The sequence below is a fragment of the Arthrobacter sp. 05L44 genome (genome assembly GCF_056397605.1).
Map to the genome: position 1 here is coordinate 115344 of NZ_JBFTNS010000004.1, position 111132 is coordinate 226475.

Annotated in this window: 108 protein-coding genes, 1 tRNA gene and 4 riboswitches (2 of these 113 running past the window's edge); of the genes, 25 read left to right on the forward strand and 84 right to left on the reverse strand. The window is 68.4% G+C overall.

Features of this window, described 5'->3' with window-relative positions; all coding sequences use genetic code 11:
- From AC1DHY_RS10800 to AC1DHY_RS10885, 18 genes are all read right to left on the reverse strand, one after another.
- Nucleotides 1–297, reverse strand: the 5' end (the start) of a protein-coding gene (locus AC1DHY_RS10800; protein ID WP_476903597.1) for an SDR family NAD(P)-dependent oxidoreductase. Its footprint begins 471 nt before the window's first position; only the first 297 of its 768 coding nucleotides appear in the window; the start codon lies at nt 295–297; the stop codon falls past the left edge of the window.
- Between the two features lie 30 nt (nt 298–327).
- A complete protein-coding gene (locus tag AC1DHY_RS10805) occupies nt 328–1281 on the reverse strand; it encodes a 3-hydroxyacyl-CoA dehydrogenase family protein (protein WP_476878828.1) in 954 nt (317 codons plus the stop codon).
- Nucleotides 1278–1796, reverse strand: a complete 519-nt coding sequence (locus tag AC1DHY_RS10810) for a ribose-5-phosphate isomerase (RefSeq protein WP_476903598.1) — start codon at nt 1794–1796, stop codon at nt 1278–1280. The genes AC1DHY_RS10805 and AC1DHY_RS10810 overlap by 4 nt, the downstream gene beginning before the upstream one ends.
- A 12-nt stretch (nt 1797–1808) precedes the next feature.
- The gene (gene dhaL, locus AC1DHY_RS10815; RefSeq protein ID WP_476903599.1) at nt 1809–3530 is read right to left on the reverse strand and encodes a dihydroxyacetone kinase subunit DhaL; all 1722 of its coding nucleotides are present in this window, start codon (nt 3528–3530) and stop codon (nt 1809–1811) included.
- A gap of 64 nt (nt 3531–3594) precedes the next feature.
- Nucleotides 3595–4593 (reverse strand): sugar phosphate isomerase/epimerase family protein, encoded by a 999-nt coding sequence (locus AC1DHY_RS10820; protein ID WP_476903600.1) that lies wholly within the window; start codon nt 4591–4593, stop codon nt 3595–3597.
- A gap of 92 nt (nt 4594–4685) precedes the next feature.
- Nucleotides 4686–5375, reverse strand: coding sequence for a GntR family transcriptional regulator (locus AC1DHY_RS10825; RefSeq protein WP_476879671.1), 690 nt, complete (start codon nt 5373–5375; stop codon nt 4686–4688).
- A 9-nt stretch (nt 5376–5384) separates the two neighbouring features.
- Nucleotides 5385–6419 (reverse strand): 2-hydroxyacid dehydrogenase, encoded by a 1035-nt coding sequence (locus AC1DHY_RS10830; protein WP_476903601.1) that lies wholly within the window; start codon nt 6417–6419, stop codon nt 5385–5387.
- Nucleotides 6416–7744 carry an MFS transporter gene (locus AC1DHY_RS10835; RefSeq protein ID WP_476879669.1) on the reverse strand — a complete coding sequence of 443 codons (1329 nt, stop codon included), beginning with the start codon at nt 7742–7744 and terminating at the stop codon, nt 6416–6418. Before AC1DHY_RS10835 ends, AC1DHY_RS10830 begins: the two co-directional genes overlap by 4 nt.
- A 198-nt stretch (nt 7745–7942) precedes the next feature.
- Nucleotides 7943–8815, reverse strand: coding sequence for an NAD(P)-dependent oxidoreductase (locus AC1DHY_RS10840; RefSeq protein WP_476903602.1), 873 nt, complete (start codon nt 8813–8815; stop codon nt 7943–7945).
- Entirely contained in the window at nt 8812–10287 is a 1476-nt protein-coding gene (locus AC1DHY_RS10845) for a four-carbon acid sugar kinase family protein (RefSeq protein ID WP_476879667.1), read from the reverse strand. The genes AC1DHY_RS10840 and AC1DHY_RS10845 overlap by 4 nt, the downstream gene beginning before the upstream one ends.
- Nucleotides 10288–10349: 62 nt before the next feature.
- A complete protein-coding gene (locus tag AC1DHY_RS10850) occupies nt 10350–11126 on the reverse strand; it encodes an SDR family NAD(P)-dependent oxidoreductase (protein WP_476879666.1) in 777 nt (258 codons plus the stop codon).
- A 9-nt stretch (nt 11127–11135) separates the two neighbouring features.
- Nucleotides 11136–12485 carry an MFS transporter gene (locus AC1DHY_RS10855; RefSeq protein ID WP_476903603.1) on the reverse strand — a complete coding sequence of 450 codons (1350 nt, stop codon included), beginning with the start codon at nt 12483–12485 and terminating at the stop codon, nt 11136–11138.
- Between the two features lie 230 nt (nt 12486–12715).
- Nucleotides 12716–13444, reverse strand: coding sequence for a FadR/GntR family transcriptional regulator (locus tag AC1DHY_RS10860; protein ID WP_476879664.1), 729 nt, complete (start codon nt 13442–13444; stop codon nt 12716–12718).
- Nucleotides 13445–13660: 216 nt separating this feature from the next.
- Nucleotides 13661–14563 (reverse strand): succinate--CoA ligase subunit alpha, encoded by a 903-nt coding sequence (gene sucD, locus AC1DHY_RS10865; protein ID WP_146335623.1) that lies wholly within the window; start codon nt 14561–14563, stop codon nt 13661–13663.
- 12 nt (nt 14564–14575) lie between these two features.
- Complete coding sequence (sucC, locus tag AC1DHY_RS10870) at nt 14576–15745, reverse strand: ADP-forming succinate--CoA ligase subunit beta (RefSeq protein ID WP_476879593.1); 1170 nt, start codon at nt 15743–15745, stop codon at nt 14576–14578.
- A 225-nt stretch (nt 15746–15970) separates the two neighbouring features.
- The gene (locus AC1DHY_RS10875) at nt 15971–16678 is read right to left on the reverse strand and encodes a hypothetical protein (RefSeq protein ID WP_476879592.1); all 708 of its coding nucleotides are present in this window, start codon (nt 16676–16678) and stop codon (nt 15971–15973) included.
- A gap of 77 nt (nt 16679–16755) precedes the next feature.
- Nucleotides 16756–19374, reverse strand: coding sequence for a DNA helicase PcrA (gene pcrA / locus AC1DHY_RS10880; RefSeq protein WP_476903604.1), 2619 nt, complete (start codon nt 19372–19374; stop codon nt 16756–16758).
- A gap of 348 nt (nt 19375–19722) precedes the next feature.
- Nucleotides 19723–20595: an inositol monophosphatase family protein gene (locus AC1DHY_RS10885; RefSeq protein WP_476879590.1), complete on the reverse strand. Its 873-nt coding sequence runs from the start codon at nt 20593–20595 to the stop codon at nt 19723–19725.
- Nucleotides 20596–20703: 108 nt separating this feature from the next.
- Between AC1DHY_RS10885 and AC1DHY_RS10890 the strand changes: the two genes are divergently transcribed.
- Nucleotides 20704–21357: a hypothetical protein gene (locus AC1DHY_RS10890; protein WP_476903605.1), complete on the forward strand. Its 654-nt coding sequence runs from the start codon at nt 20704–20706 to the stop codon at nt 21355–21357.
- Between the two features lie 423 nt (nt 21358–21780).
- Here AC1DHY_RS10890 and AC1DHY_RS10895 read toward each other — a convergent pair whose 3' ends face one another.
- Nucleotides 21781–22854, reverse strand: coding sequence for a hypothetical protein (locus AC1DHY_RS10895; protein ID WP_476903606.1), 1074 nt, complete (start codon nt 22852–22854; stop codon nt 21781–21783).
- A 199-nt stretch (nt 22855–23053) separates the two neighbouring features.
- On the opposite strand from AC1DHY_RS10895, the gene AC1DHY_RS10900 reads away from it, so the two are divergent.
- On the forward strand, nt 23054–23203 hold the full coding sequence (locus AC1DHY_RS10900) for a hypothetical protein (protein WP_476879587.1): 150 nt from the start codon (nt 23054–23056) through the stop codon (nt 23201–23203).
- A 127-nt stretch (nt 23204–23330) separates the two neighbouring features.
- On the opposite strand, the gene AC1DHY_RS10905 is transcribed toward AC1DHY_RS10900, so the two are convergent.
- From AC1DHY_RS10905 to AC1DHY_RS10930, 6 genes are all read right to left on the reverse strand, one after another.
- The gene (locus tag AC1DHY_RS10905) at nt 23331–24866 is read right to left on the reverse strand and encodes a putative bifunctional diguanylate cyclase/phosphodiesterase (RefSeq protein ID WP_476903607.1); all 1536 of its coding nucleotides are present in this window, start codon (nt 24864–24866) and stop codon (nt 23331–23333) included.
- A complete protein-coding gene (locus AC1DHY_RS10910) occupies nt 24856–25299 on the reverse strand; it encodes a DUF7793 family protein (protein ID WP_476903608.1) in 444 nt (147 codons plus the stop codon). The genes AC1DHY_RS10905 and AC1DHY_RS10910 overlap by 11 nt, the downstream gene beginning before the upstream one ends.
- 249 nt (nt 25300–25548) lie before the next feature.
- Nucleotides 25549–25962 carry a hypothetical protein gene (locus AC1DHY_RS10915; RefSeq protein WP_476880196.1) on the reverse strand — a complete coding sequence of 138 codons (414 nt, stop codon included), beginning with the start codon at nt 25960–25962 and terminating at the stop codon, nt 25549–25551.
- Between the two features lie 39 nt (nt 25963–26001).
- Nucleotides 26002–27504: a PGAP1-like alpha/beta domain-containing protein gene (locus AC1DHY_RS10920; RefSeq protein ID WP_476880195.1), complete on the reverse strand. Its 1503-nt coding sequence runs from the start codon at nt 27502–27504 to the stop codon at nt 26002–26004.
- A gap of 2 nt (nt 27505–27506) precedes the next feature.
- Complete coding sequence (locus AC1DHY_RS10925) at nt 27507–28373, reverse strand: hypothetical protein (protein ID WP_476880194.1); 867 nt, start codon at nt 28371–28373, stop codon at nt 27507–27509.
- A gap of 30 nt (nt 28374–28403) precedes the next feature.
- A complete protein-coding gene (locus AC1DHY_RS10930; protein WP_476880193.1) occupies nt 28404–29225 on the reverse strand; it encodes a DUF998 domain-containing protein in 822 nt (273 codons plus the stop codon).
- Nucleotides 29226–29311: 86 nt separating this feature from the next.
- On the opposite strand from AC1DHY_RS10930, the gene AC1DHY_RS10935 reads away from it, so the two are divergent.
- The 3 genes from AC1DHY_RS10935 to AC1DHY_RS10945 all read left to right on the forward strand — a co-directional run bounded on the left by AC1DHY_RS10935 (nt 29312) and on the right by AC1DHY_RS10945 (nt 30365).
- Nucleotides 29312–29384: transfer RNA gene (locus AC1DHY_RS10935), tRNA-Arg, on the forward strand.
- 1 nt (nt 29385) lies between these two features.
- Nucleotides 29386–29901 carry a DUF6314 family protein gene (locus AC1DHY_RS10940; protein WP_476880192.1) on the forward strand — a complete coding sequence of 172 codons (516 nt, stop codon included), beginning with the start codon at nt 29386–29388 and terminating at the stop codon, nt 29899–29901.
- Nucleotides 29898–30365 carry an NUDIX hydrolase gene (locus tag AC1DHY_RS10945; protein ID WP_476880191.1) on the forward strand — a complete coding sequence of 156 codons (468 nt, stop codon included), beginning with the start codon at nt 29898–29900 and terminating at the stop codon, nt 30363–30365. The genes AC1DHY_RS10940 and AC1DHY_RS10945 overlap by 4 nt, the downstream gene beginning before the upstream one ends.
- On the opposite strand, the gene AC1DHY_RS10950 is transcribed toward AC1DHY_RS10945, so the two are convergent.
- Together AC1DHY_RS10950 and AC1DHY_RS10955 are read right to left on the reverse strand one after the other, a co-directional pair.
- Nucleotides 30362–32275: an ABC transporter ATP-binding protein gene (locus tag AC1DHY_RS10950; RefSeq protein WP_476903609.1), complete on the reverse strand. Its 1914-nt coding sequence runs from the start codon at nt 32273–32275 to the stop codon at nt 30362–30364. The genes AC1DHY_RS10945 and AC1DHY_RS10950 overlap by 4 nt on opposite strands.
- Nucleotides 32272–33942: an ABC-F family ATP-binding cassette domain-containing protein gene (locus AC1DHY_RS10955; RefSeq protein WP_476880386.1), complete on the reverse strand. Its 1671-nt coding sequence runs from the start codon at nt 33940–33942 to the stop codon at nt 32272–32274. Before AC1DHY_RS10955 ends, AC1DHY_RS10950 begins: the two co-directional genes overlap by 4 nt.
- Nucleotides 33943–34202: 260 nt before the next feature.
- On the opposite strand from AC1DHY_RS10955, the gene AC1DHY_RS10960 reads away from it, so the two are divergent.
- The 4 genes from AC1DHY_RS10960 (at nt 34203) to AC1DHY_RS10975 (ending at nt 37366) form a co-directional block, all read left to right on the forward strand.
- Complete coding sequence (locus tag AC1DHY_RS10960; protein WP_476880385.1) at nt 34203–34973, forward strand: hypothetical protein; 771 nt, start codon at nt 34203–34205, stop codon at nt 34971–34973.
- 98 nt (nt 34974–35071) lie between these two features.
- Nucleotides 35072–35806, forward strand: coding sequence for a hypothetical protein (locus AC1DHY_RS10965; RefSeq protein ID WP_476903610.1), 735 nt, complete (start codon nt 35072–35074; stop codon nt 35804–35806).
- A complete protein-coding gene (locus AC1DHY_RS10970) occupies nt 35803–36573 on the forward strand; it encodes a hypothetical protein (RefSeq protein ID WP_476880652.1) in 771 nt (256 codons plus the stop codon). The genes AC1DHY_RS10965 and AC1DHY_RS10970 overlap by 4 nt, the downstream gene beginning before the upstream one ends.
- Nucleotides 36574–36640: 67 nt before the next feature.
- Nucleotides 36641–37366 carry a hypothetical protein gene (locus AC1DHY_RS10975; protein ID WP_476880653.1) on the forward strand — a complete coding sequence of 242 codons (726 nt, stop codon included), beginning with the start codon at nt 36641–36643 and terminating at the stop codon, nt 37364–37366.
- Nucleotides 37367–37621: 255 nt separating this feature from the next.
- Here AC1DHY_RS10975 and AC1DHY_RS10980 read toward each other — a convergent pair whose 3' ends face one another.
- From AC1DHY_RS10980 to AC1DHY_RS11020, 9 genes are all read right to left on the reverse strand, one after another.
- On the reverse strand, nt 37622–40648 hold the full coding sequence (locus AC1DHY_RS10980) for an alpha-mannosidase (protein ID WP_476879799.1): 3027 nt from the start codon (nt 40646–40648) through the stop codon (nt 37622–37624).
- Nucleotides 40649–40804: 156 nt separating this feature from the next.
- Complete coding sequence (fdhD, locus tag AC1DHY_RS10985; protein WP_476879800.1) at nt 40805–41674, reverse strand: formate dehydrogenase accessory sulfurtransferase FdhD; 870 nt, start codon at nt 41672–41674, stop codon at nt 40805–40807.
- Between the two features lie 87 nt (nt 41675–41761).
- Nucleotides 41762–43252 (reverse strand): molybdopterin molybdotransferase MoeA, encoded by a 1491-nt coding sequence (locus AC1DHY_RS10990; protein WP_476879801.1) that lies wholly within the window; start codon nt 43250–43252, stop codon nt 41762–41764.
- The gene (locus tag AC1DHY_RS10995) at nt 43249–43536 is read right to left on the reverse strand and encodes a DUF6457 domain-containing protein (protein ID WP_476879802.1); all 288 of its coding nucleotides are present in this window, start codon (nt 43534–43536) and stop codon (nt 43249–43251) included. Before AC1DHY_RS10995 ends, AC1DHY_RS10990 begins: the two co-directional genes overlap by 4 nt.
- Nucleotides 43520–44203, reverse strand: a complete 684-nt coding sequence (gene mobA / locus AC1DHY_RS11000; protein ID WP_476879803.1) for a molybdenum cofactor guanylyltransferase — start codon at nt 44201–44203, stop codon at nt 43520–43522. The genes AC1DHY_RS10995 and mobA overlap by 17 nt, the downstream gene beginning before the upstream one ends.
- Nucleotides 44204–44251: 48 nt before the next feature.
- Nucleotides 44252–44752 (reverse strand): HNH endonuclease, encoded by a 501-nt coding sequence (locus AC1DHY_RS11005; protein ID WP_476879804.1) that lies wholly within the window; start codon nt 44750–44752, stop codon nt 44252–44254.
- Between the two features lie 256 nt (nt 44753–45008).
- The gene (locus tag AC1DHY_RS11010) at nt 45009–45764 is read right to left on the reverse strand and encodes an NlpC/P60 family protein (RefSeq protein ID WP_476903611.1); all 756 of its coding nucleotides are present in this window, start codon (nt 45762–45764) and stop codon (nt 45009–45011) included.
- Nucleotides 45765–46027: 263 nt separating this feature from the next.
- Nucleotides 46028–46205: riboswitch (cyclic di-AMP (ydaO/yuaA leader) on the reverse strand.
- A 127-nt stretch (nt 46206–46332) separates the two neighbouring features.
- The gene (locus AC1DHY_RS11015) at nt 46333–47151 is read right to left on the reverse strand and encodes a M23 family metallopeptidase (RefSeq protein ID WP_476880471.1); all 819 of its coding nucleotides are present in this window, start codon (nt 47149–47151) and stop codon (nt 46333–46335) included.
- A 3-nt stretch (nt 47152–47154) separates the two neighbouring features.
- Nucleotides 47155–47371, reverse strand: a riboswitch (cyclic di-AMP (ydaO/yuaA leader).
- 145 nt (nt 47372–47516) lie between these two features.
- Nucleotides 47517–48212 (reverse strand): iron-dependent transcriptional repressor DtxR, encoded by a 696-nt coding sequence (locus AC1DHY_RS11020; RefSeq protein WP_476903612.1) that lies wholly within the window; start codon nt 48210–48212, stop codon nt 47517–47519.
- Nucleotides 48213–48513: 301 nt separating this feature from the next.
- Between AC1DHY_RS11020 and serC the strand changes: the two genes are divergently transcribed.
- A complete protein-coding gene (gene serC / locus AC1DHY_RS11025) occupies nt 48514–49644 on the forward strand; it encodes a phosphoserine transaminase (RefSeq protein WP_476903613.1) in 1131 nt (376 codons plus the stop codon).
- A gap of 25 nt (nt 49645–49669) precedes the next feature.
- On the opposite strand, the gene AC1DHY_RS11030 is transcribed toward serC, so the two are convergent.
- The 3 genes from AC1DHY_RS11030 to AC1DHY_RS11040 are packed head-to-tail and all read right to left on the reverse strand — an operon-like array spanning nt 49670 to nt 52021.
- A complete protein-coding gene (locus AC1DHY_RS11030) occupies nt 49670–50989 on the reverse strand; it encodes an MFS transporter (protein ID WP_476903614.1) in 1320 nt (439 codons plus the stop codon).
- 42 nt (nt 50990–51031) lie between these two features.
- Nucleotides 51032–51628 carry a DUF3027 domain-containing protein gene (locus AC1DHY_RS11035; protein ID WP_476880475.1) on the reverse strand — a complete coding sequence of 199 codons (597 nt, stop codon included), beginning with the start codon at nt 51626–51628 and terminating at the stop codon, nt 51032–51034.
- A 9-nt stretch (nt 51629–51637) separates the two neighbouring features.
- The gene (locus AC1DHY_RS11040) at nt 51638–52021 is read right to left on the reverse strand and encodes a cold-shock protein (RefSeq protein ID WP_138770163.1); all 384 of its coding nucleotides are present in this window, start codon (nt 52019–52021) and stop codon (nt 51638–51640) included.
- A 177-nt stretch (nt 52022–52198) separates the two neighbouring features.
- On the opposite strand from AC1DHY_RS11040, the gene AC1DHY_RS11045 reads away from it, so the two are divergent.
- The 6 genes from AC1DHY_RS11045 to AC1DHY_RS11070 all read left to right on the forward strand — a co-directional run bounded on the left by AC1DHY_RS11045 (nt 52199) and on the right by AC1DHY_RS11070 (nt 59312).
- Nucleotides 52199–52432, forward strand: a complete 234-nt coding sequence (locus AC1DHY_RS11045; RefSeq protein ID WP_476903615.1) for a hypothetical protein — start codon at nt 52199–52201, stop codon at nt 52430–52432.
- Between the two features lie 10 nt (nt 52433–52442).
- Nucleotides 52443–54938 carry a helicase-associated domain-containing protein gene (locus AC1DHY_RS11050; RefSeq protein ID WP_476903616.1) on the forward strand — a complete coding sequence of 832 codons (2496 nt, stop codon included), beginning with the start codon at nt 52443–52445 and terminating at the stop codon, nt 54936–54938.
- Nucleotides 54935–56581 (forward strand): DNA repair helicase XPB, encoded by a 1647-nt coding sequence (locus AC1DHY_RS11055; RefSeq protein ID WP_476903617.1) that lies wholly within the window; start codon nt 54935–54937, stop codon nt 56579–56581. Before AC1DHY_RS11050 ends, AC1DHY_RS11055 begins: the two co-directional genes overlap by 4 nt.
- A gap of 67 nt (nt 56582–56648) precedes the next feature.
- Nucleotides 56649–57359, forward strand: a complete 711-nt coding sequence (locus tag AC1DHY_RS11060) for a response regulator transcription factor (protein ID WP_476879095.1) — start codon at nt 56649–56651, stop codon at nt 57357–57359.
- A 2-nt stretch (nt 57360–57361) separates the two neighbouring features.
- Nucleotides 57362–58891, forward strand: coding sequence for a sensor histidine kinase (locus tag AC1DHY_RS11065; protein ID WP_476903618.1), 1530 nt, complete (start codon nt 57362–57364; stop codon nt 58889–58891).
- A 133-nt stretch (nt 58892–59024) separates the two neighbouring features.
- The gene (locus AC1DHY_RS11070) at nt 59025–59312 is read left to right on the forward strand and encodes a WXG100 family type VII secretion target (RefSeq protein ID WP_476879093.1); all 288 of its coding nucleotides are present in this window, start codon (nt 59025–59027) and stop codon (nt 59310–59312) included.
- A gap of 94 nt (nt 59313–59406) precedes the next feature.
- Here AC1DHY_RS11070 and AC1DHY_RS11075 read toward each other — a convergent pair whose 3' ends face one another.
- The 6 genes from AC1DHY_RS11075 to AC1DHY_RS11100 all read right to left on the reverse strand — a co-directional run bounded on the left by AC1DHY_RS11075 (nt 59407) and on the right by AC1DHY_RS11100 (nt 65252).
- Nucleotides 59407–60426, reverse strand: a complete 1020-nt coding sequence (locus tag AC1DHY_RS11075) for an RNase H family protein (RefSeq protein ID WP_476879092.1) — start codon at nt 60424–60426, stop codon at nt 59407–59409.
- 166 nt (nt 60427–60592) lie between these two features.
- The gene (gene groL, locus AC1DHY_RS11080) at nt 60593–62230 is read right to left on the reverse strand and encodes a chaperonin GroEL (RefSeq protein ID WP_476903619.1); all 1638 of its coding nucleotides are present in this window, start codon (nt 62228–62230) and stop codon (nt 60593–60595) included.
- Between the two features lie 297 nt (nt 62231–62527).
- Nucleotides 62528–63775 (reverse strand): ABC transporter substrate-binding protein, encoded by a 1248-nt coding sequence (locus tag AC1DHY_RS11085; RefSeq protein WP_476879097.1) that lies wholly within the window; start codon nt 63773–63775, stop codon nt 62528–62530.
- 71 nt (nt 63776–63846) lie between these two features.
- Complete coding sequence (locus tag AC1DHY_RS11090) at nt 63847–64050, reverse strand: cold-shock protein (RefSeq protein ID WP_476879090.1); 204 nt, start codon at nt 64048–64050, stop codon at nt 63847–63849.
- A gap of 171 nt (nt 64051–64221) precedes the next feature.
- Nucleotides 64222–64836, reverse strand: a complete 615-nt coding sequence (locus tag AC1DHY_RS11095; RefSeq protein WP_476879089.1) for a LytR C-terminal domain-containing protein — start codon at nt 64834–64836, stop codon at nt 64222–64224.
- Nucleotides 64837–64928: 92 nt separating this feature from the next.
- Nucleotides 64929–65252, reverse strand: coding sequence for a DUF3263 domain-containing protein (locus tag AC1DHY_RS11100; protein WP_476879088.1), 324 nt, complete (start codon nt 65250–65252; stop codon nt 64929–64931).
- A gap of 152 nt (nt 65253–65404) precedes the next feature.
- Between AC1DHY_RS11100 and AC1DHY_RS11105 the strand changes: the two genes are divergently transcribed.
- Both AC1DHY_RS11105 and AC1DHY_RS11110 read left to right on the forward strand, forming a co-directional pair.
- Nucleotides 65405–66184, forward strand: coding sequence for a uracil-DNA glycosylase (locus tag AC1DHY_RS11105; protein ID WP_476879087.1), 780 nt, complete (start codon nt 65405–65407; stop codon nt 66182–66184).
- 25 nt (nt 66185–66209) lie between these two features.
- Nucleotides 66210–67049, forward strand: a complete 840-nt coding sequence (locus tag AC1DHY_RS11110) for a siderophore-interacting protein (RefSeq protein ID WP_476879086.1) — start codon at nt 66210–66212, stop codon at nt 67047–67049.
- 13 nt (nt 67050–67062) lie between these two features.
- On the opposite strand, the gene AC1DHY_RS11115 is transcribed toward AC1DHY_RS11110, so the two are convergent.
- Both AC1DHY_RS11115 and AC1DHY_RS11120 read right to left on the reverse strand, forming a co-directional pair.
- Nucleotides 67063–68559 (reverse strand): threonine/serine exporter family protein, encoded by a 1497-nt coding sequence (locus AC1DHY_RS11115; protein WP_476879085.1) that lies wholly within the window; start codon nt 68557–68559, stop codon nt 67063–67065.
- A 30-nt stretch (nt 68560–68589) separates the two neighbouring features.
- Nucleotides 68590–69714 (reverse strand): lipid II:glycine glycyltransferase FemX, encoded by a 1125-nt coding sequence (locus tag AC1DHY_RS11120; RefSeq protein ID WP_476903620.1) that lies wholly within the window; start codon nt 69712–69714, stop codon nt 68590–68592.
- Between the two features lie 95 nt (nt 69715–69809).
- On the opposite strand from AC1DHY_RS11120, the gene AC1DHY_RS11125 reads away from it, so the two are divergent.
- Nucleotides 69810–70364 carry a TspO/MBR family protein gene (locus AC1DHY_RS11125; RefSeq protein WP_476903621.1) on the forward strand — a complete coding sequence of 185 codons (555 nt, stop codon included), beginning with the start codon at nt 69810–69812 and terminating at the stop codon, nt 70362–70364.
- 23 nt (nt 70365–70387) lie between these two features.
- On the opposite strand, the gene AC1DHY_RS11130 is transcribed toward AC1DHY_RS11125, so the two are convergent.
- From AC1DHY_RS11130 to AC1DHY_RS11155, 6 genes are all read right to left on the reverse strand, one after another.
- Nucleotides 70388–71800 (reverse strand): L-serine ammonia-lyase, encoded by a 1413-nt coding sequence (locus tag AC1DHY_RS11130; protein ID WP_476880455.1) that lies wholly within the window; start codon nt 71798–71800, stop codon nt 70388–70390.
- Between the two features lie 139 nt (nt 71801–71939).
- The gene (gene glyA / locus AC1DHY_RS11135; RefSeq protein WP_476903638.1) at nt 71940–73253 is read right to left on the reverse strand and encodes a serine hydroxymethyltransferase; all 1314 of its coding nucleotides are present in this window, start codon (nt 73251–73253) and stop codon (nt 71940–71942) included.
- 14 nt (nt 73254–73267) lie between these two features.
- Nucleotides 73268–73654 (reverse strand): glycine cleavage system protein GcvH, encoded by a 387-nt coding sequence (gcvH, locus tag AC1DHY_RS11140; protein WP_476903622.1) that lies wholly within the window; start codon nt 73652–73654, stop codon nt 73268–73270.
- A gap of 403 nt (nt 73655–74057) precedes the next feature.
- Nucleotides 74058–75191: a glycine cleavage system aminomethyltransferase GcvT gene (gene gcvT, locus AC1DHY_RS11145; RefSeq protein WP_476903623.1), complete on the reverse strand. Its 1134-nt coding sequence runs from the start codon at nt 75189–75191 to the stop codon at nt 74058–74060.
- A gap of 12 nt (nt 75192–75203) precedes the next feature.
- Nucleotides 75204–78110 (reverse strand): aminomethyl-transferring glycine dehydrogenase, encoded by a 2907-nt coding sequence (gcvP, locus tag AC1DHY_RS11150; RefSeq protein WP_476879920.1) that lies wholly within the window; start codon nt 78108–78110, stop codon nt 75204–75206.
- A gap of 39 nt (nt 78111–78149) precedes the next feature.
- Nucleotides 78150–78264, reverse strand: a riboswitch (glycine riboswitch).
- A gap of 1 nt (nt 78265) precedes the next feature.
- Nucleotides 78266–78364, reverse strand: a riboswitch (glycine riboswitch).
- Between the two features lie 109 nt (nt 78365–78473).
- Nucleotides 78474–79013, reverse strand: a complete 540-nt coding sequence (locus AC1DHY_RS11155) for a TetR/AcrR family transcriptional regulator (RefSeq protein ID WP_476879919.1) — start codon at nt 79011–79013, stop codon at nt 78474–78476.
- Nucleotides 79014–79079: 66 nt separating this feature from the next.
- On the opposite strand from AC1DHY_RS11155, the gene AC1DHY_RS11160 reads away from it, so the two are divergent.
- Nucleotides 79080–80660, forward strand: coding sequence for an MFS transporter (locus AC1DHY_RS11160; protein WP_476879918.1), 1581 nt, complete (start codon nt 79080–79082; stop codon nt 80658–80660).
- Between the two features lie 87 nt (nt 80661–80747).
- Here AC1DHY_RS11160 and AC1DHY_RS11165 read toward each other — a convergent pair whose 3' ends face one another.
- Nucleotides 80748–81230 carry a Dps family protein gene (locus tag AC1DHY_RS11165; protein ID WP_476879917.1) on the reverse strand — a complete coding sequence of 161 codons (483 nt, stop codon included), beginning with the start codon at nt 81228–81230 and terminating at the stop codon, nt 80748–80750.
- A 135-nt stretch (nt 81231–81365) separates the two neighbouring features.
- Nucleotides 81366–82184: a sigma-70 family RNA polymerase sigma factor gene (locus AC1DHY_RS11170; RefSeq protein ID WP_476879916.1), complete on the reverse strand. Its 819-nt coding sequence runs from the start codon at nt 82182–82184 to the stop codon at nt 81366–81368.
- 224 nt (nt 82185–82408) lie between these two features.
- On the opposite strand from AC1DHY_RS11170, the gene flgN reads away from it, so the two are divergent.
- Nucleotides 82409–82924, forward strand: a complete 516-nt coding sequence (flgN, locus tag AC1DHY_RS11175; RefSeq protein WP_476879565.1) for a flagellar export chaperone FlgN — start codon at nt 82409–82411, stop codon at nt 82922–82924.
- 61 nt (nt 82925–82985) lie between these two features.
- On the opposite strand, the gene AC1DHY_RS11180 is transcribed toward flgN, so the two are convergent.
- The 13 genes from AC1DHY_RS11180 to AC1DHY_RS11240 form a co-directional block, all read right to left on the reverse strand.
- Complete coding sequence (locus tag AC1DHY_RS11180) at nt 82986–83246, reverse strand: carbon storage regulator (RefSeq protein ID WP_476879564.1); 261 nt, start codon at nt 83244–83246, stop codon at nt 82986–82988.
- A gap of 9 nt (nt 83247–83255) precedes the next feature.
- On the reverse strand, nt 83256–84449 hold the full coding sequence (locus AC1DHY_RS11185; RefSeq protein WP_476879563.1) for a hypothetical protein: 1194 nt from the start codon (nt 84447–84449) through the stop codon (nt 83256–83258).
- Nucleotides 84427–86475, reverse strand: coding sequence for a flagellar biosynthesis protein FlhA (locus tag AC1DHY_RS11190; RefSeq protein WP_476879562.1), 2049 nt, complete (start codon nt 86473–86475; stop codon nt 84427–84429). The genes AC1DHY_RS11185 and AC1DHY_RS11190 overlap by 23 nt, the downstream gene beginning before the upstream one ends.
- Nucleotides 86476–86524: 49 nt before the next feature.
- Nucleotides 86525–87607, reverse strand: coding sequence for an EscU/YscU/HrcU family type III secretion system export apparatus switch protein (locus tag AC1DHY_RS11195; RefSeq protein ID WP_476879561.1), 1083 nt, complete (start codon nt 87605–87607; stop codon nt 86525–86527).
- Nucleotides 87607–88365, reverse strand: a complete 759-nt coding sequence (locus AC1DHY_RS11200) for a flagellar biosynthetic protein FliR (protein WP_476879560.1) — start codon at nt 88363–88365, stop codon at nt 87607–87609. The genes AC1DHY_RS11195 and AC1DHY_RS11200 overlap by 1 nt, the downstream gene beginning before the upstream one ends.
- Nucleotide 88366: 1 nt before the next feature.
- Nucleotides 88367–88642 carry a flagellar biosynthesis protein FliQ gene (gene fliQ, locus AC1DHY_RS11205; protein ID WP_476879559.1) on the reverse strand — a complete coding sequence of 92 codons (276 nt, stop codon included), beginning with the start codon at nt 88640–88642 and terminating at the stop codon, nt 88367–88369.
- The gene (gene fliP, locus AC1DHY_RS11210) at nt 88639–89508 is read right to left on the reverse strand and encodes a flagellar type III secretion system pore protein FliP (protein WP_476879558.1); all 870 of its coding nucleotides are present in this window, start codon (nt 89506–89508) and stop codon (nt 88639–88641) included. The genes fliQ and fliP overlap by 4 nt, the downstream gene beginning before the upstream one ends.
- Nucleotides 89505–90116, reverse strand: coding sequence for a flagellar biosynthetic protein FliO (gene fliO / locus AC1DHY_RS11215; RefSeq protein WP_476879557.1), 612 nt, complete (start codon nt 90114–90116; stop codon nt 89505–89507). The genes fliP and fliO overlap by 4 nt, the downstream gene beginning before the upstream one ends.
- Nucleotides 90117–90845: a flagellar motor switch protein FliN gene (gene fliN, locus AC1DHY_RS11220; RefSeq protein WP_476879556.1), complete on the reverse strand. Its 729-nt coding sequence runs from the start codon at nt 90843–90845 to the stop codon at nt 90117–90119.
- Nucleotides 90842–91738, reverse strand: coding sequence for a flagellar motor switch protein FliM (locus AC1DHY_RS11225; protein WP_476879555.1), 897 nt, complete (start codon nt 91736–91738; stop codon nt 90842–90844). Before AC1DHY_RS11225 ends, fliN begins: the two co-directional genes overlap by 4 nt.
- An 88-nt stretch (nt 91739–91826) precedes the next feature.
- Nucleotides 91827–92654, reverse strand: a complete 828-nt coding sequence (locus tag AC1DHY_RS11230; RefSeq protein WP_476903624.1) for an OmpA/MotB family protein — start codon at nt 92652–92654, stop codon at nt 91827–91829.
- On the reverse strand, nt 92651–93472 hold the full coding sequence (locus AC1DHY_RS11235) for a motility protein A (RefSeq protein ID WP_476880647.1): 822 nt from the start codon (nt 93470–93472) through the stop codon (nt 92651–92653). Before AC1DHY_RS11235 ends, AC1DHY_RS11230 begins: the two co-directional genes overlap by 4 nt.
- Before the next feature lie 3 nt (nt 93473–93475).
- The gene (locus tag AC1DHY_RS11240; RefSeq protein WP_476880648.1) at nt 93476–93754 is read right to left on the reverse strand and encodes a flagellar FlbD family protein; all 279 of its coding nucleotides are present in this window, start codon (nt 93752–93754) and stop codon (nt 93476–93478) included.
- Between the two features lie 276 nt (nt 93755–94030).
- On the opposite strand from AC1DHY_RS11240, the gene AC1DHY_RS11245 reads away from it, so the two are divergent.
- Nucleotides 94031–94948 carry a DUF559 domain-containing protein gene (locus AC1DHY_RS11245; RefSeq protein ID WP_476903625.1) on the forward strand — a complete coding sequence of 306 codons (918 nt, stop codon included), beginning with the start codon at nt 94031–94033 and terminating at the stop codon, nt 94946–94948.
- A gap of 105 nt (nt 94949–95053) precedes the next feature.
- On the opposite strand, the gene AC1DHY_RS11250 is transcribed toward AC1DHY_RS11245, so the two are convergent.
- The 16 genes from AC1DHY_RS11250 to AC1DHY_RS11325 all read right to left on the reverse strand — a co-directional run bounded on the left by AC1DHY_RS11250 (nt 95054) and on the right by AC1DHY_RS11325 (nt 108484).
- Nucleotides 95054–96217, reverse strand: a complete 1164-nt coding sequence (locus AC1DHY_RS11250; protein WP_476880484.1) for a flagellar hook protein FlgE — start codon at nt 96215–96217, stop codon at nt 95054–95056.
- A 30-nt stretch (nt 96218–96247) separates the two neighbouring features.
- Complete coding sequence (locus AC1DHY_RS11255; protein WP_476880485.1) at nt 96248–96682, reverse strand: flagellar hook assembly protein FlgD; 435 nt, start codon at nt 96680–96682, stop codon at nt 96248–96250.
- 17 nt (nt 96683–96699) lie between these two features.
- Entirely contained in the window at nt 96700–98265 is a 1566-nt protein-coding gene (locus AC1DHY_RS11260; RefSeq protein WP_476903626.1) for a flagellar hook-length control protein FliK, read from the reverse strand.
- A gap of 5 nt (nt 98266–98270) precedes the next feature.
- Entirely contained in the window at nt 98271–98972 is a 702-nt protein-coding gene (locus AC1DHY_RS11265; RefSeq protein WP_476903627.1) for a C40 family peptidase, read from the reverse strand.
- Nucleotides 98969–99403: a flagellar FliJ family protein gene (locus AC1DHY_RS11270; RefSeq protein WP_476879351.1), complete on the reverse strand. Its 435-nt coding sequence runs from the start codon at nt 99401–99403 to the stop codon at nt 98969–98971. Before AC1DHY_RS11270 ends, AC1DHY_RS11265 begins: the two co-directional genes overlap by 4 nt.
- A complete protein-coding gene (locus tag AC1DHY_RS11275; protein ID WP_476879352.1) occupies nt 99400–100728 on the reverse strand; it encodes a FliI/YscN family ATPase in 1329 nt (442 codons plus the stop codon). The genes AC1DHY_RS11270 and AC1DHY_RS11275 overlap by 4 nt, the downstream gene beginning before the upstream one ends.
- A complete protein-coding gene (locus AC1DHY_RS11280; protein ID WP_476879353.1) occupies nt 100725–101378 on the reverse strand; it encodes a FliH/SctL family protein in 654 nt (217 codons plus the stop codon). Before AC1DHY_RS11280 ends, AC1DHY_RS11275 begins: the two co-directional genes overlap by 4 nt.
- Complete coding sequence (gene fliG / locus AC1DHY_RS11285; protein WP_476879354.1) at nt 101368–102384, reverse strand: flagellar motor switch protein FliG; 1017 nt, start codon at nt 102382–102384, stop codon at nt 101368–101370. The genes AC1DHY_RS11280 and fliG overlap by 11 nt, the downstream gene beginning before the upstream one ends.
- Nucleotides 102381–103991, reverse strand: coding sequence for a flagellar basal-body MS-ring/collar protein FliF (fliF, locus tag AC1DHY_RS11290; RefSeq protein ID WP_476879355.1), 1611 nt, complete (start codon nt 103989–103991; stop codon nt 102381–102383). The genes fliG and fliF overlap by 4 nt, the downstream gene beginning before the upstream one ends.
- The gene (fliE, locus tag AC1DHY_RS11295) at nt 103991–104296 is read right to left on the reverse strand and encodes a flagellar hook-basal body complex protein FliE (RefSeq protein WP_476879356.1); all 306 of its coding nucleotides are present in this window, start codon (nt 104294–104296) and stop codon (nt 103991–103993) included. Before fliE ends, fliF begins: the two co-directional genes overlap by 1 nt.
- Nucleotides 104296–104688, reverse strand: coding sequence for a flagellar basal body rod protein FlgC (locus AC1DHY_RS11300; protein ID WP_476879357.1), 393 nt, complete (start codon nt 104686–104688; stop codon nt 104296–104298). Before AC1DHY_RS11300 ends, fliE begins: the two co-directional genes overlap by 1 nt.
- A complete protein-coding gene (gene flgB, locus AC1DHY_RS11305; protein ID WP_476879358.1) occupies nt 104688–105029 on the reverse strand; it encodes a flagellar basal body rod protein FlgB in 342 nt (113 codons plus the stop codon). The genes AC1DHY_RS11300 and flgB overlap by 1 nt, the downstream gene beginning before the upstream one ends.
- Before the next feature lie 190 nt (nt 105030–105219).
- Nucleotides 105220–105609 carry a hypothetical protein gene (locus AC1DHY_RS11310; protein WP_476879359.1) on the reverse strand — a complete coding sequence of 130 codons (390 nt, stop codon included), beginning with the start codon at nt 105607–105609 and terminating at the stop codon, nt 105220–105222.
- Nucleotides 105602–106111, reverse strand: coding sequence for a flagellar export chaperone FliS (gene fliS / locus AC1DHY_RS11315; RefSeq protein ID WP_476879360.1), 510 nt, complete (start codon nt 106109–106111; stop codon nt 105602–105604). The genes AC1DHY_RS11310 and fliS overlap by 8 nt, the downstream gene beginning before the upstream one ends.
- The gene (fliD, locus tag AC1DHY_RS11320) at nt 106111–107439 is read right to left on the reverse strand and encodes a flagellar filament capping protein FliD (RefSeq protein ID WP_476903628.1); all 1329 of its coding nucleotides are present in this window, start codon (nt 107437–107439) and stop codon (nt 106111–106113) included. Before fliD ends, fliS begins: the two co-directional genes overlap by 1 nt.
- Before the next feature lie 190 nt (nt 107440–107629).
- Entirely contained in the window at nt 107630–108484 is an 855-nt protein-coding gene (locus tag AC1DHY_RS11325; protein WP_476903629.1) for a flagellin N-terminal helical domain-containing protein, read from the reverse strand.
- A 293-nt stretch (nt 108485–108777) separates the two neighbouring features.
- On the opposite strand from AC1DHY_RS11325, the gene AC1DHY_RS11330 reads away from it, so the two are divergent.
- The 3 genes in view from AC1DHY_RS11330 to flgL are tightly spaced (at most 10 nt apart) and all read left to right on the forward strand, a layout consistent with a single transcriptional unit that may run on beyond the window.
- Nucleotides 108778–109263: a flagellar protein FlgN gene (locus AC1DHY_RS11330; protein WP_476903630.1), complete on the forward strand. Its 486-nt coding sequence runs from the start codon at nt 108778–108780 to the stop codon at nt 109261–109263.
- Nucleotides 109264–109273: 10 nt separating this feature from the next.
- Nucleotides 109274–110680 carry a flagellar hook-associated protein FlgK gene (gene flgK, locus AC1DHY_RS11335; RefSeq protein ID WP_476903631.1) on the forward strand — a complete coding sequence of 469 codons (1407 nt, stop codon included), beginning with the start codon at nt 109274–109276 and terminating at the stop codon, nt 110678–110680.
- A 2-nt stretch (nt 110681–110682) separates the two neighbouring features.
- Nucleotides 110683–111132 carry the 5' portion of a flagellar hook-associated protein FlgL gene (gene flgL / locus AC1DHY_RS11340; protein ID WP_476880526.1) on the forward strand. It continues 438 nt past the right edge of the window, so only the first 450 of its 888 coding nucleotides appear in the window; the start codon lies at nt 110683–110685; its stop codon lies beyond the right edge, outside the window.

Sequence of the window (111132 nt, forward strand, 5' to 3'; positions counted from 1 at the left end):
GGAGCTGACGCCGGCGATGTTGGCCAGGGCCACGAGCTGCGGCAGTTCAGCCTCGATCTCGTCGACGGCAGCGCGGACCGAGGCCTCGTCGCCGATGTTGGCGCCGGCGCCGTGGGCTTTGACGCCGTGCTTGGCGGCGAGCTCCTTGGCCAGGGCCTTGCTGGCGGCGTCGTCGAGGTCGATGACGCCGATGTTCCAGCCGCGCTCGGCGAGGTAGTCTGCGGTGGCCCGGCCGATGCCGCGCTCGGAGACGGCGCCGGTCACGATCGCGGTGCGCTCTGCGGGGAAGGTGGTCATGGGGTTCTCCTAGGGCTGGATGGGGTGGGGCTAGCCCAGGGGTGCGGGGCCGAGGTCCTCGATGAGTTTCTGCATGGCGACGTAGGCCTTGTTCCGGTACGCGACCAGGGCGGCGGTCCGTTCGGCCGGGACGTTGAGGAAGCCGGAGCCGGTCTTGGTGCCCAGCTGGCCGGCGTCGACCTTTTCCTGCAGGATCTGCGGGGTGGCGAACCGTTCCGGGAAGCCGGTCTGCAGGGATTTGTAGCAGAAGGCGTAGACGTCGAGCCCGGCCATGTCCGCGATGGCGAACGGCCCGAAGAACGGCAGCCGGAAGCCGAAGGTGGTGCGGACCATCGTGTCCACATCTTCGGCCGTCGCGATGCCCTCCTCGACCACCTGCGCGGCCTCGTGGAACAGAGCGTACTGCAGGCGGTTGAGGACGAAGCCGGTGACGTCCTTGACGGTGGCCGTTTCCTTGCCGGTTTCGCCCACAATCGTGCGGGCCGTCTCGATGGTGGCCGCCGAGGTGCCGGCGTGCGGGATGACCTCGACGCCGGGAATGAAGGGCGCGGGGTTGGAGAAGTGGACCCCGAGGAAACGCTCCGGGTTCGCCACTACCTCGGCGAGTTTGGCGATGGAGATGGTGGAAGTGTTGGACCCGATGACGGCGTCCGGGCGGGCGGCTGCGCTGATGCGGCTGAGGGTGCCGTGCTTGATTTCGAGAACTTCGGGCACGGCCTCTTCAATGTACTCGGCGTCCGCGACGGCCTCTTCGATGTCCTTGGCCGCCCAGAGGTTTTCCTTGAGCCGCTCGGTGGAGCCGGCCGGGAACAGCCCGGCGTCAACGAATTCGTCGGATTCCTTGAGGAGCCGCTCGTAGTTGCTTTGGGCGACTTCGGCGGAGACGTCGGCGAGGGCGACGCGGGCTCCGGCGAGGGCCAGGACCTGGGCGATCCCGCCGCCCATGTAGCCCGAACCGACGACGGCGATGTTACGTGCGCTCATGCGTTTTCAATTCCTTCCGAAGCTCCCTCGTAGGAGTGGATAGCGTCCACCTTTGCCGCGGACGCGGAGGTGTCATCAAAGCGGTGGCCCAGCCATTCGCCGACCAGTTTCTTGGCCAGTTCCAGTCCGATCACGCGCTGGCCGAGGGTCAGCACCTGGGCGTTGTTGGACAGGACGGAGCGCTCCACGGAGTAGCTGTCGTGGGCGGTGACGGCGCGGATGCCGGGGACCTTGTTGGCCGAGATGGCCACCCCCAGGCCCGTGCCGCAGATCAGCAGGGCCCGGTCGGCCTCGCCGGCGGCCACCTTGCGGGCGGCGGCGACGGCCAGGTGCGGGTAGGCGGTGCTGTCGTTGGCGCCGACCCCGACGTCCTCGACGGACGCGACCCGGGGGTCGGCCTCGAGGAGGTCGCGCAGGGCGTTTTTGTATTCGACGCCGGCTTCGTCGTTGCCGACGACGATCCGCCAGCCGGCGGGGGCCGTCTCGGTGGCGGTGGGATCTGTGGTGTTGGTCAAGGGAGTACTCCTTCAGCTGCGTTCAATGGAGGCGGCGTAGTCGGCGACCCGGCCGGCGATCAGGCCGAACGACACGGCGCCGGGGTCGGGGTGGCCCAGGCTCTTCTCCGCCAGCGGACGGGCCCGGCCCTTCTTGGGGCTGAGGGACGCGGTGGCCTCGGCGGCCTCGGCGGCCGCGTCGGCCGCGGTCCGCAGGCTGCTGGCCAGCCCGGCGCCGTCGTCGATCGCCTGGTGGAAGACGTCGGCGAACGGCAGCAGCGCGTCCACCATGGTTTTGTCCCCGGCTTCGGCCTTGCCGAGGGTGCGGATGGCGTCGCGGAGGGCGGCGACGGCGGCTGCCGCGTCCGCCGGCGTGTAGGCGTCCTTGCTGCCCAGGGCCCGGCCGGCGGCGGCTACGGCGGCGCCCCACAGGGCCCCGGAGGTGCCTCCGGCGCGCTCGGCCCACTGCTCCCCGGCGGCGGTGAGGACTTCCTCCAGCCCGGCGCCGGCGGCGTGCGATTGTTCGGCGGCGGCGACGGCCGCGTCCACGCCCCGGCGCATGCCGATGCCGTGGTCCCCGTCGCCAGCGATGGCGTCAAGTTTCCCGAGGGCTTCCTCGTGTTCGATGACCACCGACTGGGCGACTTTCAGCACTCCCACGGCCGTGGCGGCGAGGGTGGCCGACGCCGGGGTGGCGGCCAACGCCGTGACCGCGTCGGCGCCGGCCGCGGCGGCCACGGTCCGGTGGGCCCGCGGGGCCAGGTTGCCTTTGCGGAACGCGGGGGTGTCGGCCGGGGCGGACCAGAAGGCCTCCAGCTCGGGATCCAGCCAGAACAGGGTCAGGGACAGGCCCGACATGTCCAGGCTGGTGACCAGTTCACCGCACTCCGGTTCCACGGTCTCCAGGCCGGCGGCGCTCAGGAGGGCCTCGATCTTGCCGAAGAGCACAAACAGTTCGTCGTATTTGACGGTGCCGAGGCCGTTGAGGATCGGCACCACGCGCCGGCCGGCCGTGTCGGGTTTGTCTTTCAGCAGCCCGTCCACCAGCAGGGCGGCCAGTTCGCTGGCCGTGGGCAGCGGCTGTTCGGAGATTCCGGGTTCGCCGTGGATGCCCAGGCCCACGGACATCATGCCCTCGGGCACCGTGAACAGGGGCTCCGCGGCGCCGGGCAGGGTGCAGCCGGCAAAGGCGACGCCGAGTGACCGGGTGTGGTGGTTGGCTTTGACCGCCAGCCGCTCCACCTCGTCCAGGTCCAGCCCGGCTTCGGCGGCGGCACCCGCGACTTTGAAGACGGTGAGGTCCCCGGCGATGCCGCGGCGCTTCTCGATCTCGGCGAGCGGGGCGCTGGCAATGTCGTCGGTGACCAGCACGGTGCGGGTCGGGATGCCTTCGGCGTTCAGCTTTTCCTGGGCCTGGCCGAAGTGCAGCACGTCCCCGGCGTAGTTGCCGTAGCTGAGCAGGACGCCGCCGCCGGTTTGGGCGGCTTTGGCCACGCGGTAGACCTGGCCCGCGGAGGGCGAGGCGAACATGTTGCCGCAGGCGCTGCCGGCGGCCAGGCCGGCGCCGACCAGGCCGGCGAAGGCCGGGTAGTGCCCCGAACCGCCGCCGATCACCAGGGCGACATGGTTGGCGGGGGTTTCGGTGGAGCGCACCACACCCCCGTCCACCCGGGCCACGTACTGGCGGTGCACGGCGGCGAAGCCGTCGAGGGCGTCTTCTGCGAAGCGTGCGGGATCGTCAAATATCTTGGTCATGATTCCTCGTCGAACCGGTGGGTGGGACAGGTGGAACGGGCGGTGGCCCGGAGGCGCCGTCGGCCTAGTGCGCGGCGACGGCGGCGGGCTGCTGCCGGCCCTGGGCGACCAGGCTGGTGCCGAGGCTGTACCCGTCGCGCTTGGGCAGGACCTGGCGGCGCAGGTAGTCCTGGTTGGCGGCGGTGACGCTCAGGCCGTCGCCGCCGTAGTGCTCCGTGCAGATGATGCCCTGGAAGCCGACGGAGATGGCGAACTGGAAGGCCTCGCGGTAGCTGATGAGGCCGGATTCCATCGGGGCGGGCATGGCCACGTACTGGTCCTTGGCCCGGTTTTCGTCCCGGATGTAGTTCTTGACGTGCCAGTAGTTCGAGTACGGCAGCGTCTTGTGGACCATCTCCCGCCAGTCCTCAATGGGCCGGTGCAGCCGGATCAGGTTGCCGATGTCCGGGTTGAGTCCGACGTTGGGCAGGTCGATGTCCTGGACCAGCTGCACGGAGGAATCAGCGGTGCCGAGGTAGGTGTCTTCGTACATTTCGAGGGAGACGAGCAGGCCGAGCTCGGCAGCGTGCCGTCCGACGTCGCGGATCCGGGTGACAGCCTTGTTCCAGGTCTCCTTGTCCCCCGCCGGATCCTTGTGGCCCTCGACGGTCCAGAACCAGAGCTGTTCGCGCTGGGCCGGGGTGAGCGCCTGGTGCAGGCCGATGGAGACGACTTCGCAGCCCAACTGCGCGGCGGCCTCGAGGGTCCGGTGGGTGTACGCAAGGTTGCCTTCCCAGTTCGCCTCGTCGATGACGCTGCGGCGGATGGCCGAGATGGCGGGCAGGCCGATTCCGGCTTGCCGTGCTGCGGCCGCGAGTTCGTCGAGGCGGGCCGGCGAGAGGTCTCCCGGGCGGACCCAGCTGTCGGTGAGGTCGGCGTTGGCGAAGCCTGCGTCGGCCACCTCTTCGAAGACGCGCTGCCAGTCGCTGGCGGGAGCGTCCTGGACCGGGGTCCCGTCGGCGCGGATGCCCGGGAACTGCAGCAGGGCCGCGGTGATGGGCCAGTTTTCGGCGGTGTACGGCATTGTCACTCCAACTCTTGAATCACATTTCCTATAGGATTTATCAGCGAGGAAAGCTTTGTCAAGGGTTAGTTGTGGGGTGGAACGCCGTTCGGCTAGCTGCGGACTTCGCTGTCGTGCTGTGAGCGCTGCTTGACGCCCTCGATGTGCTCGATCATTTTGAGGCGCGCGAGCTCGGCGTCCCCGGCCTCGAAGGCGCGCAGGACTTCGGTGTGTTCGGCGATCGCGAAGTCGGCATCGGTGACACCGAGGCCGCCGAAGAAGCGGAACCGCTGGACCTGCCCGCCCAGGGCATTGTAGGCCGAAAGCAGGAACTGGTTCTCGGCGTGCTCGGCGATGAGGCGGTGGAAGCGCTCGTCGGCTTCCCAGTAGGAGCGGAACTCGGAGAAGGACGGTCCCCGCGGCGCGGCTTTGAGGTCTTCGATGGCCTGCGCCAGTTGCACGGTCAGCCCGGCGTCGGCGTGGCTACAGGCCATAAAGGCGTTCGCGGGTTCGATCACGAGGCGGGCGTCCATGAGGTCCGCCAGCTCGTCCGCCGTGAACAGCGGCGCCACCCGGTACCCGCGTAGGGCGGTCCGGCGCACCATGCCGGTGGATTCGAGCCGGGCGAGGGCTTCCCGGACGGGGGTGGGAGAGACGTCCAGCTCCCGTGCCATCCCGTCGATGCTGACCGGAGTGCCGGCTTCGAGCCTGCCGTCCATCAGCGCGGCAAGAAGCGCCTCGTAGACGTGGTCGGCGAGGACCTGCCTGCTGATGCCGCGGGAGGCCGGTTCCTTGAGTGCCATAGTGAAATCCTATAGCCGCCGCGCCCCGCCCTGCGCCGGAGCCAGGCTCAACACCTCCGGGTTGAGCAGGTTGCGGGGCCGGCGGCCCGCCGCGGCGTCAAGGAGAGCCTCGATGGAGCTGGCTGAGACATCGCGGGTGAAATCCGCCGTCCAGCACAGCGAATGGGGTGAGAGCACCACGTTATCCATCCGAAGGAGCTCATCATCGGGCAGGAGCGGTTCCGGCTCGAAGACGTCCAGGCCCGCGCCGGCTATGCCGTTCTCCTGCAGGGACGCACGGAGGGCATCCGTATCCACCAACCGGCCCCGACCAATGTTTATGAGGAAGGCGCCCGGCTTCATGAGGTCCAGCTCGCGCCGGCCGATGAGTTTCTCGGTCTCAGGCGTTAGAGCCGCGCACAGGACCACATAGTCGGCCGCGGCCAACAGCTCGTCCAGGCTGGTGAGGGTCACATCCAGCCCGGCGGCCTCGGGGTGGCGGCCACTTCGATTGTTGCCCAAGAGCTTGAAGCCGAGGGGCGCCGCCATCCGGGCCAGCTCGGCCCCGACACTTCCGAAACCGACGATGCCCAGCGTTGCGCCGTCGATGGACGCGCCGCGGTGGTGTTCCCGGTCCTGCCACCGCGACGTTCGGGTCAGCCGATCCTTCGCGAGCAACTGATGCGCCAGGGCGAGGACCAGGGTCAAACCGGCGGCAGCGAGCGGCCTACGCACAGCCTCCGGCGTATTCGTGACCATAACGCCGGCGCGGGTGCACGCCTCAAGATCGACCGTGTCGTAACCGGCCCCGAACCTCGCCACCAGTTTCAGGTCCGGGGCTGCGGCCAGTGTCTCTTCGCCGAAGTGAATGTGACCCAGGGACAGCACCGCATCCACCCCTTCCAGGTCCCGGGGAGGAATCGGGTCAACGTAGCTGGGGAGTACATGCCACTGAATACCGGCCTCGGTCAGCCGGTGCAGGCCGAGATCGCCATGGATCGAGGTGCCGTCCGGCCGCACCGCGTCAGCGGTGACGGCGACCCGGAACGGTGCCAGCCGGCTCATACCTCTGCCACGCTGGTTGCGCCGCCAACTTCAATCGGCTTCCTCACCAGGACGATATAGGCAACTGCCGCCAGCGCCGCGATGACGCCGCCCAGGACGAAGGAAGGCGTGTACGAGCCGGTGGCATCGGCGATCATGCCGGCAATCAGCGGTGAGAAGGCCCCGCCAAAGTAGCCCCCGAAATTCATGATGGCACCCAGGGATGCCACCTGCCGGGTGTCCACAATGTCTCCGGGCATGGCCCATGCCGCCGACGTCATGGTGGCAATGCATCCCATGGCCACGCTCAAAACCACCATCGCGAGTGTGAGGTCGCTGATGAAGGGCACCAGGCACACCAGGGCCCCGGAGGCGATGGAAGCTACCACCATCACGTGGCGCTTGGCGGCCAACGGGCTGGTTCCCGGGCGGCGGGAGTAGCGCGTGATGATGTAGCCGCCGATCAGGCCCATGACCGCCGCCACCAAGTACGGAACGGCGGCGAGGAAGCCCGTGTTGGCAATGCTGACGCCGCGCGCCTGCTGCAGGTACAGCGGCAGGAAGACGATAAACAGGTTCCAAATCCAGATCACACAGAAGAATCCGGCCATCAGGCCCCAGGTCTGGCGATGCTTGAAGAGGGCGAACCACGAGACACGGGCCGAGGGCGCGGCGGGGGCGAGCCGATCGCGCTGAATCAGTTCGAATTCTTCCGCCGAGAGCCGGCGGTGCTCCTCCGGTGAGCGGTAGAAGAGGAAGAAGCCCACTGCCAGCACCAGTCCGATGACACCGAGGAACACAAAAATGGCCTGCCAACCAAAGCCGAGGAGAATGGCGGTCAGGATGGGCGGCGCAATGGCCGGGCCCCACTTGGAACCGCTGTCCCACACTGCAGTTGCCTGCGCCCGCTCGGTCCGCGGGAACCACTCAGCCGTAACCTTGGCCGACGCCGGGCTATTAGGCGCCTCGGTGATACCCAGGAGGGCACGGAACGTGATGAAGTGCCACATCTTGCTGCCGATAGCCATCAGCGCGGTCGAGACGCTCCACAACGCTATGGCAAGGAAGTACATGCGGCGGGCACCGAGTTTGTCGATGAGCCAGCCGGCGGGCAGCTGGCTGAAGGCATAGACCCAAGAGAACACCGTTCCGAGCAACCCGATGTCGGTCTTCGTCAGGGCGAGCTGCTTGATCATTTCCGGAGCCGCAATGGCAATGGCGCTCCGGTCCATGTAGTTGACGATCCCGGCCAGCAATGCCCAGCCCAGGATCCACCAACGCAGGTTCTTGATGGTTTTGCGGACGGCCGATTCGCCCGGCCGTGTCTGTACTGTCTCTGTTGCCACAACACACCCCTTTGTGTCTTCAACACGCGCTGCCTCCGTTGGCGGCGACCACTAATCGTAGACCCTATAGGATCTACGGATTAAGGCAAGGGGTGGTTGATCTTTTTTGTTGGGCCTCTGTAAGGGACAACTGCGCCCCGCTCCCCCGCCGCTGCTGGCGGAGGGGAAGCGGGGCGGGGGCGGGGCGAGGGATGGGCGTCAGTGGCCCCGCAGGACCTCGATCACCGTGGAGTCGTCGCGTCGGCCAAGACCTGCACGGCGGCCGCTGAGGTACAGCTGCTCGGCGGCAGAGGCCAGGGGCGCCGGGTAGGTGCTTTCGCGCGCCGCGTCGACCACCAGCCCCATGTCCTTGACGAAGATGTCCAGGGCGCTGCGGACTTCAGTGTTGTCCGGGTCCACCATCCTGGAGCCGCGGTCATCGAACATAAAGGATGCCGCCGCGCCGGAGCGCAGCACCTCCCAGGTCTGCTTGGGGTCCAGGCCGAGGGCTTCGGCGAAGGCCAGGGCCTCCCCCGCGGCAGCGATGTGCACGCCGCAGAGCAGCTGGTTGACGAGCTTGACCTTCTGCCCGTCCCCCACCGCCGCGCCGACCACGGGGGCCGAGCTTGCCATTGCATCCAGTAGCGGCCGGACAGCGGCGAGCGCACGGTCGGATCCGCTGACCATCATCAGCAGCTCGCCGGTGGCGGCGCGTTTGGTGCCGCCGGAGACCGGGGCATCAACCAGGTCAACATCGAACGGCGCCAGCCGCTCGGCCAGGGACACAACGGCGGCCGGGCCGACGGTGGCCATCAGCAGGACCACTGTGCCGGGGCGCAGCGCCTCGGCCAGGCGGTCGGGGCCGAACAGCACGGCGTCGGCCTGGGCGGGGGTGGCCACCATCAGGGCGACGACGTCGGCCTGCGCCACGGCGTCCCCGGCCGTCCCGGCCGGGGTGAGGCCGGGGACGGCGAGGCTCTGCGCGCGCCCGTCGGCGACGTCGAAGGCCGCGACTTCGTGCCCGGCGTTGGCGAGGACCACGGCCATCGGGCCGCCCATGGCGCCCAGTCCGATCCATCCGACCTTGCTCATGGGGTTACGTCCTTTCCTGGGGCCGCGGACGGGGTGCCGCGGAAGAGTTCAATGGTGTTGGCGAGTGCGTTTTCGTCGCCGACGTTGCCCGCAAAGACGACGTACGGCATGCCCTGCACGCCCGGGGCGGCGTCGTCGGGCCGGAGGACGGAGACCATCCCGGGGAACAGCTGGCCCAGCACGGTGGCGCGCCGGATGCCGAGGCCGCGGACAGCCACGTCGTGCGAGGTGATGCCGCCCTTGGCAATAACCCAGGCGGGGCGTGCGGTGAGTGCGGCCTGGACCACGTCAATCACTGCGGCCGACACGCTGCGGGCGATTTCCAGGCTCGCGGCGGCGTCCGCGCCCTTCAGCAGCGAACGCGAGGTGTAGAGCAGGACGTCGGAGTCGGCGAGTGCACTGACCATCTTGGCGGCGGTGGCCGCGATGTGGTCCGCGCGTGCGGCCGGGTCGACGAGGTCCGCGACGGACAGTTCGATCTCGGTCACCCCGCCGCGGGCCTGCGCCACGGCGACCTGCCGGGCGGTCTGGCCCACGTGGGAGCCGACGACGGCGAGGCCGTGCCCGGCGGGACGGCCGGCCGGCCAGATGTCCTCAGCCTGCAGGGTGGGTTTGGGGTCCAGCCCGGCCAGCGCGCGGACGAAGGATGGCCCGGTGCGGTGCAGGAACGTCTTACCTTCGCGCTGGACCTGCTGCAGGCCCAGGACCACGATTTCCAGGTCCGCGAAGTCGGTGGCGTTGACGACAATAACCTGCAGGTCGGCGGCGGTGCGCAGGATCTCCGCGACCCGGTCCTCTCCGCCGTTGCGGATGTCCTCAAGGCTGATGCTGAGCACCTGCCCGGCCGCTACGGTGCCGCCGCTCTTCTCCGCGACGAAGTCCTTCAGGTCGGAGGAGCGGTAGCCGAAGGTGGCGTCCTTGGCGAACTCGGTGTCCCCGGCGGGGACGGGCTCGCCGCCCACCACGGCCCAGTGCACGTCGCCGGCTGTGAACCGTCCGGCTTCGAAGTAGGACGGGGCCAGCAGGACGCCGTCGAAGCCGTGGCCGGTGACCTCGCGCCGGACGGCGTCGAGGGTGCGGATTTCTGCCATCACGTGGCCGCGGAGTGTCGAGTCGCTGCGGCTGACCACGTCCAGCGGCGCGCCGAGCTGCTGCTCGAGTTCGAACAGGGCTCGGCCGGCGTCCTGGTTGAGCGCGACGGCGTCCGCCTCGTCGAGGCTGCGGGTGTTGGTGAGGATAAAGCAGGTGGATTCCGGCGCGGCGAGGGCCGCCGCGTACTCGGATGCTTCGAGCACGGTGACCACGGAGACGCCGTGGACGGACTGCGAGCCGGTCGGGTCGTCGTCGAGCACGGCGGTCCGGCGGCCGGTGGCGGCGCGGTCCGCGCGGATCCGCTGCCGGGCGTCCGCGAGGCGGACGGGGGCGGGAGCGTCCGGCGGGCCGGGATGGCCGGGGTGGGTTTCGTTTGTCATGCTGTGGTCCTTTCGGGTGCCGTGCGGCCTGGGCCGCACGGCACGTCGAGAGGCGCCTGGGGTCAGGAGACCTGCAGGCCGCCGTTGATGTCGTAGGTGGCGGCCGTGATGTAGCCGGCGTCTTCGCTGAGCAGGAAGGACATGAGCGCTGCGACCTCGTCGCGGGTGCCGACGCGGCCCATCATGATGCCCTCGGACATGGCGGCCTTGCGTTCATCCGTCAGGGTGCCGCCCATGATGTCGGTGTCGATCGGGCCGGGAGCCACCGCGTTCACGGTGATCCCGAATTCGCCGACTTCGCGGGCCAGTGCACGGGTGAAGCCGAGGATCCCGGCCTTGGACGCGCTGTAGGCGACCTTGGAGAAGGTGCCGCCGCCGCGCTGCGCGGAGATCGAGGAGACGCTGACGATCCGGCCGACCCGGCGTTCAATCATGCCCTTGAGGACCCGCTGCGAGACGATGAACGTACCGCGCATGTTGATGGCGAACACCTTGTCCCATTCGGCCACGGACGTCTCCATAAACGGCGTCGGCGAGCTGATGCCGGCCAGGTTGGCCAGTCCGACGATCGGCGGAAGCGCCTCCTCGATCTCGGTGATGGCACGGTCCACGGAGGCCTCGTCCGAGACGTCGGCGCCGACGCCGATCGCCTTGACGGCACGGTTGGACCCGATCTCCGCCGCGGCCGCCTTGGCGTCCTCGGCGTTGATGTCCAGGATCGCGATCGACCAGCCGTCGCGGGCCAGCCGGTCGGCCGTGGCGCGGCCGATGCCGCGGGCCGACGCGGCGCCGGTCAGGACGACGGTTCGTTCGGCGGGGAATGTGTTGTTTGCTGTCATGGGTGGTTCCTAGTGGCTGTCGGTGGCGGAGACGGTGGCCGCGGGAGCGGAGACACCTTCGGGCCGGTTACGGGCGTAGAGGTAGGTGGCGACGGCGGTGATGGCGAGGCAGGCGGCCAGGAAGGTCAGGCCGCTCTGGCTGTTGCCGGTGGAGTCCTTGAGGATGCCGACGATGTACGGGGCGACGAAGCCGCCGAGGTTGCCGAGTGAGTTCACCATGGCGAGGCCGGCTGCGGCTGCGGCACCGGTGAGGGCGGCCGACGGCATGGCCAGGAACGGGGCGATTGCCGAGTAGATGCCCATTGCCGCGAGGGTCAGGAAGACCATGGCGAGGACGGCGTTGACCGGGAGCAGGTAGCCGGCGCCGAGGAGGCCGACGGCGGCGAGGACCATGCTGACACTGGCGTGCCAGACCCGGTTTCCGGTCCGGTCGGAGCGCTTGCTCCAGAAGTAGACGAACACGGCCGCGATGGCGTAGGGGATGAAGACGATGAAGCCGACCTGGACGGTATCGAACTTGCCGAGCGCCTTGACGATGGTCGGCAGCCAGAGGCCCAGGCCGTAGATGCCGCAGACCAGGCCGAAGTACAGGGCCGAGTAGGCGAGCGTGCGGGGGTCCTTCAGGCCGGCCAGGAAGTTGTGCTTGCCGGCCTTCTGCTTGTCGGCCAGTTCTTTGTTCATGGTGGTGGTGAGCCAGTCACGCTCTTCGGGCTTGAGCCACTTGGCGTGCTCCGGGCGGTCCGTCATCACGAACGGCGTGATGATGCCGAGCGCGATCGCCGGGATGCCTTCGATGATGTACAGCCACTGCCACCCGTGCAGGCCGCCGACACCTTCGAGGCCCAGGAGCATTCCGGACACCGGCGCGCCGAGGGCGTTGGAGATCGGCTGGGCCAGGATGAAGATACCCAGGACGGTCACGCGCTGCGCGGCCGGGAACCAGAGGGTGAGGTAGAAGAGGATGGCCGGGAAGAAGCCGGCCTCCGCAGCGCCGAGGAGGAAGCGGATGATGTAAAAGGTGGTCTCGCCGTTGACCAGGAACATGGCTGTGGCGAAGATGCCCCAGCTGATGAGGATGCGGGCGATCCACTTGCGGGCGCCGTAGCGGTACATACCACCGTTGCTGGGGATTTCCAGGAGGGCGTAGCCGATGAAGAAGATGCCGGCGCCCAGGCCGTAGGCGGCCTCGGTCAGCCCGATGTCGCCCTGCATGCCGAGCTTGGCGAAGCCGACGTTGTTGCGGTCCAGGTAGGCGACGAAGTACAGCAGGACGATCAGCGGCATCAGCCGCCGGCGGACCTTGCGGAGGGTGGTCTGGCCCAGTTCACTGAGGGCCGGGGTTGCGGTCAGGGAGGTCATCGCGGGCCTCCACCGGTGATCAGGGTGCCCAGGGCAGGGACGTGCGCGCTCATAAAGACTCCTTTGGCTTGCGGCATTCCGAGGTGATTGGGATGTCAGATGTCTGATATCTGTTTGAGATTCTAGTCACACGGCCGCACGGCGTCAACAGGCGCGAGGTAATTCGGCTTGGCGGGTGCAGCTTCGACGGGACGGCGGCACGCGGGGCCCGCCGGGGCCGCGGGCGCGGGTCAGCTGGCGGCGGCGCCGCGGCTGGAGACCGCGAGGTACTGCTTGTAGTCCTCGAAGGTCTGGGTGATGTGGGCGTCCATTGCGGAGCGCGCGGCCGACGGCTCGCCGGAGGCGATGGCCGCCAGGACCACCTTGTGGTGGTGGATGGCGTGCCGCTGGACGTCGGGGAAGGCCGAGGTTTCCCGCCGCATGGCGTACAGCAGGGTGGACAGCTGGGCCAGGAGGGCCGGCACGAAGGGGTTGCCGGACGCCCGCAGGACGGTGTCGTGGAAGGCGATGTCTGCCAGGGTCAGGGCGTCGACGTCGCCGGAGTGGTGGGCGGCTTCCATCTGCTCGACGCTCTCCGTCATGGCGGCGAGGTCGGCCTGGCTGTGCCGGGCCGCCGCGAGTTCCGCGGCGCCGGTTTCCACCATGCGCCGGACTTCCAGGAGGCGCAGCGCCACCTGGTCGGAGGCCACTCCGCGGGAGGCCGCCCGCATGATCGCGTCCAGCCCGGTCCAGCGTTCGGGCGGGTTGACGAACGTGCCGAGGCCGCGCTTGACGTACACCACGTCCTGGGCCTTGAGGACTTTCATCGCTTCCCGGGCCGTCAGGCGGCTGACGCCGGATTCCTTGGCGATGTCCGCTTCCGGCGGCAGGGCGTCGTCGGGCTTGATCTGGCCGCTGAGGATGTACTCGAGGACCCTGTCCACCACGACATCCACCAGCGTCCGCCGTGTTTCCGCCATCGTGATCCCCTGCCTGCGCACCCGGGGCGCGCCTTTTGCCTTTCCTAAACCCTACTCGACCGGCGGCGGCGTTCAGTGCCGCCGCCGCCGGTTAGCGACGCAGCCGGTTAACGACGCAGCCGGTTAACGACGCAGCGCGGGGTCACGGCTCGCCCGTCCCGGGAGGGAACGGGCGGCCAGTGACCCCGCGCTGGTGCGGAGCGGTGGTGCTGGTGCCTAGAGGGCTGCGAAGACTTCGCGCAGCAGCTTGGCGGTCTCGGACGGCGTCTTGCCGACCTTGACGCCGGCAGCCTCGAGGGCTTCCTTCTTGGCCTGGGCGGTGCCTGCGGAGCCGGAGACGATGGCGCCGGCGTGGCCCATGGTCTTGCCTTCCGGGGCGGTGAAGCCAGCCACGTAGCCGACGACCGGCTTGGTGACGTGGGCCTTGATGTAATCAGCGGCACGTTCCTCGGCGTCGCCGCCGATTTCGCCGATCATCACGATCGCCTTGGTCTCGGGGTCCGCTTCGAAGGCCTCGAGGGCATCGATGTGGGTGGTGCCGATGACCGGGTCGCCGCCGATGCCGATGGCGGTGGAGAAGCCGAGGTCGCGGAGCTCGTACATCATCTGGTAGGTCAGGGTGCCCGACTTGGAGACCAGGCCGATGGGGCCCTTGCCCGTGATGTTAGCCGGGGTGATGCCGACGAGGGCCTCACCCGGGGTGATGATGCCGGGGCAGTTCGGTCCGATGATGCGGGTGACCTGCTTGCCGTTGGCGTCCACCTTGGACTGGGCCAGGGCCCAGAACTCGGCGGAATCCTGCACCGGCACACCCTCGGTGATGACGACGACCAGGCCGATGCCGGCCTCGATGGCCTCGACGACGGCGTCCTTGGTGAAGGCCGGCGGCACGAAGACGATGGAGACGTCGGCGCCGGTCTCTGCCATGGCTTCCTTGACGGTGCCGAAGACGGTGATTTCGTTATCGCCGTGCAGGACCGTGGTGCCGGCCTTGCGGGCGTTGACGCCGCCGACGATGTTGGTGCCGGCCTTAAGCATCAGGGCGGTGTGCTTGGTGCCTTCGCCGCCGGTGATGCCCTGGACGATGACCTTGGAGTCCTTGTTCAGATAAATAGACATTGTCGCGTCCCTTTACTTAGCTGCGTTGGCGAGCTCGGCGGCCTTGTCGGCGCCCTCGTCCATGGTGGCGGCCAGGGTAACCAGCGGGTGGTTGGCCTCGGCCAGGATGCGGCGGCCTTCCTCGACGTTGTTGCCGTCGAGGCGAACCACCAGCGGCTTGTTCGCGGAGTGGCCCAGCTCGGCCAGCGCGCCGACGATGCCCTTGGCGACAGCGTCACAGGCGGTGATGCCGCCGAAGACGTTGACGAAGACGGACTTGACCTGCGGGTCGCCCAGGATCACGTCGAGGCCTGCTGCCATAACCTCGGCGGACGCTCCACCGCCGATGTCCAGGAAGTTGGCGGGCTTGACGTTGCCGTGGTTCTCGCCGGCGTAGGCGACGACGTCCAGGGTGGACATGACCAGGCCTGCACCGTTGCCGATGATGCCAACTTCGCCGTCGAGCTTGACGTAGTTGAGGTCCTGCGCCTTGGCCTTGGCCTCGAGCGGGTCAGCGGCGTCCTTGTCCTCAAGGGCGGCGTGCTTGGCGTGGCGGAAGTCAGCGTTCTCGTCGAGGGAGACCTTGCCGTCGAGGGCAACGATGTCACCGGCGCCGGTCTTGACCAGCGGGTTGACCTCCACGAGGGTGGCGTCTTCCTTCTTGAAGACGTCCCACAGCTTGAGGATGACGGCGGCGACCTTGCCGCGCAGTTCCTCGGCGAACCCGGCGGCGGCGACGATTTCGTCGGCCTTGGCCTGGTCGATGCCGACGGCGGGGTCAATGGAGACCTTGGCCAGGGCTTCGGGACGCTCGACGGCGAGCTGCTCGATTTCCATGCCGCCCTCGACCGAGCACATGGCCAGGTAGTTGCGGTTGGCCCGGTCCAGAAGGACGGAGAAGTAGTATTCCTCGGCGATGTCGGCACCCTGGGCGATCATCACCTTGTTGACGGTGTGGCCCTTGATGTCCATGCCGAGGATGTTGGTGGCGTATTCATGCGCCTCGTCGGCGGTCTTGGCGACCTTAACGCCGCCAGCCTTGCCTCGGCCACCGACCTTAACCTGTGCCTTGACGACAGTTACGCCGCCGATCTTCTCGGCAGCTGCCTTTGCTTCTTCAGGGGTGTGCGCCACGATGCCGGCAAGCACGGGTACACCGTGCGCCTCGAACATATCGCGCGCCTGATATTCAAACAGGTCCACGGTTTAGTGTCCTTCTACGTCGAAGTAGTTTCTGTACAGCCGGACCCCGCGTACTCGCGGTTACCGGGCTGCGGAATAAACGCACCCTGCGACAAGCTTGGAAACGAGCCACACGGCGCAATGCTCCTCTGTCGAACTCTAGTCCTTTGAACGGACCAGCCCGACCCAGAGTACCCGTTATGTGAGTAACGACACTATTCTATTGAGCGTAGAAAAACCGCTAGATTACGGGGTTTTTGGGGCGTCCGGCGGGGCCGGGGAGGCCGTTTTCGGGGTGCTCGAGATGAGCTCGTAACGGTCGCGTGAAACGAAGAATGCGACCCCGGCGGAGACGTTTCCGCAGGCGACGCCGCCGTTGTACGCGGAGCAGCGCAGGCCGTTGCGTTCGACGTTCTTCCCGTCCGCGAGCACCGGCAGCTGGGAGATCGGCCCGTTGGGCGTGCCCTTGGGACCGTACTCGGACTCCTGTTGGGTGACGCCGGACCGGCATTCGCCGTAGACGGCTTTGTCCGGTGTCAACAGGGCGGTGCCGCCCAGGTAGCCGAGGTTGGTCCCGCCGCAGTTGTCGCGGATGTCCTTGGGGTTCGGCTTCGGGTAGACCGCCAGTTCGCAGTGCGCGGCCGGCACGGTGGCGAACTTGGTGGTCCCGTTTCCGCTGAACCCGTTTTGTTCGTACGGCAGGTTGATGTGCTCGCCCCGGGCGGAGGTGAGTGAGCAGACCACGTTGTGGTCGGCGGTGACGAAGCTCAGCGAGTCCTGGCCGGCACCCAAAGTTGCGGGGTCCGTCAGCGGGGCCTGCTTGAGCTGCTCCAGCGCGGGCAGCGGCGCGGGCGGCACGTAGTTGGGGTCCCGTTGTGTGACGGTGCACGCGGTGGCCGCCAGCAGCAGCAAGGCGGCCAGAAGCCCCAGGAATGTCCGTCGCATGGGCTCCATTATGCCCGGCACCGGTCGCCGGGCGGTGCAGGGACGACGGCGGGTGGCGGGCCGGCGTCGTCGGTGCCCGCCGCCGGTCAGGCGTCGAGCTTGGTGAGCGGCGCGTAGCGCAGCAGGAGCCGTTTCTCGCCGACGTCGAACTTCACCTTCGCGACGGTCTTGTCCCCCGCGCCTTCAACGGCCAGTACCGTGCCGTTGCCGAAGCTGGTGTGATTGACCTTGTCGCCTACACTGACGGCGACGATCTCCTTCTGCGGCTGTACCCGGTTCTTCGCGATCGCGGCGGGGACGTCGGCGTTGAACCCTGCCGAGGCGTCCGCCCCGGTGCCGCGCGCAGTGCCGGCGCCCCAGAAGGACCCGCCGTAGCGGCTGGAGCCGATCGAGCCTCCCCCGCTCCCCCAGCTGCTGGCCTGGCGGGTGGATCCCTCGCGTTTCCATTCGACCAGTTCGGCCGGGATTTCCTCGATGAACTGGCTGGCGGGGTTGTACTGGCTTTGCCCCCACATGCTGCGGACCTCGGACCGGGTCAGGTACAGGCGTTTGCGCGCACGGGTCAGGCCGACATACGCCAGGCGGCGCTCCTCCGCCAGTTCCTTGGGGTCCGTGGCCGAGCGCTGGTGCGGGAACAGCCCATGCTCCATGCCGGTCAGGAACACCACCGGGAATTCGAGCCCCTTGGCGGTGTGCAGGGTCATCAGCGTAACGACGCCAAGGCGCTTGGCTTCGGCCACCGCGGCGTCGATGTCGGCGCCGGGGGCGTCCGGGATCTGGTCCGCGTCGGCCACCAGGGAGACCTGCTCCAGGAAGGCCCCAAGGGAGCCTTCGGGGTTGTCACGCTCGTATTCGCGGACGACGGCGACCAGTTCGGCCAGGTTTTCCACCCGGGATTCGTCCTGCGGGTCGGTGCTCGAACGCAGCGTGGCGAGGTAGCCGGTTTGTTCGAGGACAGCCTCCAAAGCGGCGGCGGCACCGGAGCCGGCGGCCACTTCGGCGAGGTCGTCGAGGAGCTTGACGAAGCCCAGGACGGCGTTTACGGAGCGGGTGGCCATACCGGGCGCCTCGTCGGCGCGGCGGGCGGCGGCCATAAAGGAGGTCCGGTCGCGCTGCGCGAGCGAGGCGATGGCTCCCTCGGCGCGGTCGCCGATGCCGCGCTTGGGTTCGTTGAGGATACGGCGCAGATTTACGTCGTCGTCCGGGTTGACCAGCACGCGCAGGTACGCCAGGGCGTCCTTGATTTCCTTGCGCTCGTAGAAGCGGGTGCCGCCGACCACCTTGTAGGGCAGGCCGACGCGCACCAGGACGTCCTCGATGGACCGGGACTGGGCGTTGGTGCGGTAGAAGATCGCGACGTCGCCCGGGCGGAGGTTGCCTTCGTCCTGGAGCCGGTCGATTTCCTTCGCGATGAACTGCGCCTCGTCGTGCTCGTTCTCCCCGACGTAGCCGACGATCTTCTCGCCGTCGCCCTCCGCCGTCCAAAGCCGCTTTTCCGGCCGGTTGGGGTTCCGGGAAATCACCGAGTTGGCGGCGCTGAGGATGGTCTGGGTGGAACGGTAGTTCTGTTCGAGCTTGATGGTCCGGGCGTCCGGGTAGTCCTTCTCGAACTCGACGATGTTGCGGATGTCCGCGCCGCGGAAGGCGTAGATGGACTGGTCCGAATCGCCCACGACGGTGAGTTCCGCGGCACCGGGGCCCTCGCCGACGATCTCGCGCACCAGGGCGTACTGGGCGTGGTTGGTGTCCTGGTATTCGTCCACCAGCACATGCCGGAAGCGCCGCCGGTAGGAATCGGCCAGCGCGGGGAAGGCCCGGAACATGTAGACGGTCTCGGCGATCAGGTCATCGAAGTCCATGGCGTTGGCCTGGCGCAGGCGCTGGGTGTAACCCTTGAAGACCTCGGCGACGGCCTGTTCGAACGGGTCGTTGTAGTTGGCGCTGGAGGCGTAGCTGTCCGCGTCGATGAGCTCGTTTTTGAGGGCCGAGATCTTGTGCTGAATGGCCTTGGGCGCGAAGCGCTTCGGGTCCAGGTCCAGGTTCTTGGCCACCAGCGTGATCAGGCGGAGCGAATCGGCGGAGTCGTAGATGGAAAAGTTGGAGTTGAGGCCGACGTTGGCCGCCTCGCGCCGCAGGATCCGGACGCAGGAGGAGTGGAATGTGGAGATCCACATGGTCTTGGCCCGGGCCCCGACCAGCAGCTCGATCCGCTCGCGCATCTCGGCAGCGGCCTTGTTGGTGAACGTGATGGCCAGGATCTCGCCGTGGTGCGCGCGCCGGGTGGCGATCAGGTAGGCGATGCGGTTGCTGAGCACCCGGGTCTTGCCGGAGCCTGCACCCGCAACGATCAGCAGGGCGCCGCCGGAGTGCTTGACGGCTTCTTCCTGCTGCGGGTTGAGTCCCTGCAGCAGTTCGTCAGCGTTGGGGAGCTTAGGGCGGTCCCAGTCCTCGCCGTGGGCGGGGTGGTGGGCGGGGTGGTGGCCGGGGCTGGGCTGGGTGGCTTGGTGTCCCTGGCCGCCGGGGGTGCCCGGGGCGCCGGGGGTGAACTGGGTACCGGGGTTACCCTGGCTGCCGTAGCCGGGTGCCGGCCGCAGGTCCGGCAGGCCCGTGCCTGCACCAGGATTCGCGGACGCCTTGGCAGGTGACGCCGCGTTCGAGGCAGCTCGGAGGGGTCCGTCGGCGTAGGGGTCAAACAACATATCCATGGTGTTAACAAGTCTAGGCGGTGGCACTGACGCCGCGATCCGCCCGCACCCCGCCCCGCCGGACATGCCCATCCCTGGTGCGGACCGTTGGACATATTGTGAATATGTCCACGCTTAGGGCTGAACAATGGGCATGCCCATCCGCCAGGGACTGCTGGGACGGGCATGTCCATCCGCCGGTGATGAGGACGAGCATGCCCATCCCTCAGCGGCAGGTACGAGCATGTCCATCGGTCCCGGGCTGCAGGAAGAGCATGCCCATCCGTCCCGGGCGGCTGGAACGAGCATGCCCATCCGTACTGGCCAAGGATGAGCATGCCCCGCCGGCGGCCACGCCGTCGGGGGAGGTTACGTGACCGAGCCCGACTCGAGGGCCGCCCGGAGCTGCCGGACCGCCGTCGTGCCGCCGGCCACGAACCATTCGAGGCCGTTGACGCGGACGACGTCGGTGGTCCCGCCAGCGGCGACCACAATGGCCTTGCCCGGCAGCCAGTCCCACTCCGGGGAGCTGTGCTGGAACCAGCAGTCCAGCTCGCCGTCGGCTACCCGGCCGAGGTCGCACGAGCCCGAACCGAACATACGAAGTGACGCCGCCGAGGTCGCCGCCGCGTGCCAGGGCATGGCGCACATCGGATCGGCCAGCCAGGTCGGGTGGATATACGTGGCGGCGCCCAGTTCGGCCAGCGGGGACTCGGCACGTCCCCGTCCACCGGCGTCGAGGGGCCGGAAGCTCGTCAGCGGTTCGCCGTTGAGGGTGGCGGCGTGGGTGGTGCCGCCGAGCCACAGTTTGTCCGCTTCCGGCTGGAAAATGGCACCGAGCAGGGGGCCGGACGGGTCCTTGAGGGCGATGGCGGAGCACCAGTAGCTGGAGCCGTGCAGGAAATTGTAGGTGCCGTCGACGGGGTCGATCACCCAGGTCCGGCCGCTGCTGCCCTGCACGGAGGCGCCTTCTTCGCCGAGGATCCCGTCGTCTGGCCGGCAGCGCTGCAGCTGCTCGAGGACATAGGCCTCGGCGGCGTGGTCGGCGGCCGTTACGACGTCGGAAACGGAAGTCTTCCGCTGGCCCTCCAGCCCCGCCTGCCGCATCAGGAGCGCCAGGTTGCCGGCCTCCCGTACCAGGGCTTCGGCGAGCTGGTAGTCGTCCAGCTCGGGGTTGAGTTCCGCGGTGCTGTGCCGGCCGAGCCGGTGCCTGACATGGTCGCTGCTGCCTGATTCGCTCACGCGTTCAGCCTATCGGGCGCCCGGAGATCCTGAACAGGCGGACCCGCTGGGCCCGGGGATGCCGGGCCGACGGGCCGCCCGGTTCCGGGGATGGTCGATAATGGAGCCATGGCCAAGACACCCGCGCAGCGGATCAAGAAGCACGGCGCCAACGCGGCCGTTCCCCAGCACCACCTCCCGGCGGTGATCAATCCCAGCACCACCCGGAGCCCGCAAAAGGCCCAGAGCAACGGCAACCTGATCCTGATCGCCGGCGTCGTCGCGAGCCTGTTCCTGTTCTGGTACCTCCACCTGCTGACCCTGAACCAGCTCACCCAGCTCAGCGGCGGGCTGCCGATGCCCGATTCCCAGTTCGGCGGCTTCGACCAGCGCTTCGCGGAGCAGCTGCGGTCCGCGATGGACGCCGACGCGCGCGGGCAACTCAACTACGTGCACAAAACCGCCGGAACACTGTTCCCGCTGATCTTCGGGTTCACGTGGCTGCTGCTCATCGGCACCAACGTGGCCCGCAAACCGCTGCGCTGGGCGCTGTGGGCGCTTCCCCTGCTGTTCGCCGTGGTCCGGCTGCTGGGCAATACCGCCATCGACGCCATGATGTCCGGCGGAACGGTCGACGGCGGCCAGGTGGCCCTCGCGTCGGGCCTCACGGTGGCCGGCTGGATCCTGCTTGTCCTGAGCCTGGCCGCGGGCGGCGTGGCCGTGTACCTGGGACGCCGGAAGCGCCCGGCGCCTGCCGGGGCTCCGGGGTCGGCGCCGGTCTAACGGGACGCGGAGTCGAGCGGGTCGGGTCCGCAGCGTCTGGGTCCCGTCCCGATGAACATGCCCATCCTTAACTAGGACCGATGGACATGGCCACCCCTAGCTAGTACCGGAGTGCATATCCCATGTATGTCCATTGCTCAGCACCCGCATTGGACATACCCAGACGTGGGCGAGGTCGGTTCCGCGGCGTCTCGGCCGTCCCGATGGACATGCCCATCCTTGGCTAAGACCAGAGGACATATCCAGAGGGACCCCGGTCGGCCCGGCAGCGTCTCGGCCGTCCCGATGGACATGCCCATCCTTAGCTAAGACCAGAGGGCATATTCCATATATGTCCATTACTCAGCACCAGCAATGGACATGTCCAGAAGGCGGTGGCGGCAACGGACATGCCCATCCGTGGGTGGAATCAAGCGAGTGGGGTCAGCCGCGCCCGAAGCCCGTGACCCGCAGCAGCCATTTCCAGAACGAGTCACGGCCCAATTCGTCCCTCAGGAAGTCCCGGGCCTGCTTGGCGCGGTGTGGGGCTCCGGCGCTTTCAAAATGCGCGGCAGCCTCGACCAAAGAGTCCCGGGCGGCCATTTCGTCACCTAATGCGAGATACGAGCGTCCTAGGAGAAAGCACGCGTCAGCGAAAAGTTGGGGCGTAAGGCTCCTTGAAGTAGCACGGATTTCTTCCAGGAGCGCCACAGCAGACTCTGCATCCCCGGCAAGAAAACTCCAGTGGGCGCGATTGCGCTTGAGCAGCAGCAGATCATTTTCACTTCCACCAATAATATCGGTGGCCAACTCTGCGCGCTCAATACAGCGCAATGTGTCAGAGTCGGCAACGTTCGCCGCAAGGCGCATGGCGGCAGAGGCCTTGTTGAATTTGGCCCAAACGTCGAGGTTTTTTGTAGGCGAGAAAGTCGTTGCCGCTAGCTCGTGATAGTGCAAACCCTCCTGGATCCTGTCGCACAGGAAGGCAACGTTCCCGATAACCCAGAAGGCTTTACCAGCAAGCTGATCATCAACATCTTCGGAAATCACATTCGCGAGAACCTTGCTCTCGCTCCAAGCGTCTGACAACTTCCCGCCGTCTGCCAGTGCAGCGATGAGTGCCTGCCTCGCCTTGATGTTGATTTCGACATCCGACTCCCCCGTCGTGAGGTCGGCGGCAGCACGTGCGGAGTCCGCGGCCTGCTCAAGCGAGCCCGCGCCCTGACGGGCCTTGGCCAGCAAAATGTGGGCACGAGCTTGATCGTGGGGGTTCGGTGGGTCTCCTGCATCCTCAATGAGGGACGTTGCCAGGGTCGCGCACTCATCAAAGCTTTGTGCGTCCAAGAGGTTTTCGGCGCGGAGAAAGGTCATGTTCCACCACGACCCAAAGTTTCCGTCCCGCAGTGCTATTTCGGCAGCCCGCTCAGCGCTGCCGGCCGCTTCGGCGAAGGCATGGTGGCTACGGAACTCGTGTGCTTGAAGCTCCGCAGCTGCGTAAAGCGGTGAAACTGAGTGCATGAACCAATTATCGGGGCCTTTGCCGCCGATTAGGTACTCGCCGCGCAAGGTTCTACGACCGGAATGTCGTTGCGAAGCCGGAAAATAACACCGACCCCGGCAGATGTGATGAATCGTTATCTGACGGCGTGTCGATTGACCCTATACTAATCCTGCATCACACGAGTCACATCAGCCTCTCACGCAACAGGAGCATTACATGAAGAAGACCCTCGCAACACTCCTCGTCGCCGGCGCCCTCGCAGCAGCAGGCCTCTCGGCCTCGGCTGCTGTCTCGGCTACGGGCGGCAATTCCGGTCAGACTGTCGTGGCAGTGGACTACTGGCCGAACTCCACCCCCAAGAACTAACGGAGTCACCAACCGCAAAGGGCGGGAAGCGGAATTACTTCCGGCTCCCGCCCTTTGTCGTGTCGACGGCGGTGTGTCATTGGCAGGCGGGCAAGCCGCCGTCGTTAGCCACGCCGCAGATGAGCGGCTACTGCGAAACTGTCCGGCCTTCGAGGACGAGCGCTTCGATGGCCTCGGCGGGCGCCGGGCGGCCGAAGTAGTAGCCCTGGCCGCTGCCGCAACCCAGCCGCACCAGTTCCTCGGCCTGTTCGGCGGTCTCGATCCCCTCCGCCACTGCCTTGAGGCCACAGGCGTGGATCAAATGCAGGACAGCCTCAACGAAGCCGCCCTGCTCCTCGTCAGATCCCAGCCCGTCAATCAGGCTCTTGTCGATCTTGACCACGTTCACGGGCAGCCGGCGCAGGTAGCTGATGGAGGAGTATCCGGTGCCAAAGTCGTCGATTTCGAGCTGGACACCCAGCTGGCGGAGCCCGCTCAGGGAGTACTTGTCGACGTCGCCGCCGGTCACCGCCATGGATTCGGTCAGCTCGATGATGAGGTTTGCGGCGTCGACGCCGGTTTCGCTGAGGATGTCCTGGACGTGTTCGATGAGTTCCAGGTTCTGCAGTTCCGTGGTGGAGATGTTCACCCGCACGGAGAATTCGCTGTCCAGCGGCAGCCGGTCCTGCCAGTCGCGGAGCTGCCGTACCGCGTTGCGCAGCACCCAGTGGCCCAGCTCCACGATCATCCCGGTCTCCTCGGCAAGGGGGATGAACTGGTCCGGCATCAGCAGCCCGCGCTCGGGGTGGTTCCAGCGGACCAGGGCCTCGACGCCCTCAATCCGGCCCGTGGGGAGCTCGACGACCGGCTGGAAGTGCAGGGTGAGCTGGTCATGCAGGATCGCCTCCCGCATTTCCGTCACCATAAGGCTCTGCAGCCGGCGGGCGTACAGGAGGGCCGGTTCGAAGACCTTGATAGCGCTGTGCGGCTGGGCCTTGGCCGCGTACATGGCCGTGTCGGCTTCCATCACGAGCTCGTCGGCCGACTGCCCGGGTTCGGCCACCCGCACACCAATACTGGTGCCACAGGTGATACGGAGGTCGCCGATGTCCAGGCTTTCGCTGAGCGCCTTCAGGATCCGGTTCGCGACCCGCCGGGCCCGGACGAGGTTCGATTTGGGCAGCATCACGGCGAATTCGTCGCCGCCGAGCCGGGCCACGGTGTCCGTGACCCGGACGGCCTCCTGCAGCCGGCGGGCGATGACGCGCAGAACGTCGTCCCCCGCACTGTGGCCGAGGGTGTCGTTAATTCCCTTGAACGAGTCGAGGTCGAGGATCAGCAGCGCCGGCGGCATCTCGCCGCGCAGCGTTTCGGCGAGCGCGTGGCTGAGCACGGAGTTCAGTGCGGTCCGGTTCGCCAGCTGGGTGAGCGGATCGGTCAGCGCCATCCGTTCGAGCTCCACCTGGGCCTCGCGCAGCATGGCGGTGCGGCTTTCGACCCGTTCCTCCAGCTCCTGGTAAATGGTCTGCAGGTCATCGGCCATCAGGTTGATGCCCGCAATGACGGCGGCGACGTCGTCGCGCGCGCCCGAATGCGGGATCCTGGTGCTTAGGTCGCCGCTCGCGATCCGGACAATGCCTTCCACCAACGTGTGGAGCCGGGGGTCTGGTACATCACTTTTCACTCGTATACGGCCTTAACCACTCGAGGGCTTCTGACCGCGAAAGGAAGAACTCGGCCGGGATTGTTTCGGTTCGTGACCGCAGCAGGTAGTGGGCGATCACGCGGTCCACGGGGCTCTCCCCCACGAGAGCGAAGGCGGACGGGGCGATGGACCCCGCGTACACTTCGCGGGCTTCCGCACTGACGCTGCCGACGCCGGAGATCACCAGCAGGACGGGAACGCGCTGGCCGGCGGCGAGCGCACGCACGGTGGCTCCGGCCACTTCAGCTTCGGGGCCCTCGATCCGCCGGTTCGGCGGCAGCGCGATTTCAACGACGCCGCCGGGGAGTTCACGCACGGAGATGATCCGTTCGGCGGGCGAGGAGTCCACGGACGCCGCAGGCATATTCACGTGGACTTGGCGGCCCGGTGCCGCCGGGGCTTCGACCGTCATGAGAGGTGGTCCCGTCGGACTGCGGCGCGGAAGGGGGTGCACTGGGGGTCGCCGAAGGCAGTCGCTGCCAGAGACGGCGCAACTAGCTGACTAGACATCTGCCCCCATAGATCACAAAGCCGGCAATCCAGCGTGCAGGCAACGCGTACCCTGCGCGAAGCGCCGGAGCGTTCCGGCGAATGCCCCCATGATAATGCAAGCCGCAGACAATATGAGACATAAGACACCCGGGCGACACGGAGCCGCCGCTTACCGGGCGAAGTATTCGCGAACGCTCGATAACGAGCTTGAGCCGCTGTACCCCAGGTCGCCGGGGCCGGCGTGGACGGCGTCGTCGGGCGAGAAGATACTTACTCCGAACGTGCCGCCCTCCACATCTTTGATGCTGTCCAGCAGGGCCGGCATTGCCTGGTCCAGCGTCCGGGTGAGCGTCGCCTTGTCAGCGCTGGCGCCCACGAGCTTCACGGTGATGAACTTGCCCGACGTGTTGACGTTGGCGTCCGCCTGGACGGCGGTCACACCCGGGACGGACATCCCGGCTTTCTGGAGGGCGGACTCCAGCTGGTCGGTTTTCGAGGGCCCACCGAGTCCGCATGCTGACAGAAATGCTGCGAGTAGGCCCACGGTTAGCGCTCCTGCGAGAATCCGGATTTGGTTTTTCATGGTCGACTTCCACTATGGGCCGGCACCGGCCGGTCCGCGTTACTGCTTGCGCGAAATACTCGAGACGGTAGAACTGGCCTGACCGGGGTCCGAGGTCAGGAACTTCTGGGTTGACTCCTTTTGAGCGTAGTCGGCAATCGGGCCGTGGTCCTCGAGGTTGCCCGTGGACTTCACGTACTCGCCGCCGTCGTGATAACCGATTCCGGCAGCCCCGGGATCAACAGCAGGGTTGGGCAGCGTCACCTTGACCACGCTGTTGTCCTGACTTGCGGAGACTGACCCGTCCGGTCCCAGCGTGAAGTCTCCAAGGTCGAGCTTGGGGACCGGGTCGCCCTGGTGCTGCAGCGCAAGGACATCAATCCGGGACGGGATCGGGGTCGAATCGATGGGCGACCCGAACGTGACGAGGTTGGTCACGTTGAACCGGTTGGTAAAGGAAGGGTCCGAGGCCAGGGTCGCGGCAATCATGCCGCCCTGCGAGTGCCCGGACAGCATAACGGGCGAGCCGGCCGGGATACCCGCCTTCTCCATGGCCAGGCGGACCGCCTCGGCCGCCGTGGACATGTTGCCGCCGGCGAGCTGCAGGTTTCCGGTGAGGTCCGTGGCGTTGGCGGCACCGTCCGGATACCAGCGTGTGGTTCCCGGGATGCTGATGACGTACGCATCCGGCTCTCCGGGTTTGTGGACCGACGTGATGCGCACCGCGGCGTCCGGGGTCCCTGGCTTGCCCTCGTCGGCATAGGCGGCGTTGGTGGTGGCCAGGATGGCGCTTATGGTTGCGGGCACCGGGGTATTGGGCCTCCCGTCCTTGTCCACTTCGGCGGGGTCACCCACCGGTACCGGGACAGGGTCACCGGCAACCGGGCGTCCGTCATCAAGCAGGTGCGGGTTGTACGTGCCCAGGCTCAGGGCGGTTGCAGCCAGCGACAGGGCACCGGCCCGGAGCAGCACCCCGTTGGACACCACCTCGGTGAGCGACGGCGGTTCCCCGGTGGTGAGCCACCGCCAACCCATATCGCCGGTGTGGCCGACCTGCTCCACCAGGTTGGCCTGTGCATCCATGAAGTTCCGGACCGGGATGGGCGCCCCGTCCTGGAGCCAGTTCCAGGTGAATTCCGTCGCTGTACCCACCGTGCTGATGAATTTGCCGGTCTGGCTCCAGAGGTCCCCCGCTTCCCCGGCAAGGTCACTGCCCAACCGGTCCAGCCCCAGCCGCTGCCACAGGGACTCTCCCCCGGGCCTGCGCGCAATCCCGGCTTCCACCCCCGCGGCCCCGCCGCCGTGTTCGCTGGCGTAGACCTGCTCTTCGACGTCGCGCTTGACCGTGTTCGACGCGGCCTTCAGGGCGTTGCCGGCACCGATCAGCCGTTGCCTGTGCCCTTTCCAGTCTTCCCGGAACCGGGCACCGTCGCGGCCCTCCCACACCGCGCCAGTGATGGCCGGGGTCAGCTCGGCGCTCATCGCCAGCAGGCGCTCGCCGGCCCGTGACAGTTCTTCGCTGAGCCGGCGCCCGGACTCAACATCCATCCCATACATGCTCATGGTCAGGCCACCTTGCCCGCAGCACCGGCAAGGAACTCCCGGGCCCCAAGCAGCCGCCAGGACAGTTCCCGGGCGATATCCCCGGGGGCCGCGTCCACCAGCACCAGGGACCCGCCGCCGTCGCCGCTGGTACGGACTGAGTAGAGGTTGTCCGCCAGGGACCAGACATCCGAGGCAAGGTAGGCGGCCGCCTGCCCGGGCGGCGCTGCCACCACGTCCAGGTACACGGTGCAGCGCGGTGCCAGGACGGCGGCGGTGATGTCCGGGTCCACCCCGGCGTCGCCGGGGTCCTGCAGCTCGCGGGCGCCGACGACGTCGCGGCCGCCCTCCCGACTTGGGGTGCTGCCCGCGCTTGGGGTGCCGGCCAGGAGTTCGGCATGGTCGGGAAGGATCCGTCGCACGGCGGCCCAGGCGTGCTGTTCCTCGAATAGGGCAACCTCCACGACGTCGTGTACCCCGGGGACATCCGTCCCGGCGGCTGTGGTGCGGACCCGCCGCCGGTAGGAGACGGCTATGCCGCGGCCGCCCGCCAGTGCAAGGTCTGTGTGCGCCGACTCGTCGGCGGTCCGGGCCACGGCGCTGACGCGGATGGGGGCGGTGGCGGAGATCGCGACGGCCAGCAGCCACTGAGCGCGGATGGCGCCGTCCGGGCCGACGAAGCCCGCCCCGCGGAGTTCAGCGTCGAGGCGGCTCGTGTCCGCAGGATCCAGGAGGCGCATTGCGACGGCGCCCGGCGACTGCTGGTAGGCGTCGAAATCCACCTCCGGTTCTGCAGCCAGCACCTGCATGGCCCGGTCGACGGCGGCCGCCCACGCCAGGCCGCTGATCTCGAAGATGTTCAGCGCCGGGTCTCCGGTACGTTGCACCACAATTCCCCCCAATAGCTCAGATTCCTTGGTTCAGCCTACGGGCGGGGCGGGATCCGCGGTATGGGGAGCTCTCCCCTGTGCCCGCTGCCGCCTCCTTGTCACGACGTCCTGCCGGACACGCTGCGCAACAACCAGCCCCAGTGCCGCCATGCCGATCGTGATGGGGTAACCCATCAGCCGTTCCAGGGTCCCGGGCTCCGGCACGTGCATGCCCGTCACCCCGCCGGCCACCAGCGCGGCCAGCGAAACGGCTCCGCAGGCAAGGATGAACCAGCCCAGCGGCGTCTGCCTCCGCCACATCCAGCCGACCAGGAGCAGCGCCAGGCCGCCGGCGGCGAAATACATCAGCGCACCCGCCTGGTGCCAGCCGGAACCGGCGTCTTCCGGCACCAGCCCCACGATGACCGTGCCGGCCCCCGCGGTGAGGCTCAGCGCCCGGGCAGCAAAGGCCGCATACGACGTCGGCCGCCCACCGGCCACCGCCTGCCGGCCCTGCACCCGGGCGACACCCCGGAGCACCGCGGCGCTCCCAATCACGGCGGAGCTGAGCAGCAGCGCCCCGACCATCATGCCGATCCCCTGCACCACGAACGAGGCATTCATCAGCAGGTGCGCCGGCGAACAAACGTCGCGGCCGTCGAATCCGCCACAGCCCAGCGCGCCGAGGTCGCTGATGTAACCCGTGCGGCGGCTGTACGGCGACCGCCCGGCCCACGCCCCGATCACCGCCGCCTCGGCGACGAAGTACTGCAGCACGCTGAGCTTGGCGAGCGCACCAACATAGAACCGCGTGACGGCCACGTCCGGTAGGTAAAGAAGCTCGGGAGACCCGTTGCGGGCGGAGACTGACATGCCAAGAGCGTAGTACGGGCCCTCACCTTGTATGCTGGTAACCGTGTCCGGACGGGCCGGCGAACAGCCACCCACCCCGCACGCCCGCCCTCGTAGCTCAGTGGATAGAGCACGGCTCTCCTAAAGCCGGTGTCGTTGGTTCGATTCCAATCGAGGGCACTTGAACTCCCAGTTGCCGTTCGACCTGCGCGCCTACCTGCTCGGCGGCTGGACTGCGGAACGCACCATGGTGGACCGGGCCACAGACAGCCACGGAACCTTTACCGGCGTCGTCCGCTTCACAGCAACCGACGACGGCGGCCTGCGCTTCCGCGAAGAAGGCACCGTGCAGTGGAACCCGGCAGGCGCCCACCCCTTTACCGGACCCGCCAGCCGAGAGTACCTGCTCCGGCCCTCGGCCACCCCGGAGACGATGGACATGTTCTTCCCCGACGGCCGGCCCTTCCACCGCATGGGTTTCGGCGGAGCGGATAACCAGGACCGGCATTGGTGCGATCCGGACACCTACCGGGTCCGGTACACCAGGACCGGGACCGACGGGTTCAGCTACCGGTGGGAAGTCACTGGGCCGGCCAAAGACCTTGTGCTGGAGACCGTGCTGCGCCGGGTGCCGGCCGCCGGCAAGCCCGCGGCCGGCGCACCCTCGGCAACAACCAGGCTTGGGAGCCAACAATGAACCCCCGCATTGTCGTATCGGCCGTCTGCGTCTTTGACGACGCCGGGCGCCTCCTCACCGTCCGCAAACGCGGCACCGACAAGTTCATGCACCCGGGCGGCAAACCCGAAGCCGGCGAATCCGCGGCACAGGCGGCCGCCCGGGAACTCGAGGAGGAAGTGGGCATCGTCGTTGCCGCGGAGGACCTCGAACCCTTCGGGAGCTGGCTGGCCGAGGCCGCCAACGAGGCCGCCACGCAGATCGAGGCCACGGTGTTCACCGCGCCGACGTTGATGAACCCCGCAGGCGGCTGGACGGCCCGGCCCTCAGCCGAGATTGCGGAGATCCGCTGGCTGGAGCTCGACGGCGTCCTGCCCGATGACCTCGCACCGCTGCTGACCGACCACGTCCTCCCGGCCCTGGCGGCTCAAGCGGGCCGCCGGACGGTAAGGGCAGCCGGCCGGACTGCAACGGGCCGGGGCTAGAGCTCCGGCAGCGCCTCCGCGGCCACCGCGGTAGCCTCGGCGAACTGGGTCCGGTACAGCTCCGCGTAGCGGCCCTCGGCGGCGAGCAGCTCGGTGTGCGTCCCGCGTTCCACGATCGAACCGCCCTCGACCACCAGGATGGCGTCGGCGGCGCGGATCGTGGAGAGCCGGTGCGCGATAACGACGGCGGTGCGTCCTTCCAGTGCCGCGCCGAGCGCGGCCTGGACCGCTGCCTCGTTGGTGGAGTCCAGCGCCGCCGTGGCCTCGTCCAGGATGACCACCCGCGGCTGGGCGATCAGCAGCCGGGCGATGGTCAGCCGCTGGCGTTCACCGCCGGAGAGCCGGTAGCCGCGCTCCCCCACGACGGTGTCCAGCCCGTCCGGCAGCGACCGGATCATGTCCTCGAGCCGGGCCTGGCGCAGTACGTCCCACATCAGGTCCTCGCTGGCGCCCGGACGGGCCAGCCGCAGGTTGGAGGCGATGCTTTCGTGGAACAGGTGGCCGTCCTGGGTCACCATGCCCAAGGTCTCGCGCATCGAATCGAAGGTCAGGTCGCGGACGTCCACCCCGGCCCCGTCGCCCATTCCGCCGAAGCGCACGGCACCGGAATCGACGTCGTACAGCCGCGAGAGCAGCTGGGCGATGGTCGACTTCCCGGCCCCGGATGACCCCACAAGTGCCACGGTCTGGCCGGGTTCCACCCGGAAGCTGATGCCGTGCAGCACCTCTTCGCCGCCACGGGTGTCCAGCGTGGAGACGTCCTCGAGGGAGGCCAGCGAGACCTTGTCGGCCGAGGGGTAGGCGAACCGGACGTTGTCGAACTCCACGGACAGGGGTCCGCGTGGGGATTCCACGGCGTCCGGCTTCTGCTGGATCAGGGGCTTAAGGTCCAGGATCTCGAAGACCCGCTCGAAGCTGACCAGCGCGCTCATAATCTCCACGCGGGCGCTGGAGAGCGCCGTAAGTGGGGCGTAGAGGCGGGTCAGCAGCAGTGCCAGCACGACGACGTCGCCAGCGGCCAGCTGCCCGCCCAAGGCAAGCCAGCCACCCAAGCCGTACACCAGGGCCAGGGCCAGGGCCGAGACCAGGGTCAGGGCTGTGACGAAGGTGAACTGCAGCATGGCGGTGCGGACACCGATGTCCCGCACGCGTCCGGCACGCAGTGCGAACTCACGGGACTCCTCGTCCGGGCGGCCGAACAGCTTCACCAGGGTGGCGCCCGGGGCGGAGAACCGCTCGGTCATCTGGGTGCCCATGGTGGCGTTGTGCTCGGCGGCCTCGCGGCGCAGCTCGGCCAGCCGGGAGCCCATCCGGCGGGCCGGAATAAGGAAGATCGGCAGCAGAATCATGGCCAGGACGGTCACCAGCCAGGACTTGTTAAGCATGACCACCAGGGTCAAGGCCAAGGCCACCACGTTGCTGACCACGCCGGAAAGGGTCCCGGCGAACGCGGACTGCGCCCCGATCACGTCGTTGTTCAGCCGGCTGACCAGGGCACCGGTACGGGTGCGGGTGAAGAAAGCGATGGGCATCTTCTGCACGTGGTCGAAGACCCTGGTGCGCAGGTCCAGGATGACGCCCTCGCCGATCGTGGAGGAAAGCCAGCGGGTCACGAGTCCGAGGCCCGCCTCGGCCACAGCCACGATCGCAATCAGGACGGCGAGCCAGATCACCGTTCCGGCGTCCGTGCGGGCAATGATCGCATCCACCACCTGGCCGGCGAGCACCGGCGTCGCCACCGCGAGGACAGCCATCACGATCGAGAGCAGCACAAAGGCGATCAGCCGCCTGCGGTGCGGCTTCGCGAAGCCGAAGACGCGTTTGACGAGCGCCTTGGAAAACCGCTTGGAGCCGTCGGAGGCGCGGGTGATGTTGTAGAGGGAGCTCCAGGCAACCCGGTCCATACTCATGTGTTGGTGCCTTTCGGGGCGCTCGCGCCCTGCAGTTCGGTAACGACGCCGTCCACCACGTTCCAGCGGACGTCCAGGCGCACGTTTTCCAGCAGCCTGCGGTCGTGGGTGACGAGGAGCAGGGCCCCGTCGTAGCTATCCAGGGCCTCCTCAAGCTGTTCGATCGCCGGCAGGTCCAGGTGGTTGGTCGGTTCGTCGAGGACCAGCAGGTTCACCCCGCGGGCCTGGAGCAGCGCCAGCGCGGCCCGCGTGCGCTCACCGGGTGAGAGTGAGTCGACGGTCCGGGAGGTGTGGTCCGCCTTGAGCCCGAATTTGGCCAGCAGGGTGCGTACCTCCGCCGGGGACTGCTCGGTCAGTACGGCTTCGACGGCGTCTGCGAGTTTCAGGTGTCCCGCCAGCAGGCCGCGGGCCTGGTCGATTTCCCCGACCGCCACGGAAGCTCCCATCGCAGCGTTCCCGGCATCGGGCTGCTGCACACCGAGGAGCAGCCGCAGCAGGGTGGACTTGCCCGCACCGTTTGGTCCGGTGATCCCGATCCGTTCACCGGCGTTGAGCTGCAGGTTCACCGGTCCGAGGGTGAAGTCGCCCTGGTGCACCACGGCCTCGCGCAGGGTGGCCACCACGGCGCTGGAGCGCGGTGCGGTACCGATGCTGAACTGCAGCTGCCATTCCTTGCGCGGTTCCTCGACTTCCTCGAGCCGGGCAATACGGGATTCCATCTGCCGGACCTTCTGGCCCTGCTTCTCCGAGGACTCGGTATTGGCGGCGCGGCGGATCTTGTCGTTGTCCGGGCTCTTCTTCATGGCGTTGCGGACGCCCTGGGAGCTCCATTCGCGCTGGGTCCGGGCCCGGGAGACGAGGTCGGCCTTGGTGGCGGCGAACTCGTCGTAGCGTTCCCGGGCGTGCCGGCGGGCGACGGCGCGCTCCTCCAGGTACGCCTCGTAGCCGCCGTCGTACACGGCGACGGCGTTCTGGGCGAGATCCAGTTCCACGATGGAGGTCACGCAGCGGGCCAGGAACTCCCGGTCGTGCGAGACCAGCACCACACCCCCGCGCAGTCCCTGGACGAAGGCTTCCAGCTTGGCCAGCCCGTTGAGGTCAAGGTCGTTGGTGGGTTCGTCGAGCAGCACGATGTCGAAGCGGCTCAGCAGCAGGGCCGCGAGCGCTACCCTGGCAGCCTGGCCGCCGGAGAGCCCGGTCATAGCGGCGTCGGGCCCCACCTCGAGGCCCAGGTCCGCCAGCACCGGGGGAATCCGCTCTTCAAGGTCCGCGGCACCGGACGCCATCCAGCGGTCGAACGCCACCGAGTAGGCGTCCTCGGAACCGGGCGCACCGGTGCCCAGGGCCTCGGCCGTGGATTCCATCTCCGCGGTGGCCTGGCCGCACCCGGTCCGCCGTGCGATGTAGCCGCCAACGGTTTCACCGTCGATCCGTTCGTGTTCCTGCGGGAGCCAGCCAACAAAGGCGTCCGCCGGGGCGAGGCTCACCGCACCGTCCTGGGGCTGATCGACGCCGGCCAGCAGGCGCAGCAGCGTGGACTTGCCGGCACCGTTGGCACCCACGACGCCGACGACGTCGCCGGGCGCAACTGTAAGGGAGAGTTTCGAGAAGAGGGTGCGGTGGTCGTGACCACCGGAAAGGTCCTTGGCAACAAGGGTTGCAGTCATTGATCCATTCTCTCACCGGGGGCCGCCGCGGGCGGCCAGAGGGCACCTGCCCAGAGCGAAATCCGGGGGTAAAACCCGCACCCGTGCCGCCGGGCATAGAAGAACCCGCTGGTCCGGACTTGGGGGGTGTACGGACCAGCGGGTTCGAGCATCTAGCATAGTTGAATCGGCGGCGCCGGTAAAATCGAGCCGGGCCACAGACTCCCCGCTGGTCAAAAAACCGGCGGGCTTGGCCCATGACCAGCCAAGGAAGCCCACGAATGATTGCTGCTATCCAGTGGACCACCTTGCTGGCGTGCGTCCTCGCGGCACTGCTCCGGGCCCCGGCGGCCCTCCGCAGTGAGAACCGCTCACTGTTCGGCATCTTCGTGCTTTGCGGCTTCGCCATGCTGCTGAGCATCGGCGCCACCTACACGGTCATTGATGAGTGGCTCGGTTCGACCAACTACGCCAATCTGCTGCTGCGCTTCGTGATCTACGGGACGGTCCTGCTGGCCGGTTACAAGATCGCGCGGGGCTTCGGCCATCAGGGCAGTGTCCGGCTGCTCCTCGGCCCGGTGGGCCTAACGGTGTTGGCGGCCGTTGCCCTCGCCACCGTGGTTCCGTTCTTCCTTGCCAACACGTCCGGGACATCGCCGGGGCTGGCCACCCTTGCCGACCAAAGCCCGCGCAACCAGGAGCTGATCGGGCTCTACACCGCGGCCGGGCGGCTCTACCCTGCTTTTGTGGCCGGGTGCATTGTGCCGGCCACGGTGGTGATCCTGCGATCCCGGCTCCCCCGGCTGGTCCGCGGCGGCGCGGCCGTGCTGACGGCCGGAGCCGCAGCCACGATCCTGCTGGTTCCCGGTGATCTGCTGCCCCGGCCGCTGGCCTTCATCCAGTACTACCTCAGTTCCGCGGCGGTCCTGGGGCTGGTCCTCGGGCTCGCCCTGATCTGGCTGGGCAAGGTGAGGGCGCGTCGCGTTGCCCGGAACGCGGCGGACCGCGCCCGGGTGCGGCATCAGGAAAACATCGGGGCAGAAGAATTATGATGTTGGGAAGGTGGGAGCACCGCCCTCCCCCGGCGGCGGCCCGTCCGGCACTACGTCCTTCAACGCCCACATCTCAGCGACCCCGCAGGAAGGCCTAGATGCCAGTCCCCGCCAAGGCGTTTCAACTCTGGCTCCATCGTGCTGCCCCGACAACCAGCACGGCCGAGATCTCCAGGATCTCCGGGGTCAAGCGCACCACCCTGGCGCAACAACTGGTGCGCGGGAAAGTGGCCGAAACCACCGTTGTGAGCATCAGCCGCGCCCTGGGGATGAATCCGGCGGAGGTGCTGGCCACCTTCGAGAACTATGCGGAGCTGAAACAGCTGGGCCAGCGGCCCACCGGACCGGAACTGGTCAGCCAGGTCGCCACGATGGACCTGCTGCGGGCTGTTATCTCCCGTACCGCCACGGAGTCAGGGCAGCAGCCCGGGGACCGGCACCCTCTGAGCCCCGTCCCGCACGCCACGTCGGTGCGGAACTGGGTGGACGCGATCGACGACGGCGAACTCCGCCACCGGGTCTCGGCCGCCACCGGCATCGCACCCCAGAACTATTCGGCCCAGCTCACGGCCAACCGGCTGTCCCCGGAGCTGGCGGTCGCGACCTCTCGCGCCGCAGGCGTGGGATTCGCCGGCGGCCTTGTCGCGACCGGGCTGATCACCGAGGCCGAGGCCGGCTGGCCGGCCGACGCCCGGCAATCCGCCCTGGATGCCCTCACCGACGGCGAACTGGTCGCCCTCGCCGGTGAGCGCCTCCAGACGCTCGGCAAGGCCCTGCGCCGCCAGGAACTGGAGCAGGCCCAGACCGAAAAGATCTGGGAGAACCTCGGATGATCCAGATACTGCAGTGGTCGGCCTTGGCCCTCAGCGGAGCCGTGGCAATGGCCCGCATCCCCGACGCCCTCCGAGGGCACAACCGCTCCATCTTCGGGGTCTTCTTCCTTTCTGCGCTGGCCATCCTCCTGAGCATCGACGCCCCGTACCTTGCCATCGATTCCTGGCTGGGCGGCGCTAACTACGCCAACCTCCTCCTGCGGTTCCTGGTTTACGGCGCGGTGGCGCTGGCGGGCTACCGCACCGCCAAGGCCTTCGACGATGCGGACGCGGCCCGCCGGGTCGCGGGACCTGCGGGACTGGCAATCCTCGCCTCCATCGCCGTGGCCACCGCCGTGTCGTTCCTGCTCGCGGACACCCAGGGATCGGCCACGGGCCTGACGGGCCTGCCCCTGCGGAGCCCCGCCAACGCCATCCTGATCAACTTGTATGCCACAGCCGGAAGGGTCTACCCGGCGTTTGTGGCAGCCTGCCTGCTGCCGGCGACAATTCGAGCCGTCCGCGGCCGGTTCCCCGCGGCCGTCCGGGCCGGGGCCGTGCTGCTCTCGGTGGGATTTGCGGGCCTGATCGTTGCCGCGGTGTACGCGTTCGTCCCGTCCGACCCGGCCAGGCTCCAGGCGGTCTTCAACTTTACGGCGGTGCTGTGCCTCAGCCTTGGGCTGGCAGTCATTTGGATCGCCGGCCTGGTGGCCCGACGACGGCGGCGCGGGAGCGCGGCGGTCCCAGTCCCCGGCCCGCAGAAGTGGTCCGCGACGGCACGGCGGTAAGTTCGATATGGAGGGGTGAAGGAGTTCGGCGGGCCGCGGCGGCAGCCGAGGCTGGAAGGAGGTGGACATGCTTGAGTGGGGCACGCTGATGATATGCGGCGTCGTGACGTTGTTGCGGCTGCCCGATGCCCTGCACAAGCGGAACCGGACCGTGTTCGGCATCATGTTCCTCGCCACCCTGTGCAGCTTCCTGAGCGTCCCCGGCCCCTACACCGCCATCGACGGGGCGCTGGGCGGCCGGAACCTGACCAACCTGATCCTGCGGTTCATCGTCTTCGGCATGGTGTTCCTGGTGGGGCTGAGGCTCGCCAAGGGACTGGGCGCCGCCCGTGCGCGGCGGCTTATTACCGGGCCTGTGGGCCGCTGGACGCTGGCAGTGGCCTGCCTGGCGGTGGCGGTGACGTTCCTGCTGATGGACACGCGCGGCTCCTCGGTGGGACTGCAGAACCTGACGGACAACGGCCGGAACGCCGTCCTGGCCCCGATCTATGCCGCAGCCGGCCGCAGCTACCCGGCGCTCGTTTCCCTGGTCCTGCTGCCCCCGCTGCTCGCAACCGTGAGGTCGGCCCTGCCCCGGCTGGTGCGGGCAGGGGCTGCCCTCACCTTCGTTGGAGCCGCCGCCGCCATTGCCAGCATCCCGGCGTCCTTTGCCCCGGGCTCCTGGGATGCGGCCCGGCTCACGGTCAACTATGCGGCAGTGCTGGGGTACGTTTTGGGCCTGCTGGTCTTCTGGTTTTCCGGGCAAGTGTCGCGTCCGCCACATAACGCTCCCGCAACGTTCCGTAAAAAGTAGCCCAAGGCGTTCACAAAATCATTAGAGCGTGAGAGAATCATAAATGTGTGAAAGCGCCAGCCGGCTCCGTGAATGGGGATTCAGTCTTACTGAGCCTGGCAAAACGTCCAAGCGCCATTGGGGGGATGAGTGGTAGCGGTCCGGAAGGACCGCTCCCACTCAGCCTGGTTAACGGGCCTTTCGTCCCTTTCCAGCCCCGGAGCTTCCAGTCCCGCAGCTTCTTGTCCTGCAGCGGGCAGTGCCCGCCCACCGGCCTTAGCGGCGGAATCGCAAGGTCACCAGCTGGAAGGGCCGCAGCACCAGCTCCGCGACGCCGTCCCGGACGGTTACGCCCGGCGCGTTGTCCGGCCGTTCCAGCAGATCCACCGCCTGCACTCCCCGGGCCTCGAAGTTGGCGCTCACCGTACCGGCGGACCGTTCCCCGAGCGACTCGTAGAGCCGGACCACCACGTCACCGGAGGCGTCCTCTGCCAGCTTGACCGCCTCGATTACCAGAGCCGGGTTGGACACACTGACCAGCGGTTCCACGGCCCGGGCTCCCCTGACCACGCGCGGGGCCAGGTTGGTGCGGTATCCCTCCTCGACGGCGGCGGCAATTCCGGCGCCGGGACGAACGGTAACGGTCAGTTCGTGCGGTCCGCGGTCGGCATTCGGATCCGGGAACTTCGGCGCCCGCAGCAGGGAGACCCGCACCGTGGTGGTGGTGCCGCCGTCGTCCGCCCGGACGGCGCGGGTGACGTCGTGTCCGTAGCTGGCCGCGTTGGAAACTGCCACCCCGTAGCCGGGTTCGCCCACGTGGATCCACCGGTGGGCGCAGATTTCGAACTTGGCCGCTTCCCACGACGTATTGACGTGGGTGGGCCGGTAGACATGGCCGAACTGTGTTTCCGACGCCGACCGGTCGGCCCGGACGTCGAACGCAAAGCCGAGTTTGAGCAGCTTCTCCCGCTCCTGCCAGTCCACGGCAGTGGAGATCTCGAGCGAGGCCGCGCCGGGCGCCAACCGCAGCCGCTGGGTTATCGGCGACGTGCCGGCCAGCCGCTCCACAACGACGACGGCGGACCCGCCGTCGTGCTCCCCCCGCACGGCGAGCGCCGCGGTCAGGGGGGTGACGTTGCGCCGGTAGAACGCATCAATGTCCCAGGCGTCCCATTCGTTGGGGGTGTCCCGGTGCAGTTCGAGGAGGTTGCCGAACTGGCCGGGGGCGATCGCCTCGCGGCCGCTGGCGTGGTCCCGGAGTGAGACCAGGAGGCCGTCGGCATTCACCTCGGCGCGGATGATCCCGTTGTCCAGCACGTGGCCGCCACCGGCGGCGGGCGTCGACTGCACGGCGGCCTCCGTGAGGACGGGTGCTGCGGCGGCGAGCGCCGGCACCCCGTCGCGGGCGTGCGGGGCGGCGTTCAGCAGGAACTCCTGGTCGCCCTCCCCCACCAGCGCGCCGGCGGCGTCGGCGATGATCTCCTCCAGCTGGCGGGCGACGGCGGCGTAGTTCCGCTCGGCGTCCTGGTGCACCCAGGCAATCGAACTGCCCGGCAGGATGTCGTGGAACTGCTGCAGCAGCACCAGCCGCCAGAGCCGCTTGAGTTCGGCCGCCGGATACGGCGCGCCGCACCTGACCGCGGCGGTGGCGCTCCACAGTTCGGCCTCGCGGAGCAGATGCTCACTGCGCCGGTTCCCGCGCTTGGTGTTCGCCTGGCTGGTGTACGTGCCGCGGTGCAGTTCGAGGTACATTTCGCCCACCCAGACCGGCAGCGCCTCGTATTCCGCCTCGGCGCCGGCGAAGAACTCCGCGGCCGAGCCGAGCCGGACCCGGGGGGAGCCTTCCAGGTCCGAGGCACGCCGGGCCGCGGCCAGCATCTCCCGTGTGGGGCCGCCACCGCCGTCGCCGTAGCCGAACGGAAGCAGTGACATGGTGCCGCGGCCGTGGTCCCGGAAGTTCCGTTCGGCGTGGGCGAGGTCGCGGGCGCTGACGTCGGAGTTGTAGGAGTCCACCGGCGGGAAGTGGGTGAAGATCCTGGTGCCGTCGATGCCCTCCCAGTGGAACGTGTGGTGCGGCATGCGGTTGACCTGGTTCCAGGAGATCTTCTGGGTCAGGAACCAGCGGCTGCCGGCGGCCTTGACGATTTGCGGCAGTGCGCCGGAGTAGCCAAAGCTGTCCGGGAGCCAGGCTTCCTGGCAGTCGACCCCGAACTCCGCCTGGAAGAAGCTCTTGCCTTCCAGGAACTGCCGCGCCATGGCTTCACCGCCGGGCATGTTCGTGTCCGATTCGACCCACATACCGCCGACGGGCACGAACTGCCCCGCTTTCACCTTTTCCCGGATCCGCCCGAAGAGCTCGGGGTGGTACTCCTTGATCCAGGACAGCTGCTGGGCCGAGGAGCAGGAGAACACGAAGGACGGATCCTCATCCATCAGCGCCACAACGTTGGAGAACGTGCGGGCGCATTTCCGGATGGTTTCCCGGACCGGCCAGAGCCAGGCGGAGTCGATGTGGGCGTGCCCGGTGGCGACCAGCTGGTGCGACGAGGCGTAGGCCGGCCGGTCCAGGACCTCCGCCAGCGCGGCCCGGCCGGCGGCGGCCGTGCCCGGCACGTCGTCGGGGTCCATGATGTCCAGCATCCGCTCGAACGCCCGCAGGATCTCGGGCCGGCGCGGCAGGTCCATCGGCAGTTCGTGCATCAGCCCGCTGAGCGCAACGATGTCCTGCTGCAGGTCCCAGACAGTCTGGTTGATTTCGGCGATCACGATCGGGCCGAGCCGGTAGTGGGGTTCGGAGCCGGCGGTCGCTTTGTCCCCGTAGGGGGTGGCGGCGAACGTCCAGCCCTGTGAGAGGTCCGGGTTGGCTGCCGCCTCGACATAGAAATCCACCGCCAGGCCGGTGCCGAGGAGCTTCAGGGGAATGTACTGGTTGCGCGGCGAGACGGCCTTGATCACTGTTCCGTCCGGCCGCCAGGCGGTGCCTTCGCACTGGAATCCGGGCGCGTCGGTGCTGAAGCCGAGGTTCACCAGGATTTCCACGGCCGTGTCCGCGCCGCCGCCCCAGCCCTCGGGTACCTCACCCTGGAGGCGCAGCCATTTGGTACTCCAGGGACGCCCCCACGGCGCCCCCTGCGGCTGCGGCACGAAGTCCTGCTGCAGCGCCTCCTGGACCGGGACCGGTTCGTCGGGCACGTCCCAACTGCTCAGGGTGAGCGGGAGGCTGCGCGGATAAACCGCGGGGATGATGCGTTCGCGCAGAAAGCGGTCCAGCCGGACTTCCGTGAGACGGCGGTCGTCGTGCAATGTGATCCTCTTAGCGCTGGTGCGGGCAGTTCGACGTCGTGCTCGACCTTGCGTCCAGTCGATGGATAAAATCTACGGCGCCGGGCGCGGTTAAGCCAACGACGCCCGGGTGCCACCGGTTCGCCGACGGGGTTCTGCGGCGGGCCAGGTGATGGCTCAGGCGATGGCAGCCGGGACGCCCACGCGCTCGTGCCCGGCGTAGACATTGAGGGTGGTGCCCCGGCTGAACCCGGCCAGTGTCATCCCGCCCGCCTCGGCGAGTTCCACGGCCAGGCTCGAGGGCGCACTGACGGCGGCGAGGATCGGGATCCCGGCCAGCGATGCTTTCTGGACCAGCTCAAACGACGCCCGGCCGGAGACCTGGAGGACGGTCCCCCGCAGCGGCAGCAGGCCTTCGCGCAGCGCCCAGCCCACCACCTTGTCCACGGCATTGTGCCGCCCCACGTCCTCGCGCAGGCACAGCAGCTCGGCGGACCCGTCGTCGGAGATCCGGAACAGTCCGGCGGCGTGGACTCCGCCCGTAACGTCGAAAACGGCCTGGGCTTCGCGGAGCCGGCCCGGCAGCGACGCGAGGGTCTCCACGGGAATGGTCAGCGGATCCCCGGCCGGGCTGAAGTGGGATGACTTGCGGACGGCGTCGATCGAGTCGGTGCCGCAGATCCCGCAGGAGCTGGAGGTGAAGAAATTCCGGCCCGTGTCCGGCCGGACGACGTCGGCGCGCAGCTGGGCTTCGACGACGTTGAAGGTCTGGACGCCGTCCTCGTCCTCGCCGGCGCAGAAGCGCAGCGAGACGAGTTGCTCCGGTTCCCAAATGACACCCTCGGAGACCAGGAAGCCGGCCACCAAGTCGAAGTCACTGCCGGGGGTCCGCATGGTCACGGAGTAGGACAGGTGGCCCAGCCGGATCTCCAGTGGTTCTTCGACCGCCAGCACGTCCTCGCGGTGCCGGACCGGGAATTCCAGGGCCTGCGGGGAGCCGTCCAGCACGAATTTGTGCACCTTGCGGCGTTGTGTCAGGCGGCCCATCGGATACTCCTCATCAGCAGTGCGTGCGGTACCGGCCGCCCGCGGAGGCGGTCCGGTCCTACATCCATCATGAACGTGGTTGGCGCGTCAGCCAAGCAGGGCGCTCCAGTCCACCGGCCCCTCGGCGGCCTTGCGGGTGGTGCGTTTTGCGGCCGGTTTGGCGGGGGCTTTCGCGGCAGCGGGCTCGGGCAGGGGCGCACCCCAGGGCAGGGCAAACGCCGGCACCGTCTCGCCGAGCTGCACGCCGTGCGGCGGGACCACCAGGATGCCGTCGGCCGCGGCCAGCCCGCGCATCATCCCCGGCCCGGTGTGCTGGGCCGGGGAGGCCATGCCGTACAGCATCCGGAAGGGCATCAGCCGCGTCCGGCCGGGATCGGCGTCGATCATGGTGCCGCAGGGGACCTCGCTGACCGCGGGTGCCGTCCCGTGGCCCAGGGCCGCCAGCAGGGGCGCGCCGATGGTGGAGAGCGCCATCATGGCCGCGAGCGGATTGCCGGGCAACCCGATCACGAAGCGGCCGTCGGGCAGCTCGGCCAGAACGGCGGGGTGCCCCGGGCGCATCGCGATGCCATCGATCAGCAGCCGGCCGCCCAGTTCCGCGACGGTGCGCCGGAGGTGGTCGGTGCCGGACCGGCCGGTTCCCCCGGTGGTGATAACGACGTCGGCCGGTACCTGCTCGGCGTCGGGGTCTGCCGGGGCGGTGCCGTGGGCCGGCTGCACGGCACCCGGGGCGGCGTTACTTGCCGCGGGATCGTTGGTGTCCTCGAGGGCGGCGAGCCACTCCTCGTCGCGGTCCCCGATCTTGACTTCGCCCGCGCAGACACCGCCGAGCATTTCGACGACGGCGGCCAGCTGCGGGCCGAAGGTATCCCGGACTTCCCCGGCCGCCGGGACTCCCGTACTGACGACTTCGGCGCCCGTGAGCACCAGCCGGACCACGGGCTTGCCGAGCACCGGCAGCTCGTCCTGGCCGGCGAGGGCGGCCAGGGCCAGATGCGCCGGGTTGAGTACGGTGCCGGCCCTGATCAGAAGTTCACCGGCCGCAGCCTCTTCGGCGGCCTTCCGGATATGTTCACCGTTGCGGGGTTCCCCGGGTTTGGCTCCCCCGCCCAGCTTCAGTTCCGGCAGCCCGTCCTCATCGGGGGCGATGACGCCGCTTTCGCTGCGGAGGACAGCTTTCGCCCCGGGCGGGATGAGCCCTCCGGTGACAATCGGACTCGCCTGGTGCGGGGCCAGCCGCTGTCCGGGGTCGGCCAGGATCCACGGCCCGCTGCCGTTGACCGCCCAGCCGTCCATCGCGGAGGACGGGTAGTGGGGCATGTCGTGCAGGGCAAGGACGTCCTCGGCAAGGGTCCGGCCCAGTGCACTCCGGAGCGGGACCGGCGCGGGCGGGATCGGAGTGGCGCAGTCGAACGCCAGCTGGCGGGCCTCCTGCCAGCTGTGGGCGAGGTGCCGGTGCGGGGTCTCCGGTTCTTCCGGGCCGTCGGAGCCGGGGGCAGATCCGGGGGTAGGGGCGACGGCGTCGGGCCGGGGCCGGTCCTCGTGGGAGCCGCCGCCGCGGGGAGGCTCCGCCGTCATGCCCCGGGAGCCTCGGCGGCCGCGTACTCCTTGGCGAGTTTGCGGGCGACGCCCATGGCGGCCTGCATGGACACGCTGTCCGGCGCCTGGCCGGATCCGGACGCCAGTCCGGCGGCAAAGCCTGCGATGAAGGTGGTCAGCGGCGCGGCGGGGCGCACCACCGAGTGGGCGGCGACGCCGGCCAGTCCCAGCACTTCGTTGATGTCAATGTCGACGTCTTCGAGCTCGAGGGCCTGCAGCAGTGCACGGCACCAGTCTTCTAGCGTTTCATCCTGGCTCTTCACCGTTTGCCTCCAAGGTCGAGTTGGGCCGCCGCATTTCCGGGGGTGCCGAGCTGGAGTCGGCCGCACCCAGAGCGGCGGCGTCCTCCCAGGTATCCACGTCGTCCGTGGAGCCCGGCGGGACCGGAACCTGCCGCAGCTCCAGACTAGCAAGGAGGGAGAAGACCGATCCGCCTGCCAGGGCGTTTCGCCTGGCAGCTTCAGCAATGGCCCGTTCTAGCGCGGCCGTGCCATAAAGCCCTACAAGGGGCTGCGTCCGCCCGTCCGGGGACACCGCGAGCACGCCGTCGCCGGCCGTTTCGTCGAGGCTGGCTCCCGCTTCCAGGAGGGCGCGCACCGCCCCGGCGACGTGGGGCATATCGCAGGCGAGCACGAGGGTCAGCGGGGCGGCGCCGGGTTCCGGAGAGCCCTGCCCGCCGCCGGCCAGGCGCCGGAGTCCCGCGGCAATGGCCGCGGCCGGGCCGGAGAACGGCGGGTCTTCCCGGCAGTCGAGCACCCCGCGCGGGAGGCTTCCGGGGTCCGGGCCGACCACCACCGTACGGCGGGCGCCCCGGGCGGCGCGCAGGGTCCGCTCCAGCAACGTGGCGCCGTCCACCGTGAACCGGGCCTTAGGTGCGCCTCCGAGCCGGGAGGACCGTCCCCCGGCGAGAATTACGGCGTCGAATTCCACCCGCCCAGCCTAGCCGCCCGTGCGCCGGAGCGCTGCCGGGCGCGGGACTTAGTGCGCCTTTTCGGGGAGCAGGAACGGATCCCAGGCCGGGGCTGGCTTCTCCAGCTCTTTGATCTGCCAGATCGTGCCCCTGGGCGGACCCGGCACAAATCCGAGCTTCCAGCCCATTTCGGCGGGGGTGTGGTCGCCCTTGGCATTGTTGCAGCGCAGGCACGCGGCCACAAGGTTCTCCCACGAGTCGGCCCCGCCGCGGGACTTGGGCTGCACGTGGTCAATGGTGTGGGCGGCCTTGGAGCAGTAGGCGCAGCGGTGGCCGTCACGGCGGAGGACGCCCCGCCGGCTGACGGCGGTGAGGGTGTTGTAGCGGGGGCGGATGTAGCGGTTGAGCAGGATGACCGACGGGCGCCCGAGGATCTCTTGCGGGCCCACTACGGGATCATCCCCCTCGGCCACCACACTGGCCTTCCCTGTTAGCACAAGGACCAGCGCCCGGCGGAAGGTGACTACCGCCAGCGGTTCATATCCAGCATTCAGAACGAGAGTGCGCATCCGCATACCTCTTCACGGCCGCACCCGCCAGGGGCACGAGGGCCGGCTGCCCTGTGCATGGTCGGGCTATGGATCGACACCACAAGAGTAAACACGGATCGCCCGGATCACCGAATTTATTCGTCGCGGATCTATCGCGCCGCGTCCGGAGCGGGTCTCCCCCGACGGCGGTGGGGCCGGCGCCGTACATGGCAAAGGACCCCTGCCGCCGGGCAGGGGTCCTTTGAAATGCTGTGGCCGTAGGCCGGGGTAAGTCCTAGCCGCCGACGCGGATGAAGACCGGGCCGGAGCCGACGTTGACGCTGTACAGCGCGGTGGTTCCGCCGTTCCAGCCGCCGTGAACGGCCATGCCGTTGCCGACGTAAACAGCGATGTGGGCCATGCCCATGCCGCCGTTCTGGTAGTAGGCGAGGTCGCCCGGCTGAGCCTCAGCGGCGCTCACGGTGCGGCCCAGGGAGAGGTAGCCAGCCGGCCAGCCGTGGTAGTGGACGCCCACTGCGGCCAGTGCGTTGGTCACCAGCATGGTGCAGTCCTGGGACACACCGATCTGTGCGTAGGCAGCGGCGGCGATCGAGGCGCCCATGCCGCTGACGGCGGCCGGTGCCTTCGCGTCCAGCGATGCGGTGACCGCGGTGCCAGTGCCGGTACCGGTGGTGGTTCCGGCTTCCTGCACGTTGACAACCGGCTTGGCTTCCTCAACAACGGGAGCCGGTGCGGTGGTGACTGCCGGCTTCTCGTAGGAGATGGCGATGCTGGAGGCCGCAGAGATGGTGGCCGGTGCGTTGGACTGTACTTCCGTGGCGGAAGCGGAGGTCGATTCGCGCTGAACGTTGGTCTCGGCAGCGTTGGCTGCGATACCGCTGGTCAGTACCAGGCCGGAGGCAGCAGCGATAACCGCGGCCTGGCGACCCATACCACCGGCGTTGTCGCCGACGGCCTTAGCAATGACAGCCAGCGAGTTGGTCTTGGTGACCTCCGCGCGGTGGCGTGCAATGTTTGCACGAGTAGTCATTTAGTTCTCTCTTTCGTGATCCTTGTGTCCGCGCGCTTGACAGGCGGGACTGAGGACGCTCCGGCATCTTGGGGGTACGCCGGATCGCCCCGAAACGGGTTTCTTAGCGAAGGGTGTACTGCGAAGACGCGCCAAAAGCGGGAACTGCGTTTACTGATCCAGTCCGGGCGCCGGCAAGGGCAGCGCGGAGCATGGAGTTCAGCGGGCTCATCTGAGCCTCGCTGGCGCGAGAACGCGCAGCATTGTGGCGTGAAGACACGAAAGTAGCCTCTCCCAATGCCTACGAGGTGAGCTGTCGGATTCGGATGGGAGTCACCCGGCCGCGCTGCTTCCTGGGAAGCTTTGCGACTTAACCCCTAGGTCTTCTTGCGAAGACCAAAATTGGTTCCCCCGCCCCTGCCAGACGATGTGATGCGAACGGACCTTGAGCGGTGGCAGAGTTAGGCAATCCACTCAAGAGCGCCAACTTCGGAGAAGTTGGCGTGCTTCATACGGTACAGCAGTTGGGACTCAATGTCACATTCAGATCACGGCGTGTCACAGAAATGCGAGTGGTCCCTCGGGTTGGCTAAAGCCAGCCCAGCGGGTCAACGACTTCCCCATTAACCATCACCTCGAAGTGGAGGTGGCAGCCGGTGGAGGCGCCGGTGGTCCCGCTCATCGCCACGACATCTCCGCGTGAGACCTGCTGGCCTACGTGGACGTTGGATGACGACAAGTGGTTGTACGTGGTCTCCAGGCCATTGCCATGGTCGATCACGATGCGGTTGCCGCCCCCGTAGGGGTGCCAACCGGAAAAGGTAACGGTGCCGCTCGCAGCGGCGTGCACGGCCGTGCCGCACTGGGCGACATAGTCCTGGCCGCGGTGGAACTCGCCGACGGCCCCGGTGATGGGGCTGATGCGGTAGCCGAAGGGTGAAGCGGTGACCATCACGTCCAGCGGCGCGCCCAGGCTGCCTGCCGACGCTGCCCGGGTGATGGAGCCGGCCGACTGTGCGCTGAGCAGCTGCTTGAGCTTGCTGTCCGGATCGCCCTTGGTGGTCACGGCGGTGCGGTTGAAGTTGATCGCGGCCGCTGCGGCCTTGACTTCCGGCTGTGCCGCGGCGGAAACGGAGCCGGACCGGGCCGTGTCGGTGGCCATCGCGGGGCCGGTGGCCGGCACGGCAACGGTGAGCACCAGACCGGTGGCAGCCAGGGCAATGCCCGCCTTCTGCCCGACGCCGCTGACGGCGGCAAAGTCGGTCACCTGCCGGAACGGGCTGCGCCTGCCGCGGCGTTCGTCGCGGCGCGCATCGCGCGGGCGCTCGTCGTGTACGACGGCGGCCGGGCGCGGCTCCGGAGCGGGACCGGTCGCACGACGGCGGCCCCTGACGGTCTGGATGGTCAAGAAGGTTCCTCTCTGGAAAGCCTGCGAAGTTAGCTGTCGGATTCGGGTCAGAGAGTTCAAAGACCCGGTCCGCCGGTGCAAGCATTCAGGCGCAGGGGTGTCCAGGGACATTCCTGCGAAAGCGCTTGCCGCTAGCGGACTTCACCCCAAGGCTGCTGGTTCAGCAGCCGTTAGTGGTTCCCCCGCCTCTGCCAGAAAGGTGAATCGCCTACTGATCCGCTGGCAGAGCTCGGCTCCGGATCAGATAACGCTTGTGTATCGGTGCTAGTCATCAACTATAGGCGATTAAGGGACACGGTAATAATTCCGTTATCCGGCCTGTGCATAACTATCCGGCGTCCCCGCGGGCGTCCGAGGGGACGAAGTTACCCCAGCGTAACGAAGACGTGGGCCGCGACCTCGGGGGGCAGTTCGAGGGCCCCTTCGATGTCCGGAACACGCACCGAGATGTACTCCCCTACCCGTTCCAGCGATACCCGGGCGCCGGGACGGATTCCGCCTTCATCGAGCTGGACCAGCAGCTCCGGCTCCACCTGGATGGGCTCGGCCAGGCGGCTGACGGTGATCCGCGAGTCGGCACCGTAGCCTGCCATGGCGTCAAGGAGGTTGACCACTCCACTTCCGCGCTCGGGCGCCGGGAGGCCGCCGAGGTCGGCAAGTCCGGGGATCGGGTTTCCGTAGGGGGACACGGTGGGGTGGTCCAGCATTTCGAAGATCCGGCGCTCGACGCGCTCACTCATCACGTGCTCCCACCGGCACGCTTCCTCGTGGACGTAGGCCCAGTCCAGGCCGATGACATCGGCGAGCAGGCGTTCGGCGAGGCGGTGCTTGCGCATAACCTCGATGGCGCGTTTCCGTCCCGTTTCCGTCAGTTCAAGGTGCCGGTCGCCGGAAACAACCACCAGGCCGTCGCGCTCCATGCGGCCAACGGTCTGGGATACGGTGGGGCCGGAGTGGCGGAGACGTTCGGCGATGCGGGCGCGGAGGGCGACGATGTTCTCTTCTTCAAGTTCCAGGATGGTCCGGAGATACATCTCGGTGGTATCGATCAGATCCGTCATTCAGCTCAGCTCCTCGAGCGCCGTCCTTGCGTCTTTCCCACCGTACAGCCTGCAGGATGCGCCCTGGCTGGATCCGGCGTACGTCACGCTCAGCCTAGCCTATTTTGAATTACTCCGGATAATTCAGCGTCCGGCGGGCGGCAGTTGCGGCCCTCCCCACCGCCGCGTCTCAGTGACCGGACTATGACGGGACATTTTCCCGCCCGCGCAGGGCCGTCGGGCAGAATAAATAGCGTCATGGCCGCCCCGGCGCCGGACCCGCCCAGCCACGCCACGCACCCAGCCGACAATTGGAGCCACTGTGAGCGACACCAGCATCACTATCCCCGCGAACCTGCTGCCCCAGGACGGCCGGTTTGGCGCCGGTCCCTCGAAGGTCCGGCCGGAACAGATCGAGGCCCTCACCGCGGCGTCGGCTAAGTTGCTGGGCACCTCGCACCGCCAGGCGCCCGTGAAGGACCTCGTTGGCTCGGTCCGGAGCGGCCTCAGCGAGTTCTTCCGCGCCCCCGACGGCTACGAGGTGATCCTTGGCGTCGGCGGTTCCACCGCGTTCTGGGACATCGCCAGCTTCGGCCTGGTAGAGAACAAGGCGCAGCACCTCTCGTTCGGCGAGTTCGGTTCGAAGTTCGCCGCTGCCACGAACAAGGCCCCTTTCCTGGCCGAATCGTCGATCATCACCTCGGCGCCCGGCACCCGCCCCGAACCGCAGGCCGAGGCCGGCGTCGACGTCTACGCCTGGCCGCAGAACGAGACCTCCACCGGGGTCGCGGCGCCGGTCAAGCGCGTGTCCGGAGTGGACGGGGACGCGCTGGTCCTGGTGGACGCCACGTCCGCGGCCGGCGGCCTGGACGTTGACGTCGCCGAGGCCGATGTCTACTACTTTGCCCCGCAGAAGAACTTCGCCTCCGACGGCGGTCTTTGGCTTGGGCTGTTCTCCCCCGCCGCGCTGGAGCGCGCCGCCCGGATCAAGGCCGGCGGTCGCTGGATCCCGGACTTCCTGGACCTCCAGACGGCGATCGATAACTCCCGGCTCAACCAGACCTACAACACACCCGCGCTTGCCACGCTGGTGACCCTGGACGCCCAGGTGCGGTGGCTGAACAGCAACGGCGGGCTCGACTTCGCCGCCGGACGGACCGCCGAATCGGCCGGGCGCATCTACCGCTGGGCCGAGGAGTCGCCATACGCCACACCGTTTGTGGCCCGCGCCGAAGACCGCTCCAACGTCATCGCCACCATCGACTTCGACGACTCGATCGACGCCTCCGCCGTTGCCAAGGTGCTGCGCGCCAACGGCATCGTGGACACGGAGCCGTACCGCAAGCTGGGCCGCAACCAGTTGCGCATTGCCACGTTCGTGGCGATCGAGCCCGACGACGTTTCCGCTCTGCTCGCCTGCATCGACTACGTCGTGGGAGAGCTCAAGAAGTAGCTCCGGCGTCCTCCTGCGGGAAGCGTCAGCGCTCGACGGCGTCGTCCGGGTCTTCCACCCCGGCGGTGCCGTCCGTCGTTGACCGACCAGGGACAACCTGGAAGTAGCGCAGCCCGCGGGCGCGCCGGTTGAACGCGATGCGCAGGTGCTTGGCCCGGACAATCCACACCATGCCGATCAGGGCCGCCAGGATGCCGGAGGCCGCGGCGACGCCCATGGACCAGCGGGCGCCGGCGACGTTCGCCACCCAGCCGACCAGCGGGGCGCCGATCGGCGTGCCGCCCATAAAGATGGCCATGTAGAGGGCCATGACCCGGCCGCGCATCACCGGGTCCGTGGTGGTCTGTACGTAGCCGTTGGCGCTGGTCATCATGGTGATGGCAAACAGCCCCACCGGAACCAGAGCCACACCGAACCAGAAGTAGTCCGGCGCCAGGGCGGCCAGGCCCGACGTCACCCCGAAGGCGCCGGCCGCACCGAAGATCACCCGCATCCTGGGCCGGCCGCGCCCGGCAGAGAGCAGCGCGCCGGCCACGGATCCGATGGCCATGATCGAGTTCATCAGGCCGAAGGCACCGGCATCGAGGCCGAATTCGGTGCCGACCATCGCGGCGATAAAGAGGACAAAGTTCAGTCCGAGCGTCCCCACAATGAACACGGCCACCAGCACCACCACAATGTCGGGCCGGAAGCGGACGTACCGCAGGCCCTCGCGGATCCGGCCCTTCCCGGCCGGCGCCCGCGGCAACTGCCGCAGCGAGTCCGCGGGAATCTTGGCCAGGCTCAGGAGCAGCGCCAGGAAGGTCACGGTGTTGACCAGGAAGACCCAGCCCGGGCCGATGGCTACGGTGAGCAGCCCGGCGACGGCCGGCCCGATCATCCGGGCTACGTTGAACGAGGCGCTGTTGAGGGCGACGGCGTTGGGCAGGTAGTCGTCGCGGACCAGTTCGGAGACGAACGTCTGGCGGACCGGGGCATCGAAGGCGGAGACGACGCCCAGCAGCAGGGCGAAAATATAGACGTGCCACAGCTGGGCGGCCCCGGACAGCACGAGGGCCCCAAGAGCGGCGCTCAGGAGAGCCATGGCGGACTGTGTCAGGACCAGGAGCTGCCGGCGGTTGAAGCGGTCGGCGGCGAGCCCGGCCACGGGCGCGAGGAACAGCTGGGGCCCCAGCTGCAGCGCCATGGTGATGCCCATGGCCCCGGCGTCCTGGTGGCTGAGATGGTCAAAGACCAGCCAGTCCTGCGCGGTGCGTTGCATCCAGGTCCCGATGTTCGAGACCAGGGCGCCGATGAACCAAATACGGTAGTTCAGGATGTGCAGCGATTTGAAGGTGGACCTCATGTCCTGGCCTTCCGCTGCGCTACCCCGAACGGTTCCAAGCTGTTAGTCGGCCTCTACAGTGGAATCGTCGGAAGGTCCGTCCACGGCAGGTTCGTCGCCGGAGGTTACGGCCTCGTCCGGATCCCCGTCGGGGGTCCCGGCGTCGGAGGTTGCGGCATCGTCGTCAGCGGTATCCCGCGGCGCGTCCGCGGCGGGGGCATCCCCGGCGGGGGCATCGGCGTCGTCGTCCTGCTGGGCGTCCTCCGGCCGCACGCGTTCAGCCCACGGCACCCATTCCGGGGCGAGGATGGAGTCCTCGGAGGGCAGCAGGCCCAACTCGTCCACGGTCACCACTTTGGAGCGCGAATTGCGGGTCAGGACCGCGTACCACTGCCAGCCGCCGTACCCGGGAAGTTTCGACTCGAAGAGGTGGGTCACCAGCCGGTCGCCTTCGCTCTTGGCGCCGAGGTGTTCCCCGATTTGCTCCGCCGGGGCGATGCCTTCCACTGCGGCGCGGGCGACGTCGATCGAGGCGGCCAGGAATGCATCCGGCTTGCCGGTGCGCCATGCGGGCACACCGTAGCGCGGCTTGGACCCTGCCTTGGCGCCGGCGGCGGCACCGGCCGTCACGGCGGCGTTCTGCTCAGGTTCCGGAGTCATCGCAGGGCCTTAAGCGTCGAGCTCGTCGGCGACTTTGCGCAATGCGGCGGCAATGGCCTTGGCCTTGTTGCCTTCCGGGTACTTGCCCGCGGACAGCGTGCCGGACAGGTTGTCCAGCACACTGACGAGGTCCTGCACCAGCGGGGCCAGATCCTTCGCGCTGGGCCGTTTGGCCTTCGCGATCGAGGGGGTCTTGTCCAGCACCCGCAGGCCCAGGGCCTGGGCTCCCTTGCGGCCGTCGGCTACGCCAAACTCCACCCGGGTTCCGGCCTTAAGCTCAGTAACGCCCTCGGGCAGCGCTGACTTGGGCAGGAAGACCTCCTGGCCGTCCTCGCCTGCGAGGAAACCGAAACCTTTTTCCTTGTCATACCACTTGACCTTGCCGGTGGGCACGTAATCAACCTTCTTCGTTCTACGGGGACGCGGCCGGCAGTCAGCGCGTCCGCATGGTTATGCGGGTTCAGGGTGTGACTGCCCGGACCGTGTTGGTCTGTTCCCCCAAGGTTATCCTGCCTTGGCCATTTTGACGGTTTGAGGCACGGGCGAAGCCGGGCTGTTAGCGTTGGCTCCATGACTGAACAGCGCTTCCGGCGGCCCCTCTTTCTTCTTGCAGCCGCCGTTGCCGCGCTCTCTCTGGCCGCCGTCGGGACCGTTATGGTCATGGCCTTGAATAACACCGTGGCCCCAGCCTGGATCACCTCCGCCGCACTTTACGGGCTGCCGGTGGCCTTCCTGCTGATGCTCATCCTGGTGGTCGACGCCGTCGCGGCCCGGCGCCGCGCGCCCGGGCACGGCGAAAGGTAGCGTTGGACTGATGTCCCTCATCCGCGCGCTCAGCAAGGAACTGCAGGCACGCAGCGACGACTCGTTGCGTGTGTTGTTCTCCGCGCGGCCTGACCTGATGTCCCCTGCTGTTCCCGATTTCTCCGCCCTTGCGGCCCGTGCCAGCGGCCGGGTCAGCGTGCAGCGGGCGCTGGAGCGCCTGAACCGTCCGCAGATGCAGGTCCTCGAGACCCTCCACCTGTGCACCAACACTGACACCGGGCAGAGCGCGTCCGCCGCGGCGCTCAAGAGGCTCATCAACGGTTCCACCGTCACCGCCCTGGACCGGCTGCTCCACTCCCTGCAGGACCTGGCCCTGGTGCAGCGCGCCGAGCCCCCGCACGGCTCAAGCGCGGCCACCGCCCGGCAGCGCCATTACCTTCCCGTCGGCAGCCTCAAGGACGTCGTCGGCATCTACCCGGCCGGGCTGGGCAGGAGCTACACCGAGCTCGTCCGCCTCCAGCCTGCCTTCGCCCAGCGCGTGGTGCAGCTGGTGGGCGAACTGCACCATACGGGAGCCGCCATCAGCCCGGCGTCCACTCCGATGGAGGCAGCGCTGTCGCTCCAGCACTGGACAGCCTCGCCGGAAGCACTGCACACCCTCCTCGCCACCGCTCCGGAACGCACAGCGGCGTTGCTGGCCCGCTTCGGGAACTGGGCCATGGGGGCCGTACCGCAGGCGCAGCGCCGCGCGTCCGTACTCAACGAGGGCGCCGACGTCGGGCCCGTCGACTGGCTGCTCGCCCGCGGGCTGCTTGTGCCGCTGGATGCCGCCCACGTCGAGCTCCCGCACAGCGTCGGCGTCGCGCTCCGCGGCGGCTTTGTGATCGAACACTTTGCGCTCACTCCCCCGGTCCCGCGGCTGGGGCAGACCAGCGCGTCCCTCCGCCGCAATGCTGCGCTCGGGGCGATCGCCGAAACCCTGCGGCTGGTCGGTGAGCTGCTGTACGCCGTACGCGAGCAGCCGCTGGTCACCCTTCGGAGCGGCGGCGTGGGCGTCCGGGAAATGAAGCGGCTCGCGGATGCCCTCCGGATCGGCCTGCATGAGGCCGGAGTCCTGGCCGAACTGTGCGCCCTCGCCGGGCTGCTGCGGCTCGACGTGGACAGCTCCGCCTGGGTCCAGCCGCCACAGCTGGAGTGGCTGAGCCTGCCACGGCAGGAACAGTGGCTGTGGCTGGTCAACGCCTGGCTCACCAGCGAACGGGTCCCCTCCCTGGTGGGGCAGCCCGTCAGCGGTGCAGCCACGGCACAGGTGCACCGCGGCCCAGCGGGCACCACCATCAACGCCCTCTCCGCCGAGGCGCAGCGGCCCGACGCCCCGGTGGTCCGGAAACGGATCCTGGAAATCCTGCACGAGCTCACGGTGGAAGCGGCCGCCCCGGACGGCGAGGCACCGGTCCTGGACGCGGCCGCGGTGCTGGAACGGGCCGACTGGTCGCAGCCGCGGATGGCACGCCGCTTCAGTTCGCTTATCCAGGGCGTCCTGGCCGAGGCCGAGATGCTGGGCCTGGTCGGCTCCGGCGCCCTCAGCCAGATCGGTGCCGCCATCGCCGTCGAGCAGCCCGAGGAGGCGCTGGCCATCCTCGGCGAGCATCTGCCCGCGGCGCTGAACCACGTGCTGCTCCAGGCCGACCTCACCGCCGTGGCGCCGGGCTACCTTGACCCCGAGCTCAGCGAAAAGCTGCTGACCATGGCTGACGCGGAGGGCCAGGGTCCCGCGACTATCTACCGTTTCTCTGTGGCGTCCGTCCGGCGTGCCCTCGACGCCGGCAAGGACGCCGCCGGCCTGCTGGACTTCCTGCGCGAACACTCCGCCACGGCCGTGCCGCAGCCGCTGCAGTACCTCATCGAAGACACCTCCGCACGCCACGCCCGCCTCCGGGTGGGCCCGGCGTCCAGTTTCATCCAGAGCGAGGACGAAACGGCCCTGCTGGAGCTGCTGAACACTCCGGCAGCGTCCGGGCTGGGACTGGTCCGGATCGCACCCACCGTCCTGATTTCGCACACCGCGCCGCGGGAGGCCGCGCAGCTGCTGCGCGGCCTGGGCCTGTCCCCCGCGGTGGATGACAACGGTTCGGGCGCCGTCAGGCTGGGGCGCAGCACCGCGCTTCCGGGCGGCACCCGGCCGGTCTACACTGCCCCGCGCACCGCACCCGCCGACGCCGACATCGACGCCCAGCTCGCCGTCCTGCGCAACGGGGTCTCCCTCCCCGCTGCCGCCGCGCCCGGCGGCTCCGGGGCCGGGTCGACGGGCGGCGAAACCGCCACCCAGCTGGGCCTGGAGACGCTGCAGAAGGCTATCCGGCTCAAGCAGCGGGTGGTGATGAACGTGGTGGACAGCCTGGGGAATGCCACCCGCGAAACGGTTGTTCCGGTAGCTGTGAATGGCGGGCGGGTGCGTGTGTTCGATCCGGCGAAGGAAACCGAACGCGTCCTGTCCCTGCACCGGATCATCGATGTTGAAGCCACAGAGGAACTGCTGCAGTGAATGACGGACCGCTGATTGTCCAGAGTGATAAAACCATCCTGCTGGAAGTGGACCACCAGCAGGCCACCGAGGCGCGCCACGCCATCGCGGCGTTCGCCGAGCTGGAGCGCGCCCCGGAACACGTCCACAGCTACCGCCTGACCCCGCTGGGGCTCTGGAACGCCCGTGCCGCCGGGCTCGACGCCGAACAGGTCCTCGACACGCTGCTCAAGTACTCCCGGTTCCCGGTACCGCACTCCCTGCTGATCGACGTTGAAGAGACCATGTCCCGGTACGGCCGGCTGCGGCTGGAGAGGGACCCGCAGCACGGCCTGGTGATGCGTACCTCGGACTACCCGGTCCTCGAGGAGGTCAGCCGCGCCAAGAAGATCGCTCCGCTGCTGGGGCCCCGGATCGACGGGGAAACCGTGGTGGTGCACTCCTCCCAGCGCGGGCAGCTCAAACAGTTGCTGCTGAAGATCGGCTGGCCCGCGGAAGACTTCGCCGGCTACGTCGACGGCACACCGCACCCCATCATGCTCAACGAGACCGGCTGGAAGCTCCGCCCCTACCAGCAGCTGGCCACCGAAAACTTCTGGGCCGGCGGCAGCGGCGTGGTGGTGCTGCCCTGCGGCGCCGGCAAAACCCTGGTGGGCGCCGCGGCGATGGCCACCAGTTCCACCACCACCCTGATCCTGGTCACCAACACGGTTTCGGCCCGGCAGTGGAAAGACGAGCTGCTCAAGCGGACCTCCCTCACCGAAGAGGAAATCGGCGAATACTCCGGCTCCGTCAAGGAAGTCCGGCCGGTCACGATCGCCACCTACCAGGTCCTCACCACCAAGCGCGGCGGCCTGTACCCGCACCTGGAACTGGTGGACGGCAATGACTGGGGCCTGATCATCTACGACGAGGTGCACCTGTTGCCGGCCCCGATCTTCCGGATGACCGCGGACCTGCAGGCCCGCCGCCGGCTGGGCCTGACCGCCACCCTGGTCCGCGAGGACGGCCGCGAGGGCGAGGTCTTCAGCCTCATCGGCCCCAAACGCTACGACGCCCCGTGGAAGGACATCGAGGCGCAGGGATACATCGCACCCGCGGACTGCGTCGAAGTCCGGGTTGACCTTCCCCGGGACGAACGGGTGGCCTATGCCATGGCCGAGGACGCGGACAAGTACCGGCTGTGCGCCACATCCGAGACTAAAACCGGCATCGTGGAGCGGCTCGTGGCCGAACATGCGGGCGAGCAACTGCTGGTCATCGGGCAATATATCGACCAGCTGGATGAGATCGGCGAGCGCCTGAAGGCGCCCGTGATCAAGGGCGACACCTCGGTCAAGGAACGCCAGCGGCTCTTCGACGCCTTCCGCGCCGGCGAGGTCAAGACCCTCGTGGTCTCGAAGGTGGCCAACTTTTCCATCGACCTGCCGGAGGCGTCCGTCGCGATCCAGGTCTCCGGTTCGTTCGGCTCGCGGCAGGAGGAAGCGCAGCGGCTCGGGCGGCTGCTGCGGCCCAAACAGGACGGCCGGGCCGCCCGTTTCTACTCCCTCGTGGCCCGGGACACCCTGGACCAGGACTTCGCCGCGAAGCGCCAGCGGTTCCTGGCCGAGCAGGGCTACGCCTACCGGATCATGGACGCCAAGGACGTCGGCGCCGGCGGCTAGCAGACGCCCATTCAACACACATCCGGCTTTCAGAAAACTCACAGAGTCTGGGAGCATCATGGGAATCATGAAAAAGAACGGTCCCGAAGCCAAGCTGCTCGTCGTCGACGATGAACCCAACATCCGGGAGCTGCTGTCTACCTCGCTGCGCTTCGCCGGGTTCGAAGTGGTCTCCGCCGGCACCGGCCGCGACGCCCTTGCCGCGGCGGAGCTGCACGCCCCGGACCTCGCCGTCCTCGACGTGATGCTGCCCGACATGGACGGATTCACCGTGACCCGCAGACTGCGCGCCGCGGGCAAGCATTTCCCCGTGCTGTTCCTGACTGCGAAGGACGACACCGAGGACAAGGTCACCGGCCTCACCGTCGGCGGCGACGACTACGTCACGAAGCCGTTCAGCCTCGATGAGGTGGTGGCGCGCATCCGCGCGGTCCTGCGCCGCACGCAGCCGTTGCAGGACGACGACGCCGTCATCCGCGTCGATGACCTGGAGCTCGACGACGACGCTCACGAGGTGCGCCGCGGCGGGACGGTCATCGAACTCTCCCCCACCGAGTTCAAGCTGCTCCGGTACCTGATGCTCAACCCGAACCGCGTCCTCTCCAAGGCCCAGATCCTGGACCACGTCTGGGAGTACGACTTCAACGGGGACGCCTCGATCGTGGAGTCCTACATCTCCTACCTCCGGCGCAAGGTGGACATCGACCCTGCGGCTCCGGCCCTGATCCAGACCAAGCGGGGCGTGGGTTACGTGCTCCGGACGGCCGAGAAGCGCTGACCTTGCTGCACCGGTGGAAGGCGGCGTCGCTGCGGTCGCAGCTGGTTGCGATCATGATGGCGCTGATGCTTGTGGCCCTGACCGCCACGGGCGCCGGCACGCTCGCCCTGCTCCACAGCTACCTCCAGGGCCAGGTCGATGACAAGCTCAAGGCCGCCGTGGACACGGCCCGCCAGCAGCAGTCGTTCAGCCAGTTGCAGGACCAGAACCCGAACGTTCCCACCGACTATTCGCTGATGCTCTTCAGCCCCGGCCAGCCCGGCTACGTCCTGGGCGGCAGCAAGGGCTCGCACCCCTCCATCGATAGCATCACGCCGCAGGACGCCCACGAGCGCGGCGAGGCCCCGTTCCAGGTCCGCGGCACCGACGGACGCAACTGGCGGGTGGTGGCCGTCATCGTCCTGGACGGCAACCAGCATTCCGCCGTCGTGGTGATCGGGCTGCCGCTCTACCCGGTGGATTCCGTGATGGAGCATGCCATCCTGGTGGTTGTCGGGGTGGGGCTGCTGACACTGGTGCTGGCCTTCTTCATCGCCACGTGGACCGTCACCCGCTCCTTCCGGCCGCTGGCCCGGGTGGAGAAAACCGCTGCGGCCATCGCCGCCGGCGACCTCTCCCGCCGCGTGGAGGTCGGCAACCCGGACACCGAGGTGGGCCGCCTGAGCAGGTCTCTCAACGCCATGCTGGCGCACATCGAAACCGCCTTCGCCGCCCGGATGGCCTCGGAGGAACGGATGCGCCGCTTCGCCGCCGACGCCAGCCACGAGTTGCGCACCCCGCTGGTCACGATCCGCGGGTTCTCCGAGCTCTACCGGCACGGCGCCCTGGCCACGCCCGAGGACGTAGGTACCGCCATGGGGCGGATCGAGAGCGAAGCCATCCGGATGGGCACCATGGTGGAGGATCTGCTGCTGCTGGCCCGCATCGACGAGCAGCGTCCGCTCCAGCAAAAGCCCGTGGACCTGCTCCTGATCGCCCACGACGCCGTGGTGGACACCCAGGCCAGCGACCGGAACCGCGTCATCTCCCTGCGCGGGCTCGACGGCGGCACCGGCGCCCCGGCCCCCGTACTGGGCGACGAGGCGAAGCTGCGCCAGGTGGTGGGCAACCTGGTGGGCAACGCCCTGCGGTACACCCCGGACGGCACCCCGCTCGAGCTGGCCGTAGGTGTCAAGGCCGACGCCGACGGAACCCGCCACTCCATCATTGAAGTCCGGGACCACGGGCCCGGTGTCCCCGACGAAGAGGCGGCACGGATCTTCGAACGCTTCTACCGGGCGGATACCTCCCGCACCCGGGAAACCGGCGGCAGCGGTCTCGGGCTGGCCATTGTGGCCGCCATCGTCGGCTCGCATTCGGGCACGGTCCGCGTCCAGCAGACCGACGGCGGCGGCGCCACCCTGGTGGTCAGCCTCCCGTTCCTGGCGGACCCGGACGCCCCGCGCGGGGACACCCGGGAGGCGGAGGCGGCCGAGGCCGGGACGGCTGGCATCGACGCCGTGACCGGCACCGCGGATACGACGGCGGTCTAAGGGTGGTCTAAGGGTCCCTGCAACGGGCTTTTCCACATAGGGCAGACGGCCGCACGGACGGCCCTGCCGGGCTGCCTAGGCTGAAAGTACCCGGAAATACCGGGCATTCGCACCCGTCCCGAAAGGCCCTCCCGTGAGCATCATCTCCGTCGACACCGAACTGCTCCAGCTCAAGTCCGCCAACGTCCAGGCCACGGTCGAAAGAATCAGCGCCGACGTCCAGGCGATGCGGCACGGCCTGGACGAGCTCCAGGCCAGCTGGCGCGGATCAGCCGCCACGAACTTCCAGGCCCTGGTGGCGGAGTGGACCCTGACGCAGGGGAAGGTGGAGGCCTCGCTGGCGTCCATCAACCTGGCGCTCAACTCCGCCGCTGCCAGCTACGCCCAGGCTGAGCTGAACAACGCCCAGCGCTTCAGCTAGCCCGCGAAAGGCCAGGGCCGCTGCGGCTAGCCCACGGGCCCGCCGCCACGCTGCTGCCACTCTGCGGGCCGCGGAACGGGCCTTAGGCGGGCCGCTAGGCCTCCCTGGTGCCCTGATGGAACCGGAGGCGCCACTGGGCGCCGTCACGGACCCACAGCGAGCTACGCAGTGCCGTCCCGGTGCGGGTGTGGCTGCGGTAGGTCAGGAGCACGGCGTCCTCGCCTAGGCGGTCGGCGGCCAGTAGTTCGAGGTCGGTGGCCATGCCGGGGTCGTCCTCAAGGGCCATCATCATTTCGTCGCGGGTCCAGAGCCGTCCGGAGCTGCCGATCTCGGTGAAGTCCGGGTGCAGCAGCACTCCGGTGCGGCCCAGGTCGGCCCTGGTTTCGGGGCGGAGCAGTTCACGCTCCAGCGCCTCGACGTGTGCTTCCGGGCTCTGGTCCGGGGCGGCCGCGGCGGCGCGGGATTCCTCTTCCAGCTCGCTGAACAGGTCGGGTTCCGCGAAGAGGGTGGACTCACCGAAAAGGGCGGGCTCTGCAATCGGGGCCCGGGACCCGGCGGCGGGTGTGGCGGCGCCGGCAGGTGTGGCCGCGGCGACCGGCTGCGGAACCCGGGGGGCCTCGCCCGCGGCCGCTGCGCTGCTGTCTCCGGCCCGGACGTAGCCGGGCCCCTGCCGCACGGCCACGCCCTGCTGGTGGGCGGTGGCTGCGGCCCGGGCACGGTCGTCCGCCGCCTCGTTGAGCTCGTGGCCGGCGTGCCCGCGGACCCATTCGAACGTGTACTTGCGCCCGGTGAGCGCCTGGTCGATCTCCTTGAGCAGCTCGACGTTGAGCACGGGTTTGCCGTCGGACTTCCGCCAGCCCTTGCGCTTCCAGCCCGGCATCCACTTGGTGACCGAGTTGATCACATACTGGCTGTCGCACAGGATGTGCAGGTGCTCGTCGGGGACATGTGCCGTGGCCCGGAACAGGTCCAGGACAGCCATCAGCTCACCCTGGTTGTTGGTCCCGTGCGGCCAGCCGCCGGCACGCCAGCAGTCATCGTCTACATACCAGGCCCAGCCGGCCGGGCCGGGATTTCCTAGGGCCGAACCGTCGGCCGCTGCTGTAATCGTCACTGCACCATCCTGCCAGACGGAAGCCGTCACCCCGCCCGGCCGGGCCGCCGATGCCCGCTGTTAACGCCGACGGCGGCCCCACCAGTAGTGGGACCGCCGTCGTCGAACGTGCCGTCGCTGACAGGAACCTGCCAGGCCAGGCGTTCAGGGCCTGAGGGCCGGGTGGTTAGAAACCGCCCATGCCGCCCATGCCGCCCATGTCGTCGCCGCCGCCCATCGGGGCGCCGGCCTTCTCGGGCTTGTCGGCCACAACGGCCTCGGTGGTGAGGAACAGACCGGCGATGGAGGCCGCGTTCTGCAGGGCAGAGCGGGTCACCTTGACCGGGTCGTTGATGCCGGCAGCCAGCAGGTCGACGTACTCGCCGGTGGCAGCGTTCAGGCCGTGACCGGCGGGCAGGCCGCGGACCTTGTCGACCACAACACCGGGCTCGAGGCCGGCGTTGAAGGCGATCTGCTTCAGCGGGGCGTCGATGGCTACGCGGACGATGTTCGCGCCGGTTGCCTCGTCACCTTCGAGCTGCAGGTTGGCGAACGCCTTGGCGCCGGCCTGGATCAGGGCCACGCCGCCGCCGGCGACGATGCCCTCTTCCACGGCAGCCTTGGCGTTGCGGACAGCGTCCTCAATGCGGTGCTTGCGTTCCTTGAGCTCAACTTCGGTTGCGGCACCGGCCTTGATGACTGCAACGCCGCCGGCCAGCTTGGCCAGGCGCTCCTGCAGCTTCTCGCGGTCGTAGTCGGAGTCGGAGTTTTCGATCTCGGCACGGATCTGGGAGACGCGGCCGGCGATCTGGTCGGCGTCGCCGGCACCTTCGACGATGGTGGTCTCGTCCTTGGTGACAACAACCTTGCGGGCCTTGCCCAGCAGTTCGAGTCCGGCGGTCTCAAGCTTGAGGCCGACTTCCTCGGAGATGACCTGGCCGCCGGTGAGGATGGCGATGTCGGCCAGCTGCGCCTTGCGGCGGTCGCCGAAGCCCGGTGCCTTGACGGCGACGGACTTGAAGGTGCCGCGGATCTTGTTGACGATCAGCGTGGCCAGGGCCTCGCCCTCGATGTCCTCGGCGATGATCAGCAGCGGCTTGTTGGACTGCATGACCTTTTCGAGGACAGCAACCAATTCCTTGACGTTGGAGATCTTGGAGTTGACGATCAGGATGTACGGGTCCTCAAGGACCGTTTCCTGGCGCTCGGCGTCGGTGACGAAGTACGCGGAAATGTAGCCCTTGTCGAAGCGCATGCCCTCGGTGAGCTCGAGCTCGAGGCCGAAGGTGTTCGACTCCTCGACGGTGATGACACCTTCCTTGCCGACCTTGTCCAGGGCTTCGGCAATGAGTGCACCGATTTCGTTGTCACCGGCGGAGATGGACGCGGTGGCGGCGATCTCTTCCTTGGTTTCGATTTCCTTGGCGGAGGCCAGGAGTTCGGTGGTGACGGCCTCGACGGCCTTCTCGATGCCGCGCTTGAGGGACAGCGGGTCAGCGCCGGCCGCGACGTTGCGCAGGCCTTCCTTGACGAGGGCCTGGGCGAGCACGGTGGCCGTGGTGGTACCGTCACCGGCGACGTCGTCGGTCTTCTTGGCGACTTCCTTGACCAGCTCGGCGCCGATCTTCTCGTAGGGGTCGTCCAGTTCGATCTCCTTGGCGATGGAGACACCATCGTTGGTGATCGTGGGGGCGCCCCACTTCTTTTCGAGGACGACGTTGCGTCCACGCGGGCCGAGGGTGACCTTGACGGCGTCGGCGAGGATGTTCAGGCCCCGCTCAAGACCGCGGCGTGCCTCTTCATCAAATGCAATGATCTTGGCCATAACGGCAGTAGTCCTTTCGGGACAGTCGTTAAGAATGGACCTTTAGCTGCGGTGCCCGCGACGGACGATTCCTGCCCGGCAGCCTCTGTACGCCGCCGGGCCGGGGATCTCACCCCAGCCAGGTATTTCTCTCGCTCCCGGTCAGCCCGCCACCACGCCGCGACCGGCGGAACCGGGCGTCGGGTTAGCAGTCCATACGCGGGAGTGCTAACTCAATAATTAGCACTCCCCCGGGGAGAGTGCAAGCAGTGGAGGCGTGGAAGTCCGCCGTCGGGCGGCGCTCTTCGCTACGAGCGATCAGGAGCCGGTGCTGCGGGCCGTTTCGCTGCCGGTCATCGCGGCCTTGTTGTCCGCCCCGTAGGTGTAAACCATGTAGGCCGCGGCCGTAACGTCGCCGTTGCTGTCGAAGTTGATCGGCCCGGAGGCGCCGTCGTAGTCGGGTTGTTTGCCGGCGTGGAGGGCGGTGATGCAGTCCTGGTAGGACGCGCAGGCCGTCGCCGCGCCGGATTTGCCGGAATCACCGGCATCCGCCGCTGTCCCGCCGGAGACGCTGACCAGTTTGGCGGCGATCGAGGAGCCGGCGTCGTCTTCGGCAGCGGCTGCGGCGAGGGCCGCGAGGTTGACGGCGTCGTAGGTCTCGGCCGCGAAGGCCATGTCCTTCAGGCCCGGGTCCACGGCCACCAGTCCGGCCTGGAAGTGCGCGGAGGGGAAGGTGCCGGGGAGGATCCCCCGGGCGCCGTCCAGCGCCTTGGCCCCGAGGCCGTCCCCGTACTGGTTGACCGCGCCGTCGCTGAGGATGAGTTTCTTGCCGGCCAGGCCGGCGTTGTTCAGCTCGGCGATTGCCCCCTGCGCGCCGCCGCGGGCCACCAGAACGACGGCGTCCGGGGCGGCCGCTTTGGCAGCCGCGGCCGCCTGCTGGGCGTGGCCCGGCGTGAACTCCGCGTCGACCGAGGTGCCGAGGCCGGCGGCTTTCGCCGCGGCCGCGACGGCCACGGACACCTCCTTGCCGTAGTCGCCTTCCTCGTGAACCACGGCGATGGTCTTGGCGCCGCCGTCCTTGGCGAGCTTGACCAGCACCGAGGCCTGCGCAATGTCAGCAGCAGCGGTCCGGAAGTAGTAGCCGTCGCTCTTGTATTTACTCAGCCCCGGCGCGGTGTTAGCCGGGGAAATCATGGCTACTTTGGCGTGCGCCAGGACGTCGATCGCGGCCGCCGCCCGGCTGGAGTCGGTGGGGCCGATGACGACGTCGGCCTTGGCCGCCACGAGGGTCTTGGCCTGGGCGGCGGTGTCTGTGCCGACCGACGCCGGGAGCAGTTCCACCGGGCGTCCCTTGTGCCCTCCGGCCGCGTTGATCTCCTTGACGGCCAGCTTGGCCGCGGCCAGCTGGGGCGCGTTGAGGAAGTCCTGCTGGCCGGTGTTGTCCAGGATCAGACCGATCCGCAGCGTTCCGTCCCCGCCCGCTTCAACTGCCTCCACCCGTGCATTGCCGCCGGAGCCGGCACAGGAAGTCAGGGCGAGCGCCGTGGCCACTCCAACGGCGGCCACCCGCCCATAGCGGTTGAGCTTCGGCGTGCGGTCAAGGGGGCGGATGGCGGCCGCGGTCGAGGGGAACTCCACTAGGCGGGCCGGACGCTTTCGGCCTGCGGGCCCTTTTCGCCCTCGCCGACTTCAAGTTCCACCCGCTGGCCCTCGTCGAGCGCGCGGTAGCCCTCGCCGGCAATCGCCGACCAGTGCACGAACACGTCCGCTCCGGAGCTGTCCACGGTGATGAAGCCGTAGCCCTTTTCCGCGTTAAACCACTTGACGGTCCCCAATGCCATGTTCTCCACACTTTCAGCTAGCTTGCTTGCGGCCCACCCCAGTGTGCGCCGCAGTCTGCGAAACGAAGTCCGCAGACACTCTACCCACAGCCTCCCACCCGGCCCCCGGCCGGTGCCCAGGTGCCGTGCGAATAGTTATTCAGGCGTAACCGAAACGGAACGCCGGTGGCCCTACTTGAAGCCGGGCCCCAGGACCACAACCAGCGGGAGCTGGAAATCAGCGGAATCCACCAGCGTGCTGATTCCCAGGAGGGAGCCCAGTTCCTCGGCACCGGCCTTCTGTGCCGCGCCGTTGTAGAACACCACGGAGGTCTGCTGCGGCGCGCCGCTCCAGTTGCCCACCTGGCCGGGCGTCCACCCGGCGGCGGTCACGGTGGAGGCGACCCTGCCGGCGAGTCCGGCTGTTGCGGTGCCGTTGTAGATGGTCACCGGTTGAGTCTTGTCCACGGTGGCGCTCGGTGTGGCCGACGCAGCCGGCGTGGAGGCCGCCGGTGAGGGTGTTGCGGTCGGTTTGCTGCTGGCCGACGGCTTGGCCCCGGCGCTGGGTGCCTGCGATGCGGCGGCGTTGCTGCCGGCCTGGTCCGCGGACAGCGAGCCCGTACCGGGTCCGAAGCCCAGCTTGGGCAGCAGGAGGAAAGCGACCAGGCCGATGGCCAGGGCGGCCACCCCGACGGCCAGGATCGGAATCAGGCGGCGGGCGGAAGGGGTGGAGACGGTACGGTGGACACCCTGCCGGGCGGAGGCCTCCGGGATCCGGTCAAATTCGTCCCGAGCATATTTGGTCATGGTAAAACGACGTCCTTGCTGATTTCTGGCTGATGGCCCGACGCCGGAAACCGCGCGGCTTTCCGCGCTTCCGGACCGGCCTTACGCGGTTTTTACGCGTCTGAGCCTAAACGGCGTGCCGTGCGGGCACGTTGTCGTGACGTACGTAGTCTACGCAATCTCTTGACCAGCATCGGATCGTGGGCCAAGGCCGCTTCGGTATCGATCAGGGCGTTGAGGATCTGGTAGTAGTGCGTGGCGGAGAGATCGAAGAGTTCCCGGACGGCCTGTTCCTTGGCCCCGGCATACTTCCACCACTGCCGCTCCAGCGCCAGCATTTGCTGGTCCCGGCTGCTCAGGGGCGAGTCTTCGGAGACCGCCGTCCGCACCGCGTCGGCATCCTCCGCCGGCAGGTACTCGCGTGCTGCTTCGGCCACTGCGCACTCCTAGTTCGTCGGGGATGGGGTTGTTGGGGCTGGGCGTCTTCGGGGACGGCACTCCCCCTATGTTACGGCCGAATAACAGGCTTGTCATTCAACGGGCGGGAGGGTCCCAACGGCGCCTTCGGCCGCCCTGCAAGAATGGGGTGGTGCCTGATTCGTTTCCTCCCGACACCCTTTTCGACGTTGAGCCCGCAGGCGGCCAGGCCGCGGACTTTGCCGCCCTCGCCGGCCTGCCGCTGGCCGGCCTGATGGCGACGGACTGGGCCGAGGCGCTGCGCCCCGTCGAGCCGGAGCTCCGGTCTGTCCTGGATTTCCTTGCCACCGAGGCCGCAAGCGGCCATGAGGTGCTGCCGGCGCCGTCGAACGTCCTGCGGGCCTTCCGGCAGCCGCTGGCAGGGGTGCGGGTGCTGATCGTCGGCCAGGATCCCTATCCGACGCCCGGGCACGCGGTGGGGTTGTCGTTCGCCGTGGACGGCGCCACCCGGCCCGTCCCGCGCAGCCTGGCCAACATCTACAAAGAGCTCGACGCCGACCTGGGGCTGCCGCCGCGGGTCCACGGCGACCTCGGCCGCTGGTCCGACCAAGGTGTGCTGCTGCTGAACAGGGTGCTGAGCGTGCGGGCCGGAGCGGCGGGATCGCACCGCAACAAGGGCTGGGAGGCGGTCACGACCGCCGCGATCCGCGCCTTGGTGGACCGGACCGGTACCGACGGCGGCCCGGTTCCCCTGGTGGCGATCCTCTGGGGCAAGGACGCCGAAGGGGTGCGGCCGCTGCTGGGGTCCGCCGCGGTGATCGCCAGCGCCCACCCGAGCCCGCTGTCGGCCTCGCGCGGGTTCTTCGGTTCCCGGCCGTTCAGCCGTGCCAATGAGCTGCTCGCGGGCCAGGGTGGCGGCGCCGTGGACTGGGAGCTCCCGCCGCTGCCTTGAAAGGTTTGTGGCTAGGCTTAGCTGCATGACCAGCGTCCCCGCCGCCACGAGCGCCAACCGGAACTCCCGGCCCCAGACCAACCTCACCGTCCTGCGCCGCGAGCAGCTCTCCCCGCACATGGTCCGGATTGTGGCCGGCGGTCCCGGTTTCGCCGGCTACGTCAACAACGGGTACGTGGACCGGTATGTGAAAATTGCGTTCCCGCAGCCCGGGGTCTCCTACCCGCAGCCGCTGGATCTCTGGGCGGTCCGGGAATCCCATCCCCGCGAGCAGTGGCCGTACACCCGGACGTACACGGTCCGCTGGGTGGACACCGCGGCCGCCGAGCTCGCCATCGACTTTGTGGTCCACGGCGACGAAGGGCTCGCGGGCCCCTGGGCCGCGTCGGCCCGGCCCGGGGATGAGCTTGTCTTCACCGGTCCCGGCGGCGGATACAACCCCGATCCGACGGCCGACTGGCACCTCTTCGCCGGCGACGAGTCGGCGTTGCCCGCGATCAGCGCGGCCATCGAGTCCCTTCCGCGCGATGCCCGCGGCCTGGCCTTCCTCGAGGTGGACGACGACGCCGACGTCCTCACTCTCGAGGCGCCCGCCGGCGTGGAGCTCCACTGGCTCAGGCGCCGCGGCGTTCCGGCCGGGAACAGCAGCGTGCTGGTGGAGGCCGTGCGCGGCGCCCGGTGGCCGGAAGGCCGCGTCCACGTGTTCGCCCACGGGGAGCGCGGCTCCATGAAGGGGCTGCGCGAGGTGTTCTTCACAGAACGCGGCCTGGAACGCGGGCAGGTCTCGCTCTCCGGCTACTGGGCCAGCGGGCGGGTGGAAGACGACTTCCAGGCCGAGAAGAAACTGCCGATCGGCAAGATCTAGCCCCGGCCCCCGCCTAGCGGCGCCGGGCCCGGCGCCGCTCGTTGCTGGCCAGGCTCCGGGTCAGGGGCCGGGCCAGCGTGTCGCCGAGCACAATGCCGGCCGCGACGCCCAGGACGATGGCCCCGGCGTTCAGCATCCCCACGGCACCGGTCAGGATGGCCGATTCCTCGATCGTCAGTACATACATGGACCGGAATATAGTCAGTCCGGGCAGCAGGATAAGGGCCGCCGGAACGGCTACCACCAGCTGCGGGGCACCCATCCGGAGCGCCACCACCCGGGCGAGGAGCCCGATCACGACAGCCGCCAGGGCCGGGGAGAACCGGGGGCCGATGCCGGCAGCCGTGCCGCCGATGAGGGCCAGGTGGCCGATGACACCGACCGCGGCCGTCGGCAGCAGCAGCTTCAGGGACGTCTGTTCGGTGACGCCGATAGCGACGACGGCGATCGCCACCAGAAGGACCAGCACCCATAACGGATACCTCGACGGGAATGTTTCGGTGACGTCGATGGACCGCATCCCGGTCATGGCACCTACCACAAAGCCCACCGCGATGCCGGAGACCAGGGCGCCGAACGTGAGCATGGTGGAGAGGAACCGGCCGGCCGCCGTGACGGGGAAGCCGTTGATCGCATCCTGCACCGATGAGACGAGCCGGCCCGTGGGGAGCAGCAGCAGGATCCCGCCGACCACCACGATGGCGGGGGCGATCTGGATCCCGACGGGGCTGCCGAACCGCCACAGCAGCAGCGCGACGAGCGTGACGACAAAGGAACACGCCGCCGTAACGAAGAAGTCCGGGGTGCGCCACCGGCCCAGTTGCCGGGCGAGCAGGCTGACCAGGAGGTTGGAGAGGAAGGCGACGGCCGAGGCAGCGAGCCCGCCTCCGAGCACACCCACAAAGACGGCGGAGAACACGCCGAACGCCACGGTGACCATCCAGCGCGGGAAGGGTTTCGAGCTGTGGGTGATCTCTTCGAGCCGGCGCACGGCCTCCTCACGTCCCACACCCCCGGCCACGATGTCCGTGACCAGCTGGTGGACTTCGGCCAGGCCGGCGTAGTTGTTGGTCCACGAGCGCACCACCCGCAGCAGGGTGATGGGGGTCTGGTCCTTCGGGGCGTAGTTGATGGCCACCGACTGGTTGGTGATGTCCACCTCGATGTTCTTCAGCCCCAGCGCCGCGGTGATGGCGATGATACTGGTCTCCACTTCCAGGGCGCCGGCACCGTAACGGAACATGGATTCGGCGAGTTTGAGGGCGAAGTCAATGGTTTTCCGGGCGGAGGCATCGACGCCGCCCACCTGGATCATCGGGTTGGCGTACGGGCTGCCGGCGAGCCGGTCCACGATACTCAGCGGCGCGGTGGGCGGGTTTTCACCCTGGACCAGCCGGCGGAGCATACGTTTGGCCGCGGCGTTTTGCCGCACCTGCAGGGGCGACATCGGCTCGGTCTTGGGCAGGCCGTCGGTCTGCGGCCCGCGGCGGCCGTCGGGGGTTTTTGTCATTCCGGCCTCCTCACTTCACCCTGGGGCGGTCTAGTAGAACTGCTGGCCCGTGCGCCGGGTGTACAACTGGCGGGCGACGCGCTCCCCCGCCGCCATCCACGCCTTGTATTTCAGCGGGCTCAGCACCTGGTCGTAGCAGCCGACGAAATCGGTGACGGTCTTGCTGAAGCTGGTCTTGAACAGGCCCAGGCCGTGGAAGGGGTTGGAGGTGTCCTTCAGCTTGTCGCTGGGCGGTGTGCCGCAGAAGTCATATTCCGTGCAGCCGAGTTCCTTGAGCTGGTTGATGGCCGTCCACTGGACCAGGTGCGAGTCGCCGTACTGGCTCCTTTTCTGCAGGGACCCGCCGTCCTTGTAAGTGCCCTTGCGGCCGTAATTGATCACAAAGGCGCCCACGGAGGGGACACCGTTTTCGTAGACGAAGAGCAGGCGGCCCTGGCCGCGGGCCAGGAAGTTGGTCCAGAACTGCCGGTAGTAGTCGTACTCCCGGACGCGGACCTGGGACTTGGCCTCGACCGTGTTGGTCATCAGCGCGTACATGGCCTGGAAGTTCTCCTCCGTGGGCTCGACGTTGTGGACCTCGACGCCCTCGCGGATGGCCCGGCGGACGGCGTTGCGGCCGCGGGAGTGCAGGTTGCGGAGCAGCTGGTTTTCCTGCGGCGCGATGTCCAGCAGCGCCGTGGAGTCGTTGGGCTGCAGGTTGTGGGTCTTGACCAGCCCCGCGCCCTCGATGACCCGGCGGGCGTCGTCGGAGAGGACGATGTCCGGCTCGATCTTGATGGCAAAAACTCCGAGCCGGGCACGCTTGACGAACTCGGCGTTGGCCGCCGCGATGCCCGGGATGTCCTCCACCGAGGCCACATCCGGGCCCTTGATCAGGTACCAGAGTTTGCCGAGGACCGGAAAGGACTTCTCGAGGACCAGGTTGTAGCTGGTGTAATCCGCCGTCTCATAGACCAGGTGAAGCGGTTTCCAGCCGAAGTGCTGTTTGACCTCTGCGAAGGCTTCGGATTGAAGCAGATTCCCGCCGTTGGGGTTCGCGGTGACGTGTGCGTCCCAGTTGGCGACCTCTTCGGCGGAGGCAAAGCGGGCAGTGAATTCACGCAAGGGTGCGGTATCCAATCTTCGCGGAACGAGCTTCGGCGGCATGGCTGGCATGCAGATTCAAGTCTATCGGGAGGCGGGCACCGTCCCGGTCCCGCGACGCTGACGGCGGCGCCGTCGGGCGGCACGGTCCGGTCTAGGCTGGAGGTATGTACGCGCACCCTGAACCGTCCGCCGTCGGCCAGCACGCCACCGAAGGCACGGTGCAGGACGCGCGCCCCGGTGCCCAGTGGCTGGCCTTGCTACTGTTCCTGGGCGCGTCGGCCCTCGTCGCAGCGCTCGGCGGGCTTGCGACGGCCGGCAACGTCAACGGCTGGTACGCGGACGCGGACAAGGCGCCGTGGTCCCCGCCGAACTGGCTTTTTGGCCCCGTCTGGACCATCCTCTACATCGCCATGGCCGTGGCCGCCTGGCTGGTCTGGCGCACGCGGGCCCGGGCCGGCAGGGCCGCGCTCAGGGTCTACGCTGTGCAACTCGTACTGAACCTGCTGTGGACGCCGGTGTTCTTCGGCCTGTACCCGGCCCTGGGCACACCCGCCCTCTGGGTCAGCTTCGGCATCATCGCGGCGCTGGCCGTGATGGTGGCCATCACGGTGCTGCGCTTTGGCCCGATCAGCCGCACGGCAGGGCTGTTGCTGCTGCCGTACCTCTCCTGGGTGGTGTTCGCCTCATCGCTGAATCTGTGGGCGGCCCTGCACAACTAGGCCGGCTCTGCACAACTAGGGAATCAGCATTCGACGACGTTGACGGCGAGGCCGCCCATCGCGGTTTCCTTGTATTTGGAGGACATATCCTTGCCGGTTTCGCGCATGGTGATGATGACTTCGTCGAGGGAGACACGGTGAGTGCCGTCGCCCCAGAGGGCCATTTTGGCGGCGTTGATGGCTTTGGCCGCGGCAATGGCGTTGCGTTCGATGCAGGGGATCTGGACGAGGCCGCCGATCGGGTCGCAGGTCAGGCCGAGGTTGTGTTCCATCGCGATTTCCGCGGCGTTCTCGACCTGGGCCGGGGTTCCGCCCATGACTTCGGCGAGGCCGGCGGCGGCCATCGAGGACGCGGAGCCGACTTCGCCCTGGCAGCCGACCTCGGCACCGGAGATCGAGGCTTGTTCCTTGTAGAGCACGCCGACGGCGCCCGCGGCCAGGAGGAACTTCACGATCGTCTCGTCGCGGTCGGCCTGGGTGGCCTGATCCATGCCGGGGGCGAAGTGCAGGGCGTAGTAGAGCACCGCGGGAATGATACCGGCGGCCCCGTTGGTTGGCGCGGTGACGACGCGCCCGCCGGAGGCGTTTTCCTCGTTGACGGCCAGGGCGATGAGGTTCACCCATTCCTGCCAGTATTTCGGGTCGCGGTAGTCGGGGTCCTGGCCGGGGGTTTCCTTCAGGAGGCGTTCGTGCCAGTCAGGGGCCCGACGTCGGACGTTCAGCCCGCCGGGGAGCAGCCCCTCGCGTTTGAGGGAGGTCTCCACGCAGCCTTCCATCACGGCATAGATGTGCAGGAGCCCGGCGCGGATCTCCTCGGCGGTCCGGGCCTCTTCCTCGTTGACGCGCATCACGTCGCTGATGCCCAGTCCGGTGGCCTGGCAATGGGCCAGCAGTTCCGCGGCGGTCCGGAACGGCAGCGGCAGTTCCTTCTTGGAGGCGTCGAGTTCTTTCAGGGCCGCGTCCTCCTCGCCTTCGCGGACGATGAAGCCGCCGCCGACGGAGAAGAAAGTCGCCTGATGCAGGACGGTGCCGTCGGCGTCGGAGACCGTGAAGGTCATCCCGTTCGTGTGCCGCGGAAGGACGGTCAGGGGGCGCAGGACCATGTCCTTCACCCCGTAGGGCAGCACAACGGTGCCGGCCAGTCGCAGGGTCCCGGTTTCGGCGATCGCGGCGAGCCGGTCCTCGACTTCCTCGGGGAGGATCAGTTCCGGGTGGTAGCCCTCCAGTCCGAGCAGGATTGCCGTCATGGTTCCGTGGCCGTGTCCGGTCGCGGCCAGGGACCCGTAGAGATCCACGCGCAGGGATGCCACGGCATCGAGGTCCCCCGAGGCCTTGAGTTCTTCGGCAAACACCGCGGCCGCGCGCATCGGCCCCACCGTGTGGGAGCTCGACGGGCCGATCCCAATGGAGAAGAGATCAAAGACGCCTACAGCCATGGCCGGGTTTCCTAACTGGGGATAAAAAGTGGAGTGGTGTGAAAAGGGGTGCCCTTGGAGGGGATGCCCCGGAGGGCGGAATGCCACCGGTGGGCCGGCGGCCCGGGGCCGATCCGGAAAGATCGGCCCCGGGGTGATATCAGCCTAGCTTGGCAACCGACGGGTAGAGCGGGTGCGCGGCGGCGAGCGACTCCACCCGGCTGCGGAGCCCGCTGAGGTCCGCTCCGGCGTCGGCGGTCAGCGCCTCGGCGATGATGTCCGCGACCTCGGCGAACGCGGCTTCGCCGAAGCCGCGGGTCGCCAGGGCCGGCGTGCCGATCCGCAGCCCGGAGGTCACCATCGGCGGGCGCGGATCGAACGGCACGGCGTTGCGGTTGACCGTGATGTCGATCGCGGCGAGCCGGTCCTCGGCCTCCTGACCGTTGAGCTCGCAGTCGCGCAGGTCCACCAGGACCAGGTGCACGTCGGTCCCGCCGGACACCACGTTGATGCCCTTGGCGGTGACATCCGGCTGGACCAGGCGCTCGGCGAGGAGCCGGGCGCCGGCGAGGACGCGTTCCTGGCGTTCCTTGAACTCCTCGGACGCGGCGATCTTGAACGCCACAGCCTTGCCCGCGATGACGTGCTCAAGCGGGCCGCCCTGCTGGCCGGGGAACACCGCGGAGTTGATCTTCTTGGCGATGTCGGCGTCGTTGCTCAGGATGATCCCGCCGCGCGGACCGGCGAGGGTCTTGTGCGTGGTGGAGGTGGTGACGTGGGCGTGCGGGACCGGAGAGGGGTGCAGTCCGGCCGCSACCAGCCCSGCAAWGTGCGCCATGTCCACCATCAGGTACGCGCCCACCGAATCGGCGATCCGGCGGAATTCCGCGAAGTCCAGCTGCCGGGCGTACGCGGACCAGCCGGCCACGATCAGCTGCGGCTTGTGCTCCTGGGCCAGGCGCTCCACCTCGGCCATGTCGATCCGGTGGTCGTCCTCCCGTACCTGGTACGGGATCACGTTGTAGAGCCGGCCGGAGAAGTTGATCTTCATGCCGTGCGTCAGGTGCCCGCCGTGGGCCAGGTTCAGGCCCATGATCGTGTCACCGGGACGGATCAGGGCGTGCATCACGGATGCGTTGGCCTGCGCGCCGGAGTGCGGCTGGACGTTCGCGAATTCGGCACCGAACAGGGCCTTGACCCGGTCGATCGCCAGCTGTTCGATGACGTCGACGTGCTCGCAGCCGCCGTAGTAGCGCTTGCCCGGGTAGCCCTCGGCGTACTTGTTGGTCAGCACCGATCCCTGCGCCTGCATAACGGCGGCCGCGGTGTGGTTCTCCGAGGCGATCATTTCGAGGCCGTCGCGCTGGCGGGTGAGTTCGGCATCGATCGTCGCCGCGATCTCCGGGTCCAGGGCGGACAGGTCCGCGTCCAGCGACGGCGAGACGACCTGCTCGAACGCTACGGTGCCGGCCATCGCGGAGGCGCCGCTCACAGCTCGCCGCCGTTCTTGGATGCGTACTCCTGTGCGGACAGCAGCGGGCCTTCGGACTCCACGGCTACCTTGAACAGCCAGCCCGCACCGTACGGATCACTGTTCATCAGCGCGGGATCAGCGACGACGGCGTCGTTGATCTCGAGCACTTCGCCCGTGACGGGTGCGTACAGGTCGGACACGGACTTGGTCGACTCGACCTCGCCGCAGGTCTCGCCGGCGGTCACCGCGGAACCAACCTCGGGCAGGTCAACGTAGACGATGTCGCCGAGGGCGTCAGTGGCGACGGCGGAGATGCCGATGGACACGGTGTTCGATCCCGCGTCCCGGGCAACCCACTCGTGCTCGTCGGAGTACTGCAGTTCAGGGGCAACTTTTGCCATGGTTTTTTCCTTTGCGTTTGAAAGTCATGGGCCACGTTAGCTGTGGCCGGGTGGGGTGGCGGGGGAGGCGATTCCTCCGCATGCTCGCTCGTTCCTCGCTTAGACGCATGCTTCCGGAATCCCCTCCCCCGCCGCTATCCAGTTCCGTTTTCGGGGCCAACAGTTCTCCGGAAAGAACCAGTGGCCGTTCGTGTAGCACCTTGGAGTTCCAATGCACCCCCAATGGCGCTTGGAACGGAAGGGCGGCTGACCTTGAGGGGCTGGCTGGCCGCGGTTTTCGAAAGCGTGCGTCTAAGCGAGGGACGAGCGAGCACGCGTGAAAACCGGGGCCTGCCGGTCCCGGACTCGGGAACCGCTGCGGCCGGACGGTCCCGGAGCCAGCCACGGCTCCGGGACTGGAGGGCTACTTCTGGCGCTTGTAGAACGGCAGTGCGACAACTTCGAACGGCTCGGCCTTGCCCCGGAGGTCGACGTCCAGGGCCGTGCCGGGCTCGGCCAGCTCGACGTCGACGTAGGCCATGGCCACCGGGTAGCCGAGGGTCGGCGAGGGCTGGCCCGAGGTCACTTCACCGACGACGGCGCCGTCCTTGAGGACCGGGTAGTGGCCGCGGCCGGCCCGGCGGCCCAGGCCCTTGAGCCCGACGAGCTTACGCCCGGTGGTGGACCCGGCGCCGGCTTCCTTCAATGCCGCCAGGGCTGCTTTGCCCACGAAGTCGCCTTCCTTGGAGAGCGCGACGACGGGTCCCAGGCCAGCGGAGTAAGGGTTGCCCTCGCGGGAAAGCTCGTTGCCGTAGAGCGGCATGCCGGCCTCCAGGCGCAGCGAGTCGCGGCATGCGAGCCCCGCCGGTGTCAACTCGCCGTCTTCGGCGATGGCGAGCAGCGCCTGCCAGAGGGCGGCGGCGTCGTCGTTCGGGACATAGATCTCGAAGCCGTCCTCGCCGGTGTACCCGGTGCGGGCCAGCAGCAGCTCCTGGCTCGTGCCGGCGACCATAAAGGGGACCTCGACGGCGGCGTAGTACTTCAGCTCCGTGACGAGCCCGTGCTGGGCGGCCGGGACCAGGCGGAGCAGGATTGCTTCGGCTTTGGGGCCCTGGACCGCGATGAGGGAGGTCTCGGCGGAGACGTCCTCCACCGTGACGTTGAAGTTGGCAGCCCGTTCGGCGAGCGCGGCGGCGACCACCTTGGCGTTGCCGGCGTTCGGGACGACGAGGAACTTCTCGTCGCCGCGGCGGTACGTGATGAGGTCATCGATGATGCCGCCGTCTTCCTGGCAGATCAGCGAGTATTTGGCCTTGCCCACGGCCATGGCGGAGAGTTTGCCGGCGAGGGCGTAGTCGAGGAACGCGGCGGCGTCCGGGCCGGTGACCCAGACTTCGCCCATGTGGGAGAGGTCGAACAGGCCCGCTGCGTTGCGGACGGCGTGGTGCTCGGCCAGTTCGGAGGTGTACTTCAGCGGCATCTGCCAGCCGCCGAAATCGGTGAAGGACGCGCCGGCCTTCTTGTGCTCTTCGTACAGAGCCGTGTAGTTCTCAGTCATCGGTGGCTGTCCTTAGTTGGCGGAGTCGGAGGTGGCGGAGTGGTCTGCGGTGTCCTCTTCGAAGGCTTCGAGGGGAGGGCAGGAGCAGATGAGGTTACGGTCGCCGGCAGCGCCGTCGATCCGGCCGACCGGCGGGAAGTACTTGTCCTGGCGGAGGGTGTGGACCGGGAACACGGCCTGCTCGCGCGGGTAGGCCCGGTCCCAGTCGGTGGACACGGCGGCCGCGGCGGTGTGCGGTGCGTTGCGCAGCGGGCTGTGCTCGACGGTGAATTCGCCGTGGGCCACCTGGTCGATTTCCTTGCGGATGGTGATCATGGCGGTGATGAACCGGTCGATCTCGCCGAGGTCCTCGGATTCGGTGGGCTCCACCATCAGGGTGCCGGCCACCGGGAACGCCAGGGTCGGGGCGTGGAAGCCGTAGTCGATCAGGCGCTTGGCGACGTCCTCGGCGGTCACGCCGGTCTTGGCCGTGAGTTCGCGCAGGTCCAGGATGCACTCGTGCGCCACCAGGCCGCCCTCACCGGTGTAGAGCACCGGGAAGAACTCGTTGAGCCGGGTCGCGATGTAGTTCGCGGCGAGCAGGGCGGACTTGGTGGCCTCGGTCAGGCCGGCCCCGCCCATGAGCTTCACGTAGGCCCAGGAGATCGGCAGCACGCCGGCCGAACCGTAGCGGGATGCGGAGATCGGGGTGCCGTCGGCGCCGTTGGCCGGGTCCGCGGCGTTGCCCGGCATAAAGGGTGCCAGGTGGGCCTTGGCTGCGACCGGGCCGACGCCGGGTCCGCCGCCTCCGTGCGGGATGCAGAAGGTCTTGTGCAGGTTCAGGTGCGAGACGTCGCCGCCGAACTGGCCAGGCTGGGCGAGGCCGACCAGGGCGTTCAGGTTGGCGCCGTCGATGTAGACCTGGCCGCCGGCTGCGTGGATGGCGTCGCAGACCTCGCGGACGTCGGCGTCGTAGACCCCGTGCGTGGAGGGGTAGGTGATCATGATGCAGGACAGCGCGTCGCGGTGCTGTTCGATCTTGGCGGTCAGGTCGGCGTGGTCGATCGTGCCGTCGGAGGCCGTGGCCACCACAACGACCTTCATGCCGGCCAGGACAGCGGACGCGGCGTTGGTGCCGTGCGCCGAGGCGGGGATCAGGCAGACGGTTCGCTGGGCGTCGCCGCGGGAGAGGTGGTAGCCGCGGATCGCGAGGAGCCCTGCGAGTTCGCCCTGGGACCCGGCGTTGGGCTGGATGGAGACCTGGTCGTAGCCGGTGATCTCGGTCAGCTGCGCCTCGAGGTCTTCGATCAGTTCGCGCCAGCCGGCGGTCTGGGACTCCGGGGCGAACGGGTGGATGGAGGCGAACTCGGGCCAGGAGATGGCTTCCATTTCGGCGGTCGCGTTCAGCTTCATGGTGCATGAGCCCAGCGGGATCATGGTGCGGTCCAGGGCCAGGTCACGGTCCGAGAGGCGCCGGATGTAGCGCAGCAGCTGGGTTTCGGAGCGGTGGGTGTTGAACACCGGGTGCTGCAGGTAGTCCGAGGTCCGTTCGACGGCGGAGTCCAGGGCGAAGCCGGTGGCCGCGGCGTCCTCGGCGACAGTGGCACCGAAGGCGGCGACGACGTCGGCGACGATTGCCGGCGTCGTGGCTTCATCAGCGGAGATACCGACGGTGTCGGCGTCGATGGCGCGCAGGTTGATGCCCTTGGCGTCGGCGGCGGCGATGATTCCGGCGGCGTTGCCCGGCACGGACACGGTGACGGTGTCGAAGAAGGAGGTGTGCAGCACGTCCAGGCCGGCAGCCTGGAGCGAGGCGGCGATGGTCTTGGCGTGGCCGTGGGTGGTCTCGGCGATGGCCTTGAGCCCGTCGGGGCCGTGGTAGACGGCGTAGAAGGACGCGACGATGGCCAGCAGCGCCTGGGCGGTGCAGATGTTGGACGTGGCCTTCTCGCGGCGGATGTGCTGCTCGCGGGTCTGCAGCGCCAGCCGGTAGGCGGGGATGCCGGCGTTGTCCTTGGAGACGCCAACCAGGCGGCCGGGCATGGAGCGCTCCAGGCCCTTCTGGACGGCCATGTAAGCCGCGTGCGGGCCGCCGAAGAACAGCGGCACACCGAGGCGCTGCGCGGAGCCGACGGCGATGTCGGCCCCCTGCTCGCCGGGAGGGGTGATCAGGGTCAGGGACAGCAGGTCCGCGGCCACGGTGACGAGGGCGCCGCGTTCCTTGGCCTCGGCAATGACGGCGGTGTGGTCGAAGACGCGGCCGGAGACGCCCGGCTGCTGCAGCACGACGCCGTTGATAACGCCCTTGGGCAGGCCCTTGGACAGATCGGCGACCTCAACTTCGAAGCCGAGGGCCTCGGCGCGGCCCTTGACGATCGCGATGGTCTGCGGGAGGCAGTCGGCGTCGAGGACGGTCTTGCCGTCGTGGGCGGCCTTGTTCTTGTTGGCCCGGCGCATCATCAGGACGGCTTCGGCAACGGCGGTGGCTTCGTCCAGGAGCGAGGCGTTGGCGATCGGCAGGCCCACGAGGTCCTGGACCATGGTCTGGAAGTTCAGCAGCGCCTCGAGCCGGCCCTGGGAGATTTCCGGCTGGTAGGGCGTGTAGGCGGTGTACCAGGCCGGGGCTTCGAGGATGTTCCGGCGGATGACGGCCGGGGTGACGGTGTCGAAGTAGCCCTGGCCGATCATCTGGACGGCGGTCTTGTTCTTCGAGGCCAGCGTGCGCAGCTCGGCGAGGACTTCCACTTCGCTGAGCGCTACGCCCAGCGCCAGGTCAGAATCCTGCCGGATGTCCTTCGGTACGGCGGTGTCCACAAGGTCGTTGACGGTGTCGTAGCCGACTGCCTTGAGCATGGCGGCGACGTCGGCCTGGCGGCGGGCGCCAATATGCCGGTCAACGAAGGACGTGGAGGCTGAGGTAACAGTCACTAGGAACTCCATAACTAAGGCGGCGCACGGTACGCCACATTGATTCGGGTTCCTCCCCGCTCTGTATTGGACCTGAGAGTTTCCGCGCAGCCGCTATGCGGGGCTCCGCTTGCACCGTCGGTGAGCACGTCGCGTCAGATAACGCACGTGCTACTTTCCAGAGTTGCCTTGCCGCGGCGGTACATGGGCCTGAGAGATTCCTGGGGAGGATTTGCTCCTACGGCGCCTGCTTGTACCTACTTGCAGAACTCTCCCGCCGCAGATCAAAGGCATATTCAATTGCTCGTGACCATAGTCACAGACTTATTGTCCTACGCCGGGGGCAAGGTCCGCAAACCAGTGACGCCGGAGCCGCGACATATACGGCCCCGCCCGTCAGCCGCGCAGCCGTTCGACGGCGGCCAGCAGGCTTTCGACGTCGCCCGCCATTTCCGTCGGCGCCCCGCCCGGTCCCCGGGCGAGCATCGCATTGAAGTACAGCCCGTCCCCCAGATAGAGAACGGGCTTGGCCATCGCGGGGCCGACGTCCGCCGCGAGGAGGGCCAGCCAGCTCGCCTGCACGCCTGCCATCCGTTGCAGGGTCTCGGCGTGTGCCACTTCGGCCAGCCGGGTGGCGGCCACAAAGACCCGGTCCAGTGGGGTGTCGGCCCACACCGAGGACTTGATGAAGTACGCGGCGGCCCCTTCGGGCGCAGCGGCCATGGCGGCGAGGTCGTCGGCGAGGAGCCGGTCCAGGCGCTCCAGCAGCACCGTGATCATGGCGTCCTTGGTGGGGAAATGGTACAGCAGACCGCCCTTGGAGACGCCGGCCAGCCTGGCTACCGCGTCGAGGGTGGCGGCCCGCTCCCCCTCGGTGATGAGCAGGGACTCGAAGGCGTCGAGGACGGCTTCACGGGCGACGGGTTTTCTGGCCATGGCTCCCATCATGCCCGGCGCACCGCCAATTTCTTAACTGTACCGTCCAGACGGTACAGTTATTCGATGACCGTCTCCTACCGCCCGTCGACCTCCGGTACCACCCGCGGCACCACCTCCGCTCCGCGCCCGGCGTGGCGCGACTGGCTGGCCCTGGCCCTGCTGATGTTTCCGGTGCTGCTCGTTGCCGTGGATAACACCGCCCTCACGTTCGCGCTGCCGGCGATCGCGCGCAGCCTGGACGCCTCCGGAGTGGAACTGCTGTGGATCGTCGACACATACCCCCTGGTCCTGGCCGGCCTGCTGGTCGCGATGGGTAGCCTGGGCGACCGGATTGGCCGCCGGCGGCTGCTGTTCATCGGCAGCGCCGGTTTCGCGGCAGTCTCCGCGGTGACAGCCTTCGCGCCCGCCGCTGAGTGGCTGATCGCAGGGCGGGCGGGGCTCGGCTTCTTCGGCGCCATGCTGATGCCGTCCACGCTGTCCCTGATCCGCAACATCTTCCCCGAACCCAACCGCCGGCGGCTGGCCGTGGCGGTCTGGGCCGCGGGGTTCTCCGGTGGCGCCGCGTTGGGGCCCATCTTCGGAGGGTGGCTCGTGGAACACCTCTGGTGGGGAGCGGTCCTGCTGGTCGCGGTGCCCATCATCCTGCCCCTGCTGGTCCTCGGCCCTGCCCTGATCCCGGAATCCCGGGACCCGAACCCCGGCCGGGTGGATCTGCCGAGCATCGCCTTGTCCATGCTCGCCATGGCCCCGGCGGTCTACGGCATCAAAATCCTGGCCACCGAGGGCATGGCAGCGGGACCGCTCGCCGCCCTTGGCGCCGGCCTGCTGATGGGTTACGCCTTCGTCCGCCGCCAGCGCCGGCTGGCAGCGGACGAGTCCGGCACTCCCCTGCTGGATCTGAGCCTCTTCGGCAACCCCGTGTTCAGCACCGCCATTACGGCCAACGTGCTGGCGCTGTTTTCCTACAACGGTTTTATCCTGTTCCTCGCCCAGCACCTGCAACTGCTGGAGGGGCAGTCGCCGTCCGAGTCCGGGATGGCCATGATCCCCGCACTGGTCGCCACTGTGGTGGCCGGGTTGCTGGTGGTGCCCCTGGTCCGCAAAGTCCGACCCGGCTTTGTGGTGGCCGGCGGCCTGGTCCTGAGCGCCACCGGCTACGGCCTGGTGGCCCTCGGCGACCACAGCGCCGGTCCCGGCATCCTGCTGGCGGCCCTGCTGGTGCTCTGCCTGGGCGTCGGAGCCGCCGAAACCATTTCCAACGACCTGATCCTGGGGTCCGTGCCGGCGGCCAAATCGGGAGCCGCGGCCGCCATTTCCGAGACCGGCTACGAGGTTGGCTCACTGCTCGGCACGGCCGTCCTTGGCTCCATCCTGACGGCGTCGTACCAGCACAACCTGCGGCTGCCGGCCGGCACTGCGGGGACGGCGCCGGCGGAGGCCACCGCGCGGGCCGGCGAAACCCTGGCGGGGGCTACGGAGCTGGCCCAGACCCTCCCCGGACCCGCGGCCGAGGCCGTGATGGCTGCCGCGCGGGCGGCGTTCGACTCCGGCGTCCACGTCACGGCCGCCATCGCCCTGGCACTGATGGCCGGCACGGCAGTGCTGGCCGCCGTCGTGCTCCGGAGGGTGCCGACGGCGGGCTAGCGGCCGCCGCCGTGCGCCCGGCGTTAAACGCCAGCGTCCGACGCCGGGAAACCCGGCGTCGGACGCTGCATGGGCGTAGGGCCCGAACTACTTCTTGGAGTCGGGGGTGGTGACGCTGGCGGTGGCGCGCATCGTCTCGGCGTTCACCATCCAGGCGTACTGCTCGAACTTGGCAATGAACTCGTGCAGCAGGTCCGCGGTGGTGGGGTCTTCCTCGTCGACCTCGTCGTGGACCTTGCGCATGGTGCCAACGGCGGCCTCGAGCGCGGCAACGATCTTGTCGATGGCGTCCTTGGTGTTGATCAGGCCGGTGGGGAATTCGGCGAGCGCGGTGGTCTTGGACACCGTGGAGCTGCGGCCGTCCGGGAGGGCATGGAGGGCGCGCATACGCTCGGCGAGGTCGTCAGCGAAGCCGCGGGCGGCCTCAATGATTTCATCCAGCTGCAGGTGAAGGTCGCGGAAGTTCGTCCCCACGATGTTCCAGTGGGCCTGTTTGCCCTGGACGTGGAGTTCGATGAGGTCCACGAGGACGGCCTGCAGGTTGCTCGTCAGGGTCGGTGTTGCTTTCATGCATCCTCCTTGATTGGAACGGCTGGTACGGCGTTATGCCTCAGACGCTACTCCAGGGAGGAGAGGGCTTTCGATGGTTCCGGCGGAATTTCACGATTAGCTTACTAAGTGTGCTTACTAAGCTGGCGGAAGGTCCTAGACTGCCTGGTTGGGCATGGGGCCCTGCGGGAAGAGTGCCCGGGTGATACCGCCGGCCGTGGCCTCGGACAGTTGTGCCAGGTAGTCGTTCCGGCGGCGCGGGGTGATGCGGGACTGGGGTTCGTAGCCCTGGTCCGGGTCATCGGCGTAGTGGGCCGTGAGGCCGTCACGCATCAGCCGGATTGCCTCGGCACGCTGCTGCGACACGGCAGCGTGCGTCGAGCCGAGTTCAGCGGCCAGGTCCTTGACGGTCCGGTCCCCGAAGTAGATTTCCTCCACTACGTAGCGCATCCGCTCCGGCAGGGATTTTACGGCGGCCCGGAGGTACTGGAGCCGTTCGTCCGCGAGGACGGAGCTTTCCGGGGACAGGGTCTCGGCGGCGAGTGTGTCGACGACGGCGTCGTCCAGCGGGGTGAGGGTGCGTGAGGCGTCCGCGAGTGCCGCCTCAACGACACTCTGCTGGACGCCAAGGGCGGACGCGATCTCGTCCACCGACGGGGTGCGGCCGAGGGCTGCGGCCAGGGTTTCCTGGACGGACATGGTCTCTTTGATCCGCCGGCGTGCGGACCGTGTGGCCCAGTCGCTGGCGCGCATTTCATCGGCGAAGGCGCCGAGGATGCGGCGTCGCGCGAAGGCGCCGAAAGGTACGCCCAGGTCAGGGTCGAAGGAGTCGGCCGACGTAATGAGGGCTACAGCCCCGGCCGACGCCAGGTCATCGCGCGAGAGGTGGGACGCCTTCGAGCACAAATCAGAGACGAGATAGCCAACCAGCGGAAGGTGCTGGGTAACCATCTCGTTGCGTTCCACGCGATTCAATAGTGTGTCCCCCCATGAGACGGATCAGGAGTTTTAAAACCCTGAGCGCCGCACCCGCAAACGGTCCCGTGCTCCCCCCATGGGAGACGGTGTTCGAAGCTCGGGCGCAGCACCCAGAACGAAACCTATCACCTGATCTGGAATCTGCGTGTACCCTCAGGGAAAAGCTTGGCGGAAAATGCGGAAAGCCGTAATTTGGCCGGGATGACAGGGGAATGGGGCCCATGGGTGCAGCGGATCTTTCGGCGGCGCTGTGGCAGGAGCGGCGGCAGCTGGAACTGCTCCTGTTCCGCCTGGAAACGCAGCGCCTGCACGTAGCGGCCGGCAACATCCACTGGATCGCGTTTACGGCGTCGGAAGTGGAGTCGGTCTTGGACCGGATGCGCTTCGAGGCCCTGGCCCGAAATGTCGAATCCGCGGCCGTGGCCGCTGAATGGGGCCTCCCGGCGCAAGCGACACTGCCTGAATTGATTGCCGCAGCACCTCACGGCTCGTGGCCCACGGTCCTGCAGGAACACCTCGACGGCCTGCGCAGTCTGCTCGTCCGGCTTGCCGGGGCAACCCGCGTCAACGAGGACCTGATCCAGGGCCTGCAGCCACCCCCGGCTGCCGCCGATCCTGCGGAGGCCCTTGAACAGTTGACGGTGGCCGGAAACATCGAGCGTGCCCTGGCCATCACGCGCCGCGCCACGCTGCCGCTGATGGTGCAGTACCTGGGCGACGACGCGAACTCGCACTGACGGCAGGGCTGCTGCGGCCCGGAGGTCCAGCCGCGCAGCCGGTGCCGTCAGGCGGCCAGGTTCACTCCGCGGAGGCGGCAGGTGCCTGCGGCAGCAGCCCGCGCAGGGCGTCCTCGGTGCCGGCGTCGGCCTCCGCACCCGCTTCGGCGGCCGCGAGGTTCGCGGCGGCGATGGCCTCGATGACTTCCCGGCGCTGGATGGGGACGCCGCGGGGTGCTTCGATGCCGATGCGGACGCCGTCGCCGCGGCCTTCCAGAACAGTGATGACGATGCCGTCGCCGATCATGATCTGTTCGCCCGGCTTGCGTGTTAGTACCAGCATTCTCTCAATCTACCCTTCGTGGCCGGGGGCTGCGGCCCACGGCGCAGGCACGGGCGCCGGCTGGCCGTCGATCCAGCCCACGGGCAGGCCCAGCGCATCGACGCTTTCGGGCGAACCGGTATCCGCGGCGCCCACGACGGCCACGGCCGTCACCTCAAGGCGGGCGCGCAGCAGGCTGACCCAGCGGGCCGTGTCCTCGTGCTTGCGGCCGGCATCCACCACGACCCAGAGCTGGTCCGGGGACAGCGCCGAGATCGCCTGCAGCCGCGCCAGGGTGTTGCGGGCCGTACCCAGGCCGAAGGCGGTGATCACCGTCTGTTCGGTCTCCACGGCATGGGCGCGGGCCGCCGTCGCGCTTTGGCGTCCGTCCAGGTGCAGGTGCCCGTAGGCGCTCAGCTGCCCCGCGGTGCGGACGTCGGCGCCGCCGGCCGCGATGGACATGGCCAGGGCCGTGTCCAGGGCGTCGTCGCCGAGTCCCACCAGCACCACCAGGTCACCGGTTCCGTTCAAGAGGGCCGGTACCGTTGCCCGGACCGGCATGGCGGGCCGCCCGGGCGACGCCGGAGCCTCCTGCCGCGGCGCCGGAACCGGAGGTTCGCTGTCGATGGCCACAGGGGTAACCCGCGGTACGGGATCGGGCTGGGCCGCTGCCGGCGGCCGGAGTCCCGAGCCGAGCTGGTCCAGCAGTTCGGCGAAGCCCGGCGACTCGGTGGAGACCCCGGGGGCTCCGCTCCGGTGCAGGGTCAGTTCGGCGGCGTCCGCCTCGGCCAGCAGGGCCGCGATGGCGTCGCCCTGCAGGGCGTGGCCAGGGGCGGCGACCCGAAGGCCGGCCGGAGCTTCCGGGGCCGGCCGGGCGTCGCGGGGTGCCCGAGGGCCGGCCGGCATGGCCGCGGGCTTCGCGGCGGGCCGGGCGTCAACCGGCCGGGCATCGGGCCGGGCGTCAGCCGGCCGTGCAGCAGTCTGCGCGGACTCGCCGTCGGCCAGGATGATGTCCGCCTCCGGCACCACCTCGCCGGTCACGACGTCGTGCTTGGGCTGGACCTCAACGATCGCCTCGAAGCGGTTGGCGGCGAAGAGCCCGGCGATGCCGGGGCTGATCACGCGTTCGGCGGAGACGATCCGGGCTGCGGGGCCGTACTGGGCCTCGGCCTTGCTGCGGATTTCCTCCAGCGAGGCTCCCTTAAGCCGATAGCGGTTCGGCATGGCGCACGACTCCTACAGTTTCGATCCGGACGTTGGCGGAAGTGACTTCCCGGTAGGACAGCACCGGGACGGACCCGGGCTGGGCACCGATGAGCCGGTGGATGGCCGGGCGCAGCGCCGGGGCGCAGACCAGGACGGCCTGCCTGTTCGCGGCGGCGGCGGACTCCACGGCGTTGTGGACGGAGCGGAGCACGGCGTCGAGCCTGTCCTGGCCCATCACGATCTGGCTGCCGCCCTCGGCAGGACGCATGTCCTCCAGCATGGACTGTTCCAGGACGGGGTCGATCATGATCACGTTCAGCACCGGGCCCTCCATGAACTTCGCGGTCAGGGCGGGGCCGAGGGCCTGGCGTGCGGCCTCCACGAGCGACTCCGGGTCCGTGGAGATCTTGGCCCGGAGGGTCAGGGCCTCGTAGATGCGGGCGAGGTCGTTGATGGGGACCTGTTCATCGAGCAGGCCCTGGAGCACCCGCTGCAGTTCGGCCAGGGACAGCAGTGCCGGGGTGAGTTCGTCGACGGCGGACGGGCTCTGCTTGCGGACACCCTCGGTCAGGACACGGACGTCCTCGCGGGAGAGCAGCCGGGCGGCGTGGCTGGTGACAATGGAGGACAGGTGCGTGACCAGCACGGAGACGCGGTCGATCACGGTGGCCCCCGTCATCTCGGCGTTGTGCCGCATCTCGGCCGGAATCCATTTCCCGGCGAGCCCAAAGACCGGCTCGATCATCGCCACCCCCGGCAGCGAATCCAGCGAATCGCCGAGGGCGAGCATCTGCCCTCCGGGGGCGGTGCCGCGGCCGGCCTCCACACCCGCGATCCGGATGGTGTAGGTGGCCGGCGGCAGGTCCACGCTGTCCCGGGTGCGGACCGGCGGGATGACCAGGCCCAGTTCCATGGCGATCTTGTGCCGCAGCGAACGGACCCGGGCCAGCAGGTCATCGGACGCGCCGGAGACCATGTCCACGAGGTCCGGGGCCAGCAGGATCTCCACGGGGTGGACCCGCATGTCCTCGAGCAGCTTCTCGTTGGGGTCCTGTTCCGGGGAGCTCAGGGCGGCGGCCTCGGCGTCGCGGGCCTTCTCGGCCTGCTGCTGGCTGGCCGCTGTCCGGCGCGAGGCGATGATCAGTCCCGCGCCGACCAGGACGAACGGGATGGGCGGCATCCCGGGGATGAGCGCCATGGCGATCGCGGCCACGCCGGCGATCAGCAGGGCGTTGGGTGATTGCAGCAGCTGCGTGGAGGCGGTCCGCCCCATGTCCGCTTCGGCGTTGGAGCGGGTCACGATCATGCCGGTCGAGACGGCCATCAGCAGGGCCGGGATCTGGGTGACCAGGCCGTCGCCCATGGTCAGCAGGCCGTAGGTGCTCAGCGCGTCGCCGATCTCCTGGCCGCGCTGCAGCATGCCGATGGCGATGCCGCCGACAAAGTTGATGATGATAATGATGATGCCGGCAATGGCGTCACCCTTGACGAACTTGGAGGCGCCGTCCATCGCGCCGTAGAAGTCGGCTTCGGCCGAGACCTCGGCCCGCCGCTCCCGGGCCTGCGTGTCGGTGATCAGGCCGCCGTTGAGGTCGGCGTCGATCGCCATCTGCTTGCCCGGCATGGCATCCAGGGTGAAGCGCGCCCCCACTTCGGCGACGCGCTCGGCGCCCTTGGTGACCACCACGAACTGGATGACCACCAAGATGAGGAAGACGACGGCGCCGATGATCATCGACCCGCCCACCGTCACTTTGCCGAAAGCCTCAATGACCTGGCCGGCGTAGCCGTTGCCTAGGACCAGGCGGGTGGAGGCGACGTTCAGGCCCAGCCGGAACAGTGTGGCCACCAGCAGCAGCGACGGGAATACGGAAAAGTCCAGCGGCTTCTTCACGAACATGCTGGTCAGCAGCACCAGCAGCGCCAGCAGGATGTTGCAGACGATCAGGAAGTCCAGCAGCGGCGCGGGCACGGGAACCACCAGCAGCAGCACAATGCCGACGATGCCGATAGGCACCGCAAGCCGGGCGAGCCTGTTGTTCATAACGCGGTCCTTTCACAGACGCTGGTTCCAACGGTGTTCCGAAAAGTAGTCATAGCGAGGCTCCTGCCATCCGGTGCAGGCCGGCCCCGGCACCGCGGGCCTTAAGCGACATCACGAAGGCCAGCACGCCGGCCACTGCGTGGTAAAAATCCACCGGGATTTCCTGCGCCAGTTCACAGGCCCCATGCAGCGCCCGGGCGAGCGGGATGTCCTGGACCATGGGCACGTCCTTCGCTTCGGCTTCCTGCCGGATACGGGCCGCGACATGCCCGGCGCCCTTGGCGACCACCCGCGGGGCCGACTTGCCGGGTTCATACTTCAGCGCGACGGCGACGTGCGTCGGGTTGACCAGGACGACGTCGGCGTCCCCGATCGCCGCGATCATACGGTTCCGGCTCATGGCCAGCTGCCGGGCCCGGCGCTGGGAGCGGATCAGCGGATCACCTTCGCTGCTCTTGTTCTCGTCCTGGACTTCCTTCTTGGACATTCGGGTTTTCTTCCGGTTCCGCCGCATCACCACAAAGAAGTCGACGGCGGCCAGCGCAATGCCGGCGAAGACGGCGAACTGCACCAGGGAGGAAATGCCGCCGCCGGCGGCGGCCACCACTCCGGAGACGGGCAGGCCGCCGGCGGTGAGCAGCACCGGGATGAGCCCCTGCACCACGGAGTAGAGCACCAGCCCGACGACGGTGGCCTTGAGCAGGGCCTTGACTCCGCCCCAGAGCGCCTGAGTGCCGAACGAGCGTTTCAGGCCGCTCAGCAGTTTGAAGTTCTCGAATGAAACCCGGAACTTCTTCACGTGGATCCCGCCCTGCAGGGCGGAGCCGACGAGGACCACCACCAGGACCACTATCAGCAGCGGTCCCAGGATTCCGGCCAGTGAGCCGAGCCCGTTCTCGAGCGCCTTCACGGCCTTCGCAGGGTCGGGTGCGGCCATCACTCCCCGGATGCTGAAGACCTGGTCCGTGGCGGCGTTGGCGCCGCGTTCCACCGTGGCCGGAATCATCACGGCGGCGGCTCCGACGGCCAGCCACGCCGTGAGGTCCTGCGAGCGGGAGAGCTGGCCCTTGGAGCGGACCTCCCGCATACGTTTGTCGGTGGCTTGTTCGGTTTTCTCCTGTGAATCCGACATCAGCCCACCCCCAGCACTGTCCTGGCGGCCTGGCCGGCGAGGGTGGAGACGATCCGCGGCAGGGCCAGGAAGAGGAATGCGGCCAGCGAGAGCGTCAGCATGATTTTGAGCGGGAAGCCGAGCGAGAATGCGTTCAGTGCCGGGGCCACCCGGGTCAGCAGGCCCAGTCCGACGTCGGCGAGGAACAGCACCACCAGCAGCGGGCCGGCGATCTGGACGGCGGCGAGGAACATGCCGGTGACCGCGGACGTCATGGCCTGGACCGGCTGGGCGAGGTCGATGCCGCCGGCCAGTGGCAGCGCGGTGAAGCTCCCGGTCAGGCCGCCGATGACCAGCTGGTAGCCGTCGGAGGAGAACAGCAGGGCGAGGGCCGCCATCTGCAGGAGCCGGGTGAACTGGGCGCCGTTGACCATCATCTGCGGGTCGAAGGCCTGGGCCATCTGGAAGCCGCTGAAGAGGTCGATCAGGCTGCCGGCGGACTGGACGGCCGCGAAGACCAGCATCACCAGGAACCCCAGAACCAGCCCGGTGATCAGTTCCAGGACCACGCCGGTGAAGAAGCCGGCAGTGTCCTTGGCCGTGTAGCCCGCGGAAAGCCGTTGCGAGACGGCCAGGCCCAGGCCAACGCCCAGCATCGTCTTGATCCGTGCCGGGAAGGCGTGGTGCGCGAACGGCGGTGCCACGATCAGGAACGCCGTCATCCGGACGGTGGCCAGGAGCAGGACCTCCAGCCACGTCTGGTCGATGGGGATGCCCACCTCACAAGCCTCCGAGCAGGGACGGGATCTTGGCGAAGAGGTCGTTGGTGAAGGTGACCATTTCCGAGATCATCCAGTGCCCGCAGACCAGCAGGGCGACCGCCACGGCGGCCAGTTTCGGCACGAAGGAGAGGGTGGCTTCCTGCAGCTGGGTGATGGACTGCAGCAGCGAAATCGCCAGACCCACCACCAGCGCCGTTACCAGCACCGGGGCCGAGAGCTTGGCGGCCACGATCATGGCCTGGAGGCAGATGTCCAGGACGGCGTTGGCGTTCACCCGGTGCCCGCATAACTCTGGATCAGCGAGGTGATGATCAGGCCCCAGCCGTCCACCAGGACGAAGAGGAGGATCTTGAAGGGCAGCGAGATCATGACCGGCGGGAGCATCATCATGCCCATCGACATCAGGGCCGCGGACACCACCAGGTCGATCACCAGGAACGGGATGAAGATGACGAAGCCGATGATGAAGGCGGCCCGCAGCTCGGAAATCATAAACGCGGGAATCAGGGTCTGCAGCGGCACCGCCTCCGGGGTGGCCGGGTTCTCCATGCCGGCCGCCCGGGTCATCAGCGCAATGTCTTCCTCGCGGGTGTGCGCCAGCATAAAGTGCTGCAGCGGCCCGGATCCGGCGCTGAGGGCACCGTTGAAATCAAGCGTCCCGTTCAAGTAGGGCTGCACGCCGATGGTGTTCATCTCGTTGATGACCGGCCACATCACGAAGATCGACAGGAACAGGGCCAGGCCGGCCAGCACCTGGTTCGGCGGGATGGAGGGCAGCGAGAGCGCGTTGCGGGTCATGGCCAGCACCACGAAAATCTTCGTGAACGAGGTCATCATCAGCAGCAGGGCCGGCGCCACCGACAGGAGCGTGATGCCGATCAGGGTCAGGACGGCCGAGGAGGGTTTGCCGTCCATACCGTTGATTTGGATGTTGACGTTGCCGTTATCCGGGCTGGCCGGCGGGGTCGGCGGAACGGGCGGTACCGGGGCGGTGGCATGGCCGGCAGACGCATTCAGCCACAGGAGCAGGACGGCCAGGAGCACGGCGGCGAGGCCGACGGCAAGGATCCTGCCGCTGCGGCGGAGGCTGGCGTGGCTGGTACCCGGGAGGGTGGCGGAGCGGAGGGCAGGGCGGATCAATTGCGGCGTCCGCTCCTGAGAGCGGCGGCGGCCTGCTTCCAGGTGGATCCGGACAGGATCGACCCGTGCATCGGCGGATGGGCCGGGGCGGCCATAGTGCCACGTCCCGGGCCAGTCCGGGCGTGTGATTCGCGGTGGATGGAAGTGCGCCGGGACACCGGCGTCTCGGTCGTGCCGGCCTGGGCTGCAGCGGCGGGATCGGCGGCTACAGACGGCACGCCGGATCCGGAGTCGGCCGCCGCATCGGCGGCACCGGGTACCGGGGCGGAGAGGCCGCCGGCGGTGGCAAGGATCTGCGCGAAGGCGCCGGCGGCACCGGTGCGGCGGGGCGCCGGGGACAGCTCTTCGGCCGGTTCGTCCGGGATGTCGCCGGTGTGCAGGACGTTGACGGCGTGGTCGGTGACGCCCAGCAGGAAGCGCTGCCCGCCGGCGTCGACCACCACAACGGAGGCCCGCTGGCCGACGCTTTGCCGGCTGACGACGCTCAGGGTGGCGTCAGCGCGGCGTCGTCCCGGGCCTTTGCCGAGACGGCGTTGCAGCAACCAGATCAGGCCAAGCACCGCGCCCAGGGCTACGGCTACCCGCAGTCCGAGGATCAGCGAGTCCATTCAGCTAAGCCCCTCGGCCACGTCGAGGATCCGGGTGATCCGCACGGCGTAGTCCTGGTCCAGGACCACCACTTCGCCGTGGGCGATCAGCCGGCCGTTGAGCAGGACGTCGGCGGGGGCACCGGCGGAACGGTCCAGTTCGATGATCTTGCCGGGTTCGAGCGAGAGGACGTCTCGGACCGACATGCGGGTCCGGCCGATCTCCACGGTCAGGGCCATTTCGATGTTGTTGATCCGGCCCAGCCGGCCGGCAACGATGTCGCCGCCGCCGAAGAGGTCACCGGCGCGGTCCTGGCTGTTGCCGTGCTCGCGCAGCCGGACAGCGAACCACGCGGCAGGGCTGGTGCCCTCGGAGAGTTCGAAAACGGCGGTGTCCGGGTCCGAGAGCAACCCGGACGCATCGGATTCGCGCAGGTCCGACAGCACGCCGGCACCAAAGACGGAACTTGCGCTTTCCATCGCCGGGCGCAGGACGTCGGTGACGGACACGACGCCGAGCTGGCCGCCGGCCATACCGCCGGCAGCTTCATCGAGGAAGGTGCGGTCGCTGAGCATCAGGGCCAGGTCAGCGGTCACGGCACCGACGAACGTCGCCGTGACGGCCTGCCGGGCGTAGGGCGCCGCGGCGCGGGCCGGGACCAGGGCTGCAACCTTCAGGGCTACCGGGCTGGGCAGTTCCTCAACGAGCCGCTCCGCCGACGATTCGTGCTTGGTCAGGGTGATGCTCATTGGTTGTTCTCCTCGATTGTGACAATGACGGCGGCGGCCCGGGACCCGTTGCGGGCCGGGGCGGCAGTGGCCAGCCTCGTGCCGTCAAGGGTGAGGTCGAAGGGCCGGTTTTCCAGGTGCGGGAGGGTCAGGACGTCCCCGACCGCGAGGCCCAGCACCTGGCTGGGAGTGACGTACGAGGTCGAGAGCCTGACGGAGAGCTCCACGGGAACCCGCTCCAGCTGCGAGCTGACACGGGCTGCGGCGTTACCGCGGTCGTCCGTCGGGTTGACCTTCTTCAGCCGGCCCAGCAGGATCCCGGCCGGCACGGCCAGGGTCGCCGGGGCGCTGATGTTGCCGACGTTGATGGTGAAGGATGCCACGATCATCAGTTCGCTGGGCGCGGCAGCCTGCGCGAACTGCGAGTTGTACTGGACCGTGTCCACCCGGATGGTTTCGCTCAGGAGCGGCCCCAGGGAGTAGCCGAGGTCCTCGAGTGCCTCGTCCATCAGTCCCTTGACCAGGGCCTGCTCGATCTGGGTGAACTTCCGGTCCGGCATGGCGGTGTCGTTCGAGGCGCCGAGCATGCGGTTGATCCAGCCGAGGGCCGAAGGGGCCGGGAACTGCACCACCAGCTTCGAATCGTGGGACTCGACGGTGCAGAGCACCATGGCCGTGACGGCCGGCAGCGACGCGGCGTACTCGTCGTAGCTTTGCATTCCGACGTCTTCGAGCCGGACCACGGACTTCACCCTGACCTTAGCGGTCAGCTGGGTGCCCCACTGGCGGGCGAAGGTCTCGAAGGCGAGTTCCAGGACCCTGCTGTGCTCACGCGCAAGCGTCGCCGGACGCCGGAAGTCATAGACGCTAACGGTCCGCTCCCGTACCACTTCCCGCTCATCCAGAACACTCACGGTTGCCACTATCGGCAAGGGACCCGCCGTCGTAAGCAGTCCGCCGCAGGCAATATGAGGACGGCAAAATGCGGCGGCCGGGCCGGGCTTACTTCTCGCTGAGTTTGAGCGCCTCGGGAATGAGGGCGCGGACGACGTCGGGCTTGTCCGAGATGACGACGATGTCCACCCGCCGGTTCCGTTCCATCAGCTGCGGGGTGGAGTCGTCGTTGACCTGACGGGCGGAGCCGAAGGCGACGGCCCCGATGCGCTGCTGCGGGATCCCGCCGTGGTCCACCATAAAGCGCAGGACGTTGACGGCGCGCGCGGAGGACAGCTCCCACGTGGACGGGTAGGCCGTGATGCCCTTCGCAGCGTGGCCCTCCACCATGATCTCCAGGGATGTCGGGCCCAGGATCGGCGAGATGATGTGCAGCACCTGGGCGGCCCGGTTGGTGAGTTCGGGCCGGTCCGGGGCGAAGAACGCCTGCGAGCCGATGAGCTTGACCGTCAGACCGCGCTGGTCGATCTGGAACTCGACGTTTTGCGTCAGCCCGGCGGCGGCCAGGCCGGCCTTCATCTTCTTCTCGAGCGCGCGCAGCCGGTCCACTTCTTTTTTGGCCGCGGCGAGGGCCTCCTGCTGGGCTGTTTTGCTGTTCGTCTGGGTAGCCGCGAAGGCTTCGAGGTTCTTGTCCACGAATTCGGGCGGGACCACCGTGCCGGAGGCCGTGTCCACCTTTTCGGAGGCCACGGCGCCGAAGCCGGTGGCCAGCGAGTTGCGGAGTTTTTCGAACTTGTTCGCGTCGACCGTGGACATGGCGTAGAGGACGATGAAGAGGCACATCAGCACGGTGACCATGTCCATGTAGGAGGCCATCCAGCGTTCGTCGACGTGATGCGCTTCGGGTTTCTTGCGGGGCCGCCGCCGTCCGCTCACGCGGCCGAGTCCATCGGTTCCGGCTGGCCGTCCCCGCTGGGAGTCTTGCGGCGGCTGTCGGCGCTCTTGAGCTGGTGCTCGGGGACCATGGACCGGAGCCGTTCGGCCAGGAGCAGGGGCTGGGCGCCGGACTGGACGGCCAGCATGCCCTCCATCAGGAGCGTCATGCGTTCGATGTCCAGTTCGGAGAGGCGGGCCATACGCGAACTGAAGGGCAGCCAGATGAAGTTGGCGGAGAGCAGGCCCCACAGGGTGGCAACGAACGCGGCGGCGATCATGTGTCCCAGCTCGTCCGGCTTCGACAGGTTTTCGAGGACGTGGGTCAGGGAGACAACGGTGCCGACGATGCCGACCGTGGGGGCGTAGCCGCCGAGGCTGGCGAAGAACTTTGAGGAGGCGTGGTCGCTGCGGGATTTCGTGTCGATCTCGTCCTCCATCTGCATCCGGAGGTCCTCGGCGTCGGTGCCGTCGGCGATGTTCTGCAGGGCGCGGGCCAGGAACGGATCCTTGACGCTCGCCGCCTCCTCCTCGAGGGAGAGCAGGCCCTCCGCGCGGGCTTTCTCCGCGAAGCGGACCATCTGGTCGATGCTTTCCTGCGGCTTGGCCGTTTTCCCCATGAACATTGCCGGCACGGATTTGAACGCCTGAATGACGTCCCTGAGGGTGTTGCCGGCCATCCCGATGGCCAACGTGGCGCCGAAGACCAGGATGAGCGGTCCGGGCAGCAGCAGGGCGGTGATGCTGCCGCCTTCAACCAGCACCATCGCGATGACGGAACCAAATGCGAGGAGTAGTCCAATGATTGTTGCGGGATCCATGGCTTACTTCCTTGGTGGTTCAGGTGCGGACGAGTCGTCCGGGCCGGCAGACGGGACCAGGCTGAGGGGGTACCCCGTGACCGCGGGAAAATCCCGCGCCTTGCTCAGGACGTAGGCGCGGTAGTCGGCAATCAGCTCCACCACCTCGGCGAGGCTTTCGAGCACCACGTAGGCGGCGCCGTCGAGCGTGACCAGGTGGGTGTCCGGGCTCTCGTGGATCCGTTCAATCAGGTCCGGATTGACCGCGAAGCGCGTTCCGTTGAGGCGAGTGACAACGATCATGGGCCGATTCTGCTCTGTGGACTGCCTGGCTGTGCGGCCAAGCGGAGGGATGGGGTGTTCTACCCTTACTGTCGGCCGCCAGCGCGCTTTCGTTAGGCACCGCCCCGCACCGGCCCCTCCCCCTGGCTCACCCCGCCCTCTCCCCCGGCCCTTCCCCTGGTTGCGCTATCACTTTTGGCTGCTCTCCCCCGGTCTTGCCAGCCAAAACTGATAGCGCAACTGAGAGGTGTGGATAACCTCAGCGGCCCGGGGGCGTTTGCCGCCACAATGATCCGCATGCGCTCTCCCGCACCGTTGCCCTCCGCCCTGTCCGCCGCGCCGTTCACACTGCATGAGGCCCGTGCGGCCAATCTGAGCCGGGCCCGCCTCCGCGCCTCCGACCTCGCTCCGGGCGGCCGCCTGGTCTACCTCCCGGGAGCCTGGGAGTTTGAGCTGCGAGATCTGGCCCGGGCGCTCTCAGCCGCGACGCCCGGCAGCTGGATTTCGCACCTGAGCGCCGCAGTTATTTACGGGCTGTGGCTGCCGCCGTGGCTGAGCGGGTGCCGGGAGCTGCACCTGAGCAAACCGAAGGCACTTCCCCCGGTCAGGCGCAAAGGCGTGGTGGGACACACCGTGCTGGCCTTCCCGAACGAAGTCACCGTGGTGGACGGCATCCGGATATCGACGCCGGCCAGGACCTGGCTGGATTTGGCCCGCCGGCTGCGGCTGGAGGACCTGGTCGCTCTCGGTGACCAGCTGGTCCGCCAACCGCGGCCAGGACTCGAGCTCCGTACCGAGCCGTGGGCCACGCGCGAGGCACTGGGCACCATGCTGCACCGCCACCCGAAGCTGCAGGGCATCGTAAAAGCGCGCCTCGCCGCCGAACTCATCCGGCCGGGTGCCGACTCCGCACCGGAGACCCTCCTCCGGCTGGCGCTGACCGCCGGGGGCCTCCCGGAACCGGAGCTCCAGCTCAAGCTCGTTCCCGCGGACCCGTACTCACCGGCTGCCGATCTTGGTTACCGCAAGCTACGGGTGGCCATCCAGTACGACGGCGCGCATCACCGGACGCCCGAACAGCAGTCCCGGGACAATTACCGGGATGAAGCCTTCACCTCGGCCGGTTGGCGGTACTTCAAGTTCAACGCCGACGATCTCGCCAACGGTTTCAGGCGCGCTGTACGCAGGATCCGGGCCGCCGTCGAGACCCGTTAAACGCCTGTTGCCCTATCACTTTTGGCGGCTATGACGGGCTCATGCCAGCCATAAGTGATAGGGCAACCGGGGTGGGGCCGGGGTGGGGCGGGGGGTGGCGCTTGGTTAGCGCTTGAGCTGGGTCAGCTCCTGCAGGACCTCGTCCGAGGTGGTGATGATGCGGGCGTTGGCCTGGAAGCCGCGCTGGGCGACGATCAGGTTGGTGAACTCCTGGGAAAGGTCCACGTTGGACATTTCCAGCGAGCCGCCGGCCAGGGTGCCGATGCCGGGGTCGCCCGCGGCGCCGAGCTGAACGTTGCCGGAGTTGGCGGTGGCGACGTAGGACGAGCCGCCGGCCTTTTCGAGGCCTGCCGGGTTGGTGAACTTGGCGAGGGCGATCTTGGCCAGGACCTGCTTGGTGCCGTTGCTGAAGGACCCGATGAGGGACCCGTCGTTGCCGAGGGTGAAGGACTCCAGCTTGCCCGCCGGGGTGCCGTTCTGGCCGCTGACCGTCAGCGAGCTCACACCGGCGTACGAGGTCACCTGGCTCACGTCGAGGGTCTTGCCGGCAACGTTGAGCTTGCCCGGGGACGTCAGCTGGCCGTTGGTGAACTTCATCGAGTCGGCGATGGTTGCGCCGCCGTCGGTGGAGACACCCCAGCCGCCGGGCTGCTGGACGAAGGTAAGGGTGAGGTTGCTGGGGGCACCCACGCTGTCATAGACCTTCACAACGCGGTCGAACGACGCCGACCCGGCCTCGGCGGGGAGGTTCCCGTCGAGCGTCACCGTGGTGGTGGGGGTCGCGATCATGGTGTTCGGGTTCAGCGTGATGTTGCCGATGGCGCCGGCCTGGTTGACGACGCCGCTGTTGTTAGCGGTCCAGCCCTGCAGGATGCCGCCATCCGGGCTGACCAGCTGGCTGTTGGCGTCGAAGGTCATGGATCCCGCGCGGGTGAAGAGCTGCTGGCCGCCCTTGCTGGTGACGAAGAAGCCGTCACCGGAGATCATCATGTCCGTAGCGCGGCCGGTGCTCTGCGACGAGCCCTGCGCGAAGTTGGTGCTGACGCCGGCGACGCGGACGCCAAGGCCGATCTGCGCCGGGTTGCTGCCGCCGGTCTGGCCCTGCGGCGCGGAGGCCCCCTGGGTCATCTGGGACAGGGTGTCCTGGAACTGGGTGGAGGAGGCCTTGAAGCCGGCCGTGTTGACGTTGGCGATGTTGTTACCGGTGACATCCAGCATGGTCTGGTGGGCACGGAGGCCGGAGATTCCGGAGTACAGCGAGCGGAGCATGGGAACTGCCTTTCTGCGGGAGGAAACGGGTCAGGGAGCGGCCGGCGCGGTCAGGCCGGTGATGGAGTCGAGGGGAACGGAAAGCTGGCCGATTTTGACGGCCGGTACGGCGCCGGCAAAGGACACGGAGCTGGCGATGCCCGAGCCGGTGGTGCCGTCGGCGAGGGTGTAATCGACCGAGTGGCCGATGAGCTGGGACGCGGCCGACCGCATCTGGAGGGAGAATCCCTCCTTGCTGTTGGTGGTCAGTTCGGTCATTTTTTCCATCATGGACAGCTGGATGGTCTGGGCCATCATCTGGTTCGTGTCCATGGGGGCGCTCGGGTTCTGGTTCTTCAGCTGGGTCACGAGGAGGGTCATGAAGACGTTGGCGTCCATGGTCTGCACGGGTGCCCGGACGGCGGTGGCCGCCGGGGTCGCGCCCGCGGCCGTCACCGGCTGGGGAACGATGGGCTGGATTGTCATGAGTCGGATTCCTTCGGTCAGACGAGAATGTCGAGGGTGGTTTGGGGGCCGGCCAGAATGGTGGCGTTACGCAACGTCGACGCATCGGCCAGGGCATCCCAGCGGTGTCCGGGGCGCGGTTCGCCGGGGGCCTTCCGCCCTCCCGAGCCACCGCCGGCGCCGCCGCTCTGTGAGGCGTCGCGGCCGGCTGCTTGCTGGGCGTCCTGCCGGGCGTCGTTGCCCTGGCCCAGCGGGCCGCTGTGGTCCGAGACGTCGAGGCTGGCACCGAAGCCGGAGCCTGCGAGTTCCTTGCGCAGTTCAGGAAGGATCCCCCGCAGCGCCTCGCGGCCGGCGTCGCCCGGGGCGAACAGTTCGATCCGCACCCCTGCAGCGTCGATGTGCGCCCGGACGGTCATCGGTCCGAGGTCCTCGGGGCTGACTTTCAGGGTCATGATGTGCTGCCCGTGCGGTGCACCGGCGAGCGTGAACAACGGCTTGGCCAGCTGCGGGGTGAGCGCCGGCTGCTGCGCCGGCACCGGCGCGGGAGCGGCCGCAGGTGCCGCCTGGCCGGTGGCCGGGGAGGGAGCCGCCGTCGTGGTCACGGCTGCGGCACCGGCTGTTGCGGAAACGTCGACGGCGGGGGCCGCCTGCGCGGACGGGAGGCCTTCCGTCGTGGCGCCCGTGGTCCGGACGCCGGGCCTGGCTGCTGCGGAAACGCCCGCCGCCCCGGCGGCTCCGGCGGTTGCGGCCGGCGTCGTCGTGGCCGCGGCAGCATCGCCGGGGGCCAAAGTCTTGGCAGCAACCTTAGTAGCGGGAACGACGCCGGCGTCCCCGCCAGCGCTTGGAAGGCGGGGGTCCGGGGTACCGGGGCCCTGCGCCTCCGCAGCCGGGGCAGCGGCCCCGGGAAGGTTGGCGGCCGGCTGCTGGCCTGCCACGGCCGCAGCGGGGGCCGCAGCGGGGGCCGCGACAGGCACCGTGACGGGTGCCGTCGGAAGGCTCGCCGTGACAGCGGGGCCGGACGCCGTAGCAGCCGGCGCGGGGAAGGCGGCGGCAGCGGGCTGGTCAACGAGGCGGGGGTCGGCCGACGCCGGGGCGGCAGCCCCAAGGGCAACGCCGGAAGCTGTTGTGGCGGGGTTCCCGGCCGGCAGGACCGTGCCCTGAGAGCCGGCTGCCCCGGGAGTGTCCTGCGTTGCAGCCGAGGGCACATGGATGGCTGCGGCAAATTGTGCGGAGGCTGCCAGGATCCCGGCATCGCCGGCAGGGACCGCGGCGGCGCCGGCAAAAGCCGGAACGGCGGCGTGAGACCCGGCAGCGGGGGCCACAGCCACGGGCGCCGCGGCAACCGGGCTGTCCTGCGTAGGCTCGTCAGGGTGCGCCGGAGCCTTGGAGCCCTTGCTGTCGGACGCAGGCTTGGCAGCCCTGGCCGCGGACGAACCCGATGGCGGCGCGGACGCCGCCTCCTGGGTCACGGCCTCGCCAAGGACGGACCTGAAGCTCCCGGCGCCGGCAGCAGAGCCGTCGGACCGGGCACGGCCCCCCTGCTGGGTACCGCGGGCCTGCGCAGGCTGGGCGGCGAGCGCGGACGCCACGTCCATCGCAGCCATGCCCTTCACGAGGCGCCGCCCGCGGGAACGATCCGCCGGATGGACGTGAGGTTGGACTGCTGCTCCCACGCGTCGCGAATCTGGATGGTCTTGCCCGGGACGGGGGCATCGATGGCCTTGCCGTTGCCGAGGTAGATGGAAATGTGGTTCCCGCCGAAGCTCACCAGCAGGTCCCCGGGTTTGGCCTCGGCGAGGGACGCGACCGGGGTCCCCTGCTTCATTTGGTCGCTGACCACGCGGGGCAGTTCAACGCCGAGGTCCTTGAAGACCCGCTGCGTGAAGCCGGAGCAATCCATCCCGGTGGCAGGGTTGGTCCCGCCCCAGACGTACGGCACGCCGATGTACTTCTTGGCCATGGCCACCACGTCGGTTCCGGTCGCGGTGCCCGCCGGAACGGACCCGGTGATGGCAAGGGAAGCGGGTGCGGCGAGGCCGGCCAAGGCGTCAAGGCCGGTGGTGCCGCCCAGTCCCAGGCCCCCGGCGAGCGTTGAGGAGTCAGTTCCGGAGGTCGCGGTGCCGCCGCCGAGGGCGGCGGTGAGTGCGTCGGTGAAGGAACCGGCGTCGCCGGTGCCTGTCCCGGTCGCGAGGGACGCCGTCGCCGCGGACTTCAGCGCCGCGGCGCTGCTCTCGGCCTGCGCGGGACGGGTGAGTTCAGCGATCATCGACTGGATGCCCTGCATCCGGCCCAGTGCTTCGGTCATGCTCATGAGCGGACCTGCTGTTCATCCCGGTGCCAGATCGTCGAGGAGATTTCGTCCAGCGTGGACTGTTCTGCCCGCAGCTCGGCGGTGTTCACCTCGGCGTTGTGCCGGGCCTGGAGCTTTTCAAGCCCCACGGACCGGGTCCGCGCGGCGATGAATTCGTCACGGGCAGCGGCCTCGTCCGTCTCCGCGACGCGGGCCAGGTTCTGCAGGTCCGCGAGCATGCTGTGCGATGCGGAGCGGGACGCGGCGACGGCGCGCAGCGACGCGGAGCTGACAATGTCATCGTCGGCGGCGGAGAGCTGGCGGCGCGCGGAGGCTTCCCGGGCCCGGACGGAGCTGGACCGGGACCGGGCACGGGCGAGCCCGGACGCGGCCTGGTCCTGCTGGATCTGGCGGAGGCGCAGCAGCCCCGCGAGCGAAAATTGCCGGCTCATGCCGCGGCTCCCAAGATCGAAGTGAGGTGGTCCAGCTGGCGCCAGGACTCGGGGTGGGGGGTGGACTCGTCCATCGGCTGCTGGAGGAAACCGCTGACGGAATCCTCGTGGGCCAGTGCAGCATCCACCAGAGGGTTGGTCCCGGCCTGGTAGGCGCCGACGTCGATCAGGTCCTGGGCGGACTTGCGGGCGGCGAGAACCCTGCGCAGCGTGGACGCCGCGTCGAGGTGCTGCCGGGCGTTGACTTTCGTGGCGACGCGGGAGACGGAGCCCAGGACGTCCACCGACGGGAAGTGCCCGGTGACGGCGAGTTTCCGGTCCAGCACCACGTGGCCGTCCAAGATGGACCGGGCGGCGTCGGCAATGGGTTCGTTGTGGTCATCCCCATCCACCAGCACTGTGTAGATGCCGGTCACGGAACCGGTTTCGGCGGTGCCTGCACGTTCCAGCAGCCGCGCGAGGATGGAGAAGGTCGACGGCGGGTAGCCGCGGGTGGCGGGCGGCTCGCCGGCGGAGAGGCCGATCTCGCGCTGGGCCATGGCCACGCGGGTCAGCGAGTCCATCATCAGGACGACGTCCTGGCCCTGGTCGCGGAACGATTCGGCGATGCGGGTGGCGGTGAAGGCGGCGCGCATACGCATTAGGGCGGGCTCGTCGGAGGTGGCGACGACGACCACGGAGCGCGCCAGTCCAACCGGTCCGAGGTCGTCCTCGAGGAATTCGCGGACTTCGCGGCCGCGCTCCCCCACCAGGGCGATCACGGAGACCTCGGCGTCGGTGCCGCGGGCGATCATGGACAGCAGCGAGGACTTTCCAACACCGGAGCCGGCGAACAGCCCCATCCGCTGGCCCTTGCCCAGGGTGGTCATGGTGTCCAGCACGCGGACGCCGGTCTGCAGCGGGGTGTCGATCCGGGCGCGTTTCATGGCGTTGGGGGCTTCATTGTCGATCGGCACGCGGGGGCCGCTGACCAGCGGGCCCTTGCCGTCGATCGGGCGGCCCAGGCCGTCGATGACGCGGCCGAAGAGCCCGGCGCCGGTGGGCACCAGGACGGTGCCGCCCTTGGCGCGGACGGGGTCGCCAGCGGCGACGCCGGCGAGGCGTCCCAGCGGCATGCAGCGCACGGCGCCGTCGAGGGCGGCCACTACCTCGGCGTCGAGCCCGGGGTTTTCACCCACGGTGACGAGGTCTCCGAGTGCGCAGTCCAGGCCGGACACCTCCAGGCCCAGGCCCATCACGGAGGTGACGGTGCCGACGCGCTGTGGCGCCGCGGCGGCGAGGGCGGCGGCGAAGTCGTCGCGCTTCGGGCGCCACTGCGCGATCATGGCCGGCCGCCGTCGGTGTCCGTGGACCCCTGCTGGTCCCCCAGCAGGGCAGCCTTCGCTCGGGCCAGGGCGGTGCCGAGGCTGGCGTCGAGCCACCCCTGCTGGTATTCGACCTTGGCGTCGCCGCGCTGCAGGGACGGGTCCGCGAGCAGCGGGAGGCCGGCCGGGGTGTCCTGGCCTTCCTTTGTGAGCACGTCGATGTCGGCGGGGTGCAGCCGGATGGCCAGCACCGCGGCGGCGTCATTACCCGACAGGGCACGGGCCAGGGCGGCACGGGCGGTCCGGGTTCCCTCGGCCAGTTCGTAGCCCAGGATCGCCTCGGCGAGCTCCAGCGCCGTGCGGGCGAGGACTTCCTCGGCGTCGTGCAGGGCCTGGACGTTGCGGTGTGCGAAGTCGGTCCGGGCCACGGCCAGGGCACGGACCGCACGGTCCAGGTCCTGCTGCCCGGCGGCCAGTGAGGCAGCCTGTTCGGCGGCCATCCGGTCACGCCAGCGCCGCTGTTCCTTCGCGGCGGCCCGGACACCCGCGGCGTAGCCGGCAGCATGGCCCTCGGTGTAGCCGGCCTGCTCGCTGGCCGGCCCGCTGGAGCGCAGCGAGGGGAAGATGATGCGCGCGGGCGGGCTCCCGACGGCTGTCGGGTCAGTAGACATAGTCTTCTTCGTCCCCGCGCTGGATGGTGATCTGGCCCTCGGCCTCGAGCTCGCGGATGGAACGGACGACGGCGGCCCGCGCCTCCTCGATCTGGGAGGCGCGCAGCGGACCCAGGGCCGCGATCTCGGATTCGAGGATCTCGAGGTTGCGGCCGGAGACGTTGGTGGTGATGGTTTCCAGCACCGGTTCGGAGGCACCCTTCATGGCCACGGCCAGCACGGACGCGTCCAGGCCGCGGAGCACCAGCTGCACGTCGCGGCGTTCGAGCTTGACGATGTCGTCAAACGTCACCATCTGCGCGCGGATTTCCACGGCAAGGTCCGGATCGAGCAGGTCTAGGCCGTCCAGGACCGAGCGTTCGGTCCCGGCGTCGGTGCGGTTGATGATTTCCAGCAGCGGCTGGATGCCGCCCACCACCTTGGAGGCCTGCTGCGAGACGGCGGCGCCGCCACGGAGCTTCAGGGTGTCCGCGACGATGCCGATCGCCTCGGGCGCGCCGGAACCCATCGTGGCGATGCTGAGCGCGACGTCGGCCCGGAGCGAGCCGGGGAGCCCGGCCATCACGGCGGAGGCCTTGCGGGGGCTGAGGTGGGCCAGGACCAGGGCGATGGTCTGCGGCAGTTCGCCGTCGATCAGCGCCAGGATCTGCACCGGTTCGATGTCTTCGAGGAATTCAAAGGACTTCCCCGCCATGTTCACGGTCAGCCGGTTGATCAGCCCGGCCGCCTTCTCCGATCCGAAGGAGGCCTCCAACAGGCCTTCGGCGAGCTCCCGGCCGCCGCGGGCCTGCCTTGGGCTGCTCAGGGCGGCCTCGTGGAAGTCCTTCATGATCTGTTCGGCGACTTCGGGGTCCACCTTGCGGAGCCGGACGATTTCGGCGGCGATTTCCTCCGCCTCGGCGTCGGTGAACTGTGCCATCACCCGCGCCGCGTTGGGCGGGCTCATCTGCATCAGGACGACGGCGGCGCGCTGGGTTCCGGTGAGGGTCGCGTCGGCAAGTTTCATACCGGCTGCCTGTCATCCATGAGGCCGCGGAGGTAGTCCGCTGCTTTTTCCGGGTTGGCGGCGACCATGTTGTCGATCTCCTGCATCCGGCGTTCGGCCTCGAGCACCTCCAGGGGCGGTGCGGGCAGCGGCTGCAGCGGGAGCGCTGCCAGCGGGATCGCGGACGTCGCAGGGGCGTGGTCGAAGGCCGCGACCGCGGGGACCGGCGGGAGCAGGTCCAGGCGTTCGCCGAGGTCGACGGGCTCGCGCTTCTGACGGCGGCGCAGGATCACGATGATGACCAGCGCCAGGATCAGCAGTCCCAGCAGGATACTCCCGGCGGTAATCAGGGTGGCGAAGAACGCCTGCTGCTTCTGCGCGTCAAGATCTGCCTTGGCCGCGTCGAGCGAGGCCTTGGCCTGGTCCGCCGCAGCGGTGCTGAACGGAATAACTTCGACCGTGACGACGTCGCCGCGGGCCTTGTCGACGCCGGCGGCGGAGGTGACCAGGGCCGTGAGCGAGCCGACGTTCAGCCCGCCCGCAGCCGCCTGGCTGACGGCCACCGAGATGGTCTGGCGCTTGATCGCGCCCGGCGGGATGACCCGGTCCTCGGTGACCTTGTTGACCGCGTTGTTCTTGGTCGCCGTCGTGGAGTCGAAGGTGCCGTTGCCGCTGGTGCCGCCGGGGACGGCGATGTTGTCCGGGCCGAGGACGCCTGCGGCACCACCTGCACCGCCGCTGTACTTTTCGCTCTTGGACGATTCGCTCAGCGGCAGGGCGCCGGGGGTGTTGGAGAAGGTTTCGCTCTTTTGCTGCGCGGATTCGCCGGTGACATCCGCGGCGACGGCCACGGTGGAGTTGCCCGGGCCCACCACGCGGTCCAGGACGGCGCGGACGGCGTCGCCGGTGCGCTGCTGGTAGTCGGCGGCCTGCTTGGACGAGGATCCGGCGGCGCCGCCGCCAACGGTGGAGAGGACGTTGCCCTGCGAGTCCACCACGGAGACGTTGGCGGGCTTGAGGTTCTCGATCGCCGCGGACGTCAGGTGCACGATGGCCTGCACCTTGTCACCGGTCAGGGTGACGCCGGGCGCCGTCTCGATGAAAACGGACGCGGTGGTGTCCGGGGTCTTGGAGACGAAGACCGTCTTTTCCGGGATGGCAAGCCGGACCGCAGCGGTCTTGACGCCGTCCATGGCGGAGATGGTGCTGGCCAGTTCACCTTCGAGGGCACGCTTGTAGGTGACGGACTGCTGGAATTCAGAGGACGTGACGCCCATTTTGTCCAGCAGCGAGTAGCCCGTGGCGGCGGCGGTCGGCAGGCCCGCGGCCGCAGCCTTGAGCCGCTCGTCGTAGACCTTTTCCTGCGGGACGAGGATGGTGGCCCCGCCGTCGCTGAGCTCGTAGGGGACATTGTCCTTTTTGAGCTGGTCCACGATTCCGCTCGCGTCGGCGCTCTTGAGGCCGGAGAACAACGGCGTCAGGGCGGGCCGGGTCAGCCAGGCGGAGAGCGCCACAATTCCGACCACCAGCAGCGCGGCACCAATAACGGCCAGCGTGCGCTGGCCGGTGGTGAAGCCTTTGAGGCCGGCGCCGAAGCGCTGGAAGAAGACAGTAATCTGCGGAGGCATCAGGCCTGCATCCTCATGATCTCGTTGAAGGCGTCAACGCCCTTGTTGCGGACGGTGGCGACCAGCTCCAGGGTGATCTGGGCCCGGCTCGCCGCGATGGTGGCGTTGTGGATGTCGTCGAGGTTGCCGGTCACGGCAGAGACAGCGAGCTGTTTCGACGTCGACTGCAACTGCTGGAGGTTGTCCACGGCGCCGGTGAGGGACGTGGCGAAGCCGGAGCCGTCCGTGGCGGCCACGGACGAGGCCCCGGACAGGTAATCGGTGGGGAGGACGCCCTGGACCGGTGCGATCGGGGATACAGGCATCAGGATTTTCCAATCTCAAGGGCGGCGAGGTAGGTCTCGCGGGCTCGGTCCACAACCTGGGCATTGGCCTGGTAACCACGCTGGGCGATGATCAGGGCGCCCATCTGCTCGGCCATGTCGATGTCCGGGTATTTCACGTTGCCGTTGGCGTCGGCCAGGGGGTGGTCCGGCTGGTAGACGATCCGGCCGGCGCCGCTGCCGAGCGGGGTGCTTTTGACGTACACGCCGGTCCCGTTCGCGCCCTCGGTCGCCTCCACGTACTTGGCGCGGAACGCGGGACCGCTGGTGCGGGAGGCGTTGTTCATGTTGGCGAGGTTGTCCGAGACGGCGTCAAGCCACTTGCGGTGCACGGTCAGGGCCGAGCCGGCGATACCGATTGCGTCGAAGGTCATTAGCTGGTCCTCATTGCCGCGCGGACGGCGCTGAATTCCCCGCCGATGGCCCGTGCAGCGAACTGGAAGCGCAGCACGGTGTCAATGTTCGAAAGGGTTTCCGTGTCCAGGTTGACGTTGTTGCCGTTGAGCTGGGTGGGCTCCAGCGATCCCGCCGTCGTGGCCTCAACGTGACCGTCACCGGACTGCACGGACGCCGCCAGGGCATCTTCGAAGCTGACACGCTGCGCATGGTAGTTCGGCGTGTTGACGTTCGCGATGTTGTTCGCGATGGTGCGTTGGCGCAGCGCCAGCCCGTCCATGGCGCTGGCCAGGGCTGCGGAAGTCACGGATTCGAGCACAGAGTCCTGCCTGGGGATTTGTGGGGTGGCCGATCCGTGGCCGATAAATGAGCGATCCGTGCTCTTACTGTGGTTATCGGCACTGTTCAGCGCCGCGTTAGGAGAAATTGTGAAACGTTTGTTGGCGTTTTTTAGCGGGCCGTGGCAGCGGCTGCAAAAGTGCCGTACGACGGCGGAAATCCGGGCGGATTCAGCCGTTGACGTCGAGGTAGATGGCGCCCGAGGGCGTGCCGACGCCGGGAACCGAACTCACGGCGTGCAGTTGCCGGGCTACGTCCTGTTTTGCCATTTCCAGGCGCCGCGCCACCCGCTCCTGGGCTGCTGAGAGGGCCATCGCCCTGCGCCGCGCCGCCGGCGGCAGGGGACGGAGGTGTGACGGCGGGGACCAGCGTTCCACCGGGAGCGCGGCCACGGGCTGTTCCGGGGCGGACAGGGGTCCCAGCGGGTCCTTGAGTGTCTTCTCCGCGGCGTTCACGGCCATCTCCAGCACGTCCAGTACAAGGGACCACGCAGCGAGGGCGGAATCACCCGAGGACGGTTCCTCCGCGGCGTGGTCTACCAGGGGAACCGACTCAGCCAAAACCGAGGCTCCCGTTGGCGTTGCCTGGAGCCGACGCCCACGCGCCGGCTGAGGCGAAGGCGGACGACGCCGGTGCCGGCGCCGCGGGGGGCTGGGCGGCAGGGATCGCCGCCGCGGCCTCGTGCCACGCCTGCCGAAGCGGCTCGAGCAGGTCGATCGCTTCCCGGGTCAGCCCCGCGTCCCGCTGGATATTGGCGTTGACGAGGGCCGTGAAGGCGTAGTTGTAGAGGCCCAGCAGCCCGTCCGCACCGTCCCAGGCATCGGTCTTGAGCGATGAAATCAGTTCGGCGATGATGGCCTGGCCGTGCAGGAGGTTCTCCGAGGCGACGGGCCAGTTGGCGGCCTGCTGGGCCGTTTCGGCGCGGCCGAGATCCAGCAGGAGCCGGTCGTACAGCATGGTCAGGAGGCGGGCCGGGGGCGCGGAGAGAACCGAGTCTGCAAGGTACTGGTTGCGCTGGGCGGCGCCGCCGTAGCCACCGGAGTTGAAGGGCGAACTGGTCATTACTTGGCGCTCCCGCCGGAGAGGCCAGCCAGCTGGGACGTGAGCCAGGTCTGCTGGGCTTTCATGTTGCTCATCGCCACCTCAAGGGCCGAGTACGTGCTTTTCAACGTTGCCTGCCGGGAGGCCAGGCGGGTATCCCAATCGCTGATCCGGTCCGCCAGGTCACGGACCTCGGACTGCTGCCCGGTGATCTGGGTGGTGAGTGTGCCCGTGTATTTGTCCGACGCGGCGGTGGCGGCGGCGTTGATCCGGCCGGCGAGTTCCTGCACCTTGGCAGCGGTACCGGCCGGGTCGGCGGCCAGGGCGGAGCCGAACTTGGTGGCGTCGAACTCCATGGTGCCGGTCTTGGTGATGCTGATGCCAATTTCCGAAGGCGACCGGGGCGGTGTGCCGACCGGCAGCGACGCAGCGGAGAGGATGTTCTGGTTGACCGAGCGCACGGTGCTGTCCCCGGCGAAGACCCCCGCGGAGGTGGTGGTGCCACTGGTGTTCGTGGTGGTGCTGACGGCGCTCTTGCTGGCCACCAGCGCGAAGATCCCGTTCACGCCGTCCACCAGGTCCGAGGCAACCTTCGTGATGCCGGCATCGTCCCGGGAGACGGTGAGGGTCACGGGAGCGGGGGTCAGATCCTTGGCGGTGATGGTGACGCCGGGGAGGAGATTGGTGAAGGTGTTCGTCGCCGACGTCACCGTCTGGGCGGCCGTGGTCCCTGGCCAAAGCGAGATCTCCGCGTCCTGGGCAGCCTTGACGTCGGTAAACGTGGTGCCGGGGTCGGTGATGGTGAACGCACCCGCGCTGCCGGATTTGGTGGCGGTGAACTGGAGACGGAAATCTCCGCCGCCCACGTCCACTTTGGTTGCCGTCACGCCGGCGCCGGCAGCGTTGACGGCGGTCACGACGTCGTCGAGGTTGTTGGACGCGGGGGTGATCGTGTAATCCTTGCCGCCGCTGTTAATCGTCATGGTGGTGTAGGGCCAGCCGGTTACGGCGTTGACCTTGGGCGTCACCGTGACCTGGGTCTGCGCCAGCTTGGTGACCTGGAAGTCGATGGAACCGGCTGTTGCGGCCGCGGTGGTGGTGGCCGTGACCTTGTCACTGGTCGTGGCCGCGGTGGTCAGGTCAAGGGCCCCGGGTTTGGCCGCGGCTGCGGCCTGCGTCGCCAGCGTGGCTACCTTGCCGTTGAGCCCCTGGAGCGCGGACACCATGGACTGGATGTCGTAGGACTTGTTCTTGAGCAGCGTCTGCGGGAGGGCCTCGGACTGCATGATGGAGCTGATGAGGGCGGTGGTGTCGAGCCCGCTGGCCAGTCCGTCGAGTGAGATTCCCATCGCTGCCTCTCCTTAGCTATCAAGAACATTCGTTGGTGCTGCTGTTTTCGCAGCATCGGTGTTGCACGTAAGGGCCGGACGATGGTTTTGCCATCGTCCGGCCCTTCCGCAGTGTGATGATCGGGGGTGTCTCTTCGTCCGATCAGGGTGGCAGCCGGGCGCTCAGGACTGCCTGACTGCCGGGTCAGGCCTAGCGCAGGAGCGAAAGAACGCCCTGGCTGGACTGGTTTGCCTGGGCCAGCATTGCGGTGCCGGCCTGGGACAGGATGTTGGCCTTGGTGAACTTGACCATTTCCTGAGCCATGTCGACGTCGGCGATGCRGGACTGAGCGGCCTGCAGGTTCTCACCGGCAACGTTCAGCGACTTGATCGTGTGCTCGAGGCGGTTCTGGGCGGCACCCAGGTCTGCGCGAGAGGCTGAGACGTTGGCGATGTTCGTGTCCACCGTGCCAATGGCCGTCGCCGAGGTCCCAGCGTCAGTGAAGTCCAATGCCTTGACCGCGGTGGCGATTGCCTTGACGTCCATGCCAGCGGAATTGGTCGAAACGGTGATCTGGTTGCTGGTTGGGTCAGTACCTGCGCCAACCTGGAAAACCATCTTGCCCGCGCCGTTGCCGGAAGTGGCACCGGAAAGCAGGGAGATGCCATTGAAGTTCGTCGCGGCGCTCATACGGTCCAACTCGTCACCAAGTGCGGTAACTTCCTTGCCGATTGCCGAACGGGCGGCACCGTTGTTCGAGTCGTTGGCCGCCTGGACGGACAGGTCACGCACGCGCTGCAGGATGGAGTGGACTTCGGTCAGGGCGCCTTCAGCGGTCTGGATGACCGAGATGCCGTCCTGGGCGTTGCGGGCGGCCTGGGCCGAACCGGTGACCTGCGACTTCAGGCCCTCGGAGATGGACAGGCCTGCTGCGTCATCGCCGGCGCGGTTGATGCGCAGGCCGGTGGACAGCTTCTCCAGGGACTTGGAGAGATCGGTCTGGGTGTTGTTGAGGCTGCGGTAAGAGTTGTTTGCCGCGAGGTTGTTGTTGATAACGAAGCCCATGGTATTTCCTCCGTGATTTGGGACTGTAAGCGATGGCCCATCCGTGGGCCTTCAGGAGTAGTTATCGCCATCCGGGACGCCGAGGTAAGGAGAAATCCAAAATTCTTTTCAGGTTTCTCCACCGTGAATTTTCCGCCTGCTATCAGGCTTATTCCTACTAACGGGTACGGAAACCCTGCCGATAGTTTGTACGAACCCTGCTGAAGGCCGCATCGTCCGCACGATGCATACCCCGCCTCACCAGCACACGAGTCGTCCGCATTATTCGCACATTTAAGGGAGCCGCACGGACCATGGCCATCCACGAACTTTCCGCCCTGCTGTGGCGGGAGCGTGAACTCCTGGACGTTCTGACGTTCAAGCTGGAGGAAGAGCAGCTGCTTCTGACCTCCGGCAAGTCCCGCTGGCTGCCGCACGGCACACGCGAAGTGGAACAGGTCCTGGGGCACCTTTCCCAGGCCAGCCTGGCCCGGACCATCGAGGCCGCCGTCGTCGCCGAGATGTGGGGCTTGCCCACGGACGCCACTCTCGGCGAACTCGCTGCGGCAGCGCCCGAAGGCGCGTGGGCAGAAGTGCTCACGGCGCACCTGACTGCACTGACCCGCCAGACCGCCCTGATTAAGGAACTGCGCGACTCCAACGAGCAGTACCTCCGCACTGCCGTCCGCTCCACCCAGGAAACGCTCGCCGACCTGAACCCAGTGGCTGCCGGAACGTACGACGCCCAGGGTAAGACCGGGGATACGGCCGGCTCCCGACTCTTCGACCAGCAGTTCTAAGGAAGCGACCATGAGCACCTTTGGCGCCCTCAACACCGCCTACCGGGGCCTCACAGCGGCGCAGCAGGGCATGAACGTGGCGGGCCAGAACATCGCCAACGCCGCCACCGAGGGCTACACCCGGCAGCGGGTTGAGCAGTCCGCCGTGGCCGCGCCGGCCCGCGGGCTCTTCTCAGGCGGGGCGGTTCAAACGGGCCAAGGCGTGTCGGTCGACGCGATTGCCCGGCTCGGCAGCAGCGTCCTGGACACGGCTGTCCGCTCCGCGAGCGCACAGGCCGGCTACGCAGGGATCCGCTCTTCCGCGCTGCAAGGCATCGAAGGCGTACTGCAGGAGCCGGGTGACAACGGCATCTCCGCAGCGCTCCAAGGGTTCTGGTCAGCGTGGCAGGGGGCGGCCCGCCAGCCGGACCAGGACGGGCCCAAGGGGTTGCTGCTGACCGCCGCCAATTCTGTCACCGACAAGATTTCTTCCGGCTACCAGGCCCTCCAGGGTCAGTGGAGCAGCGTCCGCGCCCAGGCAGCCGACGCCGTCAACGCCGTGAACGCCGCCGCTAGCCAGGTGGCGGCCTACAACGCCACCATCCGCTCAACCCTCGCGTCCGGCGGATCCGCCAACGAGTTGATCGATGCCCGCGCCAAACTTACCGACACTATTGCCCGGTTGGCCGGCGGCACCGTCCGCGAACAGCCCGACGGCACCGTGGACGTCCACTTGGGCGGAAACGCCCTGGTCATGGGCACTTCGGTTCGTGGCCTGGAGCTCTCCGGCAGCCAGGCCGGAGATACCATCGGGTCCACAGTGCAACTGCTTTGGAAAGACCCGGCGGGGGTGGCCTCGTCCGACGGCGGTGAAATCGCCGGCGCCCTCTCCGTGCTGGCCCCGGCCGCCGGCGGCAACGGAGGCGCCATCGCCGAGGCGGCGCAGTCGTACAACAACTTCGCCACTACATTCGCCACCGCGGTGAACACCGTTCACCAGTCCGGAGTTACCGGCGCGGGCGCATCAAACGCCGCCTTCTTCACCACCGGCAACCCGGCCGCCCTCTCAATCAAGGCACCGACGGCCACGTCCGATATCGCCCTTAAAACCGCGGGCCAGGGCGCGCTGGACACCAGCATCGCGGATCAGATCTCGCAGCTCGGGACGGGTCCGGCCTCCCCGGACAAGGCCTGGTCGGACATCGTCACCGGCATCGGCGTGCAGTCCCGCGGGGCGCAGCAGCAGGAAGCGCTCACGTCCGCAGCACAAGTCTCGGCGGTGACCGGCCGGGCATCACAGGCCTCCGTCAGCCTGGACGAGGAAAACGTCAACCTCCTCACCAACCAGCACGCCTACCAGGCCGCGGCCCGCGTGATGACAGCGGTCGACGAGGCCCTGGACGTCCTGATCAACCGCACCGGACTGGTAGGAAGGTAACCATGCTGAACCGGGTAACGAACCTGACCATGAACGCGAACGCCCAGCGGACCCTGCAGTTCCAGCAGGCCAAGCTCGCTGAGCTGCAGGACAAGGCCACCTCGCTCAACAAGATCTCGCGGCCCTCGGACGATCCCGCCGCCACGGCCCAGGCCCTGGCGACACGGTCGCTCCAGGAGGCCAATGCCCAGTACGGCCGAAACATTGACGACGGCAACACCTGGCTCACGGCAGCGGACTCCGCCTTGGAACAGGCCACGAACGTGATGCACAGGATCAAGGACCTGACGGTGCAGGCGGGTAACGGTTCGCTGCCGCAGTCAGGCAAGGACGCGATCGCCATCGAATTGAAGTCACTGAACAAGGACCTCGTCTCGATCGCCAACTCCAAGCACCTGGGCCGGAACATCTTTGCCGGGAACTCCGACGCCCCGGAAACGTTCACCGGCACA

Excerpts from the sequence above, each read along its gene's own strand:
- AC1DHY_RS10840 (WP_476903602.1), bottom strand. The coding sequence starts at position 8,815 with ATGAGCAAGGTCGGATGGATCGGACTGGGCGCCATGGGCGGCCCGATG.
- AC1DHY_RS11005 (WP_476879804.1), bottom strand. The coding sequence starts at position 44,752 with ATGCGCACTCTCGTTCTGAATGCTGGATATGAACCGCTGGCGGTAGTC.
- groL (WP_476903619.1), bottom strand. The coding sequence starts at position 62,230 with ATGGCCAAGATCATTGCATTTGATGAAGAGGCACGCCGCGGTCTTGAG.
- fliN (WP_476879556.1), bottom strand. The coding sequence starts at position 90,845 with ATGAGCATCACCCTGACCAAGCACGAATCGTCGGCGGAGCGGCTCGTT.
- AC1DHY_RS10830 (WP_476903601.1), bottom strand. The coding sequence starts at position 6,419 with ATGAGCCGGCTGGCACCGTTCCGGGTCGCCGTCACCGCTGACGCGGTG.
- AC1DHY_RS11185 (WP_476879563.1), bottom strand. The coding sequence starts at position 84,449 with ATGCCGAACCGCTATCGGCTTAAGGGAGCCTCGCTGGAGGAAATCCGC.
- AC1DHY_RS10895 (WP_476903606.1), bottom strand. The coding sequence starts at position 22,854 with ATGCACTCAGTTTCACCGCTTTACGCAGCTGCGGAGCTTCAAGCACAC.
- AC1DHY_RS11050 (WP_476903616.1), top strand. The coding sequence starts at position 52,443 with ATGTCCCTCATCCGCGCGCTCAGCAAGGAACTGCAGGCACGCAGCGAC.
- fliS (WP_476879360.1), bottom strand. The coding sequence starts at position 106,111 with ATGACCAGTTCGCCCTTCAACTCCGGTGGCTACGGCGGCGCCGCCCAG.
- AC1DHY_RS11160 (WP_476879918.1), top strand. The coding sequence starts at position 79,080 with ATGACCGTCTCCTACCGCCCGTCGACCTCCGGTACCACCCGCGGCACC.
- flgN (WP_476879565.1), top strand. The coding sequence starts at position 82,409 with ATGGGTGCAGCGGATCTTTCGGCGGCGCTGTGGCAGGAGCGGCGGCAG.
- AC1DHY_RS10950 (WP_476903609.1), bottom strand. The coding sequence starts at position 32,275 with ATGAGTATGGACCGGGTTGCCTGGAGCTCCCTCTACAACATCACCCGC.
- AC1DHY_RS11275 (WP_476879352.1), bottom strand. The coding sequence starts at position 100,728 with ATGATCGCGCAGTGGCGCCCGAAGCGCGACGACTTCGCCGCCGCCCTC.
- AC1DHY_RS11110 (WP_476879086.1), top strand. The coding sequence starts at position 66,210 with ATGACCAGCGTCCCCGCCGCCACGAGCGCCAACCGGAACTCCCGGCCC.
- AC1DHY_RS10960 (WP_476880385.1), top strand. The coding sequence starts at position 34,203 with ATGATTGCTGCTATCCAGTGGACCACCTTGCTGGCGTGCGTCCTCGCG.
- AC1DHY_RS11260 (WP_476903626.1), bottom strand. The coding sequence starts at position 98,265 with ATGGCTGCGATGGACGTGGCGTCCGCGCTCGCCGCCCAGCCTGCGCAG.
- AC1DHY_RS11245 (WP_476903625.1), top strand. The coding sequence starts at position 94,031 with ATGCGCTCTCCCGCACCGTTGCCCTCCGCCCTGTCCGCCGCGCCGTTC.
- AC1DHY_RS11280 (WP_476879353.1), bottom strand. The coding sequence starts at position 101,378 with ATGTCTACTGACCCGACAGCCGTCGGGAGCCCGCCCGCGCGCATCATC.
- AC1DHY_RS10845 (WP_476879667.1), bottom strand. The coding sequence starts at position 10,287 with ATGACAAACGAAACCCACCCCGGCCATCCCGGCCCGCCGGACGCTCCC.
- flgK (WP_476903631.1), top strand. The coding sequence starts at position 109,274 with ATGAGCACCTTTGGCGCCCTCAACACCGCCTACCGGGGCCTCACAGCG.
- AC1DHY_RS11270 (WP_476879351.1), bottom strand. The coding sequence starts at position 99,403 with ATGAGCCGGCAATTTTCGCTCGCGGGGCTGCTGCGCCTCCGCCAGATC.
- AC1DHY_RS10970 (WP_476880652.1), top strand. The coding sequence starts at position 35,803 with ATGATCCAGATACTGCAGTGGTCGGCCTTGGCCCTCAGCGGAGCCGTG.
- AC1DHY_RS10900 (WP_476879587.1), top strand. The coding sequence starts at position 23,054 with ATGAAGAAGACCCTCGCAACACTCCTCGTCGCCGGCGCCCTCGCAGCA.
- AC1DHY_RS11130 (WP_476880455.1), bottom strand. The coding sequence starts at position 71,800 with ATGGCTGTAGGCGTCTTTGATCTCTTCTCCATTGGGATCGGCCCGTCG.
- AC1DHY_RS11115 (WP_476879085.1), bottom strand. The coding sequence starts at position 68,559 with ATGACAAAAACCCCCGACGGCCGCCGCGGGCCGCAGACCGACGGCCTG.
- AC1DHY_RS10920 (WP_476880195.1), bottom strand. The coding sequence starts at position 27,504 with ATGAGCATGTATGGGATGGATGTTGAGTCCGGGCGCCGGCTCAGCGAA.
- AC1DHY_RS10825 (WP_476879671.1), bottom strand. The coding sequence starts at position 5,375 with ATGGCACTCAAGGAACCGGCCTCCCGCGGCATCAGCAGGCAGGTCCTC.
- AC1DHY_RS10990 (WP_476879801.1), bottom strand. The coding sequence starts at position 43,252 with ATGACGGCGGAGCCTCCCCGCGGCGGCGGCTCCCACGAGGACCGGCCC.
- AC1DHY_RS10965 (WP_476903610.1), top strand. The coding sequence starts at position 35,072 with ATGCCAGTCCCCGCCAAGGCGTTTCAACTCTGGCTCCATCGTGCTGCC.
- AC1DHY_RS11165 (WP_476879917.1), bottom strand. The coding sequence starts at position 81,230 with ATGAAAGCAACACCGACCCTGACGAGCAACCTGCAGGCCGTCCTCGTG.
- sucD (WP_146335623.1), bottom strand. The coding sequence starts at position 14,563 with ATGTCTATTTATCTGAACAAGGACTCCAAGGTCATCGTCCAGGGCATC.
- AC1DHY_RS10875 (WP_476879592.1), bottom strand. The coding sequence starts at position 16,678 with ATGGAGCCCATGCGACGGACATTCCTGGGGCTTCTGGCCGCCTTGCTG.
- AC1DHY_RS11125 (WP_476903621.1), top strand. The coding sequence starts at position 69,810 with ATGTACGCGCACCCTGAACCGTCCGCCGTCGGCCAGCACGCCACCGAA.
- AC1DHY_RS11090 (WP_476879090.1), bottom strand. The coding sequence starts at position 64,050 with ATGGCATTGGGGACCGTCAAGTGGTTTAACGCGGAAAAGGGCTACGGC.
- AC1DHY_RS11035 (WP_476880475.1), bottom strand. The coding sequence starts at position 51,628 with ATGACTCCGGAACCTGAGCAGAACGCCGCCGTGACGGCCGGTGCCGCC.
- AC1DHY_RS11010 (WP_476903611.1), bottom strand. The coding sequence starts at position 45,764 with ATGACTACTCGTGCAAACATTGCACGCCACCGCGCGGAGGTCACCAAG.
- AC1DHY_RS11255 (WP_476880485.1), bottom strand. The coding sequence starts at position 96,682 with ATGACAATCCAGCCCATCGTTCCCCAGCCGGTGACGGCCGCGGGCGCG.
- AC1DHY_RS10850 (WP_476879666.1), bottom strand. The coding sequence starts at position 11,126 with ATGACAGCAAACAACACATTCCCCGCCGAACGAACCGTCGTCCTGACC.
- AC1DHY_RS11155 (WP_476879919.1), bottom strand. The coding sequence starts at position 79,013 with ATGGCCAGAAAACCCGTCGCCCGTGAAGCCGTCCTCGACGCCTTCGAG.
- AC1DHY_RS10820 (WP_476903600.1), bottom strand. The coding sequence starts at position 4,593 with ATGCCGTACACCGCCGAAAACTGGCCCATCACCGCGGCCCTGCTGCAG.
- AC1DHY_RS10915 (WP_476880196.1), bottom strand. The coding sequence starts at position 25,962 with ATGAAAAACCAAATCCGGATTCTCGCAGGAGCGCTAACCGTGGGCCTA.
- AC1DHY_RS11250 (WP_476880484.1), bottom strand. The coding sequence starts at position 96,217 with ATGCTCCGCTCGCTGTACTCCGGAATCTCCGGCCTCCGTGCCCACCAG.
- dhaL (WP_476903599.1), bottom strand. The coding sequence starts at position 3,530 with ATGACCAAGATATTTGACGATCCCGCACGCTTCGCAGAAGACGCCCTC.
- AC1DHY_RS10805 (WP_476878828.1), bottom strand. The coding sequence starts at position 1,281 with ATGAGCGCACGTAACATCGCCGTCGTCGGTTCGGGCTACATGGGCGGC.
- AC1DHY_RS10910 (WP_476903608.1), bottom strand. The coding sequence starts at position 25,299 with ATGACGGTCGAAGCCCCGGCGGCACCGGGCCGCCAAGTCCACGTGAAT.
- AC1DHY_RS10855 (WP_476903603.1), bottom strand. The coding sequence starts at position 12,485 with ATGACCTCCCTGACCGCAACCCCGGCCCTCAGTGAACTGGGCCAGACC.
- AC1DHY_RS11060 (WP_476879095.1), top strand. The coding sequence starts at position 56,649 with ATGAAAAAGAACGGTCCCGAAGCCAAGCTGCTCGTCGTCGACGATGAA.
- AC1DHY_RS10975 (WP_476880653.1), top strand. The coding sequence starts at position 36,641 with ATGCTTGAGTGGGGCACGCTGATGATATGCGGCGTCGTGACGTTGTTG.
- AC1DHY_RS11240 (WP_476880648.1), bottom strand. The coding sequence starts at position 93,754 with ATGATCGTTGTCACTCGCCTCAACGGAACGCGCTTCGCGGTCAATCCG.
- fdhD (WP_476879800.1), bottom strand. The coding sequence starts at position 41,674 with ATGGGCCGCCTGACACAACGCCGCAAGGTGCACAAATTCGTGCTGGAC.
- fliD (WP_476903628.1), bottom strand. The coding sequence starts at position 107,439 with ATGGGAATCTCACTCGACGGACTGGCCAGCGGGCTCGACACCACCGCC.
- AC1DHY_RS11045 (WP_476903615.1), top strand. The coding sequence starts at position 52,199 with ATGACTGAACAGCGCTTCCGGCGGCCCCTCTTTCTTCTTGCAGCCGCC.
- AC1DHY_RS11265 (WP_476903627.1), bottom strand. The coding sequence starts at position 98,972 with ATGAGCATGACCGAAGCACTGGGCCGGATGCAGGGCATCCAGTCGATG.
- AC1DHY_RS11030 (WP_476903614.1), bottom strand. The coding sequence starts at position 50,989 with ATGAGGTCCACCTTCAAATCGCTGCACATCCTGAACTACCGTATTTGG.
- AC1DHY_RS10930 (WP_476880193.1), bottom strand. The coding sequence starts at position 29,225 with ATGTCAGTCTCCGCCCGCAACGGGTCTCCCGAGCTTCTTTACCTACCG.
- AC1DHY_RS11190 (WP_476879562.1), bottom strand. The coding sequence starts at position 86,475 with ATGAACAACAGGCTCGCCCGGCTTGCGGTGCCTATCGGCATCGTCGGC.
- AC1DHY_RS11235 (WP_476880647.1), bottom strand. The coding sequence starts at position 93,472 with ATGGATCCCGCAACAATCATTGGACTACTCCTCGCATTTGGTTCCGTC.
- AC1DHY_RS11120 (WP_476903620.1), bottom strand. The coding sequence starts at position 69,714 with ATGCCAGCCATGCCGCCGAAGCTCGTTCCGCGAAGATTGGATACCGCA.
- fliE (WP_476879356.1), bottom strand. The coding sequence starts at position 104,296 with ATGCCTGTATCCCCGATCGCACCGGTCCAGGGCGTCCTCCCCACCGAT.
- AC1DHY_RS11180 (WP_476879564.1), bottom strand. The coding sequence starts at position 83,246 with ATGCTGGTACTAACACGCAAGCCGGGCGAACAGATCATGATCGGCGAC.
- gcvT (WP_476903623.1), bottom strand. The coding sequence starts at position 75,191 with ATGACTGAGAACTACACGGCTCTGTACGAAGAGCACAAGAAGGCCGGC.
- gcvP (WP_476879920.1), bottom strand. The coding sequence starts at position 78,110 with ATGGAGTTCCTAGTGACTGTTACCTCAGCCTCCACGTCCTTCGTTGAC.
- AC1DHY_RS10945 (WP_476880191.1), top strand. The coding sequence starts at position 29,898 with ATGAACCCCCGCATTGTCGTATCGGCCGTCTGCGTCTTTGACGACGCC.
- AC1DHY_RS10860 (WP_476879664.1), bottom strand. The coding sequence starts at position 13,444 with ATGGCGGAAACACGGCGGACGCTGGTGGATGTCGTGGTGGACAGGGTC.
- fliG (WP_476879354.1), bottom strand. The coding sequence starts at position 102,384 with ATGAAACTTGCCGACGCGACCCTCACCGGAACCCAGCGCGCCGCCGTC.
- AC1DHY_RS11195 (WP_476879561.1), bottom strand. The coding sequence starts at position 87,607 with ATGTCGGATTCACAGGAGAAAACCGAACAAGCCACCGACAAACGTATG.
- AC1DHY_RS11095 (WP_476879089.1), bottom strand. The coding sequence starts at position 64,836 with ATGACCAAATATGCTCGGGACGAATTTGACCGGATCCCGGAGGCCTCC.
- AC1DHY_RS11020 (WP_476903612.1), bottom strand. The coding sequence starts at position 48,212 with ATGACGGATCTGATCGATACCACCGAGATGTATCTCCGGACCATCCTG.
- AC1DHY_RS11300 (WP_476879357.1), bottom strand. The coding sequence starts at position 104,688 with ATGACCTTCGACGCAATCGGTATCGCCGGCTCGGCCCTGACCGTGCAC.
- fliF (WP_476879355.1), bottom strand. The coding sequence starts at position 103,991 with ATGCCTCCGCAGATTACTGTCTTCTTCCAGCGCTTCGGCGCCGGCCTC.
- fliO (WP_476879557.1), bottom strand. The coding sequence starts at position 90,116 with ATGGACTCGCTGATCCTCGGACTGCGGGTAGCCGTAGCCCTGGGCGCG.
- pcrA (WP_476903604.1), bottom strand. The coding sequence starts at position 19,374 with ATGGATATGTTGTTTGACCCCTACGCCGACGGACCCCTCCGAGCTGCC.
- gcvH (WP_476903622.1), bottom strand. The coding sequence starts at position 73,654 with ATGGCAAAAGTTGCCCCTGAACTGCAGTACTCCGACGAGCACGAGTGG.
- AC1DHY_RS10890 (WP_476903605.1), top strand. The coding sequence starts at position 20,704 with ATGGCCAAGACACCCGCGCAGCGGATCAAGAAGCACGGCGCCAACGCG.
- AC1DHY_RS11330 (WP_476903630.1), top strand. The coding sequence starts at position 108,778 with ATGGCCATCCACGAACTTTCCGCCCTGCTGTGGCGGGAGCGTGAACTC.
- AC1DHY_RS10955 (WP_476880386.1), bottom strand. The coding sequence starts at position 33,942 with ATGACTGCAACCCTTGTTGCCAAGGACCTTTCCGGTGGTCACGACCAC.